Annotated in this window: 98 protein-coding genes and 2 pseudogenes (2 of these 100 cut by a window edge); 53 read left to right on the top strand and 47 right to left on the bottom strand. The window is 56.5% G+C overall.

The annotated features are described in order from the left end of the window. Nucleotides 1–857: the 3' portion of a tRNA epoxyqueuosine(34) reductase QueG gene (gene queG, locus AC53L6_RS05510; protein ID WP_496907091.1), read on the top strand. Its footprint begins 187 nt before the window's first position; only the last 857 of its 1,044 coding nucleotides appear in the window; its start codon lies off the left edge, out of view; its stop codon occupies nt 855–857. Between the two features lie 25 nt (nt 858–882). Further along, entirely contained in the window at nt 883–2,871 is a 1,989-nt protein-coding gene (locus AC53L6_RS05505; RefSeq protein WP_496907090.1) for a hydantoinase/oxoprolinase N-terminal domain-containing protein, read from the top strand. A 30-nt stretch (nt 2,872–2,901) separates the two neighbouring features. Here AC53L6_RS05505 and msrA read toward each other — a convergent pair whose 3' ends face one another. Then, a complete protein-coding gene (msrA, locus tag AC53L6_RS05500) occupies nt 2,902–3,408 on the bottom strand; it encodes a peptide-methionine (S)-S-oxide reductase MsrA (protein ID WP_299592215.1) in 507 nt (168 codons plus the stop codon). Next, nucleotides 3,405–3,848: a peptide-methionine (R)-S-oxide reductase MsrB gene (gene msrB / locus AC53L6_RS05495; RefSeq protein WP_299204046.1), complete on the bottom strand. Its 444-nt coding sequence runs from the start codon at nt 3,846–3,848 to the stop codon at nt 3,405–3,407. The genes msrA and msrB overlap by 4 nt, the downstream gene beginning before the upstream one ends. Before the next feature lie 119 nt (nt 3,849–3,967). Here msrB and AC53L6_RS05490 point away from each other — a divergent pair, with 119 nt between their 5' ends. Continuing rightward, on the top strand, nt 3,968–4,498 hold the full coding sequence (locus tag AC53L6_RS05490) for a glutathione peroxidase (protein WP_496907089.1): 531 nt from the start codon (nt 3,968–3,970) through the stop codon (nt 4,496–4,498). On the opposite strand, the gene AC53L6_RS05485 is transcribed toward AC53L6_RS05490, so the two are convergent. From AC53L6_RS05485 to AC53L6_RS05450, 8 genes are all read right to left on the bottom strand, one after another. Next, the gene (locus tag AC53L6_RS05485) at nt 4,495–5,742 is read right to left on the bottom strand and encodes a capsule assembly Wzi family protein (protein WP_496907088.1); all 1,248 of its coding nucleotides are present in this window, start codon (nt 5,740–5,742) and stop codon (nt 4,495–4,497) included. The genes AC53L6_RS05490 and AC53L6_RS05485 overlap by 4 nt on opposite strands. A gap of 94 nt (nt 5,743–5,836) precedes the next feature. Continuing rightward, nucleotides 5,837–7,744, bottom strand: coding sequence for a polysaccharide biosynthesis protein (locus tag AC53L6_RS05480; RefSeq protein WP_496907087.1), 1,908 nt, complete (start codon nt 7,742–7,744; stop codon nt 5,837–5,839). Between the two features lie 194 nt (nt 7,745–7,938). Beyond that, nucleotides 7,939–8,556: a sugar transferase gene (locus AC53L6_RS05475; RefSeq protein ID WP_299204055.1), complete on the bottom strand. Its 618-nt coding sequence runs from the start codon at nt 8,554–8,556 to the stop codon at nt 7,939–7,941. Beyond that, a complete protein-coding gene (locus tag AC53L6_RS05470; RefSeq protein ID WP_496907086.1) occupies nt 8,553–9,323 on the bottom strand; it encodes an NAD-dependent epimerase/dehydratase family protein in 771 nt (256 codons plus the stop codon). The genes AC53L6_RS05475 and AC53L6_RS05470 overlap by 4 nt, the downstream gene beginning before the upstream one ends. A gap of 3 nt (nt 9,324–9,326) precedes the next feature. Beyond that, nucleotides 9,327–10,574, bottom strand: coding sequence for a glycosyltransferase family 4 protein (locus tag AC53L6_RS05465; RefSeq protein WP_496907085.1), 1,248 nt, complete (start codon nt 10,572–10,574; stop codon nt 9,327–9,329). A gap of 52 nt (nt 10,575–10,626) precedes the next feature. After that, nucleotides 10,627–11,613, bottom strand: coding sequence for a GlxA family transcriptional regulator (locus tag AC53L6_RS05460; RefSeq protein ID WP_299749417.1), 987 nt, complete (start codon nt 11,611–11,613; stop codon nt 10,627–10,629). Beyond that, a complete protein-coding gene (locus AC53L6_RS05455; protein ID WP_496907084.1) occupies nt 11,603–12,001 on the bottom strand; it encodes a thioredoxin family protein in 399 nt (132 codons plus the stop codon). The genes AC53L6_RS05460 and AC53L6_RS05455 overlap by 11 nt, the downstream gene beginning before the upstream one ends. 70 nt (nt 12,002–12,071) lie before the next feature. After that, complete coding sequence (locus AC53L6_RS05450; protein ID WP_496907083.1) at nt 12,072–12,941, bottom strand: DMT family transporter; 870 nt, start codon at nt 12,939–12,941, stop codon at nt 12,072–12,074. A 131-nt stretch (nt 12,942–13,072) separates the two neighbouring features. On the opposite strand from AC53L6_RS05450, the gene AC53L6_RS05445 reads away from it, so the two are divergent. Then, entirely contained in the window at nt 13,073–14,440 is a 1,368-nt protein-coding gene (locus AC53L6_RS05445) for a DUF3179 domain-containing protein (RefSeq protein WP_496907082.1), read from the top strand. Nucleotides 14,441–14,487: 47 nt separating this feature from the next. Here AC53L6_RS05445 and AC53L6_RS05440 read toward each other — a convergent pair whose 3' ends face one another. The 3 genes from AC53L6_RS05440 to ade all read right to left on the bottom strand — a co-directional run bounded on the left by AC53L6_RS05440 (nt 14,488) and on the right by ade (nt 18,165). Continuing rightward, complete coding sequence (locus AC53L6_RS05440; RefSeq protein WP_039684873.1) at nt 14,488–14,775, bottom strand: HU family DNA-binding protein; 288 nt, start codon at nt 14,773–14,775, stop codon at nt 14,488–14,490. 130 nt (nt 14,776–14,905) lie between these two features. Then, nucleotides 14,906–16,366, bottom strand: coding sequence for an AMP nucleosidase (locus tag AC53L6_RS05435; protein ID WP_496907081.1), 1,461 nt, complete (start codon nt 16,364–16,366; stop codon nt 14,906–14,908). After that, on the bottom strand, nt 16,363–18,165 hold the full coding sequence (gene ade, locus AC53L6_RS05430; RefSeq protein WP_496907080.1) for an adenine deaminase: 1,803 nt from the start codon (nt 18,163–18,165) through the stop codon (nt 16,363–16,365). The genes AC53L6_RS05435 and ade overlap by 4 nt, the downstream gene beginning before the upstream one ends. Nucleotides 18,166–18,338: 173 nt before the next feature. Between ade and AC53L6_RS05425 the strand changes: the two genes are divergently transcribed. Continuing rightward, the gene (locus AC53L6_RS05425) at nt 18,339–19,094 is read left to right on the top strand and encodes a class II aldolase and adducin N-terminal domain-containing protein (RefSeq protein WP_299601461.1); all 756 of its coding nucleotides are present in this window, start codon (nt 18,339–18,341) and stop codon (nt 19,092–19,094) included. An 11-nt stretch (nt 19,095–19,105) separates the two neighbouring features. Here AC53L6_RS05425 and AC53L6_RS05420 read toward each other — a convergent pair whose 3' ends face one another. Together AC53L6_RS05420 and AC53L6_RS05415 are read right to left on the bottom strand one after the other, a co-directional pair. Beyond that, nucleotides 19,106–20,185, bottom strand: coding sequence for a Hint domain-containing protein (locus tag AC53L6_RS05420; protein WP_496907079.1), 1,080 nt, complete (start codon nt 20,183–20,185; stop codon nt 19,106–19,108). After that, entirely contained in the window at nt 20,182–21,780 is a 1,599-nt protein-coding gene (locus AC53L6_RS05415) for a Hint domain-containing protein (protein ID WP_496907078.1), read from the bottom strand. Before AC53L6_RS05415 ends, AC53L6_RS05420 begins: the two co-directional genes overlap by 4 nt. Before the next feature lie 244 nt (nt 21,781–22,024). Here AC53L6_RS05415 and dapE point away from each other — a divergent pair, with 244 nt between their 5' ends. The 4 genes from dapE to rnr are packed head-to-tail and all read left to right on the top strand — an operon-like array spanning nt 22,025 to nt 26,442. Beyond that, nucleotides 22,025–23,170, top strand: coding sequence for a succinyl-diaminopimelate desuccinylase (gene dapE / locus AC53L6_RS05410; protein WP_496907077.1), 1,146 nt, complete (start codon nt 22,025–22,027; stop codon nt 23,168–23,170). After that, nucleotides 23,167–23,589 (top strand): GNAT family N-acetyltransferase, encoded by a 423-nt coding sequence (locus AC53L6_RS05405; RefSeq protein WP_299204090.1) that lies wholly within the window; start codon nt 23,167–23,169, stop codon nt 23,587–23,589. Before dapE ends, AC53L6_RS05405 begins: the two co-directional genes overlap by 4 nt. After that, nucleotides 23,586–24,155: a TIGR04282 family arsenosugar biosynthesis glycosyltransferase gene (locus AC53L6_RS05400; RefSeq protein ID WP_496907076.1), complete on the top strand. Its 570-nt coding sequence runs from the start codon at nt 23,586–23,588 to the stop codon at nt 24,153–24,155. Before AC53L6_RS05405 ends, AC53L6_RS05400 begins: the two co-directional genes overlap by 4 nt. A 31-nt stretch (nt 24,156–24,186) precedes the next feature. Then, nucleotides 24,187–26,442, top strand: coding sequence for a ribonuclease R (gene rnr, locus AC53L6_RS05395; RefSeq protein ID WP_496907075.1), 2,256 nt, complete (start codon nt 24,187–24,189; stop codon nt 26,440–26,442). On the opposite strand, the gene AC53L6_RS05390 is transcribed toward rnr, so the two are convergent. Further along, nucleotides 26,439–27,131, bottom strand: coding sequence for a glutathione S-transferase family protein (locus tag AC53L6_RS05390; protein WP_299774277.1), 693 nt, complete (start codon nt 27,129–27,131; stop codon nt 26,439–26,441). The two genes, rnr and AC53L6_RS05390, sit on opposite strands and share 4 nt — an antisense overlap. An 84-nt stretch (nt 27,132–27,215) precedes the next feature. Here AC53L6_RS05390 and AC53L6_RS05385 point away from each other — a divergent pair, with 84 nt between their 5' ends. Together AC53L6_RS05385 and AC53L6_RS05380 are read left to right on the top strand one after the other, a co-directional pair. Then, nucleotides 27,216–27,935, top strand: coding sequence for a helix-turn-helix transcriptional regulator (locus tag AC53L6_RS05385; RefSeq protein WP_299204102.1), 720 nt, complete (start codon nt 27,216–27,218; stop codon nt 27,933–27,935). Nucleotides 27,936–28,003: 68 nt separating this feature from the next. Continuing rightward, on the top strand, nt 28,004–29,359 hold the full coding sequence (locus AC53L6_RS05380) for a lytic murein transglycosylase (RefSeq protein ID WP_496907074.1): 1,356 nt from the start codon (nt 28,004–28,006) through the stop codon (nt 29,357–29,359). Nucleotides 29,360–29,451: 92 nt separating this feature from the next. Here AC53L6_RS05380 and AC53L6_RS05375 read toward each other — a convergent pair. From AC53L6_RS05375 to AC53L6_RS05355, 5 genes and pseudogenes are all read right to left on the bottom strand, one after another. After that, nucleotides 29,452–30,330: pseudogene (locus tag AC53L6_RS05375) on the bottom strand (ABC transporter permease); the annotation flags it as partial. A 12-nt stretch (nt 30,331–30,342) separates the two neighbouring features. Continuing rightward, nucleotides 30,343–31,980: an ABC transporter permease gene (locus AC53L6_RS05370; RefSeq protein ID WP_496907073.1), complete on the bottom strand. Its 1,638-nt coding sequence runs from the start codon at nt 31,978–31,980 to the stop codon at nt 30,343–30,345. 3 nt (nt 31,981–31,983) lie between these two features. Next, nucleotides 31,984–32,271: a DUF1330 domain-containing protein gene (locus tag AC53L6_RS05365; protein ID WP_299601437.1), complete on the bottom strand. Its 288-nt coding sequence runs from the start codon at nt 32,269–32,271 to the stop codon at nt 31,984–31,986. A 91-nt stretch (nt 32,272–32,362) separates the two neighbouring features. After that, nucleotides 32,363–33,472, bottom strand: a complete 1,110-nt coding sequence (locus AC53L6_RS05360) for an extracellular solute-binding protein (RefSeq protein WP_299204116.1) — start codon at nt 33,470–33,472, stop codon at nt 32,363–32,365. Nucleotides 33,473–33,553: 81 nt separating this feature from the next. Further along, nucleotides 33,554–34,654, bottom strand: coding sequence for an ABC transporter ATP-binding protein (locus AC53L6_RS05355; RefSeq protein ID WP_299774284.1), 1,101 nt, complete (start codon nt 34,652–34,654; stop codon nt 33,554–33,556). Between the two features lie 191 nt (nt 34,655–34,845). Here AC53L6_RS05355 and AC53L6_RS05350 point away from each other — a divergent pair, with 191 nt between their 5' ends. Continuing rightward, a complete protein-coding gene (locus AC53L6_RS05350) occupies nt 34,846–35,997 on the top strand; it encodes a M24 family metallopeptidase (protein ID WP_496907072.1) in 1,152 nt (383 codons plus the stop codon). Here the strand turns inward: AC53L6_RS05350 and AC53L6_RS05345 are convergent. Further along, a complete protein-coding gene (locus AC53L6_RS05345) occupies nt 35,994–37,391 on the bottom strand; it encodes an aspartate aminotransferase family protein (protein ID WP_496907071.1) in 1,398 nt (465 codons plus the stop codon). The genes AC53L6_RS05350 and AC53L6_RS05345 overlap by 4 nt on opposite strands. Nucleotides 37,392–37,541: 150 nt before the next feature. On the opposite strand from AC53L6_RS05345, the gene AC53L6_RS05340 reads away from it, so the two are divergent. From AC53L6_RS05340 to AC53L6_RS05320, 5 genes are read left to right on the top strand one after another with little or no spacing between them, the layout of a single operon-like run. Further along, entirely contained in the window at nt 37,542–38,624 is a 1,083-nt protein-coding gene (locus tag AC53L6_RS05340; RefSeq protein WP_496907070.1) for a polyamine ABC transporter substrate-binding protein, read from the top strand. Nucleotides 38,625–38,684: 60 nt separating this feature from the next. Then, nucleotides 38,685–39,809, top strand: coding sequence for an ABC transporter ATP-binding protein (locus tag AC53L6_RS05335; RefSeq protein WP_496907069.1), 1,125 nt, complete (start codon nt 38,685–38,687; stop codon nt 39,807–39,809). Beyond that, the gene (locus AC53L6_RS05330) at nt 39,806–40,681 is read left to right on the top strand and encodes an ABC transporter permease subunit (protein ID WP_299204134.1); all 876 of its coding nucleotides are present in this window, start codon (nt 39,806–39,808) and stop codon (nt 40,679–40,681) included. Before AC53L6_RS05335 ends, AC53L6_RS05330 begins: the two co-directional genes overlap by 4 nt. Continuing rightward, nucleotides 40,678–41,496: an ABC transporter permease gene (locus AC53L6_RS05325; protein ID WP_496907068.1), complete on the top strand. Its 819-nt coding sequence runs from the start codon at nt 40,678–40,680 to the stop codon at nt 41,494–41,496. Before AC53L6_RS05330 ends, AC53L6_RS05325 begins: the two co-directional genes overlap by 4 nt. Next, complete coding sequence (locus AC53L6_RS05320) at nt 41,493–42,812, top strand: NAD(P)/FAD-dependent oxidoreductase (RefSeq protein WP_496907067.1); 1,320 nt, start codon at nt 41,493–41,495, stop codon at nt 42,810–42,812. The genes AC53L6_RS05325 and AC53L6_RS05320 overlap by 4 nt, the downstream gene beginning before the upstream one ends. Here AC53L6_RS05320 and AC53L6_RS05315 read toward each other — a convergent pair. Continuing rightward, a complete protein-coding gene (locus AC53L6_RS05315) occupies nt 42,809–43,474 on the bottom strand; it encodes a flagellar hook capping FlgD N-terminal domain-containing protein (RefSeq protein ID WP_299601416.1) in 666 nt (221 codons plus the stop codon). The genes AC53L6_RS05320 and AC53L6_RS05315 overlap by 4 nt on opposite strands. A 2-nt stretch (nt 43,475–43,476) precedes the next feature. Beyond that, nucleotides 43,477–45,015 carry a flagellar hook-length control protein FliK gene (locus AC53L6_RS05310; protein ID WP_496907066.1) on the bottom strand — a complete coding sequence of 513 codons (1,539 nt, stop codon included), beginning with the start codon at nt 45,013–45,015 and terminating at the stop codon, nt 43,477–43,479. Nucleotides 45,016–45,129: 114 nt separating this feature from the next. Here AC53L6_RS05310 and AC53L6_RS05305 point away from each other — a divergent pair, with 114 nt between their 5' ends. The 6 genes from AC53L6_RS05305 (at nt 45,130) to AC53L6_RS05280 (ending at nt 48,448) form a co-directional block, all read left to right on the top strand. After that, a complete protein-coding gene (locus tag AC53L6_RS05305; protein WP_299204148.1) occupies nt 45,130–45,414 on the top strand; it encodes a rod-binding protein in 285 nt (94 codons plus the stop codon). Further along, on the top strand, nt 45,401–45,760 hold the full coding sequence (locus tag AC53L6_RS05300) for a flagellar biosynthesis protein FlgN (protein WP_496907065.1): 360 nt from the start codon (nt 45,401–45,403) through the stop codon (nt 45,758–45,760). Before AC53L6_RS05305 ends, AC53L6_RS05300 begins: the two co-directional genes overlap by 14 nt. 207 nt (nt 45,761–45,967) lie before the next feature. After that, the gene (locus AC53L6_RS05295; protein WP_299204379.1) at nt 45,968–46,810 is read left to right on the top strand and encodes a flagellin N-terminal helical domain-containing protein; all 843 of its coding nucleotides are present in this window, start codon (nt 45,968–45,970) and stop codon (nt 46,808–46,810) included. Nucleotides 46,811–46,902: 92 nt separating this feature from the next. Continuing rightward, nucleotides 46,903–47,259 carry a flagellar biosynthesis regulator FlaF gene (gene flaF, locus AC53L6_RS05290; RefSeq protein ID WP_299774301.1) on the top strand — a complete coding sequence of 119 codons (357 nt, stop codon included), beginning with the start codon at nt 46,903–46,905 and terminating at the stop codon, nt 47,257–47,259. After that, complete coding sequence (gene flbT, locus AC53L6_RS05285) at nt 47,256–47,657, top strand: flagellar biosynthesis repressor FlbT (RefSeq protein WP_299204157.1); 402 nt, start codon at nt 47,256–47,258, stop codon at nt 47,655–47,657. The genes flaF and flbT overlap by 4 nt, the downstream gene beginning before the upstream one ends. Before the next feature lie 2 nt (nt 47,658–47,659). After that, complete coding sequence (locus AC53L6_RS05280; RefSeq protein WP_299601407.1) at nt 47,660–48,448, top strand: DUF1217 domain-containing protein; 789 nt, start codon at nt 47,660–47,662, stop codon at nt 48,446–48,448. A gap of 100 nt (nt 48,449–48,548) precedes the next feature. On the opposite strand, the gene AC53L6_RS05275 is transcribed toward AC53L6_RS05280, so the two are convergent. Continuing rightward, on the bottom strand, nt 48,549–49,877 hold the full coding sequence (locus tag AC53L6_RS05275) for a FliI/YscN family ATPase (RefSeq protein WP_366870288.1): 1,329 nt from the start codon (nt 49,875–49,877) through the stop codon (nt 48,549–48,551). Nucleotides 49,878–49,983: 106 nt separating this feature from the next. On the opposite strand from AC53L6_RS05275, the gene AC53L6_RS05270 reads away from it, so the two are divergent. From AC53L6_RS05270 to AC53L6_RS05230, 9 genes are read left to right on the top strand one after another with little or no spacing between them, the layout of a single operon-like run. After that, nucleotides 49,984–50,376, top strand: coding sequence for a FlgB family protein (locus AC53L6_RS05270; protein WP_299204165.1), 393 nt, complete (start codon nt 49,984–49,986; stop codon nt 50,374–50,376). A 10-nt stretch (nt 50,377–50,386) separates the two neighbouring features. Then, nucleotides 50,387–50,779 (top strand): flagellar basal body rod protein FlgC, encoded by a 393-nt coding sequence (gene flgC, locus AC53L6_RS05265; protein ID WP_299204168.1) that lies wholly within the window; start codon nt 50,387–50,389, stop codon nt 50,777–50,779. A gap of 27 nt (nt 50,780–50,806) precedes the next feature. Next, complete coding sequence (gene fliE, locus AC53L6_RS05260; RefSeq protein WP_496907064.1) at nt 50,807–51,091, top strand: flagellar hook-basal body complex protein FliE; 285 nt, start codon at nt 50,807–50,809, stop codon at nt 51,089–51,091. Between the two features lies 1 nt (nt 51,092). After that, on the top strand, nt 51,093–51,362 hold the full coding sequence (locus AC53L6_RS05255) for a flagellar biosynthetic protein FliQ (protein WP_299204174.1): 270 nt from the start codon (nt 51,093–51,095) through the stop codon (nt 51,360–51,362). A gap of 1 nt (nt 51,363) precedes the next feature. Further along, entirely contained in the window at nt 51,364–52,083 is a 720-nt protein-coding gene (locus tag AC53L6_RS05250) for a flagellar hook-basal body complex protein (RefSeq protein ID WP_299204177.1), read from the top strand. Nucleotides 52,084–52,093: 10 nt separating this feature from the next. Then, the gene (gene flgG, locus AC53L6_RS05245; protein ID WP_299204180.1) at nt 52,094–52,879 is read left to right on the top strand and encodes a flagellar basal-body rod protein FlgG; all 786 of its coding nucleotides are present in this window, start codon (nt 52,094–52,096) and stop codon (nt 52,877–52,879) included. Further along, nucleotides 52,876–53,292 carry a flagellar basal body P-ring formation chaperone FlgA gene (gene flgA / locus AC53L6_RS05240; protein ID WP_299704930.1) on the top strand — a complete coding sequence of 139 codons (417 nt, stop codon included), beginning with the start codon at nt 52,876–52,878 and terminating at the stop codon, nt 53,290–53,292. The genes flgG and flgA overlap by 4 nt, the downstream gene beginning before the upstream one ends. Next, nucleotides 53,289–54,041 carry a flagellar basal body L-ring protein FlgH gene (flgH, locus tag AC53L6_RS05235; protein ID WP_496907063.1) on the top strand — a complete coding sequence of 251 codons (753 nt, stop codon included), beginning with the start codon at nt 53,289–53,291 and terminating at the stop codon, nt 54,039–54,041. The genes flgA and flgH overlap by 4 nt, the downstream gene beginning before the upstream one ends. An 11-nt stretch (nt 54,042–54,052) precedes the next feature. After that, on the top strand, nt 54,053–54,535 hold the full coding sequence (locus tag AC53L6_RS05230) for a flagellar basal body-associated FliL family protein (protein WP_496907062.1): 483 nt from the start codon (nt 54,053–54,055) through the stop codon (nt 54,533–54,535). On the opposite strand, the gene AC53L6_RS05225 is transcribed toward AC53L6_RS05230, so the two are convergent. From AC53L6_RS05225 to AC53L6_RS05185, 9 genes are all read right to left on the bottom strand, one after another. Continuing rightward, nucleotides 54,504–54,941 carry a hypothetical protein gene (locus tag AC53L6_RS05225; protein ID WP_496907061.1) on the bottom strand — a complete coding sequence of 146 codons (438 nt, stop codon included), beginning with the start codon at nt 54,939–54,941 and terminating at the stop codon, nt 54,504–54,506. The genes AC53L6_RS05230 and AC53L6_RS05225 overlap by 32 nt on opposite strands. A gap of 2 nt (nt 54,942–54,943) precedes the next feature. Further along, complete coding sequence (gene flhB / locus AC53L6_RS05220; protein WP_496907060.1) at nt 54,944–56,029, bottom strand: flagellar type III secretion system protein FlhB; 1,086 nt, start codon at nt 56,027–56,029, stop codon at nt 54,944–54,946. Continuing rightward, a complete protein-coding gene (locus AC53L6_RS05215) occupies nt 56,026–56,796 on the bottom strand; it encodes a flagellar biosynthetic protein FliR (RefSeq protein WP_299204198.1) in 771 nt (256 codons plus the stop codon). The genes flhB and AC53L6_RS05215 overlap by 4 nt, the downstream gene beginning before the upstream one ends. Next, on the bottom strand, nt 56,793–58,874 hold the full coding sequence (flhA, locus tag AC53L6_RS05210) for a flagellar biosynthesis protein FlhA (protein WP_299204201.1): 2,082 nt from the start codon (nt 58,872–58,874) through the stop codon (nt 56,793–56,795). The genes AC53L6_RS05215 and flhA overlap by 4 nt, the downstream gene beginning before the upstream one ends. Nucleotides 58,875–59,160: 286 nt before the next feature. Further along, nucleotides 59,161–61,431 (bottom strand): hypothetical protein, encoded by a 2,271-nt coding sequence (locus tag AC53L6_RS05205; protein WP_496907059.1) that lies wholly within the window; start codon nt 61,429–61,431, stop codon nt 59,161–59,163. Beyond that, nucleotides 61,428–62,297: a flagellar motor stator protein MotA gene (gene motA / locus AC53L6_RS05200; protein ID WP_496907058.1), complete on the bottom strand. Its 870-nt coding sequence runs from the start codon at nt 62,295–62,297 to the stop codon at nt 61,428–61,430. Before motA ends, AC53L6_RS05205 begins: the two co-directional genes overlap by 4 nt. A gap of 68 nt (nt 62,298–62,365) precedes the next feature. Further along, a complete protein-coding gene (locus tag AC53L6_RS05195) occupies nt 62,366–62,968 on the bottom strand; it encodes a MotE family protein (protein ID WP_496907057.1) in 603 nt (200 codons plus the stop codon). Further along, entirely contained in the window at nt 62,965–63,336 is a 372-nt protein-coding gene (locus AC53L6_RS05190) for a hypothetical protein (RefSeq protein ID WP_496907056.1), read from the bottom strand. The genes AC53L6_RS05195 and AC53L6_RS05190 overlap by 4 nt, the downstream gene beginning before the upstream one ends. Nucleotides 63,337–63,346: 10 nt before the next feature. Next, complete coding sequence (locus AC53L6_RS05185) at nt 63,347–63,835, bottom strand: flagellar basal body-associated FliL family protein (RefSeq protein ID WP_496907055.1); 489 nt, start codon at nt 63,833–63,835, stop codon at nt 63,347–63,349. A 122-nt stretch (nt 63,836–63,957) separates the two neighbouring features. On the opposite strand from AC53L6_RS05185, the gene fliF reads away from it, so the two are divergent. The 5 genes and pseudogenes from fliF to AC53L6_RS05160 all read left to right on the top strand — a co-directional run bounded on the left by fliF (nt 63,958) and on the right by AC53L6_RS05160 (nt 68,060). Then, entirely contained in the window at nt 63,958–65,574 is a 1,617-nt protein-coding gene (gene fliF / locus AC53L6_RS05180) for a flagellar basal-body MS-ring/collar protein FliF (protein WP_496907054.1), read from the top strand. Then, entirely contained in the window at nt 65,574–66,173 is a 600-nt protein-coding gene (locus AC53L6_RS05175; protein ID WP_299749536.1) for a FliH/SctL family protein, read from the top strand. Before fliF ends, AC53L6_RS05175 begins: the two co-directional genes overlap by 1 nt. After that, the gene (locus AC53L6_RS05170) at nt 66,166–66,459 is read left to right on the top strand and encodes a FliM/FliN family flagellar motor switch protein (RefSeq protein WP_299204224.1); all 294 of its coding nucleotides are present in this window, start codon (nt 66,166–66,168) and stop codon (nt 66,457–66,459) included. Before AC53L6_RS05175 ends, AC53L6_RS05170 begins: the two co-directional genes overlap by 8 nt. 4 nt (nt 66,460–66,463) lie before the next feature. After that, nucleotides 66,464–67,189 carry a flagellar type III secretion system pore protein FliP gene (gene fliP, locus AC53L6_RS05165; RefSeq protein WP_299601367.1) on the top strand — a complete coding sequence of 242 codons (726 nt, stop codon included), beginning with the start codon at nt 66,464–66,466 and terminating at the stop codon, nt 67,187–67,189. 127 nt (nt 67,190–67,316) lie between these two features. Further along, nucleotides 67,317–68,060: pseudogene (locus AC53L6_RS05160) on the top strand (IS5 family transposase). A gap of 247 nt (nt 68,061–68,307) precedes the next feature. On the opposite strand, the gene AC53L6_RS05155 reads toward AC53L6_RS05160, so the two are convergent. The 4 genes from AC53L6_RS05155 to AC53L6_RS05140 form a co-directional block, all read right to left on the bottom strand. Next, entirely contained in the window at nt 68,308–71,241 is a 2,934-nt protein-coding gene (locus tag AC53L6_RS05155) for an Ig-like domain-containing protein (protein ID WP_496907053.1), read from the bottom strand. A gap of 313 nt (nt 71,242–71,554) precedes the next feature. Then, a complete protein-coding gene (locus AC53L6_RS05150; RefSeq protein ID WP_496907052.1) occupies nt 71,555–72,820 on the bottom strand; it encodes a glycosyltransferase family 4 protein in 1,266 nt (421 codons plus the stop codon). 33 nt (nt 72,821–72,853) lie between these two features. After that, nucleotides 72,854–74,110: a hypothetical protein gene (locus AC53L6_RS05145; protein ID WP_496907051.1), complete on the bottom strand. Its 1,257-nt coding sequence runs from the start codon at nt 74,108–74,110 to the stop codon at nt 72,854–72,856. A 127-nt stretch (nt 74,111–74,237) separates the two neighbouring features. Then, the gene (locus AC53L6_RS05140) at nt 74,238–74,843 is read right to left on the bottom strand and encodes a polysaccharide biosynthesis/export family protein (RefSeq protein ID WP_299204239.1); all 606 of its coding nucleotides are present in this window, start codon (nt 74,841–74,843) and stop codon (nt 74,238–74,240) included. Between the two features lie 463 nt (nt 74,844–75,306). On the opposite strand from AC53L6_RS05140, the gene AC53L6_RS05135 reads away from it, so the two are divergent. The 8 genes from AC53L6_RS05135 (at nt 75,307) to AC53L6_RS05100 (ending at nt 84,358) form a co-directional block, all read left to right on the top strand. Next, on the top strand, nt 75,307–76,398 hold the full coding sequence (locus AC53L6_RS05135; RefSeq protein WP_496907050.1) for a Gfo/Idh/MocA family protein: 1,092 nt from the start codon (nt 75,307–75,309) through the stop codon (nt 76,396–76,398). A gap of 4 nt (nt 76,399–76,402) precedes the next feature. Beyond that, complete coding sequence (locus AC53L6_RS05130; protein ID WP_299704971.1) at nt 76,403–77,272, top strand: hypothetical protein; 870 nt, start codon at nt 76,403–76,405, stop codon at nt 77,270–77,272. 17 nt (nt 77,273–77,289) lie between these two features. Then, complete coding sequence (locus tag AC53L6_RS05125) at nt 77,290–78,072, top strand: WecB/TagA/CpsF family glycosyltransferase (protein WP_299704973.1); 783 nt, start codon at nt 77,290–77,292, stop codon at nt 78,070–78,072. A gap of 51 nt (nt 78,073–78,123) precedes the next feature. Further along, the gene (locus tag AC53L6_RS05120; RefSeq protein WP_299204251.1) at nt 78,124–78,996 is read left to right on the top strand and encodes a hypothetical protein; all 873 of its coding nucleotides are present in this window, start codon (nt 78,124–78,126) and stop codon (nt 78,994–78,996) included. A gap of 70 nt (nt 78,997–79,066) precedes the next feature. After that, nucleotides 79,067–80,482, top strand: a complete 1,416-nt coding sequence (locus AC53L6_RS05115; RefSeq protein WP_496907049.1) for a mannose-1-phosphate guanylyltransferase/mannose-6-phosphate isomerase — start codon at nt 79,067–79,069, stop codon at nt 80,480–80,482. Nucleotides 80,483–80,985: 503 nt separating this feature from the next. Then, nucleotides 80,986–82,101, top strand: a complete 1,116-nt coding sequence (locus AC53L6_RS05110) for a DegT/DnrJ/EryC1/StrS family aminotransferase (protein WP_496907048.1) — start codon at nt 80,986–80,988, stop codon at nt 82,099–82,101. Then, complete coding sequence (locus AC53L6_RS05105; RefSeq protein ID WP_496907047.1) at nt 82,092–83,156, top strand: glycosyltransferase family 61 protein; 1,065 nt, start codon at nt 82,092–82,094, stop codon at nt 83,154–83,156. Before AC53L6_RS05110 ends, AC53L6_RS05105 begins: the two co-directional genes overlap by 10 nt. Continuing rightward, nucleotides 83,147–84,358, top strand: coding sequence for a glycosyltransferase family 4 protein (locus AC53L6_RS05100; protein WP_299704983.1), 1,212 nt, complete (start codon nt 83,147–83,149; stop codon nt 84,356–84,358). The genes AC53L6_RS05105 and AC53L6_RS05100 overlap by 10 nt, the downstream gene beginning before the upstream one ends. Nucleotides 84,359–84,531: 173 nt before the next feature. Here AC53L6_RS05100 and AC53L6_RS05095 read toward each other — a convergent pair whose 3' ends face one another. Beyond that, a complete protein-coding gene (locus tag AC53L6_RS05095; protein WP_496907046.1) occupies nt 84,532–85,191 on the bottom strand; it encodes a VPLPA-CTERM sorting domain-containing protein in 660 nt (219 codons plus the stop codon). Nucleotides 85,192–85,757: 566 nt separating this feature from the next. On the opposite strand from AC53L6_RS05095, the gene AC53L6_RS05090 reads away from it, so the two are divergent. The 6 genes from AC53L6_RS05090 (at nt 85,758) to AC53L6_RS05065 (ending at nt 93,892) form a co-directional block, all read left to right on the top strand. Beyond that, nucleotides 85,758–87,053 carry a glycosyltransferase family 4 protein gene (locus AC53L6_RS05090; protein ID WP_496907045.1) on the top strand — a complete coding sequence of 432 codons (1,296 nt, stop codon included), beginning with the start codon at nt 85,758–85,760 and terminating at the stop codon, nt 87,051–87,053. A gap of 159 nt (nt 87,054–87,212) precedes the next feature. After that, nucleotides 87,213–88,112, top strand: a complete 900-nt coding sequence (locus AC53L6_RS05085) for an ExeA family protein (protein ID WP_299601339.1) — start codon at nt 87,213–87,215, stop codon at nt 88,110–88,112. Then, nucleotides 88,109–89,647, top strand: a complete 1,539-nt coding sequence (locus AC53L6_RS05080; RefSeq protein ID WP_299774353.1) for a GumC family protein — start codon at nt 88,109–88,111, stop codon at nt 89,645–89,647. The genes AC53L6_RS05085 and AC53L6_RS05080 overlap by 4 nt, the downstream gene beginning before the upstream one ends. A 26-nt stretch (nt 89,648–89,673) precedes the next feature. Next, nucleotides 89,674–90,507: a CpsD/CapB family tyrosine-protein kinase gene (locus tag AC53L6_RS05075; RefSeq protein WP_299204277.1), complete on the top strand. Its 834-nt coding sequence runs from the start codon at nt 89,674–89,676 to the stop codon at nt 90,505–90,507. Nucleotides 90,508–90,571: 64 nt separating this feature from the next. Next, on the top strand, nt 90,572–92,524 hold the full coding sequence (asnB, locus tag AC53L6_RS05070) for an asparagine synthase (glutamine-hydrolyzing) (protein WP_496907044.1): 1,953 nt from the start codon (nt 90,572–90,574) through the stop codon (nt 92,522–92,524). Between the two features lie 15 nt (nt 92,525–92,539). Beyond that, entirely contained in the window at nt 92,540–93,892 is a 1,353-nt protein-coding gene (locus AC53L6_RS05065; protein WP_299204283.1) for an oligosaccharide flippase family protein, read from the top strand. On the opposite strand, the gene AC53L6_RS05060 is transcribed toward AC53L6_RS05065, so the two are convergent. After that, on the bottom strand, nt 93,889–94,980 hold the full coding sequence (locus tag AC53L6_RS05060) for a hypothetical protein (protein ID WP_496907043.1): 1,092 nt from the start codon (nt 94,978–94,980) through the stop codon (nt 93,889–93,891). The genes AC53L6_RS05065 and AC53L6_RS05060 overlap by 4 nt on opposite strands. Continuing rightward, nucleotides 94,977–96,050 carry a glycosyltransferase family 2 protein gene (locus tag AC53L6_RS05055; protein ID WP_496907042.1) on the bottom strand — a complete coding sequence of 358 codons (1,074 nt, stop codon included), beginning with the start codon at nt 96,048–96,050 and terminating at the stop codon, nt 94,977–94,979. The genes AC53L6_RS05060 and AC53L6_RS05055 overlap by 4 nt, the downstream gene beginning before the upstream one ends. A gap of 380 nt (nt 96,051–96,430) precedes the next feature. Between AC53L6_RS05055 and AC53L6_RS05050 the strand changes: the two genes are divergently transcribed. Further along, nucleotides 96,431–97,216, top strand: coding sequence for a sugar transferase (locus tag AC53L6_RS05050; protein WP_496907041.1), 786 nt, complete (start codon nt 96,431–96,433; stop codon nt 97,214–97,216). Nucleotides 97,217–97,356: 140 nt separating this feature from the next. Next, nucleotides 97,357–99,801 carry a tetratricopeptide repeat protein gene (locus AC53L6_RS05045; protein WP_496907040.1) on the top strand — a complete coding sequence of 815 codons (2,445 nt, stop codon included), beginning with the start codon at nt 97,357–97,359 and terminating at the stop codon, nt 99,799–99,801. 1 nt (nt 99,802) lies between these two features. Here the strand turns inward: AC53L6_RS05045 and AC53L6_RS05040 are convergent, their stop codons facing one another. The 6 genes from AC53L6_RS05040 to AC53L6_RS05015 form a co-directional block, all read right to left on the bottom strand. Then, nucleotides 99,803–100,729, bottom strand: a complete 927-nt coding sequence (locus tag AC53L6_RS05040) for a hypothetical protein (protein WP_496907039.1) — start codon at nt 100,727–100,729, stop codon at nt 99,803–99,805. Nucleotides 100,730–100,755: 26 nt separating this feature from the next. After that, nucleotides 100,756–101,397 (bottom strand): 4'-phosphopantetheinyl transferase family protein, encoded by a 642-nt coding sequence (locus tag AC53L6_RS05035; protein ID WP_496907038.1) that lies wholly within the window; start codon nt 101,395–101,397, stop codon nt 100,756–100,758. Further along, nucleotides 101,394–106,055 carry a MupA/Atu3671 family FMN-dependent luciferase-like monooxygenase gene (locus AC53L6_RS05030; protein WP_496907037.1) on the bottom strand — a complete coding sequence of 1,554 codons (4,662 nt, stop codon included), beginning with the start codon at nt 106,053–106,055 and terminating at the stop codon, nt 101,394–101,396. Before AC53L6_RS05030 ends, AC53L6_RS05035 begins: the two co-directional genes overlap by 4 nt. A 14-nt stretch (nt 106,056–106,069) precedes the next feature. Then, complete coding sequence (locus tag AC53L6_RS05025) at nt 106,070–107,077, bottom strand: glycosyltransferase family 2 protein (protein ID WP_496907036.1); 1,008 nt, start codon at nt 107,075–107,077, stop codon at nt 106,070–106,072. After that, complete coding sequence (locus AC53L6_RS05020) at nt 107,074–113,517, bottom strand: type I polyketide synthase (protein WP_496907035.1); 6,444 nt, start codon at nt 113,515–113,517, stop codon at nt 107,074–107,076. Before AC53L6_RS05020 ends, AC53L6_RS05025 begins: the two co-directional genes overlap by 4 nt. Before the next feature lie 240 nt (nt 113,518–113,757). Further along, nucleotides 113,758–115,343 carry the 3' portion of a hypothetical protein gene (locus AC53L6_RS05015; RefSeq protein WP_496907034.1) on the bottom strand. 457 nt of this gene lie beyond the right edge of the window, so the window shows 1,586 of its 2,043 coding nt (coding positions 458–2,043); its start codon lies beyond the right edge, outside the window — the gene reads right to left on this strand; its stop codon occupies nt 113,758–113,760.

Below are 115,343 nucleotides of genomic sequence, written 5' to 3'. Positions count from 1 at the left end.
GGCCCGAGGCGCGGTCTGTGATCATGTTGGCTGAGAGCTATGCACCGGAGCATGATCCTCTGGCGGTGCTGGACCGACCTGAGGTGGGGGCCGTGTCCGTCTATGCGCAGGGGCGGGACTATCATGACATCGTGAAGAAGCGCCTCAAGCGTCTGGGCCGCTGGTTGATCGAGACAGCCGGCGGCGAGATTAAGGTCTTTGTAGACACTGCACCTGTGCCGGAGAAGGCTTTGGGGCAGGCAGCGGGCCTTGGGTGGCAGGGCAAACACACCAATCTTGTGAGCCGGGATTGGGGCAATTGGGCCTTCATAGGGTCTGTATTCACCACTTTGGAACTGGAACCCGACGCGCCGGAGATCGATCATTGTGGATCGTGCCGCGCCTGTTTGGATATCTGTCCGACGAACGCCTTTCCGGCACCCTATCAGCTGGATGCGCGGCGCTGCATTTCGTACCTGACGATCGAGCACAAGGGGCCGGTGGACGAAGAGCTGCGCCCCGGTCTGGGCAACCGGATTTATGGTTGTGACGATTGTCTGGCGGTCTGCCCGTGGAACAAGTTTGCCGTTGCTGCCAGCGACATGCGCTATTTAGGCGCTGTGGGGCAGCCGCCTCTTGCTGAGCTGGCCGCCCTTGACGACGCAGGATTTCGGGCCCGGTTTTCGGGGTCGCCCATCAAGCGGATCGGGCGGGATCGGTTTGTCCGCAACGTGGCCTATGCCATCGGAAATTCGGAGTGTGCCGATCTGTTGCCCGCCGTGCAGGCTCTTGTGAACGATCCGGATGCGGCCGTGGCGGACGCAGCCCGTTGGGCGGTGACGCAATTGAGCGCGACGGGTCGCAAGCGGGCGCTGTAGGGCTGCGCAAAAACGGGGAATGAGCATGGCGATTTTGCTGGGTGTGGATACGGGCGGCACCTATACCGACGCTGTTTTGATGCAGGATGAGGAGCGGGTTCTGGCCCGCGCCAAGGCGTTGACCACCCGCCATGATCTGGCGGTGGGTGTCGGGCGCGCTGTGCGTGCAGTGTTGAAAGAGGCCCGCGTTGATCCGGCGGAGGTTGGAATGGCGTCCCTGTCCACGACCCTCGCCACCAACGCGTTGGTCGAAGGACAGGGTGGGCGTGTTGCGCTGATCCTCATCGGCTTTCGCGAACGGGATCTGGAGACACAGGGCCTGGCCGATGCGCTGGGCGGTGATCCCGTTTGTGTTCTGGCAGGGGGGCACAAGCACGACGGGTCGGAGGCTGTGCCGCTGGATGAAGCGGACCTTTTGACCTTTTTAGAGAAACATAAAAGCGATGTGAGTGGGTTTGCCGTGGCTGGGCAATTTGCCACGCGCAACCCTGCGCATGAAGTGCGTGCCATGGAGCTGGTACGTGATGTGACGCGGTTGCCCGTGTCCGCCTCGCACCAATTGTCCGCGAAGCTGGGTGGACCCAAGCGCGCGTTGACCGCCGTCCTGAACGCCCGGTTGATTGGCATGATTGATGCGCTGATCGGGCGGACCGAGGCGGAGCTGCGCACCATTGGCATCCGTGCGCCGATGATGGTTGTGCGGGGGGACGGGGCATTGATGTCGTCCACGCAAGCGCGGGCGCGGCCCATCGAGACGATCCTGAGCGGTCCTGCAGCGTCCATCGTTGGCGCGCGCTGGCTGACCGGGGCGGATCATGCGCTGGTCAGTGACATCGGGGGCACGACCACGGATGTGGCCGTACTGCGGGGTGGTCGGCCCGTGATTGATCCGGATGGTGCGCGTGTTGGTCCGCACCGCACCATGGTCGAGGCCGTGGCGATGCGCACGACCGGGTTGGGCGGTGACAGCGAGGTGCATTTTGTCACGGAGGGTTTGCGCGGTGGCGTGACCCTTGGACCGCGCCGGGTGTTGCCGGTGTCCTTGTTGGCGCAGGAAGCGCCCGAGGCCGTGCTGCCGGTGCTTGAGCTGCACATGCGGAATACCACGCCTGGTGAGCATGACGGCCGTTTCGTAAGGGCAGTGCCGGGTGTGCAGGCGGATGGTTTGGCTGCGCGGGATGCGGACCTGTTGGCCCGTATTGGCGAGCGCGTGCATGGTCTGGGCGCAGTGTTGCGCACACGGATGGAGCATGGCGCGCTCAAGCGCCTTGTGGGACGTGGGTTGGTGCAGGTGGCGGGTCTCACCCCATCGGATGCCAGCCATGTGCTGGGTGGTTTGAGCGTGTGGGATGCCGAGGCCGCGCGCTTGGCCTGCGCCCTGTTTGGACGACGTCGCACTGGTGCCGGAGAGCGGCTTGCTGAAACGGCGGAGCAAGTGGCGGAGATGGTTGTCGATCGGCTGACATATCAGACCAGCGTTGCGCTGCTTGAGGCGGCATTGGCCGAGGATGGGCTGGACGAGGCGTTGGCAACCCATTCGTTGATGCAACGCGGTCTTTCGGGGGCAAAAGGTTTGGTGCGTGTGTCCACTGGTCTGGACGTGTATGTTGTGGGTTTGGGTGCGTCGGCACGGGCATATTACCCTGCGGTGGGGGCGCGTCTGGGCTGTGACATGCAGTTGCCCGAGGATGGGGGTGTTGCCAATGCGATTGGCGCTGTTGTGGGCCGTGTGACTGTGCGGCGGACAGGAACGGTCACCTCTCCGTCCGAGGGGCTGTTTCGCGTGCATTTGCTGTCGGGGCCCGAGGATTTTGCAGCGTCAGAGCCTGCTTTGGCCCGGTTAGAGACTGTTTTGGTGGAAGACGCGCGTGCTTCGGCGCTTGCTGCGGGGGCATCTGATGTCGAGCTGCATGTCGCGCGGGACATTCGCACGGCGCAGGCGGAGGCGCGCGAGGTGTTTGTCGAGGCTGTGTTGGTTGCAGAGGCGACAGGGCGACCGGGTATCGCCCTGTGAAAAGGGCGGGCGCGATGCCCGCCATTGCCTCTATTCAGCGGCCCGTTTGGGCAGAACCCAGTCGGGGCGTACGAAATGGCACGTGTAGCCGTTCGGGATGCGTTCGAGGTAGTCCTGATGTTCGGGTTCGGCTTCCCAGAAATCCCCCACCGGTTCGACCTCTGTCACGACTTTGCCGGGCCAGATGCCGGAGGCTTCCACATCCGCGATGGTATCCAGTGCCACCTGCTTTTGGGCGTCATCCACGTAGTAGATGGCCGAGCGATAGCTGAGGCCCACATCGTTGCCTTGCCGGTTCAGCGTGGTCGGGTCGTGGATCTGGAAGAAAAGCTCGAGCAGATCGCGGAAGGTGATGACCGAGGGGTCATATATGATCTCGATCCCTTCAGCGTGGGTGCCGTGGTTGCGGTATGTTGCGTTCGGGACATCCCCGCCGGTGTAGCCTACGCGGGTCGCCTTGACCCCCGGTTTCTTGCGGATCAGGTCCTGCATGCCCCAGAAACAGCCGCCTGCCAGTACTGCGCGTTGGTCGTTCATGCCACATCCTCCACTTGGTTCAGGTAGGCACCATAGCCTTCGGCCTCCATATCGTCACGGTGTACGAACCGCAGTGACGCGGAGTTGATGCAGTAGCGCAGGCCGCCGCGGTCGCGCGGGCCGTCGGGAAAGACGTGGCCGAGGTGACTGTCGCCGTGTTTGCTGCGCACTTCGGTGCGGACCATGCCGTGGCTGGCGTCTTGGTGTTCGGTGACGTTGTCGATGGGTTTGGTGAACGAGGGCCAGCCGCAGCCGCTTTCGTACTTGTCGGAGGATGCAAAGAGGGGCTCACCCGAGACGATGTCGACATAGATGCCCGGTTCTTTATTGCTTAGCAGCTTACCCGTACCGGGGCGTTCCGTGCCGCTTTCCTGTGTGACGTGGTATTCCTCGGGCGAGAGTGTCGCGATGACGTCGGGATTCTTGGTGTAGGTGGTCATGATCAGCCTATCCGTTCAGCGTTGCCTTATACTTGGTGCGATTGAAGGAAATTGGAAGAGCATGACAGCCAGCGCCAGCGCCCTAACTAAGACGTGACCGCGAGAGAAGGAGCGATCACATGCGTGCATTTCTTGTTTGTCTTTTTATTGGTCTCGCACAAGCGGCCCATGCGGATGTGCGCGACGTGCAACTGCCATCGATTGATGGCGGGATGATCGAGATGTCTGACTGGGAGGGGCGGCCGGTTCTGGTGGTCAACACCGCATCGCAATGTGCCTATACCGGGCAGTACGAAGCGCTGCAGACCCTTTACGACACTTGTCGTGAGCGCGGGCTGGTCGTGCTGGCGGTACCGTCCGATGACTTTCGCCAGGAGTTGGACAGTGCCGAGGAAGTGCGGGAGTTCTGCGAAATGGCCTTTGGCCTCGACATGCCGATGACGGATATCTTGACGATCAAGGGCGCAAACGCGCATCCGCTATATGAGGGGTTCCGCGAGACTGCAGGGTTCGTGCCGCGCTGGAATTTCAACAAGGTGCTGATCGGTGCCGATGGCCGCATTGTCGAAACCTGGGGTGCACGGACTGCACCCATGTCGCGCCCGGTGCGCAGCGCGGTTGAGGCCGCGCTGGCGCAGGCGGAATCCTAGAACGATCTGCTGAAATTCACGCCGATGCGCACACCGCTGTCTTGTTCGGCGGTGTCCAGATCAAATGATTGGTGCGCGACGATCCCTTGCAACGTGCCACCCCAAACCTGAGTGCTTGCACCGACCGAAACAACCGTACCGGTTTCGCGGGTGCTGCTGAGACTATGATTGGGGTTTGACGCATCGTTGATGGTGAACTTGCCCACGTTCCAGTCCAGGGCCCATGTGTCGAATTCATGCTTGCCGCGCAGGCTGGTTGAGCGACTTTCCGACCCGATCGCAGCACCCATCACCACGCCTTCGTTGCGATAGGAATAGACGTCGTTGTTATAGGCCGTGTTTGGCCCGCAAAAGCCAGCCGTACTGAAGTCCACGGTGGTGTCGACATGTTCGAGCGTTATCGTGGTATCGGCGTTGAAGAGCCGCGACTTGTTTTCCAGCCCGTACAGAAAGAAGAAGCACGAGGGCAATCCGCCTGCCTCGTCTTCACCCACAGCCTGGCCGTAGATGCGGTTGCTGAACGTCTCGGGACCAAAGCGATAAGAGGCGCCGACACCGGCAATCTGGTTGGCCGGGGCGCTGTCGCCCTCATTCGAGTTGCCGACCAGTACGTCAAGGAACGTATCAAAGCCATCTGGCTGGCCTGCGCCACCGTATTGGGCCACGCGGACAAGCTCAATTTCGAGGTCGCGGATAGGCTCGAACCCAAGACGCATGCCAAGTATCAATGCGTTGTCGGGTTGGTTCGCATCGTCGGTTTGACCGATAAAGACCTCACCGTTCCAGGGCCCTATCCACCGCAGAACCGGGACATCCGAGGTGCGCGCCTCTTCCTTGCGGATGTAGACAGACGGGAAGGCAGGCGCATTTCGAGACAGTATCAACGACGTGTATTCGGAAGGCGACCAGTGTCTTTCGAACTGCCCGACACCAACTTGCCAATTGTCATTTCCAAACCTGTAGCCCACGTCACCGAAGATAAGCACACTGTCGACAGCTTCGTTTTCGAAGGAGTCACCCAGCGTCAAATCGAATGCCAACCGCCCAACGCGTGTGCTGGTCGAGATCGAGACACCGTCAAATGCGAGAATGCCATACTGCTCGGTTCGACCAAGGAAATCATCCGAGATGGCGCCGAACCTTAAGGTGGTCGTGGTGTCCGCCTGGGCCGAACCACCCACGGCCATGGCGATAACAAGCCCGAGGGCGAAAGCGTTTTCACTGTGTCTCGTAAAATATGTCACGGTCAGGCCTTTGAATTGAACCAGAAGTCTAAGAGCTTTCCAGTATTGCATTCTTGTAATGTCATGGCAGGCGTCAGCCTTGCTTTACAAGGTTTTACTGGATGGGTTGCGCAAGCTCTATGCCTTTTTCTGCATGTGCTTGTTTCTGCCCAAATCCTTCCACCCAACGCTTTACAACGCTGCGGGCCTCGTCTTCGTCGCTTGCTGCAAGCGCATGGCGCAGCGACCTCATGGCTGAGGCAACTTCGATTTCGCTCAGGCAGTCTTCGACCGTGGAGAAGATCTTTTTGTGTCCGGTTCCGACCTGAGTGCCGCTGAGCGTCAGTTCTTCGGTCATCTTTTCGCCTGGGCGCAGACCGGTGAACTCGATTTCGATATCGCCATCCGGGTATTGGGCATCCCGCACAGTGAACCCTGCGCTTTCGATCACCTGGCGGGCCAGTTGTTCAATGCGTACGGGCTTGCCCATATCCAACACGAATACTTCACCGCCCTTGGCCATAGACGCGGCGCGCAGCACGAGGTTCACGGCCTCATGCACGGTCATGAAATAGCGCGAAACGTCTTGGTGTGTGACGGTCAGGGGGCCGCCGCGCCGCAACTGTTCCTGAAACAGCGGGACAACAGATCCGGACGAGCCCAGCACATTGCCAAAACGCACAATCGAAAACTTCAGACCGTTTGGTGTTGCGATGCGTTGGGCAATGTCTTGCACCACCAGCTCGGCCAGACGTTTGGATGCCCCCATCATGTTTGTGGGACGCACCGCCTTGTCCGACGAAATCAACATGAACCGCTCAACACCTGCGCTGGCGGCCTCGGTGACCAGGGTTTGCGTGCCCAAAGCGTTGTTGGCCAAGCCGGCGAGCGGATTGAATTCGACAAGAGGAACGTGCTTGTAGGCGGCTGCGTGCAGCACAACCTGAATATCATGATCCTTCAACACAGCGCGCACTTGCCGCGCATCGGTAACAGACCCCAAAAGCGGAACAATTTCGATGTCGCTGCCTTCGGCGAGTTGGGTCAGTTCCTGATGGATCTGATAGAGTGCAAGTTCACTCAGTTCGTATAGAACGATTTTTTGCGGACGGTACTCCAGAACCTGACGGCTGAGTTCCGAGCCAATGGAACCACCGGCACCAGAGATCAGAACGCGCCGGTCGGCATAGGCTTCGTCACCCCCATCCTGCGCTGTCATGACTTCGTCGCGACCAAGGAAATTCCTTGGATTGATCGGAGTAAGCTTTTCGATCAGCGCCTCTTCCCCGATCAGTTGGGAGAAGGACGGCAGTGTTTGCACCTCCAGCCCCATTTTCTGCAGGCGTCTCGCGATCTGCATTTGTTTGGGATGGCTTTGCGATGGAATGGCAAGCAGCACGCGGTCGATTTTCTTCTCCGCGACAATCTCTGCAATGCGAACGGGGCTGTAGACTGGCAACCGCAATACATTCACACCCTGCAGAGCCTGGCTGTCGTCAACAAAGGCGACAGGCTCGATGAATTCGTGACTGCGTAGGGCGGACACCAGTTGCATACCGGTCGTGCCAGCGCCGTAAATCAGGACACGACACCTGTTGGATCCATTGCGGTAGATGGCCAATACGACTTGCAAAAGGATCGCGCGGCTTACGATAGAGAAGACGAAGAACGAGATGCCGAACGTGATTTGCGTCGACAAGGGAAGTGGCATGTTGGCCGCCGTCGTCAGCAGAATCGACATCATCGTCATGAGTGCGGCGAACACCCCCGTCCGTCCGATCGATGCGGCTTCATATTCGTTCAGGGTTGTCGAACAAATGCCCAGCCACAGCGAAAGGCCAACGGTCACGATCAGCATATATGGTAGTATCGGCAAGTAGGCTTGAAAGCTCGCGATCGCTGTGTGCCCGGAAAGGTTGAGGCTGAACGCAAAAACCAGAGCAGCGGGAATCAGGATCGCATCAATGACGATCAAAATATTTCGTTTCTGCGTGCGCGAAAGCAGCTTCAGCAGATTCAGCATGATGCCCCCTTGGTCGGTCGCCTTTCCAAGCTGCCAAAAGCGCTAACACGAATGCGTGTCAGAGTTGTGCAACTATTTTGCAGGTGCAGAAAAGTCTGCCGATAGCCGGCGGAAAAGCGCCAAAAAATGCCCATTAAATAACCGTTCACAGGCACAAATTACACATAATAAGTGATTCGATAAGGGATTGGTCGCTAGCTGCGATGACGGCGGAACAAGTTGCCAATCGTTTGAAAGACCAAGTCAAAGTCGTAGCAGGTGCTTTGATTCTTCTGATAGATGAGGTCCAGCCGCGCCTTGCGTGGCACGCAAATGCGGCAATAGGTGCTGTCGGTCTCTTCTGGTGTGCTGCACCGCGCGAGTAGCCTGTCTTCGTGCTTGTGGAAACGAATCGTTGCCAGCCCTGTCACACCTGGCCGTGATTTCAATACCTTACCGTATAGTTCCGGGAAGCGTTCGACATATTCGCGCAGTGGCGGGCGGGGTCCAACAAAGGACAGATCGCCCTTCAGAATGTTCCACAGCTGTGGAAATTCATCCAACCGCTTGGCCCGTAATTTGGCGCCCAGCGGTGTGATCCGCGCTTCCTTATGCCCGCCCGAAACGCCCTGATCATTGTTGTCGATTGTCATGGTGCGGAATTTCCACAGTCCGAAACTTTCTGTGGGCGACTTCATGCGTTCGGCCACATAGAACAGCGGGCGACCCTGTTTCCGCCAAACCAGCCATACAAGGTACAGGACGATCGGGCCAAGCATGATGACCAGAAGACTGGCAAAGAACAGGTCGAAGATACGCTTGCGCCATGTCATCTGCGTGGTCCTTGCTTCCAGTCGGCGACGATCCCTGCTGCTGTGCTGTCAGAGTCCGTAAACGATGTGAACCGTTCAAGCGTGCTGGTGTCCAGATGCACGTTCGCAATCGTGCGGTCCGTTGCCAGTTGTGGCGTCCATTTGAGCGAAGCCGCGTCCAGGAGGGCCCCCATACTGACCGTTTTGGGCGCAGCGATGTTCATGATTTTTGGTAAGGTGTTGGCGCGTGTGAGTGCGTTCAGCACCCGCGCCAGTTTCCCCGGACCTATATAGCTGCGGGCCGGAGTTGTGTTGTCGGAGAACTGATCGAGCTGAAAGCCGGGTTTCCAACCGCCAAGGATTGCGTCCGCCCCGGCGACATTGCCCAGCCGCAGCGATGTGCTTGGGTTCGGGTGCCTGGCGGCCAGGCGCTCCATCTCGAGCTTAGACTTGCCATACGGGCTTTGCGGTGATGTTGGTCCATCTTCGGTGAGAGGCCCCTGCAGCGCGCCGTAAACAGCCGCGGATGAAAACAGGAAGACATGCGCACCCTGTGCGGCATCCAGTGTCTGCCGGGCCAGCGTCGCGTTCAACTCCATCGAAGCTGTGGAACCGGGGGTGACCCCCGCAAGGCAAAAAACCGCATCTGCCCCGTTCAGCGTGCGGGTCAGTGTGTTGGGGTCGGCAATGTCGACATCGGAACGTGCGGTCCAAACCGCTTCACCCGGCCACCGTGGTTCGAGCAATTGGCCCAGTTTTCCGCCCGCGCCAAGCATCACGATCCGCATGGCTTACCCTGTCGCGATCTGTTTGTCCGCCGGGACCAGCGCGTTGATCTGGCGGATGTGTTCCGGCAGGCAGATGGTTTCAAAGTCGTAGGTGTCAATCACATGCTGGCGCGCGGCAGGGCCAAGATGCGCGTAGTCGCGGGGTTTTTCCAGAACGTCTGCGACTTGCGCGGCAATGGCATCGGGGTCGAAGAAGTCGACGAGCAAGCCCGTCTTGCCATGTTCTACAGCCTCGCGGACCGGGGCGACGTCGCTGGCGACAATCGTTGCCTCCATCGACATGCTTTCCAGCAGGGACCATGACATCACAAACGGCATCGACAGGTAAATATGGCACGAGCTGATCTGAATGATGCTTTGATAGCTTTCGTATGGCACTTGCCCCAGAAAATGGAGCCGGTCCCAGTCAATCAGGTGCCCCACCTCTGCCTCCATCTGGCCGCGCAAGCCACCGGGGTGCTTGTTCTTGCTGCCATAGGACGCATCATTGCCGCCTATTACGAGGATGCGGGCGTTGGGTCGTGCCCTTTGGATCTTGGGAACGGCGCGCATGAACTGGTGGTAGCCGCGCGTGGTTTCGAGATTGCGGGACATGAATGTCACGATCTCATCCTTGGCCGTCAGCGGCCGACCAATCCGCCCAAGGCTGACCTTCGCCTTCTTGTTTGGCTTCAGCTTGTCGGTGCGAATGCCATCGTGGCACACATACATCTTGTCATGAAAGTGTTTGGGAAACCGGTCGCGTTGCCAATTGGTCGGGCTGTGCGCCACGTCGACTACGTTCAGGTTGACCTGTGGCACCACGTTGTGGCCGTGCATGATGAACGGCGCGTGTTCGCTGACCGGACTTTCGGGGTCGAAGCCAACCGGGCCACCATGGGCTGAATAATAGTATTCAAAAAACCCGATCATCGGCGTGTCGGGCAGCACTTCGCGAAAGAACGACATCTCGCCCCACCCGACATGACCGATGACGATGTCCGGGGTGAACCCTTTGTCCACCAGCTGGCGCAGGGCAATGACAGCGCCAAAGCCGTTGCCGGAGGCGTTTTCCCATGTGCGGGAGAGGCCGTAGGCGTCTTCCTTGGCCTGATGGTGCGACTTGTAGACGACCGTTTGGACGCCCTCGAATTGGGGTGCTTTCTGGCGTTGGGTCAGAAAGACTATCTGGTGCCCGCCTTGTGCCGCCAACCATTGGATCAGCTCGCGGTACTGGCCCGGCATGTTCTGATGCACAAACAGAAATTTCATCTGCCCCTCGTTCCTTTTGGGGTGGGATACATCGCGTTGCGTGATGCCGCAATCATGGCTGTGTCGGCCACATCGATCCCGTGCCACGTTTTTCCTGTCCGGGGCTCAGGCCAAAGGTGCCGCGATAGCTTTTGGAGAAATGCGAGAGCGATCGGAACCCGCATGCCACGCAAATGTCCGTGACGCTCAGGTTGGTCTGGCGTAAAAGCCCACGTGCCTTTTCCAGCCGCAGCTGCAGGTAGTGACGCTTGGGGGACATGCCCAGATGCTTGGCAAACACCCTTTCCAGTTGCCGTGTGCTGAGTTCGATCAGGTCGGCGATCTCGTCCGGGCGCAGCGGGTCTTCGAGGTTGTTTTCCATGATCTGCAGCGCCATGCCCAGTTTGCCATGCGCCATGTCCGGACGCGCCCGGCGTGACAGGCGTTGACCGTGACTGGCGGCACGCGGGTCGGTGTACACCATCTGGTCCGCCACCCATGTCGCAAGATCAACGCCGTATTCCGATTTGATCCGGTCCAGCATCATGTCCATGGATGCCGCCCCGCCCGCGGTGGTGAAGATGCGTCCGTCCTTTGAATAGAGACTGTTTTCGATGATCACGTCGGGCAGAAGCTCGATCAGGGCGTCGCGGTATTCCCAATGGGTGGTCACCTGTTTGCCTGCCAACAGACCGGCCAGCGCCAGCGTATACGTACCGGAAGACAGCGCGCCAAAGTCCATGCCTTTGCGTGTCTCGCGGCGCAGCCAGTTGAGGATGGGTTTGGTACTGCCCTCGGCCGCCCGATTGCCGGCGCAGACGACAAGCGTTTCGTCACGGGAAAGTTCGGGCAGCGCGGCATCCACGGCGGTGGTGATGCCGTTGTAGGCTGGCACCGGATCGCCCGTTTCTCCGATCACGCGCCACGTATAAAATGTCTGACCTGACGGGTGCAGGTTGGCAAGGCTCAGAGCCTCCAACGCGCAGGCAAAGCCCAATTGGGAATAGCCGGGAATGAGCAGAAAGGCATAGCGCCTTGGGCGCGTTGCCTCAGGCAGCAAGGGCGGCGTCCAGAAGTGCGCGGACCTTGCGGGCATAGGGTTCATTCACAAGCCGGGCCACTTCGTCCCCGTTCTTCATCACCAGCAAGGTCGAACGGCGTTTGACCTTCAGCCGTTGGGTCATTTGCGATGGGCCAAACGTATCCCAATCCACGTCAACGAATGTCAGGTTGGTGTACGCCGGGTTTTCCGCCAGCGCCTCGGCGATCAGGTCGGATTTGATCTGGCATGTCAGGGACCAGCTGGCCCGAAAATTCATCACGACCGTTTGATCCGTGCCGCGTAGATCCCGCCAGATGGCAGGTGTGAAGGTTTGCGCCGGATAGGCCGCGCCGAGCGATGGCACGGCGCAGGCGGCAGCAGACAGAAGAAATGTGCGGCGGCGCATCAAAAAGGCTCCGAAATCTGAAATCTCGGGACACAATATTGTGGGTGCGCGCGGGCGCAAGTGGTCGTGTTCAGCTTTTGGTCTGTCGTGACAATTGCACCGCAAGAATACCGACCGTGATGATGGCGACACCAACGATATCTTGCGCACCCAAGCGTTCGCCCAAAAGCGCTGCGGCGATGGCGACACCGAAGAAGGGGTTGAGGAAGTGGAAGGTGGCCGCCTTGGTTGCCCCGATCCGGGCGACAAGCGCGAACCAGATCCAGGTGGCGGCAAGACCGGGAACCAAAACGGTGTAGGCAAAGGCGGCATAAAGTGCCGGTGTCGGTGTCACTTCGATCGTTTCAATCATGGCGGAGGCGATGCCCAGCACCACGGCGCCCACGAACATCTGCAATCCGACAACCATCATCAGGTTGCCCCCGGACGACATTGTGCGCATCGACAGGGTTGCTACGGTCAAGGCAACGGCGGCGATCACGCAAAGCGCCACGCCAAAGAGGTCAACGCCCGCATCCAGCCGCGCCGACATGATCAGGATCACGCCTGTGATCCCCAGCACCAACCCGATGACACCCATCGTGGGAAGCCTGTCCCGAAACACGACCCATCCGGCAAAGGCCACCATCAGTGGCATGGTCGAGGCGATGATCGACGCCACCGACGCCTCGACCGTCTGCATGGCATAGAAGTTCAGGCCCAGATAGATCGCGTTCTGGCACAGGCCGAAGATCAGCATGGCGCGCCACTGGTCGCGGGTCAGGTTCCATGTCTGGCCCATCATCCGTGCCACGGCGACACCGATGATCCCGGCAATGAAGAAGCGTAAGGACGACGCCGCGAAGGGCGGTGCGTGCGTCACGATAATCCGCGCCGAGGTGAAGGCAGACGACCAGATCAGGGCAAAGGTCAGGCCCATCAGAAGTGCGCGGATGTCCATGACCGTCCCTTTTCGTCTTGGGCGGACGTTCGGGGAAATCGGGGTGGGATGCAAGGCGGTGTTCACAGCCCTTTGCAATGTATGTGATCGCGTTTCGGTGCACACAGGCTGCAAAGCAGAGGAGGACCGACATGACCCTGACCCGCCGCACCTTTGGTGGCCTGACCTTGTCCAGTGCGTTGTTGCCTCATGCCGCCCTGTCGCAAGGCATCAGTGCTTTGGACGCCATGCGCGCGCCATTGTCGGCCCCCACCACCGAATTCGAAGCCGCATTGAAGTGGATCGAAGAGCGCGGGTCACCCGACATGGCCGCCCCGTTGATCACATCCTTGCGCTTTTCCCGATCCCGTGGCCCACAGATTGCCGAAACACTGACGGCGATCACCGGTGAGGACTACTTCACCGACTGGTTCCAGTGGATGTTGTGGCAGGAGCAGAACCCGCAGGTCAAACCGCACGAAGATTTCCCCACCTACAAACGCGAGGTCATGCTGCGGATCGATGACAATTTCGACCTGTTCCTGCGGCCTGAGCATATCCAGCCCGATCAGATGCGCATCCGGCTGGAAGAAATTGCGTGGGGCGGTGTGGTTAAGGACGGTATCCCGTCGCTCGATAATCCTGAGCTGATTGCGGCAGGCGATGCGGATTATCTGCGTGGTGATGATCTGGTTTTTGGTGTGTCGATCAATGGTGATGTGCGGGCCTATCCGTTGCGGATCATGGGCTGGCACGAAATGTTCAACGAAGTGATTGGCGGTGTGCCAGTGGCGTTGGCCTATTGTACGCTGTGCGGCTCGGGCATCCTGTTTGAAACGGACGTGCCGCAGCGCTCGAAGCCGTTGGTGTTCGGGTCGTCCGGGTTTTTGTATCGATCGAACAAGCTGATGTTTGACCGCGAGACGCATTCGCTGTGGAATCAGTGGACCGGCAAGCCCGTTGTGGGGCCGCTTGTGAACAGCGGGATCGAGTTGCAGCAGCGCCCGGTGGTCATCACCACGTGGGATAGCTGGAAAGCGTCGAACCCGAAGACCAAGGTGCTGAGCGTGAACACCGGGCATCGCCGCGACTATGGCTCGGGCGTGGTCTACAACGACTACTTCGCCTCGCCAGACCTGATGTTTCCGGCGCAGGTCGATCAGCGGCAGCACGCGCAGAAGGACTATATCTTTGCCGTCCGCCAATTCGGCGCTGCGCGTGGCTGGCCGCTGAATGCGTTTGAAGGGCAGCCGATCATCAACGATGGAATTGCGGATACGCCTTTGCTGCTGATCGGAGATGTCGGCAAGCGCAGTGTGCGAGCCTATGAACGCGGTGACAGGACGTTCAGCCAAACCGATGGAAAGATCGCAGATCAGTCGGGGGCCGCGTGGCGGGTGACTGAGGATGCGCTGTTTGGCCCGGATGGGACACGGTTGGAACGGATCGCGGGGCACATCAGCTATTGGTTTGCGTGGGACAACTACCTGGGCGACGCGGCCACGGTGTACAGCCCATAAAAAAGGGCCGCCCGAGGGCGACCCTGAATACGTCGAGAGACGCGGTCTTAGCCGTTCACGCTGTCTTTCAGCGCTTTGGCGATGGTCATTTTCACGACCTTGTCCGCTTCTTTCTTGAACTGTTCACCCGTTGCAGGGTTACGCACCATGCGCTCGGGACGCTCGCGGCAATAGATTTTGCCAACGCCCGGCAGAGTGACTGCGCCACCGCCCGAAACTTCCTTGGTGATCAGCCCGCAGATCGCGTCCAGCGCGCCGCCTGCGGATTTCTTGTCTGTCCCCATTTCTTCGGCCAGCGCGGCGACGAGTTGGGTTTTTGTCATTGGTTTTGCCATTTCATGGTCTCCTTCGTCTGCCCGACAACTTGGGCCTCTGATCCGCAATATAACGGAATGTTGTGCGAACACACAACGAATAGTGGCTCAAGGCAAGCTAAAATAAGGGGTTTTCCGCTGTTTTTCGCCGTTAAAGGAAGGCTGTTTCCTCAAAAGACCGCAATTTCCGGCTGTGAATGCGCTCCAGAGGCATGGTTCGCAGATGCTCCATCGCGCGGATTCCGATCATCAAATGGCGCGCAACCTGCTCTTTGTAGAAGTTCGAAGCCATACCCGGGAGCTTCAATTCGCCATGCAGTGGCTTGTCGGACACGCAGAGCAATGTGCCGTAGGGCACGCGGAAGCGGTAGCCGTTGGCAGCAATCGTTGCGCTTTCCATATCCAGTGCGATGGCGCGGGATTGGGACAAGCGCTGCACCGGCCCATGCTGGTCGCGCAGTTCCCAGTTGCGGTCATCGTAGCTCGCCACGGTGCCGGTGCGCATGATGCGCTTCAGCTCGTAGCCCTTGAGTTGCGTGGTCTCGGCCACCGCCTCTTCCAAGGCGATCTGGATCTCGGCCAGCGCGGGGATGGGAACCCATGGCGGCAGGTCAGTGTCGAGCACGTTGTCCTCGCGCAGGTAGGCGTGGGCCAGAACGAAGTCCCCCAGGGCCTGGGAATTGCGCAGACCGGCACAGTGGCCAACCATCAGCCAGGCATGGGGGCGCAGGACGGCGATATGGTCCGTGGCCGTCTTCGCGTTTGACGGACCCACACCGATGTTCACCAGCGTGATGCCGGAACCGTCCGCGCGCTTGAGGTGGTAGGTTGGCATTTGCGGCATCTTGGGGCTGGTCGGCAATTCCTGATCGCCGGCCGTGATCTCGGCATTCCCGGTCGATACGAATGAGATGTAGCCGCTCTCGGGATCATCGATCTGCGCGCGCGCATACGCTTCGAATTCCGAGACGTAGAACTGGTAGTTCGTGAACAGAACGTGGTTCTGGAAGTGATGCGCATCGGTGGCGGTGTAATGTGTAAGCCGTGCCAGCGAGTAATCGATGCGCTGCGCCGTGAAAGGGGCAAGCGGGCCGATCCCGTCCACAGGTTCGTAGGTGCCGTTGACGATATCATCGTTGGTGTTTGTCAAATCCGGAACGTCAAACACGTCACGCAGGGGAAAGGCCGCTGCTCCCTCTTGCGGGACGGTTATGTTCTGTTCGTTTGCCACCGCGAAATGGACGGGCATCGGTGTGTATGAGTAGCCGATTTCGACAGGTTGCCCGTGATTGGTGATCAACAGGCCGATTTGTTGTGTCAGGTAGTTTTCGAAAAGGTCCGGCCGCGTGACCGTCGTGGCGTAGGTGCCCGGGTCTGCCACGTGTCCAAAGCTGAGGCGCGTATCGACCTGCGCGTAGCTTGACGTGGTAAAGCGGATTTCAGGGTAGTAGGCGCGCACGCGCCCCTCGGGTGCGCCGTGCTCCATCGCGTGCTGGAACTGCTGGCTGAGGAATTCGACCGCGTCTTCGTACAACTCGCGCAGATGTGTCACTGCGGCCTTGGCGTCGTGAAATTCGGTGTGGCCGTGGCCAGCTTGTTCAAGTGTTCTCATGTTGTTGTCTCAAGGACTGGAATGAAATCAAACGTGCGGACATCGACCAGTCCCAGGTCGGAGATGCGCAGTTCAGGAATAACGACAAGCGCCAGCAGCGAGTGCTGCATATAGGCGTTGTTCAGGGTGCAGCCGCAATCAACCATGGCCTGCACCATCTTGTCAGCTTTGGCGGCAACATCACGGGCGGGGCTGTCTGACATTAGGCCCGCAATGGGCAGTTCGACAAGCGCGAGTTCTTCCCCATCGTGGAAGATGGTGATGCCGCCACCCACTTCGGCCAGCCTGTTGGCGGCCAGTGCCATCTGATCCCGGTCTGTGCCGACGACGATCATGTGGTGACTGTCATGCGCCACGGTCGAGGCCATGGCCATTTTGCCCTGGTAGTTAAAGCCGGACACCAGCGCGTTTGTCACGCCGCCGGTCGCCTGGTGCCGTTCGACCAGCGCGATCTGGCAGGTGTCGCCGTGGCTTTCGACCTTGCCGTCGCTGACAGGCATGTCGCGTTTCAGCGCTTTCGTGGGCGCCTGATTTTCGACCACGCCGATCACGTTTGCAGTGACGGAGTTGCGGCCCTCTGGGGCTACGATCTCGAAGTCGGTGGCCGTCTTGGGCGCACCCATGTTCACGGTCTGCCGCGCCTTGGTGGGCCAGTCGAGATGCGGGCATTCAGTCGTCAGTTCCCCATTGAGAGAGACTGTTTTGCCGCGTGCAATCACTTGTTCGATGGGCAGTGTCGCGAGGTCGGATGTCAGGATCACATCCGCCCGGCGTCCGGGTGTCAGTGACCCGATTTCACGCTCGAGCCCAAAGTGTGTGGCCGTGTTGATCGTCGCCATTTGCAAAGCGATCAGCGGGTCGCATCCACATTCGATGGCGTGCCGCACAACGCGGTTCATGTGCCCGTCATTCACCAGCGTGCCAGAGTGGCTGTCATCGGTGCAAAGGATCATGTTGCGGGGATCGAGGCCCTTTTCGGTGATCGCCGTGATCTGCGTTTCAACGTCGTACCACGCGCTGCCCAGCCGGATCATGGACCGCATGCCTTGGCGCATCCGGGCAATGGCGTCAGCCTCACACGTGCCTTCGTGATCATCCGCGGGGCCGCCTGCGACATAGGCGGCGAAGTCAGGGCCAAGGTCAGGCGATGCGTAGTGTCCGCCGACGGTCTTGCCTGCGCGCTGGGTCGCCGCGACTTCGGCCAGCATCTGCGGATCGGCGGCGGCCATGCCGGGGAAATTCATCATCTCGCCCAGACCGATGATGCCCGGCCATGCCATGGCCTCAGCCACATCCTCGGCGCTGATCTCGTACCCTGTCGTTTCCATCCCTGGCGCTGAGGGCGCGCAGGAGGGCATCTGTGTCCAGATGTTCACCGGCTGCATCAGCGCCTCGTCATGCATCAGACGCACGCCTTCGAGGCCAAGCACGTTGGCGATCTCGTGCGGGTCGGTGAACATGGTGGTGGTGCCGTGTGGAATGACGGCCGCCGCAAACTCTGCGGGGGTGAGCATACCGGATTCGATATGCATGTGTCCGTCGCACAGTCCGGGGATCATGTAGCGGCCATTTGCCTCGATGATCTCGGTCTCGGGTCCAATCTGTGCGCTGGCGTCCGGCAGGACGCAGGCAATACGCCCGTGTTTGATGGCGATGTCATGGTCTGGCAGTGCCTCGCGCGTGTGCACATTCACCCAGATGCCACCGCGAATGACAGTATCCGCAGGCGCACGGCCAGCGGCGACATTTACAAGATCGGGGGCAACATCGGGCCAGGACGGGAAAAGGTCATGTTCCATGTCCTAAATGATCAAGTTTCGCGGGGAGGTGCAAGGGGGACCGCACAGATGTTGTGAAACTGTCATTTCGGCAGGCGGGGTTTGGCTGACGTGGTTTCGCGAGCAGAGCGGGATTTGTATTGATCGAAGCAGTGCCGCCGTGCACGCTTTGATCCAGGCAAAGGGAGAGCATCATGACCGTCGCACAGATTCGCCCCAACATGGACAATTGGCAGGAGCGCGTTGATCTGGCTGCTGCCTTTCGCTGGACCGTGCGTTTGAACATGCATGAAGCGGTGGCGAACCACTTCTCCCTTGCGATCAATGACGATGGGACGAAGTTTTTGATGAACCCAAACCAGATGCATTTCTCACGCATCAAGGCGTCGGACCTGATTGTCGTGGATGCAAATGATCCCGACAGCATGGAGGGGCCAGACGCGCCCGATCCGACTGCGTGGGGGCTGCACGGTGGGATGCATCGGCATTGCGCCCATGCCCGCTGCGCCATGCACGTGCATTCGCCCTATGCCACAGCTCTTGCGGCCTTGGCCGACAGCACGTTGCCGCCCGTCGATCAAAATGGGTGCATGTTTTACAATCGTGTGGTGGTTGATGGGGATTATGGCGGCCTTGCCTTCGAGGAAGAGGGTGAACGCTGTGCCAAGCTGTTCGATGATCCCAAAACGAAGGTGATGGTCATGGGCAATCACGGGATCATGGTGATTGGCGATACAGTGGCCGAAACGTTCAATCGGATGTTCTATTTCGAGCGGGCCTGCCAGACCTATCTTTTGGCGCTGCAAACCGGGCAGCCGCTGCGCCTGATCCCGGATGATGTCGCAGAAAAGACGGCGCAGGAGATCGAGGATTATCCCGAGCAGGATTTGCGTCATCTGGCCGAGCTGAAGGCCATTCTGGACGAAGAGGGATCAAACTATGCCAGTTGACCCTGTCCCGTTTAAGCCGCGCGTTGGTCGACCAGCGTGATCGCCTCGAACGGGCCCAGCACCTGGTGAATGGGTCGCGCATGTTCGGGCAGCAGACGGCTTGGGACGTCTGCCAGCACACTTGCATTCAAACGCTCTGCATCACGGCGAATACGCCCGATATACAGACTTTCGACTGCGCAGCCTGCCGCAATCAGAGACTCATTCCCAGGCAGGATAAGTTGAACGTAGTCTGTAGTGCTACCGCATGTGTTCCAGATCGCGGCGTGCCCGTTCACGAGGTGCCGAGCAGGCACCAGGACCGCTTCCTGTCCAAAGATGTATTCGACCTCGGACCCTTTCAGAACAAGTCGCTGTTCAGGCGCGACGACGATGTCGCGCTGCAGGCCAAAATAGGGTGCGCGCAGCCGCACTGGGGCAAAGCTGCCGCGCGCGGGAACGGTGTGGCGTATCGTGTGCAGGATGGGAACGATGTCGCCGCTGTCTGTCACTACGGTATCGCCGCGTTGCAAGACTTCGGCAGGGCGGTAGCCGCCCGGTGTCGCAATGGGTGTTGCGGGGTGAAGTGATGGCATCGGGCCGATCGGCAGGATATCGTCGCTGAGTGCGCTAAACAGCACTTCTTGTGACAATGTCCGAGCTGGATGAGCCAGCACAACATCGCGCAGATCGTCAGTCATGAACGGTCGGGGCATGTGAACGGGACGGCAGACGATGCGGTTGCCTTCGGGCCGCTCCAGGGCCAGCCGCCCCCACCCTTCGGGTGCGTTCCATGCGTAGGTGACCCGCAGCGTGTGGGTGCGCCCGTCATTGGCCCAGCGGATGGCCGCATGCGTGATATCGGTATTGTGCCGGTGCAACATGGCAATGCCGCCGCCCGGGATCGCACGAAACGACAGCTCGCGCGGCCAGGGAAAGGGGTGTGCGATGCCGAGTAGTTCGTGGGGCCGTTCATGCCCAGCCACCTGCGTTTCGAACATCAGCGTGCCGCGTTTGAGCATCGGCCCCAGCTTTGTAATAGACGTGTCTTTGCCAAGGCCGGTTTTTGAAAACCGACCGTCCTCGTGATCGTTGACGCCGATCCAGGTCATGCGGCAGCGCGCGTCTTGCGCCACAGCCCAGCTTCGTATCCGCGTAAAGTACGGCGGGCGGCTGGGCCGTAGCCTTCGCCCGTTTCAGGGTCGAGTTCAGGGAAGATGCTGCAAATCTCCTCCACGATTTCCCGCTCGAAGCTCTTGGTGGTCTGGGGCCCAGGCAGAAAGCTTTCAGTTGCCAACCCGCCCGAGAACACAACCTGATGTCTGTCGAACATCAGGTGGACATAGGTGACTGTCCCGCCCTCACGCCGGGTGACGGAGCGGTCGTTGACCAGATCTTTCGCCGCCACCAGAACTTCGCGATCACCAAACAAAAGTTCGGCCAGACTGTCGCGGATCAGCACGCGGTGCAGAGGAGAGAGCATGACATCGTCATGTTGGCCAAATGTGCCAGCGCGGATCAGGATCGGGGCGTATTGATCTTGGGCAGCGACGGTGCGAGTGCCAATCCAGCGCAAGGGCTGTGGCCCATCGTCTTGGGTTAGAACCGGATCACCTTCGCACAGGCTTTCGACCGGAACATCGCCCTCAGGCGTCGAGATCAGAGTGCCTGCCACGAAACAGGGGACGGATGTTGCATTGACGAAGCCGACATCCGTGTTGTTGCCGTCCGTGACGGTATACGTGAAGTTAAAGTCTTCTTCGTCGCCGTCGCCAACAACGGTCAGTTCGCCATTCGGGCCAATCGTGACTTGTTGTCCCGTTGGCAGTGTGATGGTCGTCCCAATCCCGGTGACGGAGTCGTAGCTGACAGGCTGGCCGTTGATATGGGTGATCGTCAACGTGCTGCCCACGGGCGACACATCGTTGTCGAGTACGTTGAACGAAGTTGTCCCGTCCGGGTAGACGTTCACGTCATCGCCCACGGCGACCAAGGATGTCTGAACCGAGTCCCCGGCAATCAGCAGGTTGGAATCGAACTGGCTGTCCGCAACATCAGCGATACCAATCCGGATCGAATTTACCACATCTGGGTTGACGACCATGGTGAGGGTCAGCGTGATCGTGAACCCGTCCATTTCAGTATTGAATGCGTCATTTGAGTTGTCGACGAACATGTTGATGTTGGTGGTGGTGTTGATGTTGCCGGGATCGGTATCCCCGTCCCCGACCTCCATTTCGACAAGGTCGCCGTTGACCCAGACACCTACGAAGTCCTGGTAGATCGAGTTCTGGAACTCGGGATACTCTTCCGAGCTGAAAACGAATTGCATCGTCATCAGGTTTCCATCCGGAATAAAGTCAACATCCAGATAGGACGCGTCGAAGGTCCGCGCTCCTGCCGCCGCATTGAACTGGCCGTTGTTGTTTTGGCCGGACGTGTTGGTTGACGTGTTGGTCGATTGGTTTTCCTGGCCGGAGGAGTTGGTAAAATCCTCAACCTCGCCCGTTGACAGGATGACACCCGTATCGCCTGGGGTCACCCCGGGTGCCACACTGTCACCGTTCGAATAGATCCCGGCGCTGTCCCGGTCGCCGGTATACGACGCTGACACCACCTGAACGCCGTCGCCAAAGATGGCATCTGCCATATCGGACGCGTCAACGCCTTCGCGCACCGTTTGAATCGGAAGCTCTGCTGCCGGCATGTTTGCCCCACCCCAATAGTTGCGGACAGAACAAGCGCAGCGCACGCGGTTGATCCGCGCGTCTTGTGTGCCTTTTTATGCACTTGGGTGGCCGCACGTTGGCGGCCGAACTGCTGATGCCCTGCCTCGGGTCATATTATTGCCCTGACCCTAGCACAGCTATTTGCGGGCTGTTAACTGTCTTGGCGGCGTAAGGTGTTCGCAACGCGTCCTTTTCGCCACATGCTTGCAAAGGGGCTTATTCATGCAACCTGTTGATCCTGCTGCTCTGACCGCTGAACTTGTGCGCTGCCCGTCGGTGACACCGATGGATGCGGGGGCTTTGGATATCCTGCACGACCTGTTGTCGTCGGCTGGTTTTGAATGTGCATGGGCTGATCGTGGCGGCATTCGCAACCTCTTTGCCCGTTTCGGTGCCAAGGGCCATGCGCGGACCTTTGGTTTCAACGGGCACACGGATGTGGTGCCGATCGGCAATGCCGAGGATTGGACCATGCCGCCCTTTGGTGCCAAAGAACGTGATGGCGTCATGTACGGTCGCGGCACGACGGACATGAAGTCGGGCGTCGCTGCCTTCGCCGCCGCCGCCATCGATTTCGTCACGAGCACACCGCCGGATGGTGCTGTCATCTTGGCGATCACAGGGGATGAGGAGGGAGACGCCGTCGATGGGACGACCGCCCTATTGGCGCATATGGAGGAAGAGGGCGAAGCGATGAGCGTCTGCCTTGTGGGTGAGCCGACCTGCCCCGACACGATGGGCGAAATGATGAAAATCGGTCGGCGTGGATCAATGACCGCTTGGTTCACCGTCACGGGTGTGCAGGGTCACTCTGCGTATCCGCATCGCGCCAATAATCCTCTGCCCCCGCTGATGCGTCTTATGGACCGGTTGGCCAGTCACGAGCTGGACCAGGGTACGGATCACTTCGACCCTTCCACCCTTGCCGTGGTCACGGTGGATACCGGCAACCCGGCCACCAACGTAATTCCCGCGCAAGCCCGCGCGGCGGTGAACATCCGCTTCAACGATATTCATTCCGGTGACAGCCTGACCGCGTGGTTGAAGGCGCAGGCGGACGAAGTGGCGAGCGCCTATGGCGTTGAGATCGACGTGACGGTCAAAGTGTCTGGCGAAAGCTTCCTGACCCCGCCGGGGCACCTGTCTGACCTTGTGGCCGCGGCAGTCGAAGCTGAGACCGGGGTGAAACCAGTTCTCAGCACATCCGGAGGCACCTCGGACGCGCGGTTCGTGAAAAACCATTGCCCGGTTGTCGAGTTCGGGCTGGTTGGTCAGTCCATGCACAAGGTTGATGAACATGTGGAGGTGGCACATATTCGTCAGTTGAAATCGATCTATGCCCGCATCTTGCAGGACTATTTCAAGTGACTTGGCAGATCGAACAGACCGACGATCTGACCACATGTCACGCGTTGCGGCGCTCCGTGTTCATCGAAGAACAAGGTGTGAGCGAGGCGGAGGAGGTGGATGGTCTGGATGAACATGCATTGCATGTATTGGCTCATGTTGAGGGCAAGCCGATGGGGTGCGCACGCATTCTGGTGCAGGGCTCCGTCGCCAAGATTGGACGTGTATGCGTGTTGAAAGAAGCGCGTGGCACGGGCCTTGGTGCGGCGATCATCCAGGCGTGTCTTGATGTTGCCCGGCGACAGGGCGGTGTTTCGAAGGCCAAGCTTGGCGCACAGACCCACGCGTTGGCATTCTATGAACGGTTGGGTTTTTCCGCGTTTGGCCCGATCTATGACGATGCCGGCATCCCGCACCGCGACATGGAGAGGCCACTTTGAGGTCCACGCTGGTCGTCATGCTAAAAGTGCCGAGACCGGGCCGCGTCAAAACACGTCTGGGCGGGGACATCGGGATGGTGTCGGCCGCGTGGTGGTTTCGTCATCAGGTGCGTGCGCTTTTGCGCCGGATTGAAGACCCCCGCTGGCGCGTGGTGCTTGCTGTTGCGCCTGATTACGAGGGGATGGGCAGCCGTGTCTGGCCGGGACGGTTTGAGCGGTGGCCGCAAGGTAGGGGCAACCTTGGCGATCGGATGATCCGGATGATACGACAAGCAGGCGGTCGGGTCTGCGTGATTGGGGCTGACATCCCTGATATTACCAGAAAGCGTATTGCAAAGGCATTCGCGGCGCTGGGCAACCACGATGCAGTCTTTGGGCCTGCGCCGGATGGTGGGTATTGGCTGATCGGGGTCAAAACAGGCTCTAAATTGGGGAAATCGGCTTTGAACGGGGTACGCTGGTCAACAGAACATGCGCTTGATGACAGCCGTGCAGCGCTGGGTATGCCCCGTGTTGTGCTGGTCGACACACTGGCGGATGTCGACAGGGTCGACGATTTGCGATGACGCCCCTGTATGCGCGTGCTACCTCGAACCCATGAGCCGTATTCCCACAAAATCCGAGATACTGGACTGGATTTCCGCCAATCCGACCCTGACTGCAAAGCGTGACATCGCCAAGGCGTTCGGGATCAAAGGTGCTGCACGTATCGACCTCAAACGCCTGCTGAAAGAGCTGGAGGCCGAAGGGCATCTGGAAAAGCGCAAGAAGACGTATCAGGACCCAGACCGCCTGCCGCCTGTAAGTGTGCTGCAAGTGGAGGAACCGGACGATGACGGTGATCTGTTTGCCCGCCCGATGGAGTGGCAGGGTGAAGGGGTTGAACCCAAGATCCTGGTCCTGCCGCGCGCGTCTGATCCGGCACTCGGACCCGGGGATCGCATTCTTGCCCGTCTGACATTGGTCAAGGACAGCGATCATAATTACGAGGCGCGTCTGATCCGCCGCATTGGCACCAACCCGCGCCGCATATTGGGCGTGTTTCGGGCCGGAGCCGAGGGCGGACGTATCATGCCCGTTGACAAGGGCAGCGACAAGGAATGGTCAGTGCCTGCGGGGGCGACCCACGGTGCCAAGGATGGCGAGTTGGTCGAAGCCGAACAGGCTGGGCCGAAAAACCGGATTGGCCTGCCCCGTGCACGCATTGTGGAACGGTTGGGCGATCCGTCAGCGCCCAAGGCGGTGTCGCTGATCGCGATTCACGAACACGGTATTCCTGATGCCTTTCCCGATCCGGTGATCGCCGAAGCCGATGCGCAAAAGCCCAAAGGCTTGAAGGGGCGCGAAGATCTGCGGGACATGCCGCTGATCACCATCGACCCGTCCGATGCCCGTGACCATGACGACGCCTGCTATGCCCACGCCGATGACGACCCCAAGAATGAAGGTGGGCATGTCATCTGGGTGGCGATTGCGGATGTCGCAGCCTATGTGACGCCCGGTTCTGCGTTGGACCGCGAAGCGAAGAAGCGTGGCAACTCGACCTATTTCCCGGATCGGGTTGTGCCGATGCTGCCAGATCGGCTTTCGGGCGATCTGTGTTCGCTGCACGAGGGTGTGCCGCGCGCCTGTATCGCGGTGCGTATGCAGATCGATGCGCATGGTGAAAAGATCGGGCACAGCTTTCACCGTGGCCTGATGCGTTCACCCGCGTCGCTGCATTATGAGGAGGTGCAGGCGGCCATCGACGGGCACCCGAATGACCACACAAAGCCCTTGTTAGAGCCTGTTTTGCGGCCTCTCTATGCCGCTTATGTGGCTTTGGTCGAGGCTCGCAAACGCCGTCAGCCGCTTGAGTTGGACCTGCCGGAACGACAGATCGTTCTGGACGAGGATGGCACGGTGCGGTCGGTCGCATTCAAGGACCGGCTGGATGCTCACCGTCTGATCGAAGAATTCATGGTGCTGGCGAATGTTGCCGCGGCTGAGACGTTGATTGCAAAGAAAACGCCGCTCTTGTTCCGAAATCACGAAGAACCTTCACCGGACAAGTTGGACAGTTTGCGCGAAACGGCGCAAGCGGCAGGGCTGACCCTCGCCAAGGGACAGGTGCTGAAGACGGCGCATCTGAACCGGCTGCTGGCGCAGGCGGCGGACACCGAAGATGCAGAGCTGATCAATATCTCGACCCTGCGGTCGATGACGCAAGCCTATTACAGCCCACAGAACTTTGGGCATTTCGGCCTGGCGCTGCGCAGCTACGCGCATTTCACGTCGCCCATCCGGCGCTACGCCGACCTGATCGTGCACCGGGCGCTGATTGCGGCGCATGGCTGGGGCAAGGATGGGCTGACGCCGGAAGACATCGAGAATCTGGAAAAGACGGGCACCCACATCTCGGACACGGAACGCCGGTCGATGGTGGCGGAGCGGGACACGACGGATCGTTACCTTGCCGCGTATCTGAGTGAGCGTGTGGGGGACGAGCTTGAAGGGCGTGTGGCCGGAATTGCCAAGTTCGGTATCTTCGTGAAGCTGGATGACAGCGGGGCGGACGGTCTTGTACCGATGCGGTCCATTGGTGCGGAGTATTTCCATTTCGACCGCGAGGCGAACACGCTGATGGGGTCCGACACCGGCATGATCATCGGTTTAGGGCAGCGCGCGACCGTGCGCCTGGCCGAAGCGGTGCCTGTGACAGGCGGCATCGCTTTGGAGCTTCTCACTCTGGACGGACAGGACCTGCCACGCGGTCGGCGCAGCCCGGCAGGTCGCAGTCCGCGCCGCAAACCTGCCAATGCCAAGCGCCGGTCGGACAAAGCCAAGCGCAAGGTGAGCCGCAAGCGGCGCTAACCCAGCGCCGCCTCGACCCGTTTCATGTAGTCGACCAACATCACGTCTTGCTTCACCCGGCGTGAGAGTGCCGTCCCCCCGGGAGTGGAGGCCATGGCGCCGAGCATGGCGGCGACACTGGCGTCTGCCGCACTGGGTTTCGGTCCGAACAGGAACGGGCCATGCCACAGGCGATCGGTGATGGCCAACAGATCCGGTTCGATCCGCTCAAGCCGTTCGCCTGCGGTCAAGCGGCCAAGACCTTGTGCATCCATGCCGCGCAAGAGCATGCGGCGGATGCCACGCGTGATGAATTTGCGCAGGAAAGTAGGGATTGCAGCAAAATATGTGTCTCTAACCAACGGCCAAACGGCCTTGTCCCCCCAACGATCCATGACAACGTGGAAGTACATGTGCTCTTCGGCCATGCGGATGAAGGCGCGTGACGTGGCGCGGTCCAGATCGCTCAGCCCCTGGTCAAAGTGTGCGCCGTGCTCTTCCAGCCAGGCGCGGATATTGTCGCTGTCGCCGATGATCTCATCATCGACCCAAAGGGCGGGCAGCTTGCCCTTGGGCCAACTGCGCGGATCAGCAGTGTCTTTGCGCTGCCACTGCAGCCCGGACAGGTTCAGAAGGTACAGCGCCTTGACGCAGAACGGGCTGCCGCTGGGTTGGCCAAAGGCGGGAGGGTAAGTCACAAGGGTCAGCATCTTTCTCTCCTCAAAATGAATTCTGAGCTTGAGATATCGAGACGTACTGTCAGAAATTGGCAGCACATGTGATATGAATGAAGCATGACCAGAACACACCGCCTTTTTCAGTTGATGCAGACCTTGCGGCGACTGACGCCCCCTATCACGGCGCAATCGCTTGCCCATGAAATGGACGTGTCGCTGAGGACGATTTATCGCGATATCGACGAGTTGCGTGGCCTTGGCGCCGTTATCGATGGTGAGGCGGGGTTTGGCTTTACGCTGATCGAAGATGCCTCATTGCCCCCCCTTGGTTTCGAGAATGACGAGTTGGAAGCGTTGGTTCTGGGGTTGCGCGATGTTGCGGTGATTGCGGATCCCGCCCTTGCGAAGGCGGCGACGTCCGCGCTGGCAAAGATTCAGGCCCGCGTGCCACCGAAACAAGCGCACCGGTTGAAACATGCCGTGCTTGATGCACGGCGGTATTGGCGGCCTGATCCGCCACGCATTGATGTTGGCACACTTCGACAGGCAGCATGGGACGAGGTGAGCGTGCACTTTGCCTATCAGGATGCCAAAGGCGATCAGACCGAGCGGACAGTCAAACCGCTGGGCATCGTTTACATGGAAAACACAAACGTGTTGCTGGCGTGGTGCCACCTGCGGGAGGATTTTCGGGTCTTCCGTTTGGACCGTATGGATGAGCTGTGTGTGACGGACAAAAGCTTTCGCCCGCACCGTGTTTCGCTATTGCGTGATCACCTGGCGCGTATCAGGGCAGAAGTTCACGAAGTGGCGAAGGACCGCGCCCATTTCGACTGAGCCTTTGCCGGACAGCCGATTTTCGCTACATTAGCGAAAACGCGGCACAAGCGATTATGAGGCAAAACATGCGGTGGGCAGTCACCCTTAGCGCGGCAGGCAGCGCGATTTTCATTGCTGGCACAGCAATGGCACAGGCTATTCCGTCTTCGATCAGGCCGGAACAGCGGCCCGTTGTAGATACGGTTACCCGGACACAAACGCTGTCACCACTTGATGTGGCAACCCTAACGGTTGTGCGTCCACAGCTGCGCCCGGCCGCGCTGCAAGCACCATCCCCACCGCCCGTGGAAGCATCAGAATCCAATGCGGATTTTCAGCGATGGATCAGGGATTTCAAGTCGCGTGCACTGGCCCAAGGGATCAGTGGTGCGACCTTTGACCGGGCCTTTGACGGGGTGAGTTATGATCCGGACGTAATCCGCCTGGATCGAAACCAATCAGAGTTTACCAAGACGATCTGGGAGTATCTGGACAGCGCCGTGTCCGACCGGCGCGTGCGCAACGGCAAACAGGCATTGCGTGAGCATCAGGATGCGTTGGAGGCCATCGAGGCGCGTTACGGTGTTGCCAAGGAGGTGGTTGTCGCCGTTTGGGGGCTTGAGAGCAGCTACGGCAGTATTCGCGGGTCGAATGATGTTGTGCAAAGCCTTGCGACACTTGCCCATGACGGACGGCGGGGAGAATTCTTTGAGGGGCAGTTGATTGCCGCCCTGAAGATCCTGCAAAGCGGTGATACCAGCCCCCGTAACATGACCGGATCCTGGGCCGGTGCGATGGGGCACACGCAGTTTATGCCGACGTCTTACCTTGACCATGCCGTGGATTTCACAGGCGATGGTAAGCGTGATATCTGGTCTGATAATCCCACGGATGCGCTCGCGTCGACCGCAGCCTACTTGGCCGGGTTTGGCTGGATTAAGGGCCAGCCTTGGGGCGTTGAGGTGGAGCTGCCAAGTAGCTTCGACTATGCGACAGCCAGCCGAAAGGTGGCCCGCATGCCGTCCCAATGGGCCAATCTTGGGGTTTTCGGTGTCGATGGTAAGCCGGTTCCGGACTACGGTTCTGCGTCGATCCTGTTGCCCGCAGGCAGTCAGGGTGCCGCCTTCATGATCTTCAAGAATTTCGAGGTGATCGAGCGGTACAACGCGGCAGATGCTTATGTCATTGGCGTGGGGCATCTGAGCGATCGGATTGGCGGCGGGCAAAAGTTCCAGGCGGAATGGCCTCTGGAGGATCGTGCTTTGACCTTTTCGGAGCGCAAGGAAATGCAGCGTCGTTTGACAGCTGCGGGCTTCAGTACGCAGGGCGTTGATGGCCGGATTGGGCCAAAGACCTTGGAGGCGGTGCGCACGTTTCAGCAGTCACAGGGATTGGTTGCGGATGGATATGCGTCACTGAACTTGCTGAAACGCTTGCGGTGATCCGAAGGGCGCCTGCAGCGACGCCATTGTTTGGTGGGGGCGCTGCCCCCGCCCTTCGGGCTCCCCCGTGGTACTTTTAGTCAGAAGAAGGCTTAGCCGGGTGATAGCCCGCGCAACCGTTCGCTGCGGCGGCGAAGGAGCTCAACCGTTGTCAGCAGCGCGATGGAGATCACGACCAGGATCGTCGCCACTGCAAGGATTGTTGGGCTGATCTGTTCGCGTAGGCCGATGAACATTTGCCAAGGCAGAGTTTTCTGGCTGGCTGATCCCACAAACAGAACCACGACGACTTCATCGAACGAGGTGATGAAGGCAAAGAGGCCGCCCGATATGACGCCGGGCAGGATCAGCGGCATCTGTACGCGGAAGAAGGTTGTGACCGGTCCTGCACCCATGTTGGCTGCTGCGCGTGTCAGGGAGTGGTCAAAGCCGACCAGCGTTGCGGTGACCGTGATGATCACGAATGGGATGCCAAGCACGGCGTGGGCTAGCACGACTTTGACATAGCCGACGAACCCTTTGTCCAAGCCAAGCGTGCCCTCGAGCCAGTTGCCGAGCTGGGCATAGAAGAAGAACATGCCTGTGGCCGAGATGATCAGGGGCACGATCATGGGCGAAATCAGGATGGCCATGATCGTCCCTTTGAACGGCACGTGGCTTTGGCTGAGGCCGATTGCGGCAAGCGTTCCGAGGCTGACCGAGATGATCGTTGCCAGCGGTGCGATGATCAGCGAGTTCTTGAGGGCCAACTGCCATTGTGGGTTGGTGAAGAAGTCGCGGTAGTGTTTGAGCGAGTACCCTTCGGGATCAAGCCGGAGCATTTCGGGCGTGAAGGTAAAGAAGTCCTGTGCATTGAACGACAGGGGCATGACTACCACGATGGGCGCGACGAGGAAGAAGAAGATCAGCCCACAGATGACCCGGAAGCTGTAGTACCAGATGCGCTGACCCAGCGTGGCGTATGGAGGAAGGCCCATGGTCTGTTATCCCAGCTTGACGTTGTCGATGCCCACGATCTTGTCGTAGGCCCAATAGAGCACCAGCACGGCGGCCAGCAGGATGGTTCCAAGCGCGGCGGCAAGGCCCCAGTTCAGCGATGACGAGATGTGGTAGGCGATCCGGTTCGAGATGAAGACACCCTTGGTCCCACCCACGATTTCGGGCGTGATGTAGTAGCCGATAGACAGGATGAAGACGAGGATGCTGCCTGCGCCGATGCCCGGCACTGACTGCGGGAAGTAGACGCGCCAAAACGCGGTCCAATTGGTGGCGCCCAGTGATTTGGCGGCCCGCAGGTAGCTGGGCGGGATGGTTTGCATCACCGAATACATCGGCAGGATCATGAACGGCAGCAGGATGTGCGTCATGGCAACGATGGTGCCGAACTGGTTGTTGATCATGATCAGGCGGTCGCCGTCACCGACAAGGCCGATCCAGACCAGCACATCGTTGATCACACCTTGCTGTTGCAGCATGACTTTCCAGGCTGATGTCCGCACGAGGAGCGAGGTCCAGAATGGCAAAAGAACGAGGATCAGGAGCAGGTTCGCCTGTCGCATTGGCAGGTTGGCGAGCAGCCACGCGATGGGATAGCCCAGCGCGATGCAGGAGAAGGTGATCAGCAGTGACATCCAGATTGTACGACCGAAGAGTTTCAGCAGGATCTGTTTGTCGTCGGGTTGCCAGGCGACCCCATCAGGCGTTTTCTGCGCGTCGACGGCGTTGAGGAAATAACCTGATGTGTAGGTGCTGGAATGCGTTTGAATTGTCTTCCAGACCGTTGCTCCAGCCCAGTCTTCATCCATGTCTGCAAAGGCAGTCGCCATCGCCGGAACGGGCAGGTCAGCGGTCTGGGCCTCGGCCAGCAAGTCAGCGCCCGGACCTGAATATGCCGAAAGGTCAGCGGTTCTGAGATCCAGCGCAAGGGCGGTTGCAACGGCTTCCCATGGGTCGCGGGTCGCCGGGTCACGGCCTTGCTGCGTGGCTGTATAAACAGCCCACGCCGTGTAGGCCCGTGTTGTCCTGGGCAGCAGGTTGGACAGGGTCGCGTCCGGTGCAAAGTTGACCTCATCACTGGCTGGTGAGCCCGTGAGGGCCGCGACACGCTTGCGCTGCAGGTCAAGCAGAGCGGTGTCGTCGTTGTCTGTGGCATTGAAGATGCCGTGCCATGTTTCGCCGTCTTTCCAAGCGTTGTTGAGCTCTTCGAGCGGTTTTTGCGTTTCCTTGCCAATGTCATCGAGCGCGCGCCCGGATTGGCGGAACAGGGACGAGACCCCGGTCTGTTCATAGTTGAGACGCGTTCCGAGCCGTGTGTGGCGCTTGGCCTCGGCTGCGAGGAACATGTCGAAATACAGTGCTTCGTAGACCGCCTCGTCGGGCGGCGTGCCAGCATTCGGATCCCAGTCCGCTAGTGCTTCGACCGCCATGGGAAGTGTGTTTTCGACGATCTGGTTTTCGACCGAGCGGAACAGCATGGACGCGATCGGCACGATGAATGTGATCAAGACAAAGATCAGGAGTGGCGCAATCAGCCCCAATGCCCGCAGTTTCTGACGGCGCAAGGCGCGTGCGAGGCTGCGTTTCAGCGGGGTGCCGTCGGCGGCAAGCATCATTTCGGCCATGGGTCAGGCTCCTTTCGCAACGACAATCATTGATGTCGCAGTGCGGTGGCGGATCTTCATGACCTCTTGGTATTCGGGGTCGTTGTAGGCGGCCAATGCCGCCTCATAGGTGGGGAACTCAAAGACGACGTGGCGGGAAAACTCCGGACCTTCCATCGACTGTGCTTCACCGCCACGCACCAATGGGACCGCTCCGTGTGACAGCAGGATCGGCGTGTCCTTTTCGACGTATTCCTTGTACGCCTCAGGGTCGTTCACAGTGATATGGCCGATGATGTAGCCTTTGGGCATGGTCGTCCCCTTTGGTGGGGCAAGGCGGGGGACACCCCCGCCTTACGATTGGTGTGCAGTAAGGCGGACGTGTCGTCCGCCAAACCTTGGCTTATTGTGCCAGCCAAGCTTGGAATTTGGCGTCGATGTCGTCGCGGTAGTCCGCCCAGAACTCGTAGTTGTAGAGGAACGTGTTCTGCGCGTTGTTGGGATCGGTCGGCATGTGTGGTGCCATGTCGATGCCCAGTTCCGCGTGTTGACCAACCAGCGGTGCCGAGGACGCACGTGCAGGGCCGTACGAGATGTACTTGGCCTGATCCGCCAGACGCTGCGTGTCGGTTGCGAACTTGATGAAGTCACGTGCACGTGCTTCGCGCTCGGGGCTTAGGCCCGTTGGGATGATCCAACCATCAAGGTCGAATACCTGCGCGTCCCAGAGCATGCCGATGGGCTGCTTCTGCTCTTCGATGGCGGCAAACAGGCGACCGTTATAGGTCGAACCCATCACCACTTCGCCGTCAGCCAGCAGTTGGGGCGTGTCGGCACCGGCGGACCACCAGATCACGTCGTCCTTGATGGTTGCCAGCTTGTCGAGCGCCTGCTGCTGACCTTCTTCGGTCGCCAGCACGTCATAGACGTTATCCTTGGCCACACCGTCGCAGAGCAGTGCCCATTCCATGTTGTTGATCGGGCGCTTTTCCAGCGACCGCTTGCCAGGGTAGGCTTCAGTGTCGAAGACGGCGCAAACGCTTGTGGGCGCTGTATCGCCGACCAGGTCGGTACGATAGCCGAACGTGGTCGAATAGACGATCTGCGGGATGAAGCAGTCGCTGACCAACAAGTCACCGAAGTCGTCCGCAGCCGATGTGCCATCGGGGGCGGCTGCCAGATCTTCGTCTGGATCGATTTCCAGTGCCAGGCCTTCGTCGCATAGGCGGATCGCGTCTGCGGCCACGACGTCAACGACGTCCCATGTGACGCTGCCCGCTTCGTTCATGGCGCGCAGTTTCGCCACGGCTTCGGCCGAGCTTTCGTCCCACACGGCGCTGACGCCTTCGTTCATTTCCAGATACGGCGCGACATATGCGTTTTGCTGGCTGGACTGGTATGCACCGCCCCAGCTGACAAGAGTCATGTCGCTGGCCATGTGGCCGTCGGCGAATGCCGTGCCCGACGCCAGCGTCAAAGCAGTTGTGGCAAGTAGGGTCTTGGTGAGTTTCATGAACTTACTCCCATTGTTAACGCCCGTTTGAATTGTGCGAAGGCCGGACCACGGGCGTCGCCCTGGCCTTCTTCTCTTTGCTCAGGCGTCAAGCGCCCGGCAATCCTGTGGCAACCAACCGATGTCGATCTGAGTACCCGGTGTCAGGCGCACCTGATCGGGGGCGTTGCGTGTCTTGATGACAAAATCGTCGTTCCCTGCGACGCGCAAGCGCGTGCGGAAGATGTCACCCATGTAGATGAATTCCAGCACTTCGGCCTTCAGCGTATGCGCGTCAGGGCTGAGCCGTTCCTTGTTCATTTCGACGCGTTCAGGGCGAATGGAGACGCGGGTGCGTTGGCCCACTTGGGTGACATTGACGGGCTTGGCGTCAATGATCTCGCCATCGTCCAGCGTCACTTCGCACTGGTCGCCTGCGATCTTGCTGACGGTGCCCATGAGCGTGTTGTTTTCGCCGATGAACTGCGCGACGAAGCTGTTTTCGGGTTCTTCATAAAGTTGATCTGGCGGGGCCAGTTGTTGAATGCGCCCGTCGTCGAAGACGGCAACGCGGTCGGACATGGTCAACGCTTCGGTTTGGTCGTGGGTCACGTAAACGGTGGTGATTCCCAGATTGTGCGCCAACCGCGTGATTTCGAACTGCAGGGTTTCGCGTAGTTGCTTGTCGAGCGCACCGAGCGGTTCGTCCATCAGCACCAGCTCGGGTTCGAACACCAGCGCACGGGACAAAGCGATCCTCTGCTGCTGACCACCGGACAGTTGCGCGGGGCGCCGGCCTGCAAAGTCCTGCATCTGCACCATGCCAAGCGCGCGCATTATCTTTTCTTCGCGCTCGGATTTGCCAATCTTGCGCACCTCAAGCGGAAAGCTGAGATTTTCGGCCACCGTCATGTGCGGGAAGAGCGCATAATTCTGGAACACCATACCGATCCCACGCTTGTGCGGCGGGATGTTGTTGATCGGTTTGCCGCCCAACTTAATTTCGCCATGCGTGGCTGTCTCGAATCCGGCCAGCATCATCAGACAGGTCGTCTTGCCCGACCCTGACGGCCCAAGCATCGTCAGGAACTCGCCCTTGGGCATTGAGAGGTTGAGATCTTTGACGACGAGGATTTCGCCATCATAACTCTTCTGCACACGCTCGAATTCGACGAACGCGTGGTCGGTCGCAGTGTTGGCCAAATCTGGCTCCCCGTTCTTTTGGCGATCTTGTGTCGCCGCTTTGACGCAAACTAAACCGAGGTGGATGGCGCAATGCAACCAACTATGACGCAAAACAACGATTGGTAGCGCAATCCGGTCGGAATCACTGCACTGTTGTGCGTTTTTGGGCATTGTTCCTGTGACATCAAAACAGGGAATGGCTGGGAATCATGGAATATGCATTTGACATTGGGGAGTATCACGCGCGGTTGATGCAGGTCCGGACAGCCATGGCAAAGGCCAATCTGGATTGTCTGTTGATCACGGACCCGTCGAACATGGGATGGTTGACGGGTTATAATGGGTGGTCATTTTATGTGCATCAGGGTGTGATCGTGACCCATGATGCCGATCCGATCTGGTGGGGTCGTTTGCAGGACGTGGCGGGCGCGATGCGTACGACTTGGATGGGCGACGGTGGCGCGGTCGGATATGACGAACATTACATTCAAACCTCAACCCGGCACCCAATGGAAGACCTTGCTAGCCGTCTCTCTGGTCGTGTTGGAGTCGAGATGGACAACTACTATTTCTCTGCCAGAGCATATGCGGTGCTTGAAACCGCAGGGCTTGAGTTGGTTGATGCCACGTCGCTCGTGAACTGGTGTCGTGCTGTAAAATCGGATGCCGAGATTGCTTTCATGCGCAAGGCGGCACGCATTTCTGAAGCAGTAGTTGACGGTATGGCACAACGTATCGTTCCGGGCATCCCAAAGAATGAGGTGGTAGCGGAAGCATATCGGGATGCCATCCGGGGCGTCGACGGAGACTGGGGGGACTATCCAGCGATTGTGCCGCTTGTGCCATCGGGGGCAGATGCAGCCGCGCCACATCTCACATGGAATGGCGATCCGTTTCGGTCAGGAGAGGCGACAACACTCGAGATTGCAGGGTGTTACCGTCGATATCATGTGCCATTGTGTCGATCGGTGTTCCTTGGGCACCCACCGGACGAGATGAAGCGCGCCGAAGCCGCAGTGATTGAGGGGCTGGAGGCAGGAATTGATGCCGCCCGTGCAGGCAATCAGGCGCGGGACGTAGCGGCGGCTTTGAATGGAGCGCTGAAGAAGGTTGGGATCGAACGCACGGCGCGCTGCGGGTATCCCATTGGATTGAGCTATCCGCCCGATTGGGGCGAACGCACCATTTCATTCCGGGCAGAGGACGACACGGTGCTTGAGCCGAACATGACCTTTCACTTCATGCCAGGCCTGTGGATGGACGGCTGGGGCCTGGCCATCACAGAAAGCATTCGGATCACGGAAAGTGGACCCGCAGAATGTTTCTGCGATCGGCCAAGGGGCATGATTGTAAAGAACTAGGTGGTGGGCTTTAGCATGTCGCCGTCTACGAGTTGCGCATAGCACTCGTCCAACGCGGTTCGTGCCCGGCGACCCATCTCTGCAATCTCATCCGGTGAGATGATCAGGGGTGGTGAAATTACCATTCGGTCATAGACATGGCGCATCACCAGATTGTTTGCAAAGCACCGTTCGCGACACATGAACCCAGCAGTGCCAGCATCCATTGCGAACTTTGCGCGGCTATCCTTGTCCGGTGTGAGCGCGAGTGATCCCATCATGCCGGTGACCGTGGTTTCCCCAACCAGCGGATGGTCGGCCAGCCCATGCCACATCTGCTGCAGCGCAGGCATTGCGACATTGCGCACATGGTCGAGCACATTTTCTTCCTCGAGGATACGCAGGTTTTCAAGGGCGACCGCTGCGGCAACCGGATGACCGGAATAGGTGTAGCCGTGATTGAACTCGCCCGACCCGATCACTTCTGCCACTTCGTCACAGACCACCGACCCGCCGATGGGTTGGTAGCCCGAGCTAAGCCCCTTGGCGATCGTCATGATATGCGGCTTAATCCCCAAGGTTTGTGAGCCGAACCAGTTACCGGTCCGACCAAAACCGCAGATCACTTCGTCTGCAATCAACAGGATTTCGTATTTGTCGCAGATACGCTGTATTTCAGGCCAGTACGTGCTGGGCGGAATGATGACACCGCCCGCACCCTGGATGGGTTCAGCGATAAAAGCGGCAACCTTGTCTTCGCCATGTTCAAGAATTGCCGCTTCCAATTCTTGTGCCCGCGACAGACCAAAATCCTCAGGGCTCATATCGCCGCCTTCGGACCACCAGTTGGGCTGGTTGATGTGAACGATGCCGGGGATGGGCAGGCCGCCCTGTTCGTGCATCGCCGTCATGCCACCCAGCGATCCCGATCCGACGGACGAGCCGTGATAGGCATTCTTGCGGCTGATCACGATCTGCTTGTCAGATTTGCCCTTTATGGCCCAATAGGTGCGGACCATGCGCAGGTTGGTATCGTTTGCCTCGGACCCAGATCCTGCAAAGAAGACGTGGTTCAAATCGCCTGGAGCAAGTTCGGCAATCTTCTGGGCCAGCGCAATGGCGGGCACGTGGGTCGTTTGGAAGAAGGTGTTGTAATAGGGCAGTTCGCGCATCTGGCGGGCGGCGACATCTGCAAGTTCCGTACGGCCATAGCCGATGTTCACACACCAAAGGCCAGCCATCCCATCAAGAATTTCGTTCCCTTCGCTGTCGTGCAGGAACACGCCATTGGCCCGCGTGATGACCCGCGCGCCTTTTTCAGCCAACTCGCCCCCTGCGGTGAAAGGGTGCATGTGGTGCGCTGCGTCCAGTGCCTGAAGCTCGGACGTGGGCAGGTGGTTTGTGATGGCGGGCATGGAAACCTCGGGTGTTGAACAACGTGCCGAGAATATGGGCAGCGCGCCTGCCGTCAATCCGCCATCTGCAATCTTGCTGGACGCATGAAGCAAAAGTTGATTTCATAACCGCTGACCCGGGCTCACCGGGCGTGATACGGGGAGTACACCATGAAAACTACACTGCTGAGTTCTGTCGCAGCTTTTGCCCTGACGGGCGCTGCGCTTGCAGACGAAGTGCGCGTTTACAACTGGTCTGACTACATCGACGAAGACCTGCTGACGAAATTCGAAGAAGAGACCGGGCTTGATCTGGTTTATGATGTCTTCGACAGCAACGAGGTTTTGGAAACGAAGATGCTGGCCGGCTCTTCTGGCTATGACATCGTCGTGCCGTCGGGCACCTTCTTGCAGCGCCAGATTAGTGCAGGGGCATTCCAGAAACTGGATGCTTCCAAGCTGCCCAATGCCGAAAACCTGTGGGATGTGGTCGAAGCGCGGACTATGCAGTATGATCCAGACAACGCTTATTCCATCAACTACATGTGGGGCACCACCGGCATCGGTGTGAATGTTGGCAAGGTTCAGGAAATCCTGGGTGAAGATGCGCCGCTGGGATCGCTTGATTTGGTCTTTAAGCCCGAGAACATGGAAAAGCTGCAGGCTTGCGGCGTGCATTTCCTGGATGCACCGACCGAGATGGTTCCAGCGGCTCTGCAATACATCGGTGAAGACCCCGACAGCCACGATCCGGATGTTCTGGCCAAGGCCGAGCCAATCCTGATGGGTGTGCGTCCTTACGTCCAGAAATTCCACAACTCGGAATACATCAACGCGCTGGCGAATGGTGACATCTGCGTCGCCTTCGGTTGGTCCGGTGACATCCTGCAGGCACGTGATCGCGCTGCCGAAGCTGAGAACGGGGTTGAGGTAGCCTACAATGCGCCGAGCGAGGGTGCCCTGATGTGGTTTGACCAGATGGCAATCCCTGCCGACGCGCCGAATCCCGAGGGTGCGCATGCGTTCCTGAACTTCATTCTGGACGCGCAGAACATGGCGCAAGCTTCGAACTATGTGTACTACGCCAACGGCAACGCAGCCTCGCAAGAGTTTTTGGTTGAGGACGTGATTGGTGATCCGGCAATCTACCCGGACGAGGCGACGCTCGAGAACCTTTACACCACCACACCGTATCCGGCCCGCGTGCAGCGGACAGTCACGCGTATGTGGACCAAGATCAAGTCTGGCACTTAAGGCCGACTTCCGGGCGCGAGGCACCTCCTCGCGCCCATTTCCTTTTGAACGGAATTCCCCTTGGCAGAGACTGTTTTCGCCCCCTGGGACGACCCGAATGAGAAGCCGTTGATCCGGTTTCGCAATGTCACGAAACGCTTTGGTGATTTTATTGCCATCGATGATCTGACCCTCGACATCTTTGAACGTGAATTCTTTGCCCTGCTGGGCCCATCGGGCTGCGGCAAGACGACAATGATGCGGATGCTGGCGGGGTTCGAAAACCCGACGGACGGGTCCATTGAACTGGTGGGACAGGACATTGCCGGTGTGCCAGCTAACAAACGGGCCGTGAACATGATGTTCCAGTCCTATGCACTGTTTCCGCATCTTTCTGTGTGGGACAACATCGCGTTCGGCCTACGGCGCGAAAGCAATGACAAGGCGGCTATTGCGGCACGAGTCGAAGAGATGTTGAAGTTGACGCGGCTTGAAAAGTTTGCGCGTCGTAAACCGCATCAGATTTCAGGTGGGCAACGCCAGCGTGTGGCGCTCGCCCGGTCACTGGCGAAGGCGCCCAAACTGCTTTTGCTGGATGAACCGCTTGGTGCGCTTGATGCCAAACTGCGCGAGGCGACGCAGTTCGAGTTGATGGACATTCAGGAAAAGACGGGCACGACTTTCGTTATTGTCACCCACGATCAGGAAGAGGCGATGACCGTCGCCAGCCGCGTGGCCGTCATGGACGAGGGGCGCGTAATGCAGGTCGCAACGCCTGAGCGCATCTATGAAGCGCCGAACAGTGTCTATGTCGCGGATTTCATCGGGGATGTGAACATCCTCCGCGGTCAAGCCAAGCCGATTGAAAACGAAACCTACGAGGTCAACTGGGCCACACAACAGACACCGGTGGTCGCCGCAAGCACCCGCCCGTTTTCTGATGGTCAGGCATGCCATCTGGCAATCCGGCCCGAGAAGGTAGCGATCCACAGGGACAAACCTGAGGCCGACAATGCTGTGCAGGGCAAGGTTCTGGACATCGCCTATCTTGGGAACCTGTCCACGTATCACGTGGAGTTGCCCACGGGTGACATCATCAAGGCGCAGGTGGCCAACACGCGCCGCATCTCGCGCAGAGATTTCACGTGGGAAGACCCGGTCTGGGTGAGTTGGACCAAGACCGCCGGGGTGCTTTTGGCGAAATGAGGCGTGCGGTTCTCATAGCGGTTCCCTATGCGTGGCTTTTTGCGCTGTTCCTGATCCCGTTCGCGGTGGTCTTCAAAATATCATTGTCGGATATTGCGCTGGCCATTCCACCGTACACGCCCACCGCCAAAGACGGCATCTGGAATATGCTGTCGCAACTGGATTTCGAGAATTTCATCTTCCTGACCGAAGATGATTTATATTGGAAAGCCTATGTCAGCTCGCTTCAGATTGCGCTGATTTCGATGCTTTTGACGCTGCTGGTGGGCTATCCCATGGCCTATGCCATGGCCCGCGCACCAGAACAGTGGCGCCCAACCCTACTGATGCTGGTGATCCTTCCGTTTTGGACGTCGTTTCTGATTCGCGTCTATGCATGGGTCGGTATCTTGTCGGGCGAAGGTTTTTTGAACCAATTCCTGTTGTGGATTGGGATCATTGATGCGCCACTGACGATCCTGAACACCAACACTGCGGTCTATATCGGGATCGTTTATACGTATCTGCCTTTCATGATCCTGCCGATATATTCCGCGCTCGACCGTCTGGACGGATCGCTGATCGAGGCGGCTGAGGATTTGGGATGTTCGCGGATCAAGGCGTTCTGGCTGGTGACGATTCCACTTTCGCGCAACGGGATCATTGCAGGGTGTTTCCTGGTCTTTATTCCGGCGCTGGGCGAATTCGTGATCCCATCGCTTTTGGGTGGTTCGGGCACGTTGATGATCGGGAAGGTGCTGTTCGAAGAGTTCTTCTCAAACCGTGATTGGCCGGTGGCTTCTGCGGTTGCTGTGATCCTCCTGCTGATCCTGATCATACCCATCGTTCTGTTTCAGCGGAACGAACAGAAACAGGTGGAGGCCGAGGGATGAACCGGCTTTCGTCCTTCAATGTCGTGTCGCTGACGCTTGGGTTTGTGTTTCTGTACGTGCCGATGCTGATCCTCGTGATCTACAGTTTCAACGCGTCAAAGCTGGTCACGGTTTGGGCGGGGTTTTCGACCAAATGGTACGGTGAGCTGTTGTCGAACGACGCTTTTCTGGACGCGGCGTGGGTAACGCTCCGCGTTGCGGTCATCTCGTCGACCATTGCCACAGTTCTGGGCACGATGGCAGCGTATGTTCTTGTGCGCGGCGGACGATTTTGGGGGCGTACCCTGTTTTCTGGCATGATATATGCGCCGTTGGTGATGCCCGAGGTGATCACCGGTCTGTCGCTTCTTCTGCTGTTTATCGGGATTGGATTGGATCGGGGCGTTTTGACCATCGTTCTGGCGCATACAACGTTTTCGATGTGCTTTGTATCAGTCGTGGTGTCTTCGCGCTTGGTGAGTTTTGACAGATCGCTTGAGGAAGCAGCGCTTGATCTTGGGGCGTCACCTTGGGATGCCTTTCGCCTCGTGACATTGCCGATCATCGCGCCTGCCGTCATTTCTGGCTGGCTTCTGGCCTTCACGCTCAGCCTTGACGATCTGGTCATCGCTTCCTTCACATCAGGACCTTCAGCCACGACCCTCCCGATGAAGATATGGTCATCTGTCCGGCTTGGTGTCAGTCCTGAAATCAACGCCCTTAGCACCATTCTTATTGGATTGGTCACGGTCGGCGTAATCGCAGCATCGCTGGCATCAAAACAAGCGGCAGTGCGGGTAAAACGGGACGAACAGGCGGCTGCTCGCGCTACATGAGGCGCGTTTTTTCGCAATATGCCTATGCATCTGGACCAAGGGATGGATGCTGGTGGGATGAAACGACCGAAGCAACGGCGCGACCCGCGTTGTTGGGTGATGCCAAATATGACGTCGCCATTGTCGGGGCTGGCTTCACCGGTCTTTCTGCAGCGTTGCATCTTGCACGGCGTGGTGCGCGGGTTGTTGTTCTGGATGCAATCGCGGCCGGCTGGGGCGCGTCAGGGCGCAACGGTGGATTTTGCTGCCTGGGTGGCAGCATGCGTTCGGATGCGACATTGGATCAGCGATATGGTTATTCAGCGAGGCGGGCGTGGCGGACCACAGAGCGGGTTGCTGTTGAGCTGGTTGAACAGCTGATTGACGATCTGTCGATAGATGTGGATCGGCATTCGCACGGCGAAACATGTCTTGCCCACAGGCCCCGCGCCTTTGAAAATTTCGAAGGGGAAGCACGTGCCGCTTACGAAAACTATGGGGTCGAAGCCGACATTCTGCCTCCTTCAGATTTGGCCTCAGCTGGTTTGTCTGGCCCCTTTCACGGTGCGCTTACAATCCCGATTGGGTTTGGCTTGAACCCACGGAAGTTGCTTGATGGGTTGATAGATGCGTGTCTCGAGTTGGGTGTCGCGATCCACGATAACAGCCCGGCTCTGAGCATCACGTCCGGAGCAATCAAAACTCCGAACGGTGCCATCTGTGCTGAACAGATAGTCGTCGCAACCAATGGCTATTCGAGCGAAGACGTCCCAGCTTGGATGGCCGCACGCTACATGCCCGCTCAATCAACTGTTGTCGTAACGCGCCCGTTGACCGATGAAGACCTGCAGCGACAGGGATGGTCGAGCGATCAGATGGCGTATGATACGCGGCGCCTACTCCACTACTTCCGTTTGATGCCGGATCGGCGGTTTCTATTCGGAATGCGCGGTGGGTTGCTCTCGGGCCACAAGGCAGAAACAGCAGCGCGTTCTTCCGTGATGCGTCACTTTCATTCCATGTTCCCGGCGTGGTCTGATGTTGACATCACGCATGCGTGGTCGGGACTTGTCTGCTTGACGCGAGATCGCGTGCCGTTTGTAGGGGCAGTACCTGGAGTGTCAGGCGTGCTGGCCGGGTTTGCATATCACGGCAACGGCGTAGCAATGGGCACGTATGCTGGCCATGTTCTGGCGGCTCTAGCAAGCGGCAAACGTCCAGATCACTACCCGGATGTCATGTCTACTGCCGCCACGCGCTTCCCCTTTGGTCGCTTTCGTCGTCTCATCATGCCGAGTGTCTATACCGGGTTCAGAATAAGCGACGCGTTGCCCTAGGACGCTTCTCGCAGCCCCGTCACATTATTGGCATGTACCATGTATCCACTTTCAAGCACCAACAGGGTTGATCCATTTTCGATGCGCGCCTCGGTCACGCGATTGTAAGCCAGTGCTGGTTCTGTCAACAGAACCTCTCCATTTGCGACGCTTTCGACCTGGAAGGAGTACTCGCCATGTGGAAGAGCCGTTCCATCCGAGTCCAGGCCATCCCAGATATATGGTTCGGCGCTGACCGGTAGGCTGAGGCGGGTCACCTCGGTGCCCTGTTCGTTTGTTACTAACAGTGTCACAGCATCCGCAGCGACAGGCGGGTTGGGAGCAATGGTGATCGACGATCCTTCAAATTTGACCGGCCCTTGTACCAACGCTTCCATTCCGATCCAATTGGCTGCGCCAGACATGTCATTGGCACCCAGTGCAGCAAGCATTTCTTGCATTAGATCATTCGTCATGACCTGCTGTTCGACCATTGAGAATTGCGCCAGCTGTGCCGCGTATTCGGACGAATCGATGGGTTCAAGCGGATCCTGGTACTCAGCTTGCGCGGTAAGCATTTTGAGAAACACTTCAAAATCCGAGCTTAGTACACTGGAGGTCGCAGCGTTGCCGATTGCACTGTTGGTGGCCTGTGTGGGAGCAGGTGTTTGTGTGATATCCATTTTTAAAGCCTCATATCGATGCCAGTTGTCACCGCGTTCGAAACACGTGCGAGTGGAGTTGTCGTTTGGTGTGCAGCAAGAGGTTCGTCAGTCGTAGCTGAGTCATCGCTGCCTGTCTGTTCTTGCTGTTCGGCACTCTGTTGCCCTTGATCAAAAGCAAAGGATACATCCTCGAAACCCAGATCGTTCAGAGATTTGCCCAGATCGTCGATATTGCGCCGCATCAGATCCAGCGTTTCGCCACGATCGGCTGCAACGGTCACTGTGATACCGGTTTCGCTCGTTGACATTATCATTCGAACACGACCGAGTTCCGCCGGGTTGAGCGCAATTTCAATGGGTTTATCAGGCGCCCTTTTGAATGCTTCCGCGATGGTATTAGAGAGATGCTGAGGCAACTCTGCGCGTAGGGCTGGCGGTGTGGCCTTAGCAGTGTTCGGCGCGTTCATTGGGCGCGTTTCCCAAGACAGCTCATCAGCTTTGTCCGTGGGTTCGATCCCGATCGCAGACTGCTCCGACAGGTTTTGAACGATCGTGTTGACGGCTTGTGTCCGTTGAGTTCCCGTTGCGACGCTCTGAGGAACCAATGGGCTGCCATATGCGCCGGTTCCTGATGTATGTGAAGTTGCGGTATGCTGGTCTGAGAATCTTACAGTCGCGATGATCGGTTCATTGGATTTTTCTGGAAGCCCGTGCGGCGCCTGCATTTGTGTCGATCGCGTTGCCGCTACAAGTGACGAGGCGCCAGTTTGACTGCTTGCGACAGCCTGTGCGGTGAAGTTCACTTTCTCTGCTGACTTGATTCTGTCGGACGCACCGTCAAATTTTGGGACACGCGACAACTCAGTGTGAAGACTTTTTTTGTGCGATTTCAAAGGCTCAAGCCCATAGATTCTATTAATCGACATGCTCGTATTTGTCGGCGTCGATTCCGGAGATATCGCGTTTTGCTTTGTTTGTTGTTCTGTTCCGATCATCCCAGCTACGGTCGCCGGAACAACGGATTTGGTCCGACCCGATTTATTGTGCGCCTCGCTTTCAGCGTCCTTGGGATTGTCCACGGCCGCCGCATCAGATGCCAGGTTGGGTTGTGACAACCCCTGAATCATTGCCGATATAGGTGAAGCCTTTTTGGGTTGGTTAGAACGCGCACGGGGTTCTTCCCCTGACGTATTCCGAGTGTGTTGTGCAGAATTACCGTGTGTTGTACCGACATGAAGTGTTTGCCCTGGCTCGCCATGAAGCGTGGTGGATGTCTTGTGCGTGTCTTGCGCCTCGGTGTCCTGGTTGACTGGTGGCCCATCGCCCTCGCTCGAAAAGTCGGAGGAATGCAGCGCATCCAAATCAGGTTTCTCAGCTTGCAGCGCGGCTTCATCAGCAGCCTGAGCGATCATGTCGGGGATCGTCGGCTCGGTGGTCTCGTTTGCGTCTTCTCCCATCGCGAGCGCGAAAGAGGTGCCTGCCATATGTTCTAACGTTGGTTGGGTCGGCGCTGCCGGATCAGTCTTTGGGCTCGTACTGATGGTCTGGATGAGTTGCACGCATTTCTCCGGGATTCTTCCACGTTTCGCACACATTGGACCAGCCATAGTTACTGGTTCTTTACCGCTGATCAGCAAGGGTTGGGAAAATTCATCCAATTCTAAGGAACGCCAATGATCACAACCTCTATACACACTGGTTTGCCGTCATCTGCTGATCACCACGACACATCCTTGCGTGCGGCTGCCGCAAAACTTGAGGCAGCATTCCTTGCGGAAATGTTGAAGTCGGCAGGGCTTGGAGAAAGCCGTGACGCGTTCGGAGGCGGCGCGGGCGAAGATCAGTTTTCATCATTCCTCGTGCAAGCCCAAGCTGAAAAAATGGTCGAAGCAGGTGGCATAGGGCTGGCTGAGGCACTGTTTGAATCGCTTAAGGAGCGCAGCCATGAGACGGGATGAGTTTCAAATCGCAATAGACGAACTCGAGGACCTGCTTGATGCCGAGAGAACCGCTGTTCTGAACGGGAACATTGATGACGTTGGCCGATTGTTTGATCAAAAATCGCGTTTGCTTGAACAGCTTGGAGGTTGGGATGCAGCCAATGCCAAAGTATCGGCTGCGTTGCGGATCAAGCTCGAGCGGAACCAGAACCTTTTGGAATCGGCTGCAGATGGGGTGCGATCTGTAGCACGACGGTTGTCTGCGGTCAGACGTGTCCGTGAGTCGCTTGACACATATGACGCGCGGGGTCAGCGCACGTCTGTCAATCTAAAGTCCTGCGGCGCATTGGAAAAACGAGCTTGAGCAGGATTAGTTCAAATCCGCCCTTTTCGGATTTCCGACTTTAGGAATCCGTTAGGCAAATCACCGTCATGGTGATCGCGCACTTAGCAACAAGTGGCGCATTACCCCGCGAAGGGGTGTGCATTTGTCAGAACGGCAGTTTGGCCGTCCCATCGGGGGGCGGGACGTAAACCAGGGCGCAAAGCGCCGTGACAAAAGGAAATGCACATGTCGAGCATTCTTACGAACAACAGCGCAATGGTTGCGCTGCAGACCCTGAAGGGTATCAACAAAAACCTGGCGATGACGCAGAACGAGATTTCGACAGGTAAAACTGTCGCGTCTGCCAAAGACAACTCGTCCATTTGGGCGATTTCCAAAGTTATGGAATCGGACGTTGCTGGTTTCAACGCGATTTCGGACTCTCTGAGTGTTGGTGAGTCAACGGTTGCAGTTGCGTCTGCTGGGGCTGAGCAAATTGTAAACGTTCTTGAAGAGATGAAAGAACTGACTGTTTCGGGCAACAGTGAAACAGCTGACTACGCGAAAATCGAAGCCGACATGGCGGAGAAAGAAGCGCAAATTCTTTCCATCATCGGTGCGTCACAGTTCAATGGCGTAAATCTGTTGGCGACGGACACCGATGGTAATGGCGGAACTCAGCTCACCATTCTGTCGTCTTTGGACCGTGTTGGATCTGGCGCGCCGACAGCTTCGACTATTGACGTTGCAACTGTTGATTTCGAAGCCAACCTGGACATCGCCGGACGTACGGCTGTGACAGACCAGGCATCAGCCGCTACTGCGTTGGGTGAAATGGAAGCGTTCCTTCAAACCGCGATCAACGGAGCTGCTCAACTGGGCGCTTCTGCGAAACGGGTCGAAGATCAGAATACTTTTGTTAGCAAACTTACGGACGCGATGAAATCTGGTATCGGCGCGCTTGTCGACGCGGATATGGAAGAAGCATCTGCGCGTTTGCAAGCCCTGCAAACTCAGCAGCAGTTGGGTGTGCAATCGCTTTCGATCGCCAACCAGGCACCGCAGACAATCCTGTCGTTGTTCCGGTAATCAGGCAAGCCGGGGCGTTGACGTTCATCGCCCCGGCATTCTTCTGACATGAACCTCTGAAAGGCGATGGTGTGAATGCAACCCTCCAGGCCATGCGTGGCTATACTGAACATGCAGTATCAACCAAAAACGGACGACGGGCGGAATATGAAATCATAGCCCGTGTAACCCAAGGTTTGCGCGACACGGCCATTAAGGCCAAATCAGACTTCCCCAGTTACGCGCATGCATTGCACGACAATCAAAGGCTGTGGACGGCACTTGTCGTTGATGTTGTGGATAAAGAAAATCCGCTGCCAGAAGATCTAAAAGCGCGGATCATCTACTTGGCCGAATTTACACGCCATCACACCAAGAAAATATTGCGCGAAAAGGCATCAGTGTTGCCTTTACTCGAAATAAATATGGCTGTTTTGCGTGGTCTAAAAGTGGAAGGACCTTCAAAATGAGTGGTCTCATTCTAAAGCTTGGTCCGAAAGAGCGCATACTGATCAATGGAGCGGTCATTGAAAATGGCGATCGTAGAAGCCGGTTGGCAATTGTTTCTTCTGATGCGAACATTTTGCGTTTGCGTGACGCGATCCACCCGCAAGACGCGACAACTCCAGTTCGGCGTGTGTGCTACGCTGTTCAGCTCGTTTTATCAGGTGACAGTGACAAGACCGACTCGCGTCAATGGTTGTTGCGCAGCATCGAGGAGTTGAGCCAGATATTTATCGACTCTGACAGCCGCAAACATCTCGATATCGCGTCGCACGCTCTTGTACACGATGATCACTACAAGTGCCTTAAGGCACTGCGCGCCCTTCTACCCCGTGAAGAGCGTCTGTTGGCAGCGAACCACTAACCATGTACCAGCCAGTTTTGATTTCTTCCGGTTTGGCCGGGTGGCAGTTTCTACAACGAACGTATGATCAGCAGCTTTCTGTATTCAGCCAGTCAACGGAGCTGAAACGAGATACTGATCACTTTGCGGAAAAAATCGCATCCGTCGGTACGGCAGAAGAATTGGTATCAGATCGTCAGTTGTTGACCGTGGCAATGGGTGCCTTTGGCTTGTCAGACGACATAAACAATACTTTCTTTATTCAAAAAATGTTGAGCGATGGCACCACTGCAGATGACGCATTGGCAAATCGCTTTTCGGATAGTCGCTACAGAGACTTTTCGGAGGCTTTTGGCTTTGGCCCCGGAGAGATCAGGGGCGCGTTAAAGCCAGGCTTTGTTGATGACATAATTGCGAAGTTCCAGGCCAATAGTTTCGAAGTCGAAACCGGCAACCAAGATGAGTCGATGCGTATCGCGCTTTATGCTGAGCGGACGCTTCCAGACGTAGTTCAGGGCTCTGGAACCGATGCAGCGAAGTGGTTCAGCATCATGGGACAACCGCCTCTAAGAACTCTTTTTGAGACCGCGTTGGGGTTGCCCCAAGCTTTTGGGCAAATTGATATCGACCAGCAATTATCTGTGTTTCAAGACAGGTCCGAACGAGTGTTGGGTGTCAGTGATCCTGCAGATTTTGCCGACCCGGAAACACTCGATCGCTTGGTCACAACATATCTAGCACGTTCGCAGTTGGGCCAAATCGGAAGCGGAGCGTCTGGCGCGTCAATTGCCCTTACTCTATTGAGCTCCTGAGCCTATTCGATCATTCGCTGCGTGCACGTACTTTTGGAATTATTGATGCGGCAGTCGAACTTGTGAAGGTCGTCAGTCATACAATGGTCAAGCACAGCAATTAACGGGACGCACTGCGGTTGTTGGTGCTACCGCCGCGGCGCAACGCCAGCTTCAGTTGATCGAAACTATGTGCACATCCTTCGCTGTGAACCAATGTCATCGCCTTGTCTAGATGGGGCCATGCCTGCAGTGCTCCATCTATTTCGGCATCCGCTCCCTGTGTGTAGAGCCCGGCGCTGATCATCATTTGGTTTTGCGTGTAGACGCTCATGAGCTTTCGGACCTGTGCGATTGTCTCGTTCTCCGCTCTTGAAGCTGCCGCTGGTAGGCTTCGCGAAACAGATTGTAGAACGTCGATAGCTGGAAAGTGCCCCCGCTCTGCAATTCCTCGATCCAGTACCACATGCCCATCCAGTACGCCGCGCAGAATATCAGCTATTGGTTCATCCATATCAGAACCAGCAACCAGTACGCTGAACACCGCAGTTATGTCGCCCTGATCTGGTCCGCCTGGGCCAGCACGTTCGCACAGTGACATGATTAGATGCGAGGTGGAGGCAGGGAAACCGCGCAACACTGGCGCTTCACCCGCAGCAACCGCAACCTCGCGATGTGCCTCTGCAAAACGAGTGACCGAATCAGCCAGCAATAGAACGGATTTTCCCTCATCGCGGAAATGCTCCGCAACAGCCATAGCAGTCCAAGCGCATCGGCGTCTGAGCAAAGGGGACTGATCGGATGTCGCTGCAACTACAACTGAGCGCGCCAATCCCTCGGGCCCAAGGACATCATCAACAAACTGGCGTACTTCGCGGCCCCTCTCACCGATCATGGCGATTACGACAACATCTGCCGACATGCGTTGGGCCAATCGCCCCATCAGGCTCGACTTTCCTACACCGGAACCGGCAAACAAACCTATACGCTGCCCGCGAACAATCGGCAGCATTGTGTCGAATACAACATGTCCCGTTTCCAATCGGGGTCCAAGCGCACGCCGAGATGCTGCAGCCGGGGGCTCATTCTTTAGCGCACGCGGTGCCAATCCTCGGCTAACAGGTTTTCCATCAAGCGGGTTGCCATCCGGATCAAGAATGCGACCGAGCCAACTTTCATTTGGTGCAATCTTGCTTTGGGTATCGATAGTCACACGGTCGCCGAGTGCGATGCCCTCAAAGGGACCGTCTGGCATAACAGTTACAGCTGCTTGTGATAGTTGCACGACCTCCGCCGAAAGGGGTTCATCCGACTGACGCGAGACCAACACGCGATCCCCAATCTTTGCACGTTCATTCAAGCCTGACACGGTAAGGACACTTCCGTGTGCCGCACTAATCCGGCCAATTGGATACATGACCTGAATGTCTGCGAGTTGGGCTTTCAACATTTGCAATCGCACGGCTTGGCGCATCGGATCCTCCTGATGTTTGCACACAGTTTCTTAGGGAATCAGAGTTAAGCGTTGATTGAAATTGCACGAGGGAGAAGCCCCGATGTTTCAAAATCTGGCCGTTTTTGAGTCAGCACAAGCGATGGCGATACATGCCGGTCAAAGGCAGGCGGTGATTGCGCAAAATGTCGCAAACGCCGATACGCCTGGCTACGTTGCACGTGACCTTCCAAGTTTCACGGATATCTATGGACCGGGCGAAGGTTCTGCTTTTTCGCAGCGCGCCACGCGGCATTCTCATATGAACGGCAGTCCATCAAACACTGCCGAAGCAACGACAGAACAAGATAAGTCGTTCGCCTCACCAGATGGAAACACCGTTTCGCTAGAAACTGAAATGCTGCGCGCGACCGAAGCAAAGCGGCAACATGACAGATCTCTGGCTATCTACAAATCGGCTCTCAACATTCTGCGTTCTAGCTTGGGACGCCAATAAGGAACTTCCAATGAGCGAATTTGCAAAATCTCTCTCGGTGTCCGCCAGCGGTCTAAAGGCTCAGGCATCTCGTTTGCGTCACTTGTCTGAAAATATCTCGAACTCGGACACACCAGGCTATAGGCGCAAGACCATACCGTTTCGGACAGAGTTCGATGCCGGCCAAGGCGTTGCCAATGTCGAGGTAGGGCGTATGTCGCTCGATGATCGTCCGCTTGCGCGTATTTATGATCCGGGACATCCGATGGCAGATGAAACGGGCCACTATGAAGGGTCGAATGTAGACCTGTTGATCGAGTTGGCCGACGCGCGCGAAGCACAGCGCAGCTACGAGGCAAATCTGAAGATATTCGAACAAACGCGGCAAATGTCGTCCAGCTTGATGCAACTACTGCGCCGCTGAATGCGCGCAGCTTGAAGGAGATCCAGAATGGAAATCGCAGCACTATCGGCAGCTCAGAACTATACGGCACTTCGACCGGCGACGCAGCCTGGTCAAGGCACCGGCGGCAGTGTTTTCGGCAAGGTGACCATGGACTTTGCGCAGACACTTGCACAAGGCGAGCAGGTCGCAAAGAACGCAATGATCGGCCAGGCAGATCCACATGCGCTGGTGCAGGCCCTTGCCCAAACCGAGCTTGCTGTTGAAACAGCTGTCACCGTACGAAACAAGGTTGTCGAGGCCTATCAAGAAATCCTGAGGATGCCTGTCTGACATGTTGAATGAAGTCATCTTCTTCGACACATTGCGTCAGGGTCTGTGGATTGCCGTTTTGGTTTCTATGCCGATACTAACGGTCGCCTTGGTGGCCGGGGTATCCATTGGTTTGGTGCAGGCACTCACATCCATTCAGGAAATGACACTCACATTTGTACCCAAGCTCGCAGCAATTGTGGTCGTCTTTTGGTTGTCGATGGGTTTCATGACCCACACCCTAGTTTCCTTTTTTCAAAGTCGGATTATCCCGCTGATTGTCGGAGGTTGATATGGACAACACCGGTTACATAACGCTTACACGCCAGTCCGGGTTGATGCGTGAAATGCAGATCGTTGCAAACAACATCGCAAACAGTGCAACCACCGGATACCGCCAAGAAGGTTTGGTCTTTTCAGAGTATGTGCAAGGCATGCGAGGCGGACCATCCCTATCGATGGGCCACGGCAATGTCCGAGAAACATCTTTCGTTCAGGGTACATTGACCCAAACTGGTGGAACTTACGATTTCGCGATTGAGGGCGATGGTTTCTTTCTGATCCAGACACCCGAAGGTGAGCGTGTTACCCGGGCTGGCAGTTTCTCTCCGAATGGACAAGGCGATTTGGTTACGCCTGATGGTCACGCGGTTCTGGACGCTGGCGGCGCCCCAGTATTTGTTCCCCCGGGGGTAAGGGGGCTGTCGGTGTCTCCCGACGGATCGATCAGCGCAGATGGAGCATTCGTAGGTCAGATCGGCCTTGTTGAACCCGTAGATCGGACAACGCTCATCCGCGAGGGGGGTGTTATGTTCAGCTCTGACGCGGGGTTCGAACCATCAGATACCGCGCGAATTTTGCAAGGTTTTGTCGAGGAATCCAACGTCGATCCGATAGGTCAACTTGCAAGGATGATCGAAATCCAGCGGGCTTATGAGATGGGTCAAGACTTTCTCAATTCTGAAGATGAACGGGTCCGTCGTGCGATGGATGCCATGTTGAAATCCAACTAAGGAGACTTCAATGCGCGCTCTCAAAATCGCTGCGACGGGTATGTTGGCCCAGCAAATGCGGGTGGAAACAATATCCAACAACCTCGCGAACATGAGCACGACGGGGTACAATGCGCGACGCGCTGAGTTTGCCGATTTGCACTATCAACAGATGACACGGCCGGGTGCAATCAACGCATCAGATGGAACGGTTTTGCCAACGGGTGTCCAGCTGGGATTGGGGGTTCGCCCAGCTGCAGTGTCAGTGCATTTGGCACAGGGTTCGCTTGCTGCAACCGGCGGTGATCTTGACTTGGCCATCGATGGTAATGGTTATTTCGAAGTTACATTGCCCTCGGGACAAACAGCGTACACTCGCGACGGTGCACTCAAACGAACTGGCGAAGGACTTATCGTAACGTCTGATGGCTATGCCGTAGCGCCTGAAATTGTGGTTCCTGAGGATGCGCGCAGCATCTCGATCAACGGTGATGGCGAAGTCTATGCCTATTTCGCGGATGCGGCCGCAGGGCAGCTAATTGGCCAATTTGATTTGACTGGGTTTTCCAATCCAAAGGGATTGGAGGCCCTTGGCAGCAACCTGTTTGCCGAAACGGATGCCTCTGGTCCGCCAGTTGTCACGACGCCGGGCCTTGATGGTCTCGGGACATTGCGCCAGGGCTATCTGGAAGAAAGCTCAGTGGATGCGGTTCGCGAGATTACAGATTTGATTGCTGCGCAACGCGGATACGAGATGAACTCAAAAGTAATCTCAGCCGCCGATCAAATGATGGGTGCGATGACGCAAATCCGATGAAGCAAGCGCTGATCATAACTTGCCTGATTGCTACCTCAGTTTCGGCCGACACAGTTGTACCGACCAGAACCTTGCGGCCCGGAACATTGATCACCGCAGCGGATCTAACAATTCGCGACGAGGTGCAAGCTGGGATGTTCGAGTACATGGCTGATGTCATCGGACAAGAAGCAAGAACAGCGCTCTATGCCGGTCGACCAATTCCGTTCGAAGCAATCGGTGCGCCGGCTGTAGTAGACCGAAATCAAATTGTGCCGTTGTTTTTCAATGCCGGCGGTTTGTCGATTGCAACCGAGGGACGTGCTTTGGAGCGTGGCGGCGTCGGTGATCGCGTGCGCGTTATGAACTTGACCTCCCGTTCCACTTTGTTCGGTTTTGTTCAAGAAGACGGCTCAGTGAAAGTGACTCGATGAACTTGTTACCCATCAGAAATATAAAGAAAACATGCGCCACGGTTGCTTTGTGCGGTCTAATGTCTGCATGTGGACGCGGTGACCACCTTGGCAAGCCGCCAAGCTTCTCGAACCCGTTGGAAACACGCGAGCACTCGGCAATGGTATCGGCCAGCCTGCCGCTTACGGTGGATGAGGTTGGCCCCACGGATCGCGCTTCACTTTGGAGCGGACAACGATCTTCGTTGTTGGGTGACCGACGCGCTGTTCAGCAGGGCGACATCATGACAGTTGTGATTGAAATTGACGAGCGAGCTGAAATCTCAAATGAGACGGATCGGTCTCGCAGCGGTACTGAAAGCCTGCAAGTGCCGCAGTTGGGCGGACTGCCTCAGAGGTTGGACGAAAAGTTGCCAGAAGGGGCGTCGTCTTCTGATCTTGTCTCGATCACCTCCAAGTCCGGATCGAGTGGTGATGGGTCCGTCAAACGCAAGGAGAAGTTGACGTTGCGCGTGGCAGCGACTGTCGTTGATGTTCTGCCGAACGGAGTCTTGTCAATTTCAGGTTCCCAGGAATTGCGTGTCAATTTCGAGATGCGTGAACTTCTTGTATCCGGTTACGTTCGCCCGGAAGACATCTCGCGCAAAAATGAAATCACCTATGACAAGATCGCGCAAGCACGTGTGTCCTATGGTGGCCGCGGTCAGATCACTGATGTCCAGCAACCCAGGATTGGTCAGCAGGTCCTCGACGCAGTTCTGCCATTTTAGGAGTGATCAGCGTGAAAAAGCTACTCCCATTGATTTTTCTTGCAGTTGGAGCGGGTGCCGGTGTGGGTGCCGGTGTCTTTTTGAGACCGGTTCCTGAACCTGCTGAAACCGTGGATATGGAAAAGCCTGCCAAGTCGTCAGATTCTGCTCATAAGACCGAAGATTTGACGGATCGTGAATACGTCAAGATGAACAACCAATTTGTTGTGCCGGTTCTGCGAGATGGCGCAGTGCATGCTTTGGTGGTGATGTCACTTAGTCTTGAAGTACCTGCCGGGCAAAAGGATGCAATCTATTCCCATGAGCCAAAGCTAAGAGATTCCTTCCTTCAAGTTTTGTTTGATCATGCGAATGTTGGCGGATTTGACGGCGCTTTCACGGACGCCAACAACTTGGCAGTCATACGCGGTGCATTGCGTGAAGTCGCAATTAAAGACATCGGTGATCAGGTCTCAGATGTACTCATTGTTGAGATTGCTCGTCAGGATTACTGAAAACTGACCTAGTTAACGATGTCTCTATGGCTTCGTTCAATGCATGGGTTTTGCGCAGCCGCTGCCTATCGAGCTGTTGTTTCTCTGACAGCGCGTCAGTGACCAACTTTTTCCCATTTGCCTTCCGGTGTTGCGCGACAAGCTCTTCCTTTTGTGCGAGCACCTGGGCCAGTTCAATGTTCAACCTTCGCCGGCTGTTTTCTAACCATTTCAGCCAAATGATATCTGCACCTATGGCACGCAGTTCTGAATCTGAAGCAGGCTGGCAGTGGGTCTCTTGTGCGAGACCTTGAAGTCTTGCCAGTTCCGACCGCAGAGATGCCTCCCGCGCCCTGAGTTTTGAAACAGCCTGCTCGCTGTGCTGAAACTTTAAATCTGATATCTGTTTGAGGCGGAACCAGTTCATTGTCACAGACCGTCGCGCACGTGCTGGCGCATCTTGTCGGCGAAGCGTATTGCTGCGGCGACAGCTACATAGTGGTCTGGATGAATTTCATCTCCAATAGATGTAACCGCATGCAAGGTGCGCGCTGTTGGTGGGTCACTATGTATTGGAACGCCATTGCTTTGAGCAATTTCCCGAATGCGAAATGCAATCTCGTCAACACCCTTTGCAACACAGACGGGCGCCGTTCCGCTTTCGCGCGACCACTTCAATACGACTGCGTAGTGTGTCGGGTTGACGATAACCACATCGGCCTGTGGCACATCTGCCATCATTTGCTGCGTTGCAATGGCTTGGGCACGTGTGCGCCGCTCTTGTTTCAGATGCGGATCGCCCTCAGAGTTCTTGGTTTCATCCATGATCTCCTTTCTCGACATCCGATTTTTGCGAATATGCTCATGGTGCTGCCAAACGGCATCGATCCCACCCAAAGCTGTTGAAATAAGAACAACCAGGAACAAAAAAGCCACGCAGACTTCTCCTAGAAGAGACGCGACCAAGCCGGGCGAAGTTTGTATTGCACTCACCATGTCTGGCAACCGCGTGTTGAGAAACATGGCCAGGCACCCTGAATAGAGGAGTAGCTTTACAAAGCTCTTGCCAAATTCAAAGAACCCGCTTCGACCGAATTTTTGTTTAGCGTTCTGTATCAATGATATCCGAGACAGCTTTGGTTGCAGTTTCGTTGGTGCGACAACAAATGCACGTTGGGCAAGTATTGCACCCAAGACCGCGAGTCCCGGTACAACAAAGATAGGCATAAGCGCGACGGATGCACTTAACAGAATGCCCCCGATCACCGCAGATTGCCCACCGCTGAACAGAACGGTGGCGAAGTCTTCGGATTGATCCAATATGACCTGCATGCTGCTACCGAATGACGTCACACTCTGTGCGCCGACCGCAACAAGAGCCAATGTGAGCCCGGCATATGCTGCTGCGGTTTGCAGGTCAGTTGATTTCGCAACCTCACCTTTCTTTCGCGCTTCGAGCAACTTCTGCGGCGTCGGGTCGAACGGCTTGTCGTTGGCATCATCTTGATTGCTCATCTGCGTACCTCCAACGGAGATGCCATGAATTGATCAAGAGCCGATAGCCAAACAGACAGCATTATGGGTGCTGCCAGAAAGAGCAGGAACAGACCACCCAGTGTAATGAGGGGTGCGCCGACAAAAGCAACCATGAGTTGCGGCATGGCCTTGTTAATTACGCCGAGCGCGAGGTTATACAAAACAGACATTATGACGAAAGGCGTTGCCAGCAAGAAGGCAAGTTCGAACGCGTATGCGATCTGTGACAGCCCCCAATCCGCAACATCATTCGGCGATAGAAACAGCCCCATCGGCAGGAAAACGTAAGAATGAATGAGCAACTGCGCCGCCTTAACGTGCAGGCCAGCCATCACGGCAAGCGCGACAGCTCCAATTGTGAGTACGTGTCCCATGGCCGGCAGCGGTTCAATCGCGGCGCCGCCCATGATTTGGGATAGGGACGTAGATTGGGCCGCAATTGCGCCAGCGGTTTGCAGGGCCAGTATGAAGAGGCGAACACCAAGTCCAATGATTCCCCCGGACAATGTCTCGGTCATGGATAGAAGCATAAGGTTCTCGATCGTAAACGCTGGCGGCTCTTGCGGAACAGCGGGTGCGATGATCAACGTGAACGCAACGACGAGGACTAGCTTAATGCGGGCAGGAACCGACTGTTCGCCAAACCCTGGCAGCAAAGCAACTGTAGCACCCACTCTTAGCAGCACTACAAAGCCGACCCAAAGCTGAGTCTGTAGCAGTGAGATAGCTTCGGCTGCAGCGATCATGCGGCAACAACACCGACAAGTGCTGGGCGCGCATCCAATCCTATTTCTTCGAACGACAGAACGGGGTTGTTGATACCCTTGGCGCGCATCATCGTCTTCAAGAACCTGCGCCGACGGGTGTTTGTCACAACCGCGGGGAAGATGCCTTGGTCGCCGGCATCTTGCAGTTTTTCAGATACGTTTTCCGCCAGTCGATTAAAAAGTTCAGGCGGCAGCGCAATGTCCAGCCCTCGATCTGCATCTACTTGGTAGTTGGAGAATGTATCCTCCCATTCTGGAGCTAGTTGAACAAGTGGAAGGGTCCCGTCATCCCGCCGAATGCCCGATACAATCTGAAAGCCCAGGCGTTGGCGAACGTGCTCACAAATCGCCTCCGGCTGGGCATTGAGCGCGCGCGCTTCAGAAACGGCTTCTAAGATCAAAGGCAGGTTTCGGATCGATACTTGTTCGTCCAGCAGAAGTCGCAATACGGCGTGCAAGATGTCCATAGGCACTTTGTCTGGAATCAGAGCGTCGAGCATCTTGCGATTGGCTTCTGCTCTGGCCGGGTCCGACACAGCTTTCATCTCTTCCAGCAAGCGCCGTATGGACTTCAGAGTCAGCAAACGGCTGAAGTTTTGTTTGATAACCTCAAGAAGATGCGTTGCCAGGATTTCGGTCGGTGTGACCAGAGTAACACCAGCTATGGCAGCAACTTCCTGGTCCTCAGTCGCGATCCAGCGGGCAGGAGCCCCATATACTGGTTCTGTGGTGTCTTCCCCTTGCGGAACATCGTGGGATGTTTCGAGAGCCAAAGCCAAGACTTTTGTTGGCTTTATTGTGCCGCTCGCTTGTTCGACACCCTGAATCCTGAGGACATATCCGCCCGTCGGAAGTCCCGCGTTATCTGTCAACCGGATTTCGGGAAGAATGACTCCAAATACAGTTGCAACATGCACGCGCATGTTCGCAATTCGAGCATCCAATCCAGTGCCTGGATCAAGCACCATGTTGACAAGGTCCGGAGCAAATTCGACGTGAATGTCGTCCAGTTCCAATACGTCGCCCAGGGTTCTTTCAGGAATTAGGTTTGCAGAGTCTTCAGGCTCCGGTGTGATTAGCTCGGCTGCTCTTGTTTTGCGTTTGATCAAGAATGCAGCGGCAGCGAGGGCTCCCGCTCCGGCAACAAATGGTAGGATTGGCAAGCCGGGCACAAGACCGAGCAAAGCCATCAGCACAGCGACGGTCGTCAATGCGGCGGGATGTCGGCCTAGCTGGCCAAAGACGGCCAGGTCGGTTGCACCTTTTGCTCCTCCTCTGGCCAATAGTAGCGCGGACGCAATCGAAATCACGACGGCAGGAATCTGGGAAACAAGGCCATCCCCAACAGTCAGAATGGCATAGGTCTCAAATGCATGGCCAAGTGGCATTCCATGCACCGCGACACCCATCACAAGTCCAGCGACCAAGTTCAGAAGTGTGATCAACAAACCTGCAACGGCATCGCCTTTAACAAATTTGGAGGCACCATCTAGAGATCCAAAGAAGGTGGTCTCTGCCTGTTCAAGTTCGCGCCGTGCTTTTGCTTCCTGGTGGTCGATGGCCCCCGCCGACATATCGCTGTCGATGGCAAGCTGCTTGCCGGGCATACCATCCAGTGCGAAACGCGCTCCAACTTCCGCCATGCGGGTTGCGCCCTTGGTTATCACCATGAAGTTGACGATTAGCAAAACGCAGAAAACAACCAGACCAAGAAAAACACTTCCGCCCATAATGAATTGCGCAAAGCCTTCGATAACTTCGCCTGCAGCATGTGTGCCCGTGTGTCCTTGACCGATTATCAACTTGGTTGATGAAACATTCAGGGATAGCCGAAGCATAAGGGACGCCAAAAGGATTGTGGGAAAAGATGAGAAATCCAATGGGCGCTCAATAAAAAGCGTGATCGTAAAAATCAGAATTGCAAGTGCGAAAGAGGTGGCCAAACCGATATCCAGAACCCAGGCTGGCATGGGTAAGATCATCATGACGATAATTGCCATAAGTGCGACTGCTAGCAAAACGGTCGGGTTGAAAGCGGACGATACTGAAGTCTTCATCCTATCAAAAACTCTCTGTTTTTCTATTTTTTATTATCATTTCGCTTCCTAGGTATTGCGGTACGAAAAGGAATTACTATCACTCGAGATGAGCTCAAAAGCTTCACTAAAAGGAAAGTGAGTGAAGTGTTTCGTCTAACGCCAATGTTTGTCCTCAACACTCGCCAGTGGATACGACGCGGCAGGCAGTTTCTTGCATCCGTGATACGCCTCTATCAATTCTCTGGCGGATTCAGTTAAATCCATTCACGTTTAGATTTAGTAACTAAAAAACTCTGTAAGTTTTCTAGTTTTGCAACCTGCCGTGAGTAGGGTGTGCCTCCAACAACTGCTCTATTGCGCGGCGTGCGGTTGCGCTTTCCTCCAGCGCCCCCTGCATCCGATTCAACATACCAGTCGAAGTATTTGAGATGTCCAGCCTTGATGAGGTTGCTTCAGCCATTGGGCCGAGGACTGGGTCATCTGATCCAAGAAATTGTTGCCAGTTCTCAGAAAGCCATGCAGCTCGTGTGCGCCCGTCTTCGTCTCCCAAACCTGAGAACAGCTTGTATGCAGCGTCGTGATAACCCGCATTGATGTTCGCCTGTGCTCTTAAGCTGTCGGCGGAATCGCCCGCTACCCCACCGAGGTGTGCGAGGGCCGCACGCGGCTGAGACAGGCCCAGGGATATTTGGGCGAGCAATACTTTTCTTTGTCGTGTCACAGGTGTGCCGGTCTGTGTTGAAAGAAATTTGTTAGCTTCTGCAAAAAACCCAAGATTTGCCAACCGTTGAGCCAGTGCATCTGTGGTTTTCGTAGACATGACGCTGCCTCGCTCGGCAATCGCGGGAAATGCGTGCTTCAGGAAAGTTGCGTCGTTGGCATTTTGGGCGAGAAGAAAAAGTAGTGTGGAGTAAAGCGTTTCAGCATCTGAAATGCTTCCACTTGGCCGCATAAGCTGAAAAACATCGAAGGCTGAATCAAACTGGTTAGACTTTGCCAATGCCAATACATGGGTGCTTTGTAACTGCTCGCCGAGAGGGTCGTTGCGCATCTCGATCGCATAAGCTTCGACCAAGGTGGCGATGTCTTCGTCGATCTCAATTTCTGCGTCTAGCTGAGTGTTCACGTATCGGATGAGTGCTTCGGCGGATTGTTGATCATTAGACGCAACAATGGCTTCGAGCCTGCCTTGTGCCGCTTCAACGTCCCCCCTGGTTAGTTCTATGTCTGCCTTGGCCAGTTCAGCGGCACTGGGCAATGGTTCCACGGTGCGCTCCAGTCCGCGCAATGCCGCAGCCGCTGCAACTTCATCGCCATACTTCAGCAGCTTCCTGCTTAACGCAGGCGCGAGGAAGTTGCGCAAATGTATTGGTAAACTGCTCAACGCCAGAAGCGCAGCACTGCTGTCAACGGATGAAGATGGTCGCAAGTTCTGAGCTGACAGGATAGCCCATAGTGCAACATCCGAGTCGCAATCGGTGAAGTTCCCAAGATAGTTTTCCGCCTGCGCCGATCCAAACTCCATGACATCAGCAATGTCGACGAGTGCTCTGTTTGCAGGTGCCAAATCGGCATCCATTAACAACACTTGCTTCGCCTCAGCACCGAAACCGAAATGAAGATAAAGTCGCGCCAGTTCAACGGCAACGTTCTTGTCAATCTTGTCAAACTCGGAAAATAGGGCGCCTCTTAGTAAGGAAATTGATGTCGCAAAGCTGGTCGTGCCTCCCCAATCCTGAACGCGCACTTCTACGGGGTCGATGCACTGCATGCCGAGTGTTGTGGATGTATCCCGGACTTCTGTATTTGGCACATCGCTGCTGGATGTTATGCGTAGATTACCGCTTGGCGGCCCAGTTTGTTCTTCTTCAAACGCCTGTATTGACGAATTGAATATACTTGTGTCGATCTGCGGACGTTGTTGTCGTTGGGGCACGGTTACACTCAGATCGCTCGGTCGCAGAATGCCCGTGGTCGCGGCAAAACCAATCCTGTTAGCGAGCTGTTCCTGCGCTTTTTGGAGGCTGCTCACCTCAGTTGTACTAGGTGCTTCACTCAGCAGGAATGTTGGCGCTTCCTCAGCTACGGGTGCGTCCAAACTGGAAGAGAGATTACTGACAGGTAACTCATTTCTAGGTTGATCTGGTGTAAACCGCAGTTGTGTTGAACCTACGAACTGCAACGAGGACAATCCAATGTTCTGGTTTTTGTCAGTTGATCCAGTTGTAAGCGCGCTGACATCAACCACGAGCATTGAGCCAGAGCGGAAGACTTCTGCCTGACACTCGCATCCGTACTTTATGTCCAGCGACGTTGTATCTCCATCAACGGCGCTGACGTAAGTCTGATCGATGCGATCAAATACGCGAGAGATATCAAAACCGTCGGTATGGCCAGTAATTGTGACAGTGATGCCCGTAGCCGTCTTTTCAAGCGACCACTTCTTTTCTTTGGGAACGTCCAGAACAAGCCTGGCAAATGTATCATGCGCACCTGAGCGAACTGGAATTTCCGCGCTGTAGGCAGTCCCAGCCACTAAGGTGAACAAGACAAACAGTCTGAAGGTCAACGTCATGCCGCGTTCTGTTTTACAGATTTCAATGCGTCTTCCAGATCCGAAAACGAGGGTCGGCAGTGCGACGGCGTATTCTGACGCCCAACCTCAATACAGATGTTGGTTGCGTGATTGTGTAGATTCGCCACAAGCACTTCGCGGATAAGCTGATAGAAATGGCTGTCCTCTTCGACAACAGCTTTTACTTTTGCTGCAAACGGCCCCACGAGACCATATGCTAGAAAAACACCAAGGAAGGTACCAACAAGCGCCCCACCGATCAGCTTGCCCAGTATTTCCGGTGGTTGATCAATGGATGCCATCGTCTTGATCACACCGAGAACCGCCGCAACAATCCCGAGAGCAGGCAAACCATCCGCCACTGTTTGCAACGCGTGGCTTGAATGGAGCGCATGGTGCATGTTTGTCTCCATTCGCTTTTCAAGTACCTCTTCCACCTGATGAGGGTCATCGTAGTTCATGGATGCCGAGCGCATTGTATCGCATATGAGTGCCGTCGCTTCCCCATCCGCTACTATCTTGGGATAGCGAGAGAAGATGGACGAACCCTCTGGGTCTTCAATGTGCTCTTCTATTGCGACCGGGTTTTGGCGTGCCAATCTGATTAACTCAAACAACAGGCAGAGTAATTCCTTGTAGTCTTCGTGCGTCCATTTCGGACCTTTGAATACTTTTCCCAAGTCTTTGATAGTGTGTTTGATCTCGGACATGGAATTGCTGATTAGGAAGGCCCCTACTGCCGCGCCAATGATCATTGTCATCTCGAACGGCAATGACTTGAGAATAATTCCCATCTTCCCACCAGCAGCCAAGTAGCCACCGAATACCATCACAAAGATGGTTACAATGCCAATAATCCCGATCACTTCACGATTCCCTCAATGCGTTTGACCATGACGATTGCAGACTGCGGTTAATAAAGCTTCACGCAGAGTCAGTTTTTGGGTGCGCGCGCATTTCGCCCTGCCAGGATTGCGCTAATCGAATAAGCGGACTCTGGCGTTAGCCCAGCCATTACTTTTGCTGCTATCTCTGGTCGCATGCGTCCAAGAAACCCGGCTGCAAACGCTGGTTCCATTGTTCCAAACAATGCGGCTGCCTCTTTTGGTTTCATATTTTCATAAACTACAGTCAATTTCGACAGATCATCTTCTGCGGCGGTTTGTGCGATAGATAATGTTTGACGCAACCGTTGCTCCGCATTTTCTAATGCAAAAAGGCGCCTTTCGATCTCAACTTGTGCGACATCCAACGCCTTAGAACGCGCCGCAAGTTCACCTTCAAGTTCATTCACTCTGGCCTCGCGCGCGCGCAATGCATCCAGCAAGGATTTAACGTCCGTTTCCCGTTCTTCGAGCGGCTCTGAGGTTATGGGTTGAGCGGCCAATGGAAGAGAGAAACCATCTTCCGGGTCTACCTCGGCAAGCGCTGAATTGGCGCCTATGCCGATGCGTATCACGGCCGATCCTGCAAGCAAGGCAGCCAACAACGTGATTGAACCACGGTTGGTGAAGGAAGACTTTTTCTTGGTTTTCATTTTCCCCCTCCCACGGTTCGGCGGGTAAAGACTGGCTCACTTGGCTCGACCGGAGCACTGGATACTTTTTCGGGTTCTTTTGTTTCCGGAACGTCGTGCAGAGCAGCCATTTGCAATTCGAGCCGCCGCGCTATTTCTGCAGCACGCTGCGTTGTATCGCTCAGAGCTTCGGCGGATTCTGCGGCCGTTTTTTGTGCGACCTCAAGTGTCCTTGTCAGATCGTCGACCTGCGCGGAAAGGACGGCTACAGCGCCGCCCACTCCTTTTTCAAGATCGTTGAACCGCTTAAGTCGGCGGCCCAGAACGAAGCAATAAAACCCGGCGCCCAATGCGCCCGCTACTAGCAAGATATCAGCTACGAGATCCATTCATTCACCATTAGCTTAATACGAATTCCATGATGAGCAGGTCGTTGACCCGCCCTGGTCCGGCGACAATCTGCACGCGTCGCAACATTTGAGCACGCAATCTGGTCAGCGCCGCGGGGCTTTCTATGTCCGCGGTTTCAATCGCGCGTAGATAGCCGTTCAAAACGTCAACAACGCGCGGAAGCAGAGATTCGACATCGGACGCATATTGTGATGGTACCTCCAACTGCGCCCTGAAGCGCAGATGACGGCTGTGAGAGTTGGGCGCCAGCGATATTACCATCGGCTCAACCGGGACAAACGCTACGTCAGGCAGATCTGCTGGCGATGACTTGTCCAATTCAGGCTGAACACTTGATTCGGGCGCTAAAATCAGACCCGCGAATGTTGCAAAGAAGCCGCCGCCAGCGCCGAGAAGCAGCGCAACAACACCCATAATCAAAGGCATCTTCGAAGGTTTCTTGACTTCCTCATCAGTATCGACGGCTGCGTCTGTCATCTGGATCCTACTCAAAAATGATCGAAAACAGATTTGCCACAGATCAACTAACCGATTGTTAAGGCTGTTCAGCCATTGCTGTCTCAAAGTCGAGCAGAACGCGCGACATGACGGAGACAAACGTGCAGCAGTTACTGAATGTCTGGATGGGCCTGGATATCAAGCGCCAAATCACTGTCGTCGCGGCGACGGTTGCAATGTTCCTTGCAATACTTGCGATGTCACGAATCGTGACGGCGCCTACAATGACTCTGCTGTATGCCGGATTGGAGAATGGGGCAGCTGGTGAAGTGGTGAGATCGCTTGAACAACGCGGTATTCCATTTGAAGTGCGCGGCGGATCCATTTTTGTTGATGCGCAAGATCGGGATCAACTTCGGCTCACTCTGGCAAGTGAAGGATTACCGGCAAACAACAGCCGTGGATATGAATTGCTGGATAATCTGTCCGGCTTTGGCACCACCTCGCAAATGTTTGATGCAGCATATTGGCGCGCGAAAGAAGGCGAGCTGGCACGCACAATTGTCTCGAGCCCTCACGTGGGAATGGCGCGTGTTCATATCGCCTCAACAGGATCCAACCCGTTTCAACGCAGCGTCACGCCTACAGCTTCCGTCGCAATCACCTCCAACGGTGGGCAGCTCACGACACAGCAAGCCAAAGCAATTCGGTTCCTGGTTGCATCTGCCGTGGCCGGGCTGTCCGCGGAAGATGTCGCCGTGATTGATGCAAACGGTGCTTTGATTGGCGCAAGCGACGATTCCGCACCTGCTGCAGGTTCAGAAGACAAGGAAAAAATGCTTCGCGAGCGTGTGGAGCGGTTGCTAGAGGCGCGCGTTGGCCCGGGAAACGCGGTGGTTGAGGTCAGTGTCGAAACCGTCACAGAAACAGAAGAGATTCGGGAACGCCGGTTTGATCCGCAGGAACGTGTGGTGATCAGCACGGACACTGAAGAACGTTCAAGTACCTCCAGCGAAGCCGCTGGAGGAGATGTGACTGTTGCCTCCAATCTACCGGATGGAGATGGCGCTGGAGGAGACAGCGCATCATCACAGAACTCAGAAACTCGCGAGCGCATCAACTACGAAGTTTCCGAAACCGAGCGAGCTATTGTTAAAGCTGCCGGTGCAATTCGGCGTGTCACGGTCGCCGTGCTCGTCAACGAGACAGTTGCTGATGCAGAGGGCGGCACTCAAACAACTCAGCGATCGGCAGATGAATTGAATGCGCTGCGCGAACTAGTCGCTTCCGCCGTCGGTTTTAATGAGGACCGCGGCGATGTCATCACAATTAAGGCAATGGAACTACAATCAGTTGTGCCCCAAGGTACTGTCGCGGAAACATCAGTTTTCGACGACTTCTACATTGATGTGATGTCCGGAATTCAGATGACAATCTTGGCCATTGTAGCCCTAATACTTGGGCTTTTTGTCGTCAGACCCGTTCTATCACGTGCGCCATCGTCGCTGCCGGATAGTTTGCCGGCACCTTTGCCGGAAGACACCATGGATACACCGGTGATCGCCAATTCTTTGGATGCCTCTTCTATCGAGGACATCAGCATCGACCGCGCTTCGGACAAGTTGCCAGATCTGTCTTCACTTGATCATGCACCGGCCGCTACAACAGTGGAGCATGTACAGGCAGATCCGGTTGATCGCCTTCGATCGATGATTGGTGAACGCCAAGAAGAAACAGTCGAAATACTGAGAAGCTGGCTCGAAGAGGAGCGCGCATAATGACCGCGTCGCACCTGTTCCAAGACTTTGGGGACATCCAGTCCTCGCAGCATTCTCGGCAAGACATTCCGATTGAAGACATCGAGGACCAAAAGCTTGAAGCCTTTGAAAAAGGTTACCAAGCGGGTTGGGAGGACGCAGTAGCAGCCCAGACTGAAACACGCTCATTCGTTTCGAGCGGTTTGGCTAACAGCCTGCAGAACGCTTCGTTTGAATATCACGAGTTGCGCGCGACGTTGAACGCGTCAGTTGAGGCAATTATGGGTAGCGTTGTTGGCATTGTGCTGCCTCAAATCGCACATGCAAGCCTCGGCGCGCATGTGCGCGAAGAAGTGTCGGCATTGGCACGAAAAAGCTTGGATCGAAATATCGAGATTGCGGTCGCGCCAGAAACTGAGCCTGCGGTCCGTGCTGCACTCCAGGAAGATCTTCCCACGCCTTTTGTCCTGACAACGGACAAGTTGCTGGCACCGACCCAAGTGATCTTGAGGCTGGACCGTAGCGAGGCAGAGCTGCACTTGGACCGTGCCATCGCGGATATTTCTGCAGCAGTTGCATCGTTTTTTGAAAACAATCCGAACGAGGTGAAAGATGGCTGAAACTCCTTCAAAGAAAGCTCTTGCATCCGATACGCACAATCCCTTCACAGCGGTCCCGATTGAAATAACAGTATCTGTCGGGCAGGCTCGCCCATTGGTTCGCGACTTGGTGATGCTTGGCTCCAACGCTGTTCTCACACTTGACAAGCGCGTTGATGACCCCGTCGATTTATTTGTCGGGAACAAGTTAATCGCGAGAGGCACGCTGGAGGAAGCTGACGGCGACGACGAAGGCCAGTTGGTTGTACGGCTGACGGAAATACTTGATCTTGGTGCGGGCCTGTAGACGAATGGTCGGGCGCGCCCTCCTCATCCTACTTTTGCTTTTTTTTCCAGTCGCTGCAGGTGCGCAGGATGTTTCCATCTCGCTTGGAGACGATACATCTCTGAGTGCAAGGACACTGCAGCTGATTGCCTTGATCACAGTCTTGAGCCTTGCTCCGGGCCTCGCAATCATGGTTACCTGCTTTCCATTTCTGGTGACAGTGTTATCCATCCTTCGCCAAGCGATTGGACTGCAACAATCCCCTCCAAATATGCTGATTGTCAGTCTGGCCCTCTTCCTGACGTATTTCATTATGGAGCCAGTCTTTTCCGAAGCGTGGGCAAATGGTTTGGGACCGCTGGTGAACGAACAAATTGATCCTGGCGTCGCATTTGTGCGTACGCTTGAACCATTTCGTGCATTTATGGCAGCTCGACTTGATGCCGATACGTTTGCTGCAATGTCCGATCTGCGACCCGATACGCAAGGTGTCGCCCTCGAACCGGACGCGCCTTTATCAGTATTGATCCCGAGCTTTTTGCTGTCGGAGATATCCCGTGCATTTCAGATTGGTTTTTTGATCTTCCTGCCATTTTTGATTATTGATCTCGTTGCCGCAGCTGTCCTGATGAGTATGGGGATGATGATGGTTCCTCCTGCGATTGTCTCTTTGCCCTTCAAGTTAGCGTTTTTTGTCATTGCAGATGGTTGGGAGCTCATCGCTGGTAGTCTAGTCCGGAGCTACTTCTAGTTTCCAACCCCATTGCTGCTTTAAAACATTTACGTGAAATAGGCATTCAGCCTGACTGAATAATATTATCAGACTTCATTGATTTTGGTATTGCGGCATGATCCACCGGCCAAAAGCGGGCGGTGATATGGGCAACCTTTTCTGGCTGATCGATAAGCAGATGGCGCGTTTGGAGCTCTATTTCTCGAAGCCCATGGCAGACTACGTGTAGATGACAAGCGTGTCTTGAACGGCATTATCCTCTTCGATCGCAATGGCTTACGTTTGCGCTATGCACCTATAGACTGTGGGGGCCACAAGACCCTATACAAGCGCTGGAGCGAGAAAAATGTCTTTGCCCAAATCGTGACAGGCTTGGCCGCCAAGCACGGCGAGGAAAAAAAGATCGTGATTGATGCACCCTATCTTGCGACACACCGCACCGCGACCAGTATGGGCGTCAAAAGGGGCGCGTGGGCACCTGATGGACGCACCAAGGGCGGCAGGAACACGAAGCTCCATGCCGTCTGTGAAAGTCATGGCCACTGGATCAGCGTCTTCGTCACGGCGTGACAGGTCAGCGACTACACCAGTGCGTGAGCATTGCTGAGCAGCTTACCGAGCGAGACTGGCTACTTGGGGATCATTGCCACGACGCCGACTGGTTCCGTGAGGCCCTGCAGGACAAGGCATACGTCCCTGCATCCCCGGTCGAAACTCTCGGGCGAAAACTGCGCGATATGACAAGCGAAGGTATAAGCGACGCAATCGTATCGAGATCATGTTTGGCCGATTGAAAGACTGGCGGCGGGTTTCAACTCGATACAACCACTGTCCCAAGGCCTTCCTCTCCAAAATCGCCCTCGCGGCTACCATCATCCGTTGGGTGTGAGGCCCGAATTTAAGGGGTTTTTTGCAAGCCTGATGCGTTTTGGAAGAGTCAGCTCGTTGGACTCTTGACGTCATTTTCTTCTAGCAAACCGGCGCACCAAATACTGCAATGTGCCGTGGTGGTGTGTTGGACTTCAAAGAAAGGCGGCCTGCCTCCAAGTAGCCTGTGTCAAGTGCAAGGGGCGGGCCGCACACTCTCGTGTCGCGGCCCCATGGCTTTTATCAAGACGCTTGGAGCGTCTTTGGGTTCAATGCCAATCGTCGTGACACTCCCAAGTCGCACCCGCTTGTTTCTGCATCTCGATCATAGACATGTCGGAAAAAACAGCCTGCTTGTAGGAGCCTGAAATCGCGTCAGGCGCATTGTCGCTTGAGAAAATCATTTCACCGGCGGGCGCAAGGCCAGTCTCTGTGGCATCCATAACGGATCTTTCGTCGCTGATCTCGACGTCAGAGACCTTTTCACCTGCTTCTTGCAAGAAGACAAACCTGTCTGCTCCACCATCCTCGCCTCGTGTGTCGAGGCCTCGACCACCATTGCTTTCATCAGCTCCGTCGCTGTCCAGACCAATCACAATGTTGGGGGCATCATCTTGCCCGATTGTTCTAATGGACGTGCCAGACCCGGCACCAAGCTCAAGCCAAACTTCATCTGTGTTGTAGTCCACCGTGATAGTGGCGCCGCGTCCGCCCAGACCTGTCACATCGAAGCTGCCCAAGCTACCGACAATCTCATCCGCGCTCATGAGCATGTACGTGCCATTGTCAATATAAGCTTGAGTCAGATCCACGGCCAAGTCCAGGTCGCCCAATTCGATGCGGGAAGTCACATTCGGGTTGTCTCCAAACGCGCCAGATCGGAATTCAGCGATACGGCCCAGACCCGATGCGTCGCTGGCAATCGTCAAATCAGCCCCCGCATCAAAGCGGATCACACCCAGATCGCCATCGTCGTCGTCAAAGCCGACCAACGCGTCGGCACCATCGATCACAAGTTCACCGTTCCCGCCAACCGTGTAAATTCCGCCGTCAGCACTCAGGATTGCCTGGCCACTTTCGATAACAAGGTCGACATTGCCGCTAACCAAACCCGTATTGGCAAATCGCCCGCCATCTTGTGTGACGCTCAGGACGCCTTGGCTTGAATAACCTCCCAGCCAGACTTGACCGGCGGCGGTAATGTCAATCTCGGCACCCGATGCACCGGATGTGGCCTGCCCGGTAACCGTCAGCCGACCGCTTGAAAGCTCAAGACGACCATTGTCACCCATGTCGAGCGAAGAAATGATTTGAGTGCCCCCATAGATCACGAGATTACCGCCAAGATCGACGCTGTCGCCCGCAACGCTGCCCGCGATGTCGCCACTGTCCCAATTCAGGCGGTTGTCCCAACGCACACCGTCGCCCCGTTCATCAGGGATAAAACGCACTTCACGGGCGTCGGCGCGGTTGTCCGGAAGAATACCAAAAGCCGCCTGGAAAAAGGCATTGAGTTCGTCTGCCGTGACTTCGTTGACCTGGATCCATTGTACTAGGTCATCGGTGGTCGCATTGGGGTCGTTGAGGAGCATGCGAGCCAAGTTATTCATGGTCGTCTGATCCAGAACATCTCGATCAAGGCCATCCACGTTTCGCTCATGAGACTCTTCGCGGTCATACAGGACGTCTTCGCCACTGAACCAATTGTAGACGACGGTGTCGTCAAAGAACGCAGCCCGCTGATTGTTCAGCCCACCGTTGTTGTAGAAGTGACTGTCGAGTTCCCAAGGGGCTTCAGGATCGGTCAAATGGGCCACGATGTTTCCGATCAGGGCCGTTTGATATCCTTGATTGTCGATCCCCAATGACAAGGCACCCGCCGTTACCGCGTCGCGATACCCTGCATCCGTCACCACGTTGCCTTGGACGAGGGAGTAGTGCCCGATTGGTCCACCGTCGCCCCCACCGAGCACATTGAGCATGGCATTGTTATCAAAGAACAGGTTGTCTTCGACGAAGCCACCGGTTCGAATTTGAGCGCCAAAGGATGCGGCCTGACCCATGATGTTGTCACGGAAAGTGACATCAAGGTTGTCATTCTGAACGTACACGGCGTGGCTGAACATGCCGGGCGCTTGCGGAGAGTCCGCACTGCGGTCGTATGCGTAGCCGTCTTCCCAGCCAATCTCGGTAAAGCGCGTGCCTTCGATCAAAAGGCCGACGCCACCTTGGGCATAGATGCCTTGAACCCGGTCATCGAATGCGTGCCAGGTACCACCGTGCACCGGTTCGTCAGGGTTCAGGTTATAGAAGTTGGAGTCGCGCAGTGTGAAGCTGTCAACGTTCTGTACAACAAGCGCGCCTTCCTCGGTGCCGGTGACGGAATCGAAGATCACGTTGTTGCTTTGATCGCCAGGACCAGCCACCAGAACAGTATCCACGAAGTGCAGATCGTGGACGACTATATTGCTGAAATCATTGGCGATAAAGTAAATGTCGCCCTCTATGACCGGCTGTGCGCCTTCGCCATAGGAAGTGATAACGATAGGGTGCAGCGGGCTTTCGCCCTGCATGCCGCGGGTAGAGATGTCTTCACCGCGCGATTGATAGGTATACCCGGCCTCGAAACGCAGCCAGTTGGACGATGGCTCGGACCCTGTGCCGACCAGCTCCCCCCAAAGCATCATGGCGGCATCCATGTCCAACGCCGTATCCGCGCTCGACCCGTATTGAGGGTTGTCTGCCAGCCATTGTGCGTTGATCTGCCATGTCTGCAGCCCTTCTGCAGACGCAATGTCGGCAATACTCAGAGCGTCGGATGACCCGGTGACATAAACTTCGCGGTGGTTGTCGCCTGTTTCGATGACCAATTCACTGTCATCATCGGTTTCCAGCATGTAGTGGTTGGCGCCGGTTGCCCAACCGGCGGCTTGACTGCCCTGCACAACATTCATCGAAATGGTCTGCTGCGAGGTTGCGCCACTTGCATCGGTCACCTCGATAGTAAAATCGAGGGAACCGGTGTAATCCGTTTCGGTCATCACCAGCGCCAGAGAATTGTCTGGATTGACCGTCAGCCGACCGTGGTCGGGACTATCAATGATTGAAATCGACTGTGCTGTGTCGAAGTTCTCTGGTTGCAATGTTGTAGTGCGGCCGCCAGAGATTTCAGCGGTCGTTTGCGTTGTAACTGTCAGCGGCATCGGTGCCTCTTTTCGTATCCAAGCCAATCCCTTAGCGACCGGCAAAAGTGTCCCGGGGGCTTGCAAAGGCAAACCCCGATTTCCTGCACACCGCGTCGACATCAGCCGGCGATGCGCTGTTTTCTGTCAGATACTGCTCTGACCCTACGTTAACCGTTACTACTCAAACGTGCTTTTTTTAGTTCGAGATTGTGGCTGTAATACGGCACTGAATGGTCCGGGCAAGCCGACGTTGCCTCACGACGGATGAAGTCGCACAGTTTCGGCGAGGTTTTGCTAATTAGTGGGCCTCAAGGCCGAATTCTGCCGCAATTCAGGTCGAATCCGTATCCGTATGGCGCGGATTTTCGCCCAACTTTCCTGCGATCAGGTTGGCGAGCTGCGCTGCTTCTTGTGCTACGTCGAAGTCGGCAGCGACCACGGAAGGGCCAGCTGCACCCATACGCGCGCGCAGAGCGCTGTCGACAATGATGGTTTCTAAATGGCGGCGAAGGGTCTGGACGTCTCCCGGTGGGGCGATAAGTCCGGTTTCCCCGTGCCGGACCAGCTCGCCAACTCCGGCCACTTGAGTGGTCACCACCGGGCGTGCGCTTGCAAGGGCCTCCATCAGGATCACGGGCAGACCTTCGGAGAAACTGGGCAAGACCAGTACATCATGATCTGCAAGCACCTGTGCGACGCCAGCCTGATCCAGATAACCGGTAAAGCGAACACGATCACCGAACCGTGCTGCGGCGACTTCCAGTTTGGCCCGATCCTGACCGTCACCCACCATTGTCAGCGTTACACCTGTATGGGTAGGCATCAGATCGTCCAACGCCTCGAACAGCACGTGGACCCCTTTTTCGGGATCAAGGCGTCCAACAAAAAGCAGACGACACCCATCTGCGTTCTGTGGCAAGGCAGGAGCATCGGCATAGAGGATGGGATCCACACCGCAATGGATGATGCGGAACCGATCCCAGTGGGTCTGATCAACAAACAGCATCAGTTGCGAACGTGCAAAGTGACTGATCACGGCGACAAACGCAGCATTCTCGGCCTTTGCACCCAACTTAAGTCCTTCGGGTTCAAAGAGGTCAACAGGACCATGCAGGGTGAACGAGTAGGGCACGCCGGTCAGCTCTTTGGTCAGCAGGGCGACCATGGTGCCGTTGGTGGCAAAGTGGCTGTGGATATGGCCGATGCCCTTCTGGTCAACGAAATCAGCCATAAGCGTTGCTTCCAGAAAATAGATCATCTGGTAGAGCATCGACTTCAGGCCAGGATTGCGCAGGCGCCACGCGGTGCGCAAAGCAGTAAAATAACGCGCTGGTTCTTTAAAGAGCCGCAGTTGCGCTTGGAGAAGCCTCAAGGGGTTCTTAGCCTCGCGCAGTAGATAATGGGTCGAGGCTGCTGCTGCACGCCCCTCTGCGCCGCTATGCTGGCTTTCCGCGGTTTCGCGCACGGACACCGTATGAATTTCAGCGCCCAAGTCCCGCAAGGCTGCGATTTCCCGCTCGATGAACGTTAGTGAAACGAGCGGATAAAGCCCGGTCAGATATGCAATACGGGGCAAGGCAAGGGCCTTCGATGCCATGGCGTGATCCTTCAATGGCACGATGCGCTCTGCTTAGTTCCACCCAAACCGCTTTTCCAATCCCAGGAAAAGCGTGTTGGCGTCGCGATCGGCACTGCCTGTCTCAATGATGCGAACGGTAGAAAACTGCCCCACTAAATCCCAATCCTGGGCCAAGTCGTGTCGATAAGTCAGATCAAGCCCGACGCGGCGCGTGTCGCTTGCCCCGACACCTTCTTCATCAGCATCGCGGAGGGAAAACAACACATCCAAACTGCTTCGGGATGTGAGCTGCTGGTTCAGGTTGAGACTGAGCACCGAGTTGATCGTTTCCACGTTGTCACGCGTAGTCGTCGGCGTCTGAGAGAGGTCGGCCGTGAATGTGGCGCGCGGCATCTGGTATTCCCAGTTCAAACCAAAAAGAGGCCGGGTGCCAAGTTCGTCGGCACGAGACAGGCCAATCGAATAGCCGAAGCCGCCGCGCGGCAGCTCGAGCGTACGTTGAAATTGCACAGTCGTGCGGCGACCATTGACATCAATGGGGCTGTCTAAAACCAATCCGGCCGTGCCATTGGGACGGGTCCAGGTGAGCTCTCCATCGGCGAAGATACCGTCAGTACGGGTTGTCGTGGTGCCAGATTGCTCAGTCTCTTGCCAGCCCAGCGCAAAGTGTCCTGCAAGGGTTGATGTGATGTCCGAGCGCAGTTCACCGCCCAATCGAACCGACTGTGTGTCGAGGGCACCGGCCCCTTTCTCATCAAAATCCGACAGGCTGCCAATGAGACCCACAGTTGTTGTCTGATCCATTGCAGCCGTAACCGAGAAGCTCAGATCGGTCACATCTGCATCCAAAAGAGAGGGGTCGTCGGTATCCTCATAGGTTATGCTGGTTTGTGACAAGCGGTAACTGGCGCCCAAGGGGCTATCAATTCCAAAGGCACCTTCCAGCTCGAACCGGGTACTGCGGCGGTTGCCGCCGTCGAAGGTGTCAAAATCTACGCTTTCCGCGCTCTCGCCCGTTGCAAAACTTGTGCTGTCCAGCTCAGCATTTTCCAAGGTCACGCCAAGCCCGATGCGTGACCGTCCGACATCCCGGTCCCAACGAAGCCGCGCGTCCGAGTTTTCCACCGTCTCATCGGTGTCCTCACCAAAAACCAGATCGCCGCCTAGTCCTAAGGTAAACGTATCGATGGATGTGCGCCGTTCGAGTGAGAAATCCAGACGTGTACGGCTGATCAGACGGCTGTCTCCGGTGACACCCAAGTCAGGATTGTCGGACCATTCCAAGCCACTGCGAAGATCGAGAAACATACGTTGAGCGCTCTCAGGCAGCTCCTGGGCCTGGCCGGCAAACGCCAGCGCACAAACACCAATGGAACCCGTCCCTACAAGGCGCACCCAATATCGTGCTTCGCCTCTATCAGCCTGTTCGCGGGAGTTATTCGAACAAGCGCCTTTCTGGTACAAGAATAACATCCCCGTCCTTCAGCACGATATCGTTGCTCAATGCAGCCCCTTCGGCCAGGGCCTTGTAGTTGATTTTCCGGACCGTTTGGATGCCCGTTTTATGATCTGTGCGGCGCAATTGAAGGCGTTTGACAGCAGCGAACCGTGTCATACCGCCACCCATGGACAGCGCTTGCAAAATGGTGGTTCCGGGAGGCATTTCTGCCAGACCCGGCGTATTGAATTCACCCAGTAGATAGACGTTGATCGTCTGCGGCTCCAGCGGCTCGCGCTCTTCCGGTACCACAAATACGAAAACGTTTGGTTCGGTCGCAAAGTTACTGGAGATAGCGATGCGAATATTGCGCTCAATCTGAGCGATGGTCAGCCCCGCTGCGCGCAGGGTTCCTGCAAAGGGGAATGTGAAGCGGCCATCCGGCAGCACCCGAACTGATCTGTCCAGGCTCGGATCCTCGAGCACCTGAATTTCCAGCGTATCGCCCGTACGCACACGATAGTTGCTTTGCGCGTCGGCCGCGGACAAAGTGCTAAATACGATGGCCAGCGCCAGCGAAATGAATAAAATGATGCGCGTCACAGGTTGGTTCCCGGTTCGGACCATGCTCGTTACCCAATGTCGTAGGGCCAGATTCTCATTCTGAAAAGCATGTTTGCTCTCAATAATGGAGTTTCTTGGATATATGTTCTCTATTTAACACGCTGGATCAGGCCTGAACCGGTGCTTTGTAAAGTGCTGTGTGGTCAGAAACGGGTGTCTTAAGCTGCAACGCGATAGTCGCGCGACACATGCTATATCGCATGTCCGAGGGTTTCTCTTGCTGGATCGTTCTTGTCTGGGGCGCCCTTCTCAGCGAAGAACTTAACGTACAAGGTGACTGGTTTCGCGGCGCGGTGCCCCGCAAAGCTCATGTTGTGGCCATAAAACTGACCAATAACAGTTGCATGGCCGTGCGAATGGCAGATACGTATACTAAGTCAACAGCGCTCTATTTTATGCGTATATTTTATTTGAATTTTGAACAAAGAGATAAGGCAAGGTTTTGAAAAAACTCAAGGTTGCCGTTGTTGGACTGGGCAAGATGGGTCTGAGCCATTTTTCCATGGTCAATGCACACCCGGACGTGGAGTCGGTTGCCTGTGATGGGGCGGGCTTCATGGTTGATGTGCTTGGCAAGAACATCCAAACACCCATCTACAAGGACTTTGACGCCATGCTGGCGCAAGAGCCGCTGGACGCGGTGGTGATTGCTACGCCGTCGCGCCTGCACGCGCCCATGGCCAAGGCAGCATTGGACACGGGTCTGCATGTTTTCTGTGAAAAACCATTTTGTCTGAATTGGGCGGACAGCCAGCGCCTGACAGACTTGGCAAGGGACAAGGGGCGCGTTGCCCAAGTGGGCTATCATTATCGCTACGTCGGTGCCTTTGGCGAGATGAAGCGCTTGATTGAGGCGGGTGCCATCGGTCGCATCACCCACGTGTTGGCAGAGGCCTATGGTCCGGTTGTCCTGCGTTCGAAGAAGGCAACTTGGCGGACCGAGAAATCCGAAGGCGGCGGCTGTCTTTATGACTACGCAGCGCATCCCCTGAACCTTTTGAACTGGTTTTTTGGCGCACCGGATCAGGTGATCGGATCGCATCTGGGGCAGGTTTTTTCAGAAGGAACGGACGACGAGGTCTTTTCAACCCTGCGCTGGAACGACGGACCAACGGCACAGCTGTCGGTGAATTGGTCCGATGAAAGCCATCGCAAAATGTCCACCAAGATCAGTCTTATCGGCACCAATGGGCGTCTGTATGCGGATCGGCAGGAATGCCAGGCCTATCTGCGTAAACCCGTAGATGGGCTGGAAGGCTACGGCGCGGGTTGGACTGTGAAATACACCACCGAGTTGACTGAAGATCGTTGGTTCTATTTGCGCGGAGAAGAATACTCCGCCCAGATCGATGAGTTTGTCGGCGCCATACAGGCAGGTGAAACAGTGGCCCGCGAAAATGATTTTGCTTCGGCCACGCAAACAGACAAAACCATGGCGATGATCATTGAAAACTCCGAGACCGGCATGCCCGTGGGCGAAGCGCGCGCAGCTGCGCCTCAGGCGGTGAAGAAACGCAGCTGGTTCGGGAGGTAGCGCAATGGATAAACTTTTGTTTGGCGACAACCAGTTTTTCGGCATCAACCACATGTCCGAAGAAAAGGCCCGTGCCCAGGCCATGCGGTTTCAAAAGACCGACGCGATCATGGAAGTGCTGGACACTGCCTATGAATCCGGCATCCACACGTTCATGTGCACGACCCACGACCGCATTGCAGAAGTTGCAGCACGGGTCAAAGCGGACCCGGTGAAGTACGACAAGTTCCAGTTCTATCCCTGCATGCCTTACGCTCACAAATACGCCAATGCAGTGACCGAGCATGGAATGGTAGGTGCTCTGCGAGAGTTCATGCCCAAGGACGGTCTTCTGTCCACGGCACTGGCAGGTGGCAAGGCGCTCGCCACGAAAGAGGTTGACGGCATCTCGAAGGTGCTGATCGACATGGAAATGAAGATGTTCGAGGGCACGAAAGCTCCTGTGGTCTTTATCCAGAACGTTTTTACCGACCTGCTGCTTGGTATGGGGTTCACCCGGGCCTTCAAGATTTTTGATGATCATGTGCGGGAAAGCTGGGGGGTGGAACCGGCTTACATCACCATGAACATGCCCGCCCTTTTGGATGCGTTGGAAAAAGAAGGGATCGAACAACCGATCATATGTTCCAACATCAACAAGATCGGTTTTCGCATGTCGGGGGGATTTGACGCCTATCTCGACGCTCTGAAATCGGGGCGGGTGCGCGCGGTAGCCATGTCGGTCTATGCGTCTGGCGCAATCCCTGCAGATGAAGCGATCCACTGGATTTCCGAACTGCCTGGCGTCGAAAGCATTGTCTTTGGCGCATCTTCCGCTGGTAACATCCGTGGCACGAAAGAATTGGTGGATCAGTACATGGGCGAGGCAGTGTGATGGCGGACGGGCGCAGCATGGATACAAACCAGGGCCTTGGACAGATGAAACGCGTACCGATGCTGAATGCGTGGGTGCATGATGTTTCCATGGACGATCTGGTCGAGCAGTTTCGCGAGGGCGTCATGCTGACCTTGCACGTGGACATGATCATGAAGCTACAGCAGGATCGTGAATTCTATGATCTGCTGGATCAGTTCGACGTGATTACGTGCGACAGTCAGATCATGTATTTTGCAACGAAATGGCTGGGCACACCCGTTGGCGAGCGGGTGTCTGGCTCGGACTATTTTCCGAAATTTTACACGCGCTACGCCGATGACCCGTCGATGACCGTGTTCCTCTGCGGCGGCAAACCGGGCATTGCCGAGCTGGCCGCCAAGAACGTCAATGAAAAGGTGGGACGCGAGATGATCGTGGGCACTGACAGCCCGTCTTTTGCCTTTGACGAGGATCCGGCAGAGATCGACCGCATGATCGCCGCCATCAATGACAGCGGTGCCACGGTGTGCTTGGTGGGTCTGGCTGGGGCGCGGCAGGAGAAATTCATAATGAAGTATCGTGATCGCATGCCCGGCGTGAAACTGTGGCTGCCGCTTGGCGGCACGATCGATTATGAAAGCGGCACATTCGCCCGCCCGCCCGTCTGGATCACGGAATGGGGGTTTGAATGGCTATACCGCTTGTTAAAGGAACCCCGCGCCCGCTTTCATCGCTACGTGGTGCACGAGCCGCCCTTCTTGTGGGCGGTCCTGAAGCAAAAGCTGGGACGCTACCGGGATCCGTTCAAGAATACATAGAAGCGACAGACCCGGTCACATCACATTAAAGAAAAGCATTGGGACAGTGTAATGAAGAAACTTATTGGCAGCTTTTTGGTATCTCCGGAATTCCAGCGTTCCCTGCTGGCGTTACCGGTCCGCGCCATGGTGCGCGCAACAGACGGTTTCATGAAGTATTCGACCGCGTTCAAGATGGATATGCAGATCGTGGAGCGGCCGCACTATTCTTACTGCATGCTCAAGGCGGCGGAGCTGGCCGTGCGACTGGGACACGACCGAATTTCGGCGATCGAATTTGGCGTCGCGGGCGGCAACGGCTTGGTCTACATGTGCGCATTCGCCGAAGAAGTGAAAAAAATGACCGGGGTCACGGTCGACTGCTATGGGTTTGATACTGGCGAAGGCATGCCAGACCCCGAAGGCGAGGCCGACTTGCCCTATTGGTTCGCAGCCGCGCAGTACCGGATGGATGTGCCAGCGCTCAAGGCGCGGGTCCCGCAAGCAAAGCTGGTGTTGGGCAACATCCGAGACAGCATCGACGGGTTCATAGAGGAATATAACCCAGCACCGATCGGTGCGATCTTCAACGATACCGACTACTGGTCGTCGACCCGGGAGAGCTTCCGCCTGTATGACAAGATCAAGTCACATCCTGACGCCTTTTTGCCGCGCCAGTTCATGTATTTTGACGACGTGCTTGGCTCCGAAACCGAGATGTATGGGCCCCACAACGGTCAGATCCTTGCGATCAACGAATTCAACGCGCAACAGGATGCGGTGAAAATTCATCGGAACCAGAACCTGCTGAGCTTTGATCACTTGGCCTATCGGTTCCAGATTTACTACGCACACCTGTTCGAGCATCCCGCTTACAATACTTATGTGGGTGGCGAGCGGCAGGAACACCTGCAGGATCTGCTCAAGTTGAAAGCGGCGGGTTAAGGGAAAGCTGCTTTGGCGAAAGGAATTGCATGATGTCTTTTCCAGTGTACTCAACTCCAGAGGACAGAGCATGATTACCCCTGTTTTACTCTGCGGCGGTTCCGGTACGCGCCTTTGGCCGCTGAGCCGCAAGTCTTATCCCAAGCAGTTTGCTGCAATTCTGGGTGAGGAGACCTTGTTTCAGGCCTCGGCTCGGCGTCTTTCTGGCCCGAAATTTGCAGCACCCATCGCGGTCACGGCCTCGGATTTTCGCTTTATCGTGACCGAGCAGTTGCACGAAATCGGTATTGACCCCGGCGCGATCTTAATTGAGCCCGAGGGTCGCAACACCGCGCCCGCCATTCTGGCTGCGGCCTTCCATGTGGCGGCAAACGATCCAGCTGCGTTGATGTTGGTTGCGCCTTCGGACCATGTTGTTCCGGATGCGGATGCATTTCGCAAGGCTGTAGAAATCGGTTCTGGTCCTGCGCAAAATGGGCAACTGGTGACCTTTGGCATTACTCCGACACATCCAGAGACCGGGTACGGGTATCTGGAGTTGGCCTCAATTCCAGAGGGAGACACGCCGGTTTCGCTCACCCGATTTGTAGAAAAGCCTGACGCCGAACGTGCGACTGCAATGGTCGCGGGCGGCCGGCATCTTTGGAACAGCGGGATTTTTCTGTTTCGCGCCTCCGATATCATTGCCGCGTTCGAAGCGCATGCGCCCTCGCTCATTGCGCCTGTGCGCGAAGCCTGTGAAATGGCGCAGCCTGATCTTGGTTTTTTGCGCCTCGCACCCGAGCCTTGGGCGAAGGCCGAGGAGATCTCGATCGACTATGCCGTCATGGAACGCGCTGACAATCTGAGTGTTGTCCCGTTTCAAGCTGGCTGGTCCGATCTGGGTGGTTGGGACGCTGTGTGGCGCGAAACAGATCCTGATGCGGACGGCGTGGCCTTGTCGATTGGTGCCACAGCCATCGACTGCCACGACACGCTTTTGCGCTCCGAAGTCGAAACGCTCGAACTTGTGGGCATCGGCCTCGACAACATCGTCGCTGTGGCAATGCCGGATGCGGTACTTGTTGCCGACAAATCCCGGGCCCAAGATGTGAAGGAGGCCGTGGTTGCCTTGAAGGCGAAACAAGCCTTACAGGCGACAACTTTCCCAAAAGACCACCGCCCTTGGGGCTGGTTCGAAAGCCTTGTCATCGGCCAGCGCTTTCAAGTCAAACGCATCCATGTCCATCCCGGCGCCGCCTTGAGCCTGCAAAGCCACCATCACCGGTCCGAACATTGGATTGTCGTCGAAGGAACCGCCAAGGTGACAATCAATGACGACGTCAAGTTGGTGAGCGAGAACCAGTCTGTTTACATTCCCCTTGGCGCCAAGCACCGTATGGAAAACCCAGGCAAAGTACCTATGGTGCTGATTGAGGTGCAAACAGGCAGTTACTTGGGGGAAGACGATATCATCCGTTACGAAGACGTTTATGCGCGTGGGTGAGCTGTCCACGCGCTTGCCGTCTGACGTAAGCCGCATGAATAGCATAATCCAAATCTTACGAGGCTCAGCTAAGCGGACCTTACCGCGCCAAATCTAATTTGCTATTTGTACAGTACGACATCCAATAAATGGGGCTGTCGCAGGCCACGAACGCGCGTAGATGTGCAATAAATCGCACTACCAAGCACCCAACATATGTTTCAAGGCCCTGGCTTCAGTGTGGGAAACCATCGGGAAGTCCAGTAGAGCTTCGTCGACAATGAAGGCTTCTCAGAATGTGAAGGTTTCAATTGGGCTGCGGCACACCTGAAAACAACAGTCCGTGGCGTCATGCGATCAATTCTCGGCAAGCGTGGCGCCACATCTAGTCAGATAAAATGAGCCACGGAATGACATTTGATGAACTGCACCTCCCAAACCGTCCGGGTACAAAAATTTGTCTCGCCCGCAAATTCGGAAAGTTATACTATTATGAGCATTGATTAAAGTTGTAGTGATTAGGAATGATTGTGCCTCACGACCCGTTGTATGTCACGCGTCCAACCTTACCGCCGCGCGATGATATTGAGGATCTTTTGAAGGAGATTTGGAACAGCCGCTTTTTGACCAATCGCGGCCCCCTACTGCAGCGTTTTGAAACCGAACTCGAACGTTATCTGGATGTGCCGCATGTCTCCATTGTGGCGAATGCCACATTGGGTTGCATGGTTGCGCTGCGTAGCTTGGGCATTGATCAAGGCGAGGTTATTACCCCGGCCTTTTCATTTGTGGCGACGGCACATGCGGCCCGCTGGGTCGGCTTCGACCTGGTCTTTGCCGACATCGATCCTGTAACGCTGAATCTGGATCCCAAAGATGTCGAACGGCGTATCACCCCGCGCACCCGCGCCATTTTCCCGGTGCATTGCTATGCAAACCCTTGTGATGTCGAAGCGTTGGCCGAGATTGGGGCACGCCACAATATCCCCGTGATATATGACGGGGCGCACTGCTTCGGAGCTGTTGACGAAGGCGGTAGCTTGCTACGTCATGGCGATCTTTCAGTCGTCAGCTTTCATGCCACCAAGGTCTTCAGCACCTTTGAAGGTGGCGCCATCATCTCGCATGATGCCAAAACCAAGCAGTTGATCGACCGACTGTGCAACTATGGCATCGTAGATGAAACGCAAATTGAAGCATTGGGGCTCAATGCCAAAATGAGCGAGCTCCATGCCGCTCTCGGCTTGGCGCAATTGCCCTACGTGGCCAGTGACATTGAGAAAAGAGCAGGAGTTTCGCAGAGGTATTGGGATCAGATGTCAGGGATTCCGGGCGTTACCTGCGTTTGTCCGCCCAATCGCGCCGGCCTAAACTACTACTCCTTTCCCATCCTTGTGGGGCAGCAGTACCCGATGTCGCGGGATATCCTGTATCAGAAACTGCAAGACGTAGGCGTCCACGCGCGGAAGTATTTCTATCCCTTGCTGGCAGATCTACCGATGTATTCCGACGTATCGCCCGGCGGTTTGGACAACGCACGGCGGGCTTCAGAACAAGTGCTGTGTCTGCCGCTCTACCCTGACTTGGCGTCGACAGATCAGGACAGGATTATTGCCTGTATTTGCGACCCATGCGGCTGAATACACCCTATCTGAAATGGGGTATCCGGCGACTGGTGGCGCGCCATGCCAAAGACTTGCTGTCACAGGCCAGTCACAGTTGGGAAATCTGCCCGGCAGAAAAGGCAGAAGTTCCGCCTGCCATTTGCCTTGATGGGTCAATGGACCGGGTCACAGGAATCTCGCCCTGGTGCGATTGGGAAAGACAGTGGCTTCTCGTCAAAGGTGGGCAAGCGGAACATGCCGCGACACGTGCGTACATGATCAAGGATGTGGACCTGCGCGATGCCTTTCTTTACTGTGGAGCGGCCAAGGCTCAACCCGGGTTTGGGGCAGAGCGTCTGTTTGCGAACCAAGCTGGTCACGTGCAAAAGCTCAAGTCGGCCCATATGATGTCGCAATGGGCCGGCAGTCACTATTTTGGCAGTTACATGCGTGATGAACTGCCTTTGGGCCTTTTGCCACCCGAAGGCGCGCCATGTATCACGGTTACCACCAACGCGTATGGGCATGAGGCCGGTTATCGCAAGATTCTGTCCCTGCCCAGACCGCCCCGTACAGCTGCAGCTCGGATCAGCGAACTGACAGTATATTCGGATTTTTCCCAGAACAGTTCGAAAGCAGCGCGCTATAGGGAACTGCGCCAAAGGGTACAGGATCATTTCAAAGGATCGGACTCAAAGACTCCGAAGAGGGTCTACCTCAAGCGTGGAACAACAGGGGAGCGGCGCGTAGTGGCGAACGAGGCCGCCTTGGAACAGCTCCTCACAAAGTTGGGCTTTGACATTGTCGAACCAGTAAAACTGACTGCTGAAGAGATTGCGCAGCGTTTGCTTAATGCGCCTGTCATCATCGGCGTTGAAGGAAGTCATCTGGCCCATACCATGTATACGTTGGCAGACAGTGGAACACTTGTGGTTATCCAGCCACCGGATCGATTTGCGCTGCCTTACAAGGAGTTTGCCGACCGGCTGGAACTTGGGTTTGCCTTCGTGGTTGGACATCCGGCAGAAGATGGATTCACCGTCGATCTTGACGAGATGAAACGCATTTTGGACTTGGTGCCATGCGCGTGATCCCGCAACCAGAATTGATCTTACTGCCCAGCCTCGCCGCACATGAGGACGAGAATGGATCGCTCTTCCTCACACAAAAGTACCTGGACGGTGTTGCAGAGTTTGAAAAACTCTGGCCCGGCAAAGTAACATCGTTGATCACCGTGGACAAAACGCCGAATTCCGAGATGGATTTGGTTGAAGTTGATCTGAATGTCTCGCCCCCAGCACTGGAACGACGGCCGACGGCGGCCGAGGATTTGGTCCGCCGACTACAGAACGTGACGGCTGTGTTGGCGCACCTGGCGCCGCAGGAGGCTGAAACCGCCGAACTGTGCCACCAAATGCAGGTGCCGATCGTTTTCACCAGTGAATACACACCCAAAACAGAAGCGCAGATCGTGGATGCAACCACAACCAACCCAGTGTTGCGGGTGCGACGCAAGCTATGGATTCGGCAGGCTGAAAAAACGCGCGTTCACATACTTCGCAACTACGCTGCGGGACTGCAATGCAGTGGAACGCCCACCTATGATCACTACAAAGCATTGGTTCCAGACGCCCATCTTTTCTTTGATAACCGTGTGCGCAATGCCCACGTCATATCAGAGGACGATCTGGCCGCCAAAGCGAAGCGGGTTAAAGAGGGCAATCCCTTGCGCCTGGTGTTCGGCGGACGCCTTGTCGCGATGAAAGGTGTCCAGGACCTTCCCAAGGTGGCCCGTGCGTTACGCGAATTGAACATCCCCTTCACGCTGGACATTGTGGGTAGCGGGCCTTTGCAAGAGTCATTGCAAAACGAAGTCTCCGCCATGGGTGATCCGAGCATACGACTACGGCCCGCCATGGATTTCAGGACGGGTTGGGTTCCATTCCTGCGCGAGGAAGCAGATTTGTTCATTTGCTGCCACCCGCAAGGGGATCCATCCAGCACTTACCCAGAGGTCATGTCCTGCGGCACACCCATCGTCGGCTATGACAATGAAGCCTGGGCAGGTGTTTTGCGCAAGTCAGGTGCAGGTTGGAGTGTTCCTCTGCAAGACAGCGATGCCTTGGCCAAAAAGGTTGCTGAGCTGCACGTAGCGCGGGATGAAGTTGCGCAGATGGCAGTGCTCTCCCGTGATTTTGCTTTGGAACACTGTTTTGAGAGAACGGAAGTTCAACGCGTCAGACACTTGATGCAAATCGCCTTACCTGAGATGCAAACCGTTTCCAAATCCTGACCAACTTCACAGAGGCGTTCATCACTCAAATGCAGAGATTGTGGCAAACCTAGAAAAACGCAGTTTGCATTCTCAGAGTCGGCACTGCCCGTCACAGCATCAAAAAGGACTGGCAAACAAAAGAAAAGGGCCAGCGTGGAGGCTGGCCCAAAGTCTTTCGAATTTTACCCAGTTCAGGCCGTGGCTATCGCCGTGATGGTGCGCCGCCGACGCATAAGTGCCAAACCACCCAAACCGGTCAGGATCAATAGACCGCCAGCGGGCAACGGCACAGCCGATACCAGATCAAACGTTATGTTCTGCAGGCGGAAGTTATCATTCCAGCTGTCTACGCCAAAGCCGATGATGGACCCTACCAACTCACCTTCGCCGAACGCGAAAGTGTAAGGGTTGTTAGCGCCGCCACCCTGATTATCTTCGTACACTACAGGTGTCGAAGGGACAGCCGTGTCTTCGTATACGCCGTAAGCGAACGTATCGTCGTTGTCCCAAAACGAGAACGTAATGGACGTGATCTGAACTATCAGGTCACCAAAATCGAGGAGTGCGAATTCGTCGGGGCCCGCGCCATCGATTTGGCTGTTGTCCAGACACGAGTTCGCCCAGCGGCAATCATAAACACCGAGACCGCCATTATCGCCGGGACCATCCCAGCTGGACGTCCAGTAGTTTTCGGTATTCGTGATCGTGCCAAATCGGTTCACGCGAACGCCATCAACGGCCACGTCGACCGAGCCGTCTGTGCTTGTGTAGGTATTGGTTCCGCTCGTGTAATACTCATTAACGTCGAAATTGATTGTCGTCGCACTGGCGGTGGAACCAACAAATGCCAAAGCGACTGAAAACACACACGCGCTCAATCTATTACTCAGGTCAAAAATCATAACTTCTGTACCACTTCATAAAAACTGGACGCTTCTAACGTCGTCCAAACCGACTTATTAATTAATGTTTAACATGCTTTGTACCGAATGCGCAATCTTACAAATAGCTGATTAAGCATGACTTTTCTCTTTTTGGTTGAATCATCGGAGGCGAAAAGTGTGGGAAGCGTCGGCATTTCCTACCTGAGATTGTTAAATGCTACGCGCGGTTGTGAGCGAAGCATTGAGTTTCTGAGAGCTTCTGTGAACGCCCTCGGCCAATCGAATCAGTTTACTCCGTTGGTGATACGAAGCTGAGCAGCCGTCTAAAGGCGCTGATTGAGACCGTCTTGCGTCGGAAGGATATGCACGATTGACGAACACATGCCCTGCACCTCCGCCCCCCCGTGCTCGTCTATCTGCGCAGCCCTCTTGTCGTACAATCCGATTTGTGCCACCAAAACCAAGTATTTGGATTGAGTTTTTTGACTTGCACTGCCCGTGCGTTCCCCAAGCATTCAAAAGGTGGGTATGAGATGGAACGCAAACACAGAGTTTTAGTGATTGCTGAAGCGGCCAATCCGGAATGGACGAGTGTGCCTTTGGTTGGCTGGTCGCTTGCATCGGCTTTGCGTGACGCCGTTGATGCTCATCTTGTGACCCAGGTGCGCAACCGGGATGCAATTGTGCGCGCAGGTTGGGAAGAAGGTATCGATTTCACCGCGATTGATACCGAAGCTTTGGCGCGCCCGATGTATGCCTTGTCCGAAAAAATTAAGCTGGGCTGGTCTGGAACGACGGCGATCGCAGCGGTGACATATCCTTACTTTGAGCGTTTGGTTTGGCAGAAGTTTGGGCAGGATATAATGGCAGGCAAGTATGATGTGGTTCACCGTGTCACGCCCTTGTCTCAATCAGCCAACAGTTCGCTGGCACCAAAATGTGCAAAGGCGGGTGTGCCCTTTGTGGTAGGTCCGTTGAATGGTGGCGTCCCTTGGCCAAAGGGATTTCAGCGAGAACGACGGCGCGAACGGGACTGGTTGTCTCATATTCGCTGGACATACCGGCTTGTCCCAGGACGCCGAGCAATGCTGAAGAGTGCTTCGGCGATCATCACCGGCTCTCAATCCACCTTGAGGGAGATCCCGACAACCCATCACCATAAATGTGTGCATCTGCCGGAAAATGCGATTGATCCGGCACGTTTCAACCAGACAGCAGAGCAACCGGGAACACTGCCGTTGCGGGCCTGTTTCATTGCCCGCATGGACCCTTGCAAAGGGACCGACATGCTTGTCGAAGCGGCCGCGCCGCTATTGAAAGATGGGCGCATGACACTCGATATGATTGGCGATGGACCGATGATGCCAGAGGTGCGTGCACTGGTGGATCGATTGGGTGTTGCTGATGCAGTTACCTTTCATGGCTGGATTGACCACAAAACGGTTCAGGATATTGCGGCCAAGGCCCATCTTCTAACCTTCCCAAGTATCCGTGAATTTGGTGGTGGCGTCGTGCTGGAAGCCATGGCACTGGGTGTTGTTCCCGTTGTTGTCGACTATGGTGGGCCCGGCGAGTTGGTTATCCCGGGAACAGGTTTCAAGGTGGCGATCGATGACCGGCCCGTTGTGATTGCGGCGCTTCAAAATCAACTTGAAGCCATTGCGGCTGACCCGACCGTACTGCCCAAATTGGGGCAAGCCGCGCAAGATCGGGCCCTGACGCACTTTACTTGGCCAGCCAAGGCCAAGCAGATCATCGAAGTTTATGATTGGGTACTGGGCCACCGTAAAAACAAGCCCGATCCACTCGCCGCGCGGGAAAGCGTGTGATGCCTGCATGACAAAGCCCCGGTTTTGCCGTAGTTCTATGCCACACTTGTCGTAAATGTACCGCATGACACTGTAATTCTAGCGGACCAAGTGATACAAAGACGCTCCTGCGCGAGATGATTTCCTGGTCGCATAAGGCTGATTTATTTAGGTAGACCATTGAAAACGGATTTGTACCTCAAACATTTCCAGTTTCGGGAGCGTCCATTCACGCTGTTGCCCGACCCCGATTTTATTTTCTGGTCGCGGGGGCATACACGTGCCTTTTCCGTCTTGGAATATGGGCTGATGACCCAAGCGCCGATCACCGTGTTGACCGGAGAAGTGGGCGCGGGAAAAACCACTTTGTTACAAGCGCTTATCTCGCAAGTTCATAGCGATGTAGTTGTTGGTTTGATTTCCAACGCCCAAGGGGGCAGAGGCGAGCTGCTGCGTTGGGTGCTGAACGCGTTCGATCAGCCTGCAGAACCGCAAGCTGACTATGTCGCGCTGTTCCAACAATTTGTGGATTTTGTGCTGGCTCAGTACGCGGCGGGATTATCGGTTCTGCTCATCATTGATGAGGCTCAGAACCTGTCGCCAGAGACACTCGAAGAGTTGCGAATGCTCACAAACATCAACTCGGGCAAGGATGAGCTTTTACAGCTGGTTCTTCTGGGACAACCCGAGTTGCGGGAGGTCATTGCACAGCCCGAGTTGCGTCAATTCGCACAACGTGTGTCGGTCAGCTATCATCTGGAGCCGATGGATCATGACACCAGTTGCAGCTACATACGCTCGCGTTTGCAGCATGTCGGCGGCACGGGCGAAGAGTTTACTGACGCAGCTATGACAGCGATACATCGCGTCAGCGGCGGAATTCCTAGAGAAATCAACAAGATATGCGATCTCTCCCTTGTTTACGCCGTTAGCGCTGAAACGACTGTCGTGGATGAGCGCTTGGTAGACGAACTTTTGGCAGACGGTGTTATCCTTACGGCGCCGGGACGTCCGTTTTTTTTGTCCAGCAGTAGATACGCCGTGGTGCCTGATGGTCTCCCGGGGGAGGCCGCGGAATGAACCTTCCGCTGCGCTTTTATTGGTCACTGTTGATGCGCCGGATGCCGGCAATGATGGCCCTGTTTCTGGTCTGCTCAGGCCTTGCTGTTGTAACGGCCTTTCAGTTGCCGCCTACCTTTGAATCGACCGCCCGCCTGCAAGTTGATCCGCCGCAAATCCCGGATGAGATGGTGGTCTCGATGGTTCAGACTGAAGCAGCTGAACAATTGCAGCTTATTCAAGAACAGCTGATGACCCGCGCCAACCTAGTCGAGATCGCGCAAAAGTATCAGGTGTTTGACAACATGAGCGCGTTGACCCCCGACAGAGTTGTGCAAGGCATGCGGGACAGCACTCGTATCTTTCGCAGCGGCGGGCGGGGTCAGGCCACGCTGATGTCGCTGACATTCGAGGCCTCAGACGGGCAAACTGCTGCCAACGTTGTAAACGACTACGTGACATTGGTTCTCGAGGCCAACAGCTCGTTCCGGCGCGAGCGCGCGGAAAACACGTTGTCCTTCTTTGAACAAGAGTCCGAACGGCTTGCGGCCGAGATAGACACGCAATCCAACCGCATCATCGAATTCAAGAACCAGAACGTGAATGCGTTGCCGGACGACCTGCTCTATCGGCAGGATCGTCAATCCACGTTGCAAGAGCGTGTGGGCCGATTGGAGCAAGACCGCGCTGCAATTGTCGGACAGCGTAGCGAAATGATCGCTGTATTCGAGGCTACAGGTCGGCTTGGCAATGATACCCGTCGAACACTTTCGCCCGAAGAGCTACGCGTGCAAGAATTGGATGTGCAGTTGGCAGAGGCGCTGACAATTTATTCAGAGTCAAACCCACGAGTTATCCAGCTGCGCGGGCAAATTGCACAGCTTGAGCGTAGCATCGCAGGGGCCCAGCCCCGAGAAGGTGAAGGGACTGAGGACACCGAGCTGTCTTTTCTGGATATCACCCTAGCCGAGATGGATCAGCGCATAGAACAGATCGACCTGGAAATCACACGGGTCAACGACGAGCTTGAGCGGCTGTCCCTCGCGATTGCGGCCACTGCCACCAATTCCATAACCCTGGAACGGCTGGACCGGGATCTGCAAAGCGCACGTGCCCGATACAACACTGTTCTTGAAAACCTGAACCAGGCGCGCATGGCAGAACGGATCGAGATTAACGCCCAAGGTCAACGGATCAGCCTGATTGAGGGCGCGAGCGTGCCGCAGGAACCCTCTGGACCTCCGCGCAAGCGGATTGCAGCTATGGGTGCCGCCATTGGCATGGGGCTGGCACTGGCGTATTTCGTGCTCCTTGAAATTCTCAATCAAAAGGTGCGCCACCCGGCAGAACTACAGGCGCGGTTTCAGATCATGCCGATTGGAGTCATTCCATATTTGGATAGCAGGGCGGAACGTTGGCGTCGCCGCAGCGTGCAGTTGGCAGTGTTGGCGGCCGTCATCGTGGGCGTACCAGCCGCTCTGTATTACGTGCATACCGAACTTGTGCCTCTGGAAATCATTGCAAACCGGGTTCTGGCCCAGTTGGGGCTGGCATGAGCAGAGAGTGTAGAGGGTAGCATCACATGGAAAAGCTTCAGGCAGCCCTCTCAAAGGCCCGCACCGCCCGTCAAAAGACCGGTGGCCCAGCCACTGCAGCCCCCGTCACATCGCGGCGGCAGCAAGTGCCCAAGGGCTCTTCCGCAGATGATCCCACTCCGGCGTGGGAGGAACTGCAGCGCGTGGACCTGGCCCCCGCTGTGCTGCGTCGCCATCGCATCGTTTCGCGTGAAGCAACATCCGATGCCACACCTTTTGATATTCTACGAACTAAGATCGTCCTACAGATGGAACAGAACGGTTGGACCCGGCTGGCCATTACATCGCCGGAACCTAACAGCGGCAAGACGACTTTGGCATGCAATCTGGCGCTCGGGTTGGGGCGACAATCAAGCATGCGCTCAATGCTCTTTGACTTCGACCTCGGATCGCCCGAGGTTCATTCATTCTTTGATCTCAAGATGCGATATGGCCTGCCAGAGGTGATTATTAGGAATGTGGACTTTGCCAAACAGGCTGTCCGCGTGACCGAGAATGTGGCGGTTTCCGTATCGCCTCATCCCGAACGAGACCCCACACGCTTTCTGATGATGGATCGAACCGTTGATCTTCTCGATGAGGTGCAACGCGAATACGCCCCCGACATCATGGTCTTTGACCTGCCTTCTGCTCTGTCATCGGACAAGGCTTTGGCCTTTTTGCAGCATGTTGATTGCGCCTTGATCGTCGCCCGTGCCGAGCAAACCCGCTTTCGTAACTTGGATCGTTGTGAAATGGAGGTTGCCGCCAACACCAATGTTCTAGGTGTTGCATTGAATGGTTGCCGCCGCAGCGCTCTGTCTGCCAATGACATCAATTAATGGGTCCTGCGACCGTCTACGCGGGTCTCAAGCATTTTTAGATTTTTAAGGTTTCAAATTCGTTATGTGTGGCATTACCGGGTTTTTGTTCTCCGGACAGGCAGAAGTCAAAGCGCGATCTGAACCGCACCTGCGGGCGATGATGGACGCTATCTCCCACCGTGGTCCGGACAGTCAGGGGCTTTGGATCGACCCCGAAGCCGGCGTTGGCCTTGGTCATTTGCGATTGGCCATCGTCGATCTTTCGCCGGCGGGACACCAGCCCATGGCATCTGCATGTGACCGATACCAAATTGTCTACAATGGTGAAATCTACAACCACGCGGCCCTGAGGCGAGACTTGGAACAGGCGGGCCATGCTCCGTCTTGGCGCGGCACTTCAGATACCGAGGTATTGCTTGCAGGTATCACGGCATGGGGCCTCGAAGATACGTTGGCCCGCGCCGAAGGCATGTTCGCCATCGCACTTTGGGATCGCAAGGATCGCTCTTTGACGTTGGCCCGAGATCGGCTTGGGGAAAAACCGCTGTATTACGGCTGGCAGGGGGGTGTTTTCCTCTTTGGCTCCGAACTCAAGGCCCTGCGCGCCCATCCAGCTTTCCATGGCGAGGTGCGCCGCGATGCACTCACGGCAATGCTGCGCCATGGCCATGTCCCCGAAGATCTCACCATCTATTCTGGTGTGCAGAAGCTGCGGCCAGGCGAGATGGCGACATTGTCAAATGCGCAACCGGATCCGCGGCGCTGGTTTTATTGGGACGGGGGTTCAGTGGCCTCCATGCCCAAGGGGCCTGTACCGACGGACAAGGAGGCGATTGACCAACTTGAGGCCCTGCTCTTGGACGCGGTGAGCAACCAGACGATGTCTGACGTGCCGCTTGGTGCCTTCCTATCGGGTGGCATTGATAGTTCGACCATAGTGGGCCTGATGCAGCACTTATCAGACCGTCCCGTGCACACCTTTTCCATCGGATTTCATGAAGCGCGCTACAATGAGGCAGAGTTTGCCAAGGCAATTGCCCAGCACCTTGGCACTCACCACACCGAGCTTTACGTAGCCGACACCGATCTGCGCGACGTGATCCCGGCATTGCCTGCGATGTATGACGAACCTTTCGCCGACAGCTCACAAATCCCCACCCATTTGGTGGCCAAACTGGCCCGCGAACATGTAACGGTCGCTTTGTCGGGGGATGGAGGGGATGAGCTTTTTGGCGGCTATGATCGTTATCGCCAAGGCGCGGGATTTCTCAAAATTCTGCGCGCCCTGCCCCAGCCGTTGCGCAGCCTCGGCGCTGCAACCATCCGTTCGCTGCCCACCAGTTTGCTGAACACAGTGATGGAGCCGATCCGGCCTACACCGCAAGGCAAGGAACCCAATGGCCAGCGCATGCACCGCATCGCAAACTATGCGCGCAGCCGGAATGTCGATGAGTTACATCGCAAGATGGTGTCGGTCTGGCGCTTCCCTGAAGCCGCCGTGATCAATGGTAATAACCCTCCGTCGATCTTGGCTGACCACCTGCCGCCGCGGGGGGATCTTACCGACATCGAACGCATGATGCAGTTGGACATGCTGGCCTACATGCCGGACGACATCCTGACCAAGGTAGATCGCGCGACAATGTCGGTGGCGTTGGAAAGCCGGGCTCCCCTTCTGGATCACCGGGTGGCCGAGTTCATCTGGCCGCTGCCATTGAATATGAAAATCCGCGACGGCAAATCCAAGTGGCTTTTGCGTCAGGTGCTTTATCGCCATGTGCCCAAAGATTTGATTGAACGGGCCAAGATGGGGTTCGAAGTGCCAATCGGCCTCTGGCTTCGCGGTGGCTTGCGCGACTGGGCCGAAGCGTTGATCACGCCTGACCGACTGAAACGCGAGGGTTTTCTGCAACCGGCATTGATCCGTCAGATGTGGGACCAGCATCAAAAGGGCAGTCACAATTGGGGTCTGCAGCTATGGAACGTACTTATGTTTCAAGCGTGGCTTGAAGAGTTCAGCCTTTCAGGCAACTAGGTGGGGCAGCGGGCAATGTTTCAACGTGTGTTAGGAGGCGACGGGTTGCGCGCTCGGCTGTTGCGCAGCACTGGCTGGACGTTCATCGGTTTCAGCTCCGCGCAAATTCTGCGCTTGGCGTCAAACCTCGTTCTGACAAGACTCCTATTTCCCGAAGCCTTTGGGCTCATGGCGATCATCACCGTTTTCCTGGTGGGTCTGACAATGTTGTCAGACATTGGAATCGCACCATCCATTCAACAAAGTCCCAAAGGTGACGACCCAGATTTCCTGAACACCGCATGGACGGTTCAGGCGATCCGGGGGGGGATCCTGTGGCTGGTGTGCTGTGGATTGGGGCCGTTGGCTGCATGGTTCTACGAAGACGACCGATTATCAATGATGCTGCCTGTGGCCGGGTTGAGCCTGTTGATCGCTGGGTTCAATCCGACACGGATCGACAGCGCCAGTCGCCACCTGATGGTCGGGCGTATGACGATTCTCGACATCATCTCGCAGTTTTTCAGTCTCTTGGTGATGCTACTGTTGGCGTGGACGCTGCGTTCGATCTGGGCGTTGGTGATCGGCAGTGTCACGGGTGCGATCATTCGCCTTTGCATTATGCATCTCTTTCTACCGGGTGCACCAAATCGGTTGCGCTGGGATTCCGAAGCCGCTTGGGACCTGATACATTTCGGGAAGTGGATTTTCCTAAGCACGCTCTGCGGCTTCTTGTTAACGCAAGGAGACAAGGCAATCCTCGGCAAATACATGACCTTGGAAAGCCTCGGTATCTATAACATCGGATACTTCCTCGCCAGCTTCCCCCAAGCGCTTGCGGCAATGGTGATGAGTCGAGTGATGATCCCGCTCCATCGTGAGTGCCCACCCCATGAAACCCGCGAGAACTTCAACAAGGTACGCAAAATGCGTTTCATGATGACCGCAGCGGTGTTTTCGATGCAGTTCACAGCCGCATTCCTAGGCATCTGGGTAGTGGATTTCCTATATGATGACCGGTTCTTGGCGGCAGGCGGCGTCGTCGTCGCCATTGCCTGTATGGGCGTCCCCTACCTTATCGGGATGACTTACGATTTCGCGGCTCTCGGGCGCGGAGACTCCCGCGGTGTCTTTTTTCTGCTGTTGGCGAAGGCGTCGACCCAAGTCGCGTTGTTCATCCTGGGGATGGAGTACTATGGACTGCCAGGTGCATTGATTGGTTTGTGGATGTCCCAAATCCTTGTGCATCCGCTGGTGGTGCGCCTTGCCTACAAACACGGCGCTTGGGACCCATGGCACGATCTGTTTTTTGCGTTGGTCGCTGCTGGGCTAACCAGCTTCATGCTGTGGTTCCATCGCGACGGGCTCGAGGTGCTCTGGGCTTTCTAAAGGCCTTTTTCGGCTTCCACCCAAAAGGCCGCCCACCGTTTCTGCAAGGGCACATTCATCCAGTTCTGTTCGTGTAGTCGGGCCGGGGCGAACAAAGCAAAGTCCGTTTGGATGGTATGTAGCAACAGTTTCCCGTCCGGCATGCCCCATGTCAGCATGTTCAAAGCGGTCAAAGCCCAGACATTCGCTAATTCCGGATCCGACAGGCGGGTCGAACGCGCGCCAAGATAGGCACGATAGGCGAACTCGTACTCTGACGGTGCGCGGCGCTGCAATCGCTTCAGGCGCGCGACAACTTGATGTGCAGGCCTACTCGGGATGTGCCGCTGCAAGGTTGGGAGCCGCATGTTCATATCAGCAACACCGCCACCTTCCCTGACACCGGGAAACATCTGACCCATCTGGTAGTGAAAGTAAGCGCGCGGACCGTGCCAATAATGCTCAAGCAAATCCCTGCATTCAGCAATCTCCAACACGTCATTGAGGGCAATGGAACCCGCCAATTGTTCCGCTGTAAAGACCGATCCGTGTTTGCGCAGGTCTTCAAGAAGCGCGGCCGCCGTTTGCATCAATGAGGCATGTTCCGGCATCAGCCCGTAAACCCCAGCGTTATGCATTATCGTTTGCGACGATATGGGTCGTCCGGCTACGCGGCCCCCACAGTTTTGGATCAGGGCGTCCCATTCTGACCACTCGGCACTGTTTTCAAGTGGCCCTTCGCAAGCATGCATCAGGGCCCGGTCGTGTCCAAAGCGTTCAAACAGATGCTTGGGATGCGACATGAACACGGTATCGCTATCGATCATTGCGATCGGGGCGGCATACTTTTGCAACGCATGGTGCATCACATGAAGCTTGATCGCATGGTGATAGGTGCCTTGCATACTCCAGTCCGCCATCATCTGAGGCGACAAGAGTAAGGAATCGACGGGTAGGTCCGGCCTTTGGTTCGCCTCATCTGCCGCCAATACAATGCGGATGTCTGCAGGGTCGTCCTTGAGGTACTGCCAGGCTGAAAGAATGCTGTACGTCAATTCCAGATGATAGACGCGTTGATCGCCGTAAATCAGAAAAAGCAGAACTTTCAATTATGTTCCTGACCTGTGTGTCGCGCCTCGGGCTCCGGTGCCGGAAACTGTGACAAGAAACGTTCCGAGCAGGCAAGAAACCCGCTCGCGACCAAGTCTGTCGTACCAGAATAGTGCTGATCTTCCACGCTCCGGATGGAAAAGTCGGAATCCTGAATGACTTTCAAGCGCTTTTCGCCTTCACCATGTTGCCACGTACCAAGCGCAACCTGCTGCCGTTCTCGACTTAGGAAAGGTCCAGCAAACTTGTAGTGGCGTACAAGAACGGCAAAGTCCGCGCAGGTTACACGACTGGCAAAGTGTGGATGCGGACGCAGATCAATCCCTGGCAGGTTCTTGACCAATGGATGAATGGTCAGGCCACAGTCTTCACCAAATATCTCACCCCGAATGCCGCCAAACTTGAGCTTGATGGCTGGGTTGGTCACATCATTCGAACTTAGGAACCACCAGACATCGACGTTTTCACGGTCGTGGTATTCAAACTCGGTAATCCCGTACTCGCTGAACTGATCAAAGCGACGTACAGAGTCCTCATAATTCCAGGACTCGGTTTCAGCCAAAGGGTCCGGTGCATACATGTCCAACCGCTGTGCGATAACACATGTCGTGTCGTGCGCATTGCAGTAAGCCGTATACTCAGTGATGTCGCGTCCCTCTCCGTGCGAAAGGTCCAACAGTTCGTCGCTGTCCAGAAAAAGAAACCAGCCGCCACTGATGACCTCTCGTGCAATCTCGGCGCGCATGTCACATTCATATGTCGCGACCGGTAGCAAGTTTGAAATCACGGTAACACCAGGTTCCTGTGCCAAACGTTCCCGGGTGCCGTCATCGGAACCGTTGTCAATGAACAGGAACTTTTTAACCCCTATCTTTCGATGGTGGGACAACAGCGTGTCCAGATAATACATACCGTTCCTGATCAAGCAGACCATCGCCACGTCAGCCTCGCCCAACACGATCGATGGCGGACCCGAAAGGAGTTTGGAGGCTCGCTTGATCCGTGCTTTTTTCGCTTGTTGCGCATAAACGTAGCGCAGCTTGTCAATTACACGGCTTACAAAAGGCAAGATGCGTATCCACCTTGATACATGTTCGAAATATGCCCGTAGGCCTATAAGCAAGATAGCGCCGTCACAACCGGCATGTTGGTTTGATCGCCAAAATTTCACTGAGTGGTGCATATCCGAACATCTCAGACACGCTTCGGTACGGCTGCTTACATCGGATTTTCCTGTTTCGCTTTGCGGACTGATTCGCTACTGATTCTCTTGCCACATTGGAAATTTCTGAAATTTTTATGAAATTCACTCGGAAAAGATGAAGCCATTCTATCATCAGTTGAGGGTTTCTGATCGAGCAACAAACCTTTTCAGCGTTTACCACGTTATTGGGCGGATTCACGCTAATTTCACTTTGGCGGCAGGTTAACAAATGGTAAACACGTTTCGTGCCGGCACATCTGCTCCCGTCACAAACAACATCGAATTTTCAAAAAGGCCTGACTTTTTTTACTGGGCTGACTGTTTTTAACCAAGCCGGAAGGCTCTTGTTTATGACCATTCAATCACACGATTTTCAGAACGAAATCTCTGTTTTCTTCAGGGGGCGCTACAAGTCTCGCCTCGGTGGTTTCTACCACTCCTATGCGAAGCGCTCCCTGGACCTTTTCCTTGTTGTCCTTACAGCTCCTATCGTTGTCCCAATCATTTTGGTTATGGCTGCTTTGGTGGCTATGGACGGTGGCAAACCTTTCTACTCACAGCTGCGTATCGGGCGGAATGGGCGTACCTTTCGCATCTGGAAGATCCGCACCATGACCATCGACGCCGATGCGCGCCTGGAAAGCTATCTTGCTGCCAACCCTGATGCTCGCGCAGAATGGGAAAGCACGCAAAAGCTGAAGGAAGACCCCCGGATTACCAAGGTGGGGCGCATCCTGCGCAAGACATCTCTTGATGAGCTGCCGCAGCTATTGAACGTTTTCGTGGGGTCAATGTCGCTCATTGGACCCCGCCCAATGATGGTATGCCAAAAGGCACAGTATCCTGGTGTTGCCTACTACTGGCTACGGCCTGGCATTACTGGTTTCTGGCAGATTTCGGACCGCAACGACTGTGACTTTGCAGACCGTGCCCTGTACGATGACAAGTATGCACGAGCAGTGTCATTCGGCACCGATATGAACGTTCTGGCCAAGACAGTGTCGGTAGTGCTCAAAGCAACAGGCCATTGATCTGATCAGACTATGATTTGCGTCGAAGTGCTGCCGTAGGTGTGAATTGCCTACGGCAGATCGAACGATTAGAACGATACTTGGTTCAAGTATGGCCCGCCTGACGGGCCAGTTTTTTTCTGTTGTTTCGGGATTTCACCATGTGGCCTCTGCTCGCGCGCAACTTTGTTCTGGCCATAAGCCTGTGCCTGTCTCTCGCGGCCTGCGACACTGCTGAGGAGCGCGCAGAAAAGTATCTGGCCTCTGCGCTTGAATTGATCGACCAAGGCGACTTGGATCGGGCCGCTATCGAACTGCGCAACGTGTTCGAACTGATGGCCAACCATGTTGAAGCGCGCGAAACCATGGCGCAGCTCATGCTCGACAAAAACGACAAGAGCGCTGCTTATGGCCACTATCTGCGACTGGTCGAACAGGTGCCCGACCATGTCGAGGGGCGAACCATTCTGGCCGAAATTGCTTTTGAGGCGCGCAACTGGCAAGAATTCGTGCGCCATGCTGCACAAGCAGTGGCCCTTGCCCCCGATGCTCCACGTAGCCAGATCATTGACCTCGCCCTACGTTACCAAGAGGCGTTAGAGGCACGCGATGGGCCGGCCCGGGATGCATTGCGAGACAAAGCAGAACGCCTTGCCGCAGACAATCCTGACAGCGACGTGCTACAGCAGGTCCTTTTTGACGCCTACATGCGCGACAGGAAGCTGGATCGGGCCTTGGGTCAGTTGGATCGCATGATCGCGAGTAAGCCGGACAACCGGACACTTTACACCCAACGCCTTGGACTGCTGAACGAACTACAGGACTATGCGGCGGTAGAAGACCAGCTGCGGAACATGGTAGCCCTCTTTGCCGATGATGATGGACCCAAGCAAGACCTGATCCGCTTCTACGTGAGGCGCAATCAGGTCAACAAGGCGGAGGCATTCTTTCGCGAAATTGCGGATCCTGCTGCAGAGGATCCAGCTCTGTTTATTGGCCTTGTGCGGTTCTTGCGCGACATGCGCGACCCCGAAACGGCGCACGCGGAACTGATCGCGGCGCTGGAAGTTTCGCCCCAGCCCGACAAATTAAAGATGCTACTGGCAATGCTCGATTTTGAAGCGGGCGCGCACGATAAGGCAATCGCCGACCTGCAAGCTCTACTTGATCAGGCCACGCCATCCGCGCAACCGAACGACATCAAGATCACCCTGGCGCAAATGATGATCCAAACGGGCAATGTGGTGGATGCGAAACGCTTGGTCGATGAAGTGTTGGAATCCGATAGCCGCCATGTTGAAGGGCTCAAGATGCGCGCAACCTGGCTGATCGGTAACGATGCAACCGATGCCGCGATCGCCGACCTTCGTCTGGCCCTGGACAAAGCTCCGAACGACGTGGCCGCACTTACCTTGATGTCGGAGGCCTATGCCCGCGCAGGTAATCGTGATTTGTCATGGGATTTTCTGGCTCTGGCGGTGGATGCCTCCAACAATGCCGCGGCGCCAACCTTGCGCTATGCGCGCGTGCTTGCTGCAGATGAGCGCTATCTGGCCGCGGAAGAAGTGTTGATCGCCGCTCTTCGTCGCGATCGGTCAAATGCAGATCTTCTGGTCCTCTTGGGCGAAGTCTATTTGGCGTCCGAGGATTACTCTCGCGCAGATCAAGTGATCAAACGACTGCGTAGCATTGGAACTGAACGCACTTTGGTTGTTGCCAACGCGCTTCAGGCGCGGCTTTTGGGCAGCCGAGAAGGACTGGAACAAGCACTTGGATTTTTGGAGGAGTTGGCAACCCGGGAGGATTCAGCTCTCAATACTCAAATGACTCTGTTGCGAGCACGGCTTAGTTCGGACCAGACAGAAAAGGCGTTGGAACAAGCCAAGGAGCTGGTCGCCAAACACCCCGAGAATCCGTCCCTCCAGTTCATCTTGGCAACGTCCCATGCAGCCAACGGAAATCTGGATGTTGCCGAAACACTGCTCGGCACGCTCGTACAAGAAGATCCCAACCGCATGCGGGTCTGGAGCCAGCTTTATCGTTTCCAGCGCCTTCAACAAAAAGATGCGGAAGCCAGCCAAACCTTGCGGGACGGGCTCGCGATTGATCCGGACAATCGGGATCTTCTCTGGTTTCAAGCGGCAGAGTTTGAGGCTTCCGGTGATATTGACAGTGCTATTACAAATTACGAACGGATCTATGAGCGGAACTCTGGCGATCTGATCGCGGCCAACAATCTGGCAAGCCTCCTGGCAACCCACAAGACCGATGAAGACAGCTTTGAACGTGCGTGGATCGTGGCGCGGCGTTTCCGCGACACGAACGTGCCAGCAATGCAAGACACCTACGGTTGGGTTGCCTTCAGACGAGGAAACCTAGAAGAATCCCTACCCTATTTGGAGTTGGCGGCGTCCGCTCTGCCATCAGACCCAATCGTGCAGTTTCACTTGGGGCAAGTCTACGGCGCGTTGGATCGACGGGCCGACGCCATCGCGCAATATCAACAAATGCTTGAGCTTGCCGATGACAATGATCCACGCCCGCAGTTCAAAATAGCCAGGGACGAAGCAGCGCGCCTTGAACAACTGCCAGCGCTGAGCGACTAACTTAGTTCTGCCTTACACCACTGGGCGGGTAGGACGTCACAACCTCCCAAACCGTTTCCTGCATGACCCTCGCAGCCTCTGGCCCCGGGTCATCCGCAGTGCTGCCGTCGGGCAATCGCATATTGTGTGGCAAACCCACGGGCGACCGCCCGTAAAGCACCGCATAGTGGGTCAGCGCCACCAGATACCCACCGAAGTGACTGAAATGAATGTCGTCATCAAAGAGATCAGTGCGGTCCCGGATGGCCCCGATACCACCCGCGGCTTCGACCTTGCGTACAAAGGACGCCATCACTTGCCCCGCTGGGATGATGTAAATGGGGTTATTAACCTCCTCGTAGGCCAAGGCAGGTCGTAGGATTTTGCCTACCCAATAGCGCTCAAGGTCGAGGTCAAGCCGCTCCAGCCAGCCTTCGGCGTCATCAAGGGTGTGCCAGGTTTCATAGAGATACACGCGGGTATCCGGGTTACCGTCCCAGGCCGCGACCGCCCACTTACGCAGGTAGTCATGCGGGTCATGGTACTTGATTGTATCGCGAATTTCGACCGCCTCGGTGAGAACAACTGCATCATACTCTCCTGATGCCATCGCCTCTTTCGCGTCGCGGTAGGCGGGCGGGCCGTTGGATTCTTCAAAGCCATTGATCGGAACGTCCGGCTCCCAGTGCTGCTGCAGCGGAGACCCCCATCCCAATTGACTGTTAAAGTCATGGCCCGTGCCGGCCAGTTGCTGCAGCATCACAGGCATGTAAGGGCCAACCAGACTATGGCCCAAATGATAGACCTTGAGCGGCGCATCAGGAATATCGTTCGGACTGGTATAGAGCGCGTTGAACGTCGCCTCATCCACTGGATCAGGGGCGCCACAGCGACTGGCCAGCCCGCAGGCGGACAGCAACAGGAACAGGGAAGCCGTTGATTTGCGCAATATCCTTCTGAGCATAAGAAAAATCCTTAGTGCAAAGTCACAATACTAATGATCAACTCTTTGGGTAGGATCTTGGAACCAACAATGATCCCGGACCAGTCGTCGCCTCCACTCTTGATGCGCGCCGTGAATTGAGTGCCTTTCAGGGTAACAACAACGTCCTCAAAGCCTAGTAGTTGCCCGGTTATCGGAAACTGAGCCTTATAGACCGCTTCCTTGGCGCAAAAGATGCGCTTGGCAGTGAGCCCGTTGTCGGTCCGGTCCCGTTCGTCCGGGGTCAGGACTGTATCCCACAGGTCTGTATCAAGCGGCTCGGCTTCTTCCATATCCACGCCCAGCGCGCGTATGGTTCCACTCCTTGCGACCGTGGCTATCGCAGCACTGTTGCAATGACTGATGGAACCTTCAACTCCTGCTGGCCAACAAGGCGACCTGTCCGGTCTCATAGGTACCGGCATGGGCGGCCAGTCGATGGCTTGCATTGCGCGCCGCGCGGCCGCACGCCCTGCAGCAAACTCGCGCAGGCGTTTGTCGATCATGCGTGTAGTCGCGACGGCTTCAACAGGATCAAGACCGTTGGCCAACCCCTTCGGGTCCGCCACACCTATGCCGACGCTCGGGCCTACATACCCCTGCAGTTGCTGGCACAGTGCATCAAGGGCGGTCATCTGCCCTGACGGCGCCGGGCGCGCATCGCCCGACGTTGGGCCATCGCATCTGAACCTCCTGATGGCGCGGCTTGTATTTCAGGGGCCGCGACAGGTGCGCTGACTTCGGCGGGGGTCGAGGCCTGGGCAGTTGGCGTGGCACCCAGCTTGGTTTCGACCGCTTGAGCAAGGTCTCCGAGAACCGGGAAACGGAAGATGTCCGTGATGGACAGTTTCGCTACGCCCAGCTGCGCCTTGATTTCCCGATGCGCTTGTACGGCCAGAATCGAGTGACCACCAAGATCGAAGAAATTGTCGCGCGCGGTGATGTCGCCGATCCCAAGGATTGCACCCCAGATTCCAGAGATCGCCATTGTGACATCCCCATCGAAACCGGTGGCCGCAGCAGGTGCATCAGCTTGCGGGCTGGTTTGAGTGGACGGAACGGAAGCAGGTTTGGGGCGCGCTGGTGCACCCGGCGCAGGCAACGCCTTTCGATCAACCTTCTTGTTGGGTGTAAGCGGGAAAGCATCCAATGCAACAAAACGGTTGGGGATCATGTGGGCGGGCAGCACTTCGGCCAGCGCCGACTTAAGCCCCGGCTCGCTCACCGACCCATCAGCCAACAGATACGCCACCAGCTGCTGCGCACCGGGGATATCCTCGCGCACCAGCGCAACGGACTGACGCACGCCATCCAATGTGTCGATAGCGGACTCGATTTCACCCAGCTCAATCCGGTATCCGCGTAGTTTGACCTGAAAATCGGCCCGTCCCAGGAAATCTAGCTCTCCATCTGGCAGCCAACGGGCGAGATCACCGGTACGGTAAAGCCGGGCTTCCGGATCGGTTTGGAACGGATCGGAGACAAAGCGTTCCGCCGTGAGTTCGGGGCGTTGCCAGTAGCCGCGTGTCACGCCATCGCCACCAATGTAAAGCTCACCGGCAACGCCAATAGGCTGTGGTTCCATCGCGTCATCAAGGACATAGACCTGCGTGTTGGCAATCGGTGTGCCGATGCCCACTACTCCTGCATCCGCGGATGCGTGGCCCGTGGTCGACCAGATCGTGGTTTCGGTAGGCCCGTACATGTTTTCAATGTGCGCTCCGGTAAGCGCATTCAGATCGCGCACCAACGCGCCGGGCAAGGCTTCGCCGCCGAGCATCAGGTGTTTGACCAGGCGCAGCGCGGCACTTGCCGCGTCATTCATCACCAACATCCGCGCCATCGAAGGCGTACATTGCAGATGAGTGACCTGGTGGCGCGCAATCTGCGCGGCGATCGAGAAATCGTCAGCAGCTGGCGCTGTATCTGCATTTGCACGGCGCACCACCTCCGCCAGCGGTATCAGCCCGTCCAAAAGCGTATCCACTTCGATCCCGTAGTCAATCAGACAGGCAACTTCGGTGACACCGATGCCTTTGACCTGTTCGACCCGGGCAAGCGCATCTTCGACAGTGCCGAACAGACCGCTGTCGTTGAAATACCGTTCAAAAGCGAAATCGAGAATACCTTCCAACTCTTCGTCGGTCAGCGAGCCGAGGTCCAATTGGAATGCACTGTCGACCCCTTCGGGTTTCTTAAACGCTGGAAAGGCCCAGGCATATTGCTTGATCAACCCTGCCGCCGAACGCAGGTAGTCCTTCATCGGTTCGCGCGCGATCTCGCGGGCTTGATCCCGGGTGGCGGCAAGGAAGCTGTGTAGCATCAGCGTCACCTTGAACTGCGCGGGATCATAACCCGCCTCGCGCAAGGCCGCGTGGTAGAGTTTGATCTTGTCGCCAACCTCGTCCACCGATTGCCCCAAGAGGTGGGTTAACACATGGCAGCCATTGCGCCCGGCTTCTTTCCATGTCTCGGGATTGCCAGCAGTCGTGACCCACAGGTCCGGCGTGTCCGAGATTGGGCGCGGCTGGGTGACAACTTCGTGCATCTGGCCGTCTTTGCGCGGGAAGGACACAGGCGTGCCGGCCCAGAGTTTGCGCAAGTCTTCGATCTGGCGGAACATGGCAGGCTTGTTTTCAGGGGGCGTATTTTCCGGACGCAGCACGAAGTCATCCGGTTGCCAGCCGCTGGCAATGGCCAGTCCGGCACGCCCGTTGGTGAGGTTGTCTATCACCGCCCATTCCTCGGCAATCCGGGCGGTATGATGCAACGGTGCGACACAAGACCCCGCCCGCACACCGATATTGCGCGTCATGCCGGCCACTGCGGCGCCGGTCACCGACGGGTTGGGATAGGGCCCACCAAAAGCATGGAAATGCCGCTCGGGTGTCCAGACCGCTACAAAACCGTTTTCATCAGCAAACTTCGCGCCTTCCAGAAGCGATCGATACTTGTCGCGCCCCTTTCCGTCGTCGTTGCCCCAATAATACAGACTGAATTCCATACCGCCGGGCACGCCACCCGGGCCAGCTTCGTCCCCGGCCACGAGCGCGCGGCTTTCATCACCCGACAGCACAAGTTTGAAACCGCGCCCAAGCGTCCAGAACAGCTCAAGCACCGAGATGTCAAAGGACAACGACGTAACCGCCAGCCACACGCCCCCAGTGGCGTGGTCGATCCGGTCATCCATACCAACAAAGAAGTTGGCCACGTTGCGATGTTCGACCATCACGCCCTTGGGCCGACCGGTCGAACCGGAAGTGTAGATCATGTAGGCAAGGTCGGTACTTGCGACACCGCTTGAAGGGTTCGCGACGGGTTGATCTGCGACTTCCGTGGCAATGTCGAGGACTTGAGTGGCACTGTCTGGAAGCGCCGCCGCCAATTCGGCATTGGTGATCACCACGCCGGCCTGACTGTCTTCGATATAAAGCGCAGTGCGATCGGCAGGAAAGGCCGGATCCATGGGCAGATACGCCCCTCCCGCCTTCATGATCGAGAGGGCCGCGATCACCAATTCGGCTGATCGTGGCAGGTGCAACCCCACGATCACTCCGGGCTGGACGCCCATGGCGATCAGCTTGTGCGCCAGCTGGTTGGCTGCTGTGTTGAGCGCCTCATAGGTGAGGCTGTGGCCCTCAAAAGCGAGTGCCTCGGCGGCGGGCGTAAGGACAACTTGTGCCTCGAAAATCTGGTGTACGCATTGGGTACGGTCAAAATCCGTGGCCGTTACGTTCCACGTCTCAACCGTCAGCTCGCGTTCGGCAGGCGGCAGGATCGATAGAGTGCGGGCATTGTCGCTGCCGCTCAGGTTTTCCAACACATGGGTCAGACGCGCGGCATACAGATCAACTGCAGCGGCCTGAACTCGATTTCCGTCAGCCAGAAGAGTGGCCCCTTCAGATGTGGTTGCAAGTGTCAGTGCCGCAGGACCAACAAGTCCGGCCTCAACGTCATCAGACAGGGCCAATGCGGGCAAGGCCGGGTCACTGCCCGGAAGGCGCGCAACGAGGTCAGCGGCAAAGGGACCGCGCGCGTTTGCCGCTTCGATATCCGTGGCCAACTTGTCTGTCGTCCGGCCAATGCTGTCGTCGAATGTGACCCGCACTGGCACCCATCCTGCCGCATGAGAAGGACCCGAAATAGCCACTGCCAAATCCACGCAGGCATTTTCGGTCATCCGAGTCATCATGATGGCAAAGGCGGCGCGCACCTCTTTCGGCGTCATCCCGGTTGGCACCACAACCGGTCGGGTCACCACCTGCGCAGGTCCAGTGGCTTTGGCAATCAATGGAAGGTCCAGAGAGGCGATATCCTCAAGCGTCTTGCGCCACGCTGGATCGGCCTTGGCCAATGCGGCCAAGTCTTTCTCAAGACCGCTCTTTTCCGCATCTGTTGGGCTGTGCAGCAGGGCACCGGCGCTTGTCACCGCGCTTGGCGCAACAACCTTGCCTTGCACATCGGTGACCCGGGTCAACACCAGATCACCCTGTCCAGTTGCGACGACAAGCTGGTCGGCATCCGCAGTAATGATCGTTCCTGACGCGGCACCTGACGGGTCGTCTGAAACGACCGCAGTACGGGCCAGCAGGCGCTGTCCGCCCGCGTCGAAACAGGGCAACGTCAGCGGGTTCCAATAGTCGCCGTGATCCAACGCGCGAATAAAACGCACCAGATTCTCGGCAGGTTGGGTGAAATCCAAGGTCGGTATTGGGCGTGCGTCCCGCGCGAAATAACTGCGCTGGCTCAGATCTTGTGGCTGCCGAACTGGTTCGGGTTTCGACAGCTCAGCCATCAACGACGGAAAGCTTTCGATCGCTGCGCCGTAGCATTTGGTGTTCAGCGTCAGCGCTGTATCTTCGGGCGTGATCGTGATCGACGCACTGGCCAGCACGTCACCCTCATCCACGCCACCTTCGATCAGATGCCAGGAAATGCCATGGCTCGTTTCTCCGGCCAGTGCTGCCCAAACCGGTGCGTTCAGGCCTGCGTACTTCGGCAAGGGACCGTCGTGGAAGTTCACGGCACCGCGCTTTGGTAAGGACAAGACCGCATCCGGAATGATGTCGAGATTGGCAATGGATAACAGCCAATCAAAGGTCTGCCCCTCAAGCCGTGTTGCCAAGTCGGCACCGGGCGCCAGTACCGGCACATTTGCATCGGCAGCCCAAACCTTCACATCAGCATTACGTGTGACAACCGCTACAATAGAGTGTCCATCTGCACGCAAAAGCTCGCCGCATTGAATGGCAAGGCTTTCGTGACCAATCAGGACTGCTGAAAACTGGGACATTATTGGACCAAACCCTATGCTTGAGACTGTGACTTGGTAGAAATGTGTGCCGGTGTTGGGTCGGCAAAAAGCGCGCGTAGATCATGACGCAGCATCGTGGTCAGGAACCCAGGTGCCGTAGAACGCGCCTTGCCCGTCACAGCACAGCGCAGCGTATGCAGTGCGCCACCCAACACGTGCAAAAACGTCGCCGAGACGGCATAGGCCCGCCCATGGTTTTTCGAAAAGTAGTACCATCTACTGTCGAACCAGTAGTTCGGCACACGCCGCCATGTCTTCATACCGGTGGACGCTGATCCAATATGCGCAACCTTGCTTGCTGGCACGTAGTCGGTGGCGTGTCCTGCACGCGCCGCCCTCATACACAGGTCCGTTTCTTCGAAATAGAGAAAGAAGGTTTCGTCAAAAAGCCCGATCTGATCCAGCACCGATTGCCGCATCATCATCGACGCACCAGCCAACCAATCAACGGTTTGTGTCTTGGTCGGAGTTTCGACGGGTACTTTATGGTTCTTCAAGAGTCGCGACACAGGGCCGAAACGGATCGACCCCTCGAATTCGCTGGCGATGGATGGAAAGCGGAAGCTGGTTAGATGCGTATCACCCTCTGGTCCGTGAATATAGCTGCCTGCAAAACCGGCTTTAGGCGTGGCCTCCAAATGGTTCAGGAGGATACGAATAGCATCGGCGGCCGGAAAGGCATCAGAATTGAGAATATAGACGTAGTTAGGCGCGGACCCATCCGCGAGCCGCGCGCGGATACCCACGTTGTTGCCTGCGCCAAAACCACCGTTACGGCCCGACTGAAGTACGCGGACCCGGCCCTCGACATCCCAGCCTTGGCTGGCGATATGCGCCGATAGTTTTTCGAACGAACCGTCCTGACTGTCGTTGTCGACGATCACCAGGCCACCCGCCATACCGTCCATGGCGGCAAGAGCGGAGGTTGCCGCCTTTATCGTCATGTCGGGGGTCTTGTAGTTCAAAAGAACGGTTAGAACCGTAGGCCCGGACGCATTCATTCCGCTGCCTCCCGAAAATTCGGCGGCGTCGGCGCAGTGGCCCACGCGGTCTCAGCCGCCTCCAGGACCTTTTTCATACGCGCCGCGAGAACACGCACATTTGGCTCCAGAACCATGGAATCATGATCCCCGGGCACCTCGTGAACCGTCAGGCCTGGCACATAACGCGTCCAGTCGTTGTCGGGGAACATATAGTGCCGGTCCTTGTCCACCAGCCGCCCCGGTGCCACCTCCCAACGCGCCATGAGGGGAGGACGGAACAGCGTTAGCGGACCATCCCACGAGGTCACTTGATACTTGCCTACACTTTCCAGGAACGCCGCTTCGATGGCCGCATCATGGAACTGCTGACCCTCTTCGGTCGCTTCTTCCCCTTGGCCACGGCGCTTTTGCAACTCCCAAGCAATACGGTTCTTGGCCCATGTCGAGACATAGGACACGCCTTCATCCTTGAGGTTCAACCAGTTCAGCATGAACCTATCGCGCCGCGACAAGGGCGGACGTACAGGCAGCGGTGTATCGAGCAGGATCACCGAAATGATCTCTTCGCCCTGCGCCTCCAATTGGCGCGCGATTTCGAAGGCAGTAATGCCGCCACCAGAGAAACCGCCCAACATGTAAGGGCCCTTTTCCTGAACTTGCCGCATCTCAGCAATGTAGTCTGCCGCTGCCGCTTCGATTGTGCGGTGGGGTTCCTCGTCGCCGTAAAGTCCACGCGCCTGCAGGCCATAAAATGGTCTGTCCGAGCCTAGCAAGTGCGCCAGGTGACGCAGGTTAAGAACATTGCCGAACATGCCAGCAACGAGGAAAAACGGCGTGCGTGGTCCCCCTTCGCCTGCATGCATCGGCACGAGGTGAGTAAAGCGGCGCTCGGGCCGTGCCTCGGCATCTGTCGCCTTGTCGTCACTGTACGCGGTGTCTTCTGAGACGCCCCCACGCTCGGCGATTAGGGCCGCGACCTTTCGGATAGTCGGTGCTTCGAACAGGACCGATATTGGAAAGTCCACGGAATACGTCTTGCGGATCTTGGCGAACAGCCTGACAGCAATCAGCGAGTGGCCGCCAAGATCAAAGAAACTGTCCTCAGCCCCGATCTGATCAACCCCTAAGAGTTCGGCCCAGAAACCGGCAAGAGTGGTTTCGATGGCCCCCTCTGGTTCAACGTATTCGCTGTCGAGTTGCGGTCGTTCAAAGGTTTGTCCGCCGCCCGCGCTGCTGTCGTCAGCTTGACCCGCTTGTTCGATCAAGCCCTGTATGTCGAGCGATGACAGGACAACTTGCGGCGTTTTGAGGGCCAAAGCCCGAAGGAACAACATTGCCCCCTCCTCCGCGCGGATCCCCTGTCCGAGGTTGTGGCGCAGACGTTCCTCGGCGGGTGAGAGCGGTTGAACCACCTCCGCTCCAGCCGTTGTTGCAGGTGTATCCTCGGTGGCGGCGAAACCCACACTTGTCTCCATCCGCCGGATGGAAAAGCCCTGGATCTCTACACAGACCTCACCTTCGGGCGTGACCAGAGTCACATCAAAGTTGGCAATCTCACCCGTGGCCTTGTTGTCACCTGCGTTGCGCACCCAGGACAGGATACGGTCAGGCAAGTCTCGGAACACCTTGACCGAGCGATAGGAGACGGGGACCCAAAGGTAGGCCATCGGATCGTATCCTTCGATCAGATCCATGGCCCAACCCGTTGCCAGATCCATTAGGCCCGGATGTAAACGGTAACCAGCTGCAGGATCGTCTTGTGCGACTGTTGGCAATGACAGTTCTGCGAGCCCTTCTCCAGCTCCCAAGGCCGTGGATTGCAATACGCGCCAGCGATCGCCGAATTGCAGATGCGCCTCTTGGGCACCTTTGAGCGCGCCGCCTTCGGGCGCACGCACCGGCGTCGCACAGCGGGCGGCAACGGCAGCAACATCAAGCGGAGCCGGAGCCCGCATCGGCAACAGGGACAAATGCGCCTGCGCGTTCATTTCCAAAGCGCCTTCGGGACCGCTTTCCACCGTTATGTCGTAGCCGGTATCGCTGCGCGGCAGGCGCAGCGTGACTGGGCGGCTCTCCGCATCACCAACAGCTAGCGGTCGCAGGAAATAAAGGTCTCGAATTTCGAATTCAGCGGTTTCGCCCTGTGCACGCAGGGCCTGTGCCGCGAGATCAAGATAGCCGGTGCCGGGCATCAATGCATCCCCTGCCCCAGTCCGGTGATCGTCCAGTACCCAGCGATCTTGTACGCTGTATTCTGCAGTGAAAATGCGGTGCCCGGCGCGATCAAACGTCTTTTGATCCAGAAGTGGCACGTCCGCAGGCAGCACGGGTGCCTCGGCCCCTGCACCGGTGCGGGCCGCCATCGCATCAGCAGCCATGCCGGTGTCGGCCCAGATACCCCAACCGATAGCTTGAACCCGCGTTTTGCCACCCGCACGGGCCTTGGCATAAGCGTTAAGATATTCGTTGGCAGCGACGTAATCGACCTGACCAGCCGGTGCTGTCGCGGTGGAGCTTGAGGAAAACAGGACCATCCAGTCGACATCACCGTCGGGGAAAACCTCTTCGATCACCCGTGTGCCGTGCAACTTGGGTGCAAAGACATCTTCGACCTCGGTCATGGTCTTGGTCTGGATCAACCCATCCTCAATCACACCTGCAGCATGGATGATGCCAGAGACCGGACCCATCTTCGCTTCGACGTCGGCGCGTAACGCGGTCATGTCCTCGACATTGGAGACATCGGAGGCAAGACACAGAACGTCGCCACCGGTCGCCTCAAGATCCTGAACGGCACGGATGCGGCGGGGCAATGCATCACCCGGCGCAGTGTTGGCCAGCACCTTTTCCCAGTCCTCGCGCGGCGGCAGGCCGCCTCGAGACACCAGAACGATGCGTGCGCCCACGGTTTCGATCAGCTCCCGCGCCAGCGTAAGACCGATCCCGCCAAAACCGCCAGTTACCAGAACCACGCCACCTTTGGTCAGTCGATCCAAACCCGCGTCGCGTGTAGCCAGAGCTTGTGGCCGCCAAGACATGGAGTAGCGTTTGGCACTGCGCACCGCAGCCATGCGATTGTCAGCCGGTGACAGGATTTCTTCGAGAACAGGTTGAACAAAGGCCTCAATGTCCGCTTGCGCACGTCCCCTGACCTGCGGCAAGTCCAGATCCAGCGAGGCCACTGAGATTTGCGGGAATTCGCGTGGCATGACCCGTGCCGGGCCGCTGAGCGTTGCCTTTTCAGGATAGCTCAGCGCTTCACTCGCCACTTGCACAGCACCTGAGCTCAACACATCCATATGTAGGGGCTGGCTCCACCCCTCGTCGCCCATAGCCTGCGCAAGAAACAGCAGACTGAAGAAGCCTTGCTCCAGATTACGATGGAAAAAACTCGACCCCGGTCGAAAGGTCTCTCGGGTGGTTGCCAGCCAACCATGCAGCACCCGATCAGGCAGGAACGTCCGAGCAACAAGATCCCGGACCAAAGCGTCATAGCTGTCGCGCCCGCGTTCCGGCGACAGGATGTATCCGTCTTCACCCACCCGCGCGAAAGTGTCGCCTGCGCGCACCGTCACTATCTCGTGGCCCGCCGTCCGCAACCGATCCGTGACCCGGTCGCACAACCCGGCCTCATCCGCAAACACCAGCCATCGCTGCGGCGGAACGTCGCACAAGTCGCCCGTCACGTCCACATCGCAAGGGGCGTAGTTGGGACGCCACGACGGTTTCCACCCCCAGCTGTCCGGATCGTCGTTGCGCATCAACCAGGTATTGGCGGTTTCGGTCTGTGGCAGCGCGGGTTCGATGTAATAGGGCGCGCGCTGGAAAGCGTAGGTTGGCAAGGGCAGTTTGACACGCCGGGCCTCTCCCCAAACCTGCGCCCAGTCGATGTCGCCGCCAAGCGCCCAGACCCGGCCCAGCATCGCCATGAAGTAGGCGTCATCGGATGTGGTGTCGGCAGAGTGGCGCAACGAACCAATCACCTGATTGACGTCGACACTCGGGTGTTGTCCAGCCAGCGACGACAGCGCTTTGCCCGGACCCACCTCAATAAAGATGCGGTTCTTTTCGGCTAAAGTGCCTACGCAATCGGCAAAGTGCACAGTCCCGCGCAGATGCCCCACCCAGTATTCGGGATCGGTTGCTTCTGCATCAGTGATCATCTGGCCCGAGCGGTTCGAGGTAAAGGGAATCTGCGGCACACTCAGTGGAATGGACCGCAGATAATCGCCAAACTCCTTCAAAATGGGCTCGAGCATGCGCGAATGCGCAGCGATGTCGATCGGGATTCGCTGACAATCCACGTCGCGCGCAGTCAACGCCTCTTGCAACACGTCCAGCGCTGCTTGGGGTCCGGTAGCCACCGACAGGTTCGGCGCATTCACAGCGCCAAGATCCAGATCGTCTCCCAAGAGCGGACGTAGCGCATCAGCAGGTAACGCTACCGACAACATGCCACCGGCGGGCACAGTATCGAATAAACGTCCACGCAAGTGCACGAGACCGATGCAATCCTCAAAACGCATGACACCTGCCACGCAGGCAGCAGTGTTTTCGCCCATGGAGTGCCCGACCAGGGCCGCTGGCTGAACTCCCCAACTCATCCAAAGTTGGGCCAGCGCATATTCGCAGATCATGATCAGCGGCAACTGGACCGAGGGTTGCGTCAGCCTTGCGTCCGCATCAGCTTCCTGTCCCTTCTCCGGTAGCCAGAGCGCCCGAATGTCATAGTCCAGCTTCGGCGCGAGGATTTCGAGCCCCTTGTCCATCCATTCCGCAAAGACTGGCTCAGTCTCATAAAGATCACGCGCCATGCCAGCATATTGCGCGCCGCCGCCGGGGAACATGAACACGGTATCTGGTCGATCCAGCGCAGTATGTGTAAAGACTCTGCGCGGGTCTCCATCCAACAGCGCTTCCGCTGCCTCTTCATGCGTCTCGGCCACCACAACGCGGCGGCGTTCGAAGGCGTGGCGTCCCTCTTTCAGGGCCCAGGCCACATCAGCGAGATCCTGTTCCGGATGGGTACGTAAATGTGCGGCAAGGTTGGCCGCATTGCCATCGAGCGCAGCCTTCGACCGCGCCGACAAAAGCAGCATCTGGAACGGCCAGTCCGACGGTTCAGACGCCGCACGCTTGGGCGCTTCCTCAAGCACGACATGCGCATTGGTGCCACCGACGCCCAGAGAGTTGACCCCGGCTCGACGCGGGCCCTTGTGACTGACCCAATCGCTTAACGTGTCATTGACCCGGAAGGGGGAGTGTTCAAAATCAATAGCAGGGTTCGGCTTTTCATATCCGAGCGACGGCGGAATCTGTTTGTGATGCAGCGACAGCGACGCCTTGATCAGGCTAGCCACACCAGCTGCAGTATCGAGGTGACCAATATTCGTCTTGACCGACCCGATGCGACAAAAGCCTTTTTCGTCCGTTGTCTCTTCGAAGGCTTGCGACAGGGCGGCTACTTCGATTGGATCGCCCAGATAAGTGCCGGTTCCATGGCATTCCACATAGTCAATCGTGTCCGCGGTCACACCAGACATCAGGTGCGCCTCGGCGATGGCTTCGGCCTGACCATCCACCGAAGGGGCCAAGTAACCGGCCTTGGCGGCGCCATCATTGTTAATGGCCGACCCTTTGATCACCGCGTAAATGTGATCACCGTCTCGTATCGCATCGCTCAGTCGCCGCAACACCACTGCCCCAGCGCCTGACCCAAAAACCGTACCTTGTGCGCGATGATCAAAGGCGTGGCAATGACCGTCGGGGGATAGGACTTCGCCTTCCTTATAAAGGTAACCGCGATGCTGCGGCAGTTCGATCGTGACACCACCCGCGATGGCCATGTCGCAATCATCGTTCAGCAACGCCTGCGTTGCGTAATGCGTCGCCACCAAAGATGTCGAACAGGCAGTCTGCACATTCACGCTGGGACCGGTCATGTCGAAGATGTGGCTGACGCGAGTGGCCAGAAAATCCTTGTCATTGCCGGTATGACGCAAAAGGAACATGCCCACGTCGTCCACCAGATCGCGGTTGGAACAGATGTTGAAATAGAAATAGCTGCCCATGCCGCAGCCAGCGTATACTCCGATGGACCCCTTGGACTTAGACGGCGGGTGTCCCGCATTCTCAAGTGCCTCCCATGCAACCTCGAGAAATTGGCGATGCTGGGGATCCATGATCGCCGCTTCCTTGGGGGACAAACCAAAGAAATCCGCGTCAAAGGTTTCGAAGTTGTCGAGAGGAGCTGCAGCGGGCACGTAGTCGGGCCGTTCGATCAGATGCGGCGCCTCGCCTGCATCCACGAGCTCGTCTCGCGTATAGCGACGGATCGACTCAATGCCCTGGCGCAGGTTTTCCCAATAGGCTTCTGCCCCGTCTGCTCCCGGCAAATGCGCGGCAAGCCCCACGATGGCAATATCCGTTTCAGAGATATCCGGTGCAGCACGGCTCATTGAAATCCACCTGCCTAACAAAAATTCAAAATGCCTTGCCCAGCATAGAACGCCCTGGGCCGTAAATAAATATCGGTATACCAGTAGGGTAAGCGGTGAAGCCAGCCAATAATACTGGATATGCGGCACGAGTGTGGCAGATGTTGGAAAAATGTCTAATCTGAGTGTTTCTGAAAGCCGAAGGGCCCGCCGTTTCTTGCGAGCCCTCTGAGTTTTCTACCTAGGCAGGAATGTTCTGCCCTATTCGATTTCCGCCGCACCAATCGATGGCAGTTCGGGACGGCGTGTCCCAGCAAAAGAAATCATTGAGTTAGGTTCAGCCATGGCCGCTCCAAGCGCTGGAGATCCGACCTGTGGAACCCAGATGCGCCCACTATCTGCTGGCGTTGCAAATGTCGTGTCCAAAGTCGTAACGCTGTCGAAGTCGCGATATCCATTGTAACGGGGTGTGAATGCAAAGACGGGTGTCATTGTGCCATCTGGAGGCGAAACATTGACCGCACCATAAAGGGTCCGCGGCACATTCCTGTTCGGCTCGTGCAAGAGATTGTTTTCGTAGGTGATCGTGAAACCGTTCTCGTTGATCAGCGCTCGGGTTTCCCCGGTGCCTCCAAACAGATTGCCACCAGACAGTAAATTCACCATCGTATTGTTGTAGACGAGGCTGGGCGTTGTCAGGTTGCCTGCGGCAATCCCTGCTCCGGAATCACGGAATACAAACATAACGTTGGCATTGATCCCGAAACCACCGATGGATCTGTTGTTACGCTGCACATCCGGTTGGATCAGGAAGTTGTTGCGCCAGGTACTGCCACCATATGAAACGACAGCCAAATCTGTGGACATGAAACCGCCCAGCAGAATGTTTCCGTCGATCATGGCGTTCACATGAGTATCCGGATTGTTTCCATCGCCATTGGCCATGGTCACAACCGGTCCAGCACTTTCCAACACGCTGGCCCCGAGGTTAAGTCGTGCACCGGCGCGCGATGCACTGTCTGCAAACCGAATGCACGGCTGTACACCGTAAACAGAGCCTTGGCTGAACCAGCCATTGCGCGAGAACACGTCACTTGCCCAAATATGAGCACGCTTCGGACCGCCGAAACGAACAGGACCTTGAGTATTGTGCCGCGGGGGCGAGACCCTTGGTCCACCGCCCAAAGCATCGACATGCTGCATCAGCCGCGCGCCGGTATAGGCGCTTGAGACTTGTGTGGAACTGTCAAAAACCGCGTATTCCTGCCAATCGGAAATCGCAGTGTCGTTGATCGTGTACATCGTTTCGCGATCACTGTTGGCCGATTGATAGGCAATCGCCCAGCCCGAGAACTCACAACCATCATAAAGTGTGTAGCTGGAACCCGCCCCTGCGGCCAACGCAAACGTCACCGCTGCGCCCGACTCTCTGGTGCTGTCCCACAATCCGCGGCAATCGAGACCGGAAAAAACAATGTCAGCTTCCGCATTGCGCGCCGTTCCAGCACGCAAAGCATCGTTGAACAACAAGGAACCGTTTCCAAAGCGGCCGCTGTCCAGCGATAGGATCGGCTTGGCTCCAGAACCGGCGTTGGCCTCAATGCGGAAGCTGGTTGGGCCATTTGGGGTGCTATAAAGCGCCAAGTTGCGGGCCGCGGTAATGACGTGGTTCTGCCCACGCTCCAAAATCACACGGCGTGGGCCTGCGCCGCCGGGCATCTGCTCAATCGCCGCTTGGACATTATCGTAACGCACCGCTCCTGCGGGCGCATTGGGATAACCACCGGCCGCACCATTGGTGTCGACGAACATCGTGGCTGCGCCCTCAAACACCTCGGACGCAGATC

It is taken from the genome of Tateyamaria sp. LSS28 (assembly GCF_059611725.1).
The sequence above is the reverse complement of the archived record's forward strand: the minus strand, read 5'-3'. Positions and strand labels throughout refer to the sequence as shown.

Coding starts and splice junctions, on each gene's coding strand:
- AC53L6_RS05250 (WP_299204177.1), top strand. CDS start 51,364: ATGGACAACACCGGTTACATAACGCTTACACGCCAGTCCGGGTTGATG.
- AC53L6_RS05420 (WP_496907079.1), bottom strand. CDS start 20,185: ATGACCTGGATCGGCGTCAACGATCACGAGGACGGTCGGTTTTCAAAA.
- flhA (WP_299204201.1), bottom strand. CDS start 58,874: ATGAAGACTTCAGTATCGTCCGCTTTCAACCCGACCGTTTTGCTAGCA.
- AC53L6_RS05080 (WP_299774353.1), top strand. CDS start 88,109: ATGAACCTTCCGCTGCGCTTTTATTGGTCACTGTTGATGCGCCGGATG.
- AC53L6_RS05125 (WP_299704973.1), top strand. CDS start 77,290: ATGGATACAAACCAGGGCCTTGGACAGATGAAACGCGTACCGATGCTG.
- AC53L6_RS05195 (WP_496907057.1), bottom strand. CDS start 62,968: ATGAAAACCAAGAAAAAGTCTTCCTTCACCAACCGTGGTTCAATCACG.
- AC53L6_RS05170 (WP_299204224.1), top strand. CDS start 66,166: ATGGCTGAAACTCCTTCAAAGAAAGCTCTTGCATCCGATACGCACAAT.
- ade (WP_496907080.1), bottom strand. CDS start 18,165: ATGGAACATGACCTTTTCCCGTCCTGGCCCGATGTTGCCCCCGATCTT.
- AC53L6_RS05360 (WP_299204116.1), bottom strand. CDS start 33,472: ATGAAACTCACCAAGACCCTACTTGCCACAACTGCTTTGACGCTGGCG.
- msrB (WP_299204046.1), bottom strand. CDS start 3,848: ATGACCACCTACACCAAGAATCCCGACGTCATCGCGACACTCTCGCCC.
- AC53L6_RS05025 (WP_496907036.1), bottom strand. CDS start 107,077: ATGAATGCGTCCGGGCCTACGGTTCTAACCGTTCTTTTGAACTACAAG.
- AC53L6_RS05435 (WP_496907081.1), bottom strand. CDS start 16,366: ATGAGAACACTTGAACAAGCTGGCCACGGCCACACCGAATTTCACGAC.
- AC53L6_RS05305 (WP_299204148.1), top strand. CDS start 45,130: ATGATCACAACCTCTATACACACTGGTTTGCCGTCATCTGCTGATCAC.
- AC53L6_RS05315 (WP_299601416.1), bottom strand. CDS start 43,474: ATGGATATCACACAAACACCTGCTCCCACACAGGCCACCAACAGTGCA.
- flgA (WP_299704930.1), top strand. CDS start 52,876: ATGAAGCAAGCGCTGATCATAACTTGCCTGATTGCTACCTCAGTTTCG.
- AC53L6_RS05480 (WP_496907087.1), bottom strand. CDS start 7,744: ATGCTGAATCTGCTGAAGCTGCTTTCGCGCACGCAGAAACGAAATATT.
- AC53L6_RS05280 (WP_299601407.1), top strand. CDS start 47,660: ATGTACCAGCCAGTTTTGATTTCTTCCGGTTTGGCCGGGTGGCAGTTT.
- AC53L6_RS05190 (WP_496907056.1), bottom strand. CDS start 63,336: ATGGATCTCGTAGCTGATATCTTGCTAGTAGCGGGCGCATTGGGCGCC.
- AC53L6_RS05045 (WP_496907040.1), top strand. CDS start 97,357: ATGTGGCCTCTGCTCGCGCGCAACTTTGTTCTGGCCATAAGCCTGTGC.
- AC53L6_RS05065 (WP_299204283.1), top strand. CDS start 92,540: ATGTTTCAACGTGTGTTAGGAGGCGACGGGTTGCGCGCTCGGCTGTTG.
- AC53L6_RS05370 (WP_496907073.1), bottom strand. CDS start 31,980: ATGGCCGAAATGATGCTTGCCGCCGACGGCACCCCGCTGAAACGCAGC.
- AC53L6_RS05465 (WP_496907085.1), bottom strand. CDS start 10,574: ATGAAATTTCTGTTTGTGCATCAGAACATGCCGGGCCAGTACCGCGAG.
- AC53L6_RS05505 (WP_496907090.1), top strand. CDS start 883: ATGGCGATTTTGCTGGGTGTGGATACGGGCGGCACCTATACCGACGCT.
- fliP (WP_299601367.1), top strand. CDS start 66,464: ATGGTCGGGCGCGCCCTCCTCATCCTACTTTTGCTTTTTTTTCCAGTC.
- flaF (WP_299774301.1), top strand. CDS start 46,903: ATGCGTGGCTATACTGAACATGCAGTATCAACCAAAAACGGACGACGG.
- AC53L6_RS05340 (WP_496907070.1), top strand. CDS start 37,542: ATGAAAACTACACTGCTGAGTTCTGTCGCAGCTTTTGCCCTGACGGGC.
- AC53L6_RS05110 (WP_496907048.1), top strand. CDS start 80,986: ATGATTGTGCCTCACGACCCGTTGTATGTCACGCGTCCAACCTTACCG.
- AC53L6_RS05075 (WP_299204277.1), top strand. CDS start 89,674: ATGGAAAAGCTTCAGGCAGCCCTCTCAAAGGCCCGCACCGCCCGTCAA.
- AC53L6_RS05215 (WP_299204198.1), bottom strand. CDS start 56,796: ATGATCGCTGCAGCCGAAGCTATCTCACTGCTACAGACTCAGCTTTGG.
- AC53L6_RS05205 (WP_496907059.1), bottom strand. CDS start 61,431: ATGACGTTGACCTTCAGACTGTTTGTCTTGTTCACCTTAGTGGCTGGG.
- AC53L6_RS05120 (WP_299204251.1), top strand. CDS start 78,124: ATGAAGAAACTTATTGGCAGCTTTTTGGTATCTCCGGAATTCCAGCGT.
- asnB (WP_496907044.1), top strand. CDS start 90,572: ATGTGTGGCATTACCGGGTTTTTGTTCTCCGGACAGGCAGAAGTCAAA.
- AC53L6_RS05425 (WP_299601461.1), top strand. CDS start 18,339: ATGACCGTCGCACAGATTCGCCCCAACATGGACAATTGGCAGGAGCGC.
- AC53L6_RS05455 (WP_496907084.1), bottom strand. CDS start 12,001: ATGCGCCGCCGCACATTTCTTCTGTCTGCTGCCGCCTGCGCCGTGCCA.
- AC53L6_RS05020 (WP_496907035.1), bottom strand. CDS start 113,517: ATGAGCCGTGCTGCACCGGATATCTCTGAAACGGATATTGCCATCGTG.
- msrA (WP_299592215.1), bottom strand. CDS start 3,408: ATGAACGACCAACGCGCAGTACTGGCAGGCGGCTGTTTCTGGGGCATG.
- AC53L6_RS05155 (WP_496907053.1), bottom strand. CDS start 71,241: ATGCCGCTGACAGTTACAACGCAAACGACCGCTGAAATCTCTGGCGGC.
- AC53L6_RS05445 (WP_496907082.1), top strand. CDS start 13,073: ATGACCCTGACCCGCCGCACCTTTGGTGGCCTGACCTTGTCCAGTGCG.
- AC53L6_RS05385 (WP_299204102.1), top strand. CDS start 27,216: ATGACCAGAACACACCGCCTTTTTCAGTTGATGCAGACCTTGCGGCGA.
- AC53L6_RS05440 (WP_039684873.1), bottom strand. CDS start 14,775: ATGGCAAAACCAATGACAAAAACCCAACTCGTCGCCGCGCTGGCCGAA.
- AC53L6_RS05325 (WP_496907068.1), top strand. CDS start 40,678: ATGAACCGGCTTTCGTCCTTCAATGTCGTGTCGCTGACGCTTGGGTTT.
- AC53L6_RS05090 (WP_496907045.1), top strand. CDS start 85,758: ATGGAACGCAAACACAGAGTTTTAGTGATTGCTGAAGCGGCCAATCCG.
- fliE (WP_496907064.1), top strand. CDS start 50,807: ATGGAAATCGCAGCACTATCGGCAGCTCAGAACTATACGGCACTTCGA.
- AC53L6_RS05175 (WP_299749536.1), top strand. CDS start 65,574: ATGACCGCGTCGCACCTGTTCCAAGACTTTGGGGACATCCAGTCCTCG.
- flbT (WP_299204157.1), top strand. CDS start 47,256: ATGAGTGGTCTCATTCTAAAGCTTGGTCCGAAAGAGCGCATACTGATC.
- AC53L6_RS05130 (WP_299704971.1), top strand. CDS start 76,403: ATGGATAAACTTTTGTTTGGCGACAACCAGTTTTTCGGCATCAACCAC.
- AC53L6_RS05450 (WP_496907083.1), bottom strand. CDS start 12,941: ATGGACATCCGCGCACTTCTGATGGGCCTGACCTTTGCCCTGATCTGG.
- AC53L6_RS05330 (WP_299204134.1), top strand. CDS start 39,806: ATGAGGCGTGCGGTTCTCATAGCGGTTCCCTATGCGTGGCTTTTTGCG.
- flgC (WP_299204168.1), top strand. CDS start 50,387: ATGAGCGAATTTGCAAAATCTCTCTCGGTGTCCGCCAGCGGTCTAAAG.
- AC53L6_RS05145 (WP_496907051.1), bottom strand. CDS start 74,110: ATGTTTCTCGATCTTCGCAGTGGCTTGGAATGGTCCGACAATCCTGAC.
- AC53L6_RS05415 (WP_496907078.1), bottom strand. CDS start 21,780: ATGCCGGCAGCAGAGCTTCCGATTCAAACGGTGCGCGAAGGCGTTGAC.
- AC53L6_RS05105 (WP_496907047.1), top strand. CDS start 82,092: ATGCGGCTGAATACACCCTATCTGAAATGGGGTATCCGGCGACTGGTG.
- AC53L6_RS05390 (WP_299774277.1), bottom strand. CDS start 27,131: ATGCTGACCCTTGTGACTTACCCTCCCGCCTTTGGCCAACCCAGCGGC.
- AC53L6_RS05490 (WP_496907089.1), top strand. CDS start 3,968: ATGCGTGCATTTCTTGTTTGTCTTTTTATTGGTCTCGCACAAGCGGCC.
- dapE (WP_496907077.1), top strand. CDS start 22,025: ATGCAACCTGTTGATCCTGCTGCTCTGACCGCTGAACTTGTGCGCTGC.
- AC53L6_RS05150 (WP_496907052.1), bottom strand. CDS start 72,820: ATGGCATCGAAGGCCCTTGCCTTGCCCCGTATTGCATATCTGACCGGG.
- AC53L6_RS05380 (WP_496907074.1), top strand. CDS start 28,004: ATGCGGTGGGCAGTCACCCTTAGCGCGGCAGGCAGCGCGATTTTCATT.
- flhB (WP_496907060.1), bottom strand. CDS start 56,029: ATGAGCAATCAAGATGATGCCAACGACAAGCCGTTCGACCCGACGCCG.
- AC53L6_RS05275 (WP_366870288.1), bottom strand. CDS start 49,877: ATGTTGAAAGCCCAACTCGCAGACATTCAGGTCATGTATCCAATTGGC.
- AC53L6_RS05470 (WP_496907086.1), bottom strand. CDS start 9,323: ATGCGGATCGTGATGCTTGGCGCGGGCGGAAAACTGGGCCAATTGCTC.
- AC53L6_RS05345 (WP_496907071.1), bottom strand. CDS start 37,391: ATGCCCGCCATCACAAACCACCTGCCCACGTCCGAGCTTCAGGCACTG.
- AC53L6_RS05255 (WP_299204174.1), top strand. CDS start 51,093: ATGTTGAATGAAGTCATCTTCTTCGACACATTGCGTCAGGGTCTGTGG.
- AC53L6_RS05185 (WP_496907055.1), bottom strand. CDS start 63,835: ATGACAGACGCAGCCGTCGATACTGATGAGGAAGTCAAGAAACCTTCG.
- AC53L6_RS05035 (WP_496907038.1), bottom strand. CDS start 101,397: ATGACCGCCCTTGATGCACTGTGCCAGCAACTGCAGGGGTATGTAGGC.
- AC53L6_RS05225 (WP_496907061.1), bottom strand. CDS start 54,941: ATGAACTGGTTCCGCCTCAAACAGATATCAGATTTAAAGTTTCAGCAC.
- flgG (WP_299204180.1), top strand. CDS start 52,094: ATGCGCGCTCTCAAAATCGCTGCGACGGGTATGTTGGCCCAGCAAATG.
- AC53L6_RS05475 (WP_299204055.1), bottom strand. CDS start 8,556: ATGACATGGCGCAAGCGTATCTTCGACCTGTTCTTTGCCAGTCTTCTG.
- AC53L6_RS05300 (WP_496907065.1), top strand. CDS start 45,401: ATGAGACGGGATGAGTTTCAAATCGCAATAGACGAACTCGAGGACCTG.
- AC53L6_RS05100 (WP_299704983.1), top strand. CDS start 83,147: ATGCGCGTGATCCCGCAACCAGAATTGATCTTACTGCCCAGCCTCGCC.
- AC53L6_RS05350 (WP_496907072.1), top strand. CDS start 34,846: ATGGAATATGCATTTGACATTGGGGAGTATCACGCGCGGTTGATGCAG.
- AC53L6_RS05320 (WP_496907067.1), top strand. CDS start 41,493: ATGAGGCGCGTTTTTTCGCAATATGCCTATGCATCTGGACCAAGGGAT.
- AC53L6_RS05365 (WP_299601437.1), bottom strand. CDS start 32,271: ATGCCCAAAGGCTACATCATCGGCCATATCACTGTGAACGACCCTGAG.
- AC53L6_RS05295 (WP_299204379.1), top strand. CDS start 45,968: ATGTCGAGCATTCTTACGAACAACAGCGCAATGGTTGCGCTGCAGACC.
- rnr (WP_496907075.1), top strand. CDS start 24,187: ATGAGCCGTATTCCCACAAAATCCGAGATACTGGACTGGATTTCCGCC.
- AC53L6_RS05030 (WP_496907037.1), bottom strand. CDS start 106,055: ATGTCCCAGTTTTCAGCAGTCCTGATTGGTCACGAAAGCCTTGCCATT.
- AC53L6_RS05115 (WP_496907049.1), top strand. CDS start 79,067: ATGATTACCCCTGTTTTACTCTGCGGCGGTTCCGGTACGCGCCTTTGG.
- AC53L6_RS05270 (WP_299204165.1), top strand. CDS start 49,984: ATGTTTCAAAATCTGGCCGTTTTTGAGTCAGCACAAGCGATGGCGATA.
- flgH (WP_496907063.1), top strand. CDS start 53,289: ATGAACTTGTTACCCATCAGAAATATAAAGAAAACATGCGCCACGGTT.